The 115343-nt window shown below is 72.0% G+C and carries 101 protein-coding genes, 6 pseudogenes and 2 riboswitches (1 of these 109 running past the window's edge); of the genes and pseudogenes, 52 read left to right on the top strand and 55 right to left on the bottom strand.

Features of this window, described 5'->3' with window-relative positions:
- On the bottom strand, positions 1-366 hold the beginning of the coding sequence (locus ACGFIW_RS05270) for an aspartate aminotransferase family protein (protein WP_393311260.1). It extends 966 nt beyond the left edge of the window; the window shows 366 of its 1332 coding nt (coding positions 1-366); the start codon lies at positions 364-366; the stop codon falls past the left edge of the window.
- Positions 367-657: 291 nt separating this feature from the next.
- Here ACGFIW_RS05270 and ACGFIW_RS05265 point away from each other — a divergent pair, with 291 nt between their 5' ends.
- Together ACGFIW_RS05265 and ACGFIW_RS05260 are read left to right on the top strand one after the other, a co-directional pair.
- Positions 658-1686, top strand: coding sequence for a glycosyltransferase family 2 protein (locus tag ACGFIW_RS05265; protein WP_393311030.1), 1029 nt, complete (start codon positions 658-660; stop codon positions 1684-1686).
- Positions 1655-2113 (top strand): hypothetical protein, encoded by a 459-nt coding sequence (locus ACGFIW_RS05260; protein WP_393311029.1) that lies wholly within the window; start codon positions 1655-1657, stop codon positions 2111-2113. Before ACGFIW_RS05265 ends, ACGFIW_RS05260 begins: the two co-directional genes overlap by 32 nt.
- Before the next feature lie 87 nt (positions 2114-2200).
- Here ACGFIW_RS05260 and ACGFIW_RS05255 read toward each other — a convergent pair whose 3' ends face one another.
- The 5 genes from ACGFIW_RS05255 to ACGFIW_RS05235 all read right to left on the bottom strand — a co-directional run bounded on the left by ACGFIW_RS05255 (position 2201) and on the right by ACGFIW_RS05235 (position 7247).
- Positions 2201-2947: an alpha/beta fold hydrolase gene (locus ACGFIW_RS05255; RefSeq protein WP_393311028.1), complete on the bottom strand. Its 747-nt coding sequence runs from the start codon at positions 2945-2947 to the stop codon at positions 2201-2203.
- Positions 2948-3080: 133 nt separating this feature from the next.
- A complete protein-coding gene (locus tag ACGFIW_RS05250) occupies positions 3081-3920 on the bottom strand; it encodes a C39 family peptidase (RefSeq protein ID WP_393311027.1) in 840 nt (279 codons plus the stop codon).
- Between the two features lie 233 nt (positions 3921-4153).
- Positions 4154-4295, bottom strand: a riboswitch (cyclic di-AMP (ydaO/yuaA leader).
- Between the two features lie 265 nt (positions 4296-4560).
- A complete protein-coding gene (locus tag ACGFIW_RS05245) occupies positions 4561-5349 on the bottom strand; it encodes a hypothetical protein (protein WP_393311026.1) in 789 nt (262 codons plus the stop codon).
- 132 nt (positions 5350-5481) lie between these two features.
- Positions 5482-5925 (bottom strand): hypothetical protein, encoded by a 444-nt coding sequence (locus ACGFIW_RS05240; protein ID WP_393311025.1) that lies wholly within the window; start codon positions 5923-5925, stop codon positions 5482-5484.
- Positions 5926-6017: 92 nt separating this feature from the next.
- Complete coding sequence (locus ACGFIW_RS05235; protein ID WP_393311024.1) at positions 6018-7247, bottom strand: acyltransferase family protein; 1230 nt, start codon at positions 7245-7247, stop codon at positions 6018-6020.
- A gap of 277 nt (positions 7248-7524) precedes the next feature.
- Between ACGFIW_RS05235 and ACGFIW_RS05230 the strand changes: the two genes are divergently transcribed.
- Both ACGFIW_RS05230 and pseI read left to right on the top strand, forming a co-directional pair.
- Positions 7525-8694, top strand: coding sequence for a glycosyltransferase family 2 protein (locus ACGFIW_RS05230; protein WP_393311023.1), 1170 nt, complete (start codon positions 7525-7527; stop codon positions 8692-8694).
- A gap of 136 nt (positions 8695-8830) precedes the next feature.
- Complete coding sequence (gene pseI, locus ACGFIW_RS05225; RefSeq protein ID WP_393311022.1) at positions 8831-9883, top strand: pseudaminic acid synthase; 1053 nt, start codon at positions 8831-8833, stop codon at positions 9881-9883.
- A gap of 127 nt (positions 9884-10010) precedes the next feature.
- Here pseI and ACGFIW_RS05220 read toward each other — a convergent pair whose 3' ends face one another.
- From ACGFIW_RS05220 to ACGFIW_RS05185, 8 genes and pseudogenes are all read right to left on the bottom strand, one after another.
- Positions 10011-10454, bottom strand: coding sequence for a hypothetical protein (locus tag ACGFIW_RS05220; protein WP_393311021.1), 444 nt, complete (start codon positions 10452-10454; stop codon positions 10011-10013).
- Between the two features lies 1 nt (position 10455).
- On the bottom strand, positions 10456-11433 hold the full coding sequence (locus ACGFIW_RS05215) for an RHS repeat-associated core domain-containing protein (protein WP_393311258.1): 978 nt from the start codon (positions 11431-11433) through the stop codon (positions 10456-10458).
- Between the two features lies 1 nt (position 11434).
- Positions 11435-12433: pseudogene (locus ACGFIW_RS05210) on the bottom strand (DUF6531 domain-containing protein); the annotation flags it as partial.
- Positions 12434-12673: 240 nt separating this feature from the next.
- Positions 12674-13138, bottom strand: a pseudogene (locus ACGFIW_RS05205) (putative T7SS-secreted protein); the annotation flags it as partial.
- Between the two features lie 292 nt (positions 13139-13430).
- A complete protein-coding gene (locus ACGFIW_RS05200) occupies positions 13431-13955 on the bottom strand; it encodes a hypothetical protein (protein ID WP_393311020.1) in 525 nt (174 codons plus the stop codon).
- On the bottom strand, positions 13939-14694 hold the full coding sequence (locus ACGFIW_RS05195) for an SDR family NAD(P)-dependent oxidoreductase (RefSeq protein ID WP_393311019.1): 756 nt from the start codon (positions 14692-14694) through the stop codon (positions 13939-13941). The genes ACGFIW_RS05200 and ACGFIW_RS05195 overlap by 17 nt, the downstream gene beginning before the upstream one ends.
- Entirely contained in the window at positions 14687-16006 is a 1320-nt protein-coding gene (locus tag ACGFIW_RS05190; RefSeq protein ID WP_393311018.1) for an AMP-binding protein, read from the bottom strand. The genes ACGFIW_RS05195 and ACGFIW_RS05190 overlap by 8 nt, the downstream gene beginning before the upstream one ends.
- Positions 16003-16254, bottom strand: coding sequence for a phosphopantetheine-binding protein (locus ACGFIW_RS05185; protein WP_393311017.1), 252 nt, complete (start codon positions 16252-16254; stop codon positions 16003-16005). The genes ACGFIW_RS05190 and ACGFIW_RS05185 overlap by 4 nt, the downstream gene beginning before the upstream one ends.
- A gap of 58 nt (positions 16255-16312) precedes the next feature.
- On the opposite strand from ACGFIW_RS05185, the gene ACGFIW_RS05180 reads away from it, so the two are divergent.
- Positions 16313-16864 carry a GNAT family N-acetyltransferase gene (locus ACGFIW_RS05180; protein ID WP_393311016.1) on the top strand — a complete coding sequence of 184 codons (552 nt, stop codon included), beginning with the start codon at positions 16313-16315 and terminating at the stop codon, positions 16862-16864.
- 98 nt (positions 16865-16962) lie between these two features.
- Here ACGFIW_RS05180 and ACGFIW_RS05175 read toward each other — a convergent pair whose 3' ends face one another.
- Positions 16963-18696, bottom strand: a complete 1734-nt coding sequence (locus ACGFIW_RS05175; RefSeq protein WP_393311015.1) for a hypothetical protein — start codon at positions 18694-18696, stop codon at positions 16963-16965.
- Between the two features lie 367 nt (positions 18697-19063).
- Between ACGFIW_RS05175 and pseB the strand changes: the two genes are divergently transcribed.
- The 7 genes from pseB to ACGFIW_RS05140 are packed head-to-tail and all read left to right on the top strand — an operon-like array spanning position 19064 to position 26374.
- Positions 19064-20047, top strand: a complete 984-nt coding sequence (gene pseB / locus ACGFIW_RS05170; protein WP_110561940.1) for a UDP-N-acetylglucosamine 4,6-dehydratase (inverting) — start codon at positions 19064-19066, stop codon at positions 20045-20047.
- Positions 20044-21201 carry a DegT/DnrJ/EryC1/StrS family aminotransferase gene (locus ACGFIW_RS05165; RefSeq protein WP_393311014.1) on the top strand — a complete coding sequence of 386 codons (1158 nt, stop codon included), beginning with the start codon at positions 20044-20046 and terminating at the stop codon, positions 21199-21201. Before pseB ends, ACGFIW_RS05165 begins: the two co-directional genes overlap by 4 nt.
- 10 nt (positions 21202-21211) lie before the next feature.
- The gene (locus ACGFIW_RS05160; protein WP_393311013.1) at positions 21212-22060 is read left to right on the top strand and encodes a hypothetical protein; all 849 of its coding nucleotides are present in this window, start codon (positions 21212-21214) and stop codon (positions 22058-22060) included.
- On the top strand, positions 22050-23876 hold the full coding sequence (locus ACGFIW_RS05155) for a class I SAM-dependent methyltransferase (protein ID WP_393311012.1): 1827 nt from the start codon (positions 22050-22052) through the stop codon (positions 23874-23876). Before ACGFIW_RS05160 ends, ACGFIW_RS05155 begins: the two co-directional genes overlap by 11 nt.
- Before the next feature lie 20 nt (positions 23877-23896).
- A complete protein-coding gene (locus ACGFIW_RS05150) occupies positions 23897-24649 on the top strand; it encodes a cytidylyltransferase domain-containing protein (RefSeq protein ID WP_393311256.1) in 753 nt (250 codons plus the stop codon).
- A complete protein-coding gene (locus tag ACGFIW_RS05145) occupies positions 24646-25704 on the top strand; it encodes a PseG/SpsG family protein (protein ID WP_393311254.1) in 1059 nt (352 codons plus the stop codon). Before ACGFIW_RS05150 ends, ACGFIW_RS05145 begins: the two co-directional genes overlap by 4 nt.
- 34 nt (positions 25705-25738) lie before the next feature.
- Entirely contained in the window at positions 25739-26374 is a 636-nt protein-coding gene (locus tag ACGFIW_RS05140; RefSeq protein ID WP_393311011.1) for an alpha-ketoglutarate-dependent dioxygenase AlkB, read from the top strand.
- 266 nt (positions 26375-26640) lie between these two features.
- Here the strand turns inward: ACGFIW_RS05140 and ACGFIW_RS05135 are convergent, their stop codons facing one another.
- From ACGFIW_RS05135 to ACGFIW_RS05120, 4 genes and pseudogenes are all read right to left on the bottom strand, one after another.
- On the bottom strand, positions 26641-29223 hold the full coding sequence (locus tag ACGFIW_RS05135; protein WP_393311252.1) for a DNA topoisomerase (ATP-hydrolyzing): 2583 nt from the start codon (positions 29221-29223) through the stop codon (positions 26641-26643).
- Positions 29224-29370: 147 nt separating this feature from the next.
- Positions 29371-30201: pseudogene (locus tag ACGFIW_RS05130) on the bottom strand (LAGLIDADG family homing endonuclease); the annotation flags it as partial.
- Positions 30175-30429 (bottom strand): annotated as a pseudogene (locus ACGFIW_RS05125) (DNA gyrase subunit A); the annotation flags it as partial. The pseudogenes ACGFIW_RS05125 and ACGFIW_RS05130, both read right to left, overlap by 27 nt.
- Before the next feature lie 44 nt (positions 30430-30473).
- Complete coding sequence (locus ACGFIW_RS05120) at positions 30474-32531, bottom strand: type IIA DNA topoisomerase subunit B (RefSeq protein ID WP_393311010.1); 2058 nt, start codon at positions 32529-32531, stop codon at positions 30474-30476.
- A gap of 351 nt (positions 32532-32882) precedes the next feature.
- Between ACGFIW_RS05120 and ACGFIW_RS05115 the strand changes: the two genes are divergently transcribed.
- Both ACGFIW_RS05115 and ACGFIW_RS05110 read left to right on the top strand, forming a co-directional pair.
- The gene (locus ACGFIW_RS05115; RefSeq protein ID WP_393311009.1) at positions 32883-34139 is read left to right on the top strand and encodes a hypothetical protein; all 1257 of its coding nucleotides are present in this window, start codon (positions 32883-32885) and stop codon (positions 34137-34139) included.
- A 100-nt stretch (positions 34140-34239) separates the two neighbouring features.
- The gene (locus tag ACGFIW_RS05110) at positions 34240-35103 is read left to right on the top strand and encodes an alpha/beta fold hydrolase (protein WP_393311008.1); all 864 of its coding nucleotides are present in this window, start codon (positions 34240-34242) and stop codon (positions 35101-35103) included.
- Between the two features lie 15 nt (positions 35104-35118).
- Here the strand turns inward: ACGFIW_RS05110 and ACGFIW_RS05105 are convergent, their stop codons facing one another.
- Positions 35119-35289: a hypothetical protein gene (locus ACGFIW_RS05105; RefSeq protein WP_393249171.1), complete on the bottom strand. Its 171-nt coding sequence runs from the start codon at positions 35287-35289 to the stop codon at positions 35119-35121.
- A gap of 196 nt (positions 35290-35485) precedes the next feature.
- Here ACGFIW_RS05105 and ACGFIW_RS05100 point away from each other — a divergent pair, with 196 nt between their 5' ends.
- Both ACGFIW_RS05100 and ACGFIW_RS05095 read left to right on the top strand, forming a co-directional pair.
- On the top strand, positions 35486-36115 hold the full coding sequence (locus ACGFIW_RS05100) for a hypothetical protein (RefSeq protein ID WP_393311007.1): 630 nt from the start codon (positions 35486-35488) through the stop codon (positions 36113-36115).
- Positions 36116-36285: 170 nt separating this feature from the next.
- A complete protein-coding gene (locus tag ACGFIW_RS05095) occupies positions 36286-36657 on the top strand; it encodes a hypothetical protein (RefSeq protein ID WP_393311006.1) in 372 nt (123 codons plus the stop codon).
- A 15-nt stretch (positions 36658-36672) separates the two neighbouring features.
- On the opposite strand, the gene ACGFIW_RS05090 is transcribed toward ACGFIW_RS05095, so the two are convergent.
- On the bottom strand, positions 36673-37584 hold the full coding sequence (locus ACGFIW_RS05090; RefSeq protein ID WP_393311005.1) for a DUF72 domain-containing protein: 912 nt from the start codon (positions 37582-37584) through the stop codon (positions 36673-36675).
- A gap of 135 nt (positions 37585-37719) precedes the next feature.
- On the opposite strand from ACGFIW_RS05090, the gene ACGFIW_RS05085 reads away from it, so the two are divergent.
- Complete coding sequence (locus ACGFIW_RS05085; RefSeq protein WP_393311004.1) at positions 37720-38223, top strand: DinB family protein; 504 nt, start codon at positions 37720-37722, stop codon at positions 38221-38223.
- 18 nt (positions 38224-38241) lie between these two features.
- On the opposite strand, the gene ACGFIW_RS05080 is transcribed toward ACGFIW_RS05085, so the two are convergent.
- From ACGFIW_RS05080 to ACGFIW_RS05070, 3 genes are all read right to left on the bottom strand, one after another.
- Complete coding sequence (locus ACGFIW_RS05080; RefSeq protein WP_393311003.1) at positions 38242-40305, bottom strand: glycogen debranching N-terminal domain-containing protein; 2064 nt, start codon at positions 40303-40305, stop codon at positions 38242-38244.
- A complete protein-coding gene (locus ACGFIW_RS05075) occupies positions 40302-40709 on the bottom strand; it encodes an SCP2 sterol-binding domain-containing protein (protein ID WP_393311002.1) in 408 nt (135 codons plus the stop codon). The genes ACGFIW_RS05080 and ACGFIW_RS05075 overlap by 4 nt, the downstream gene beginning before the upstream one ends.
- Before the next feature lie 169 nt (positions 40710-40878).
- Positions 40879-41388 carry a DUF664 domain-containing protein gene (locus tag ACGFIW_RS05070; protein ID WP_393311001.1) on the bottom strand — a complete coding sequence of 170 codons (510 nt, stop codon included), beginning with the start codon at positions 41386-41388 and terminating at the stop codon, positions 40879-40881.
- Positions 41389-41465: 77 nt separating this feature from the next.
- On the opposite strand from ACGFIW_RS05070, the gene ACGFIW_RS05065 reads away from it, so the two are divergent.
- Both ACGFIW_RS05065 and ACGFIW_RS05060 read left to right on the top strand, forming a co-directional pair.
- A complete protein-coding gene (locus ACGFIW_RS05065) occupies positions 41466-41981 on the top strand; it encodes a 2'-5' RNA ligase family protein (protein ID WP_393311000.1) in 516 nt (171 codons plus the stop codon).
- Between the two features lie 184 nt (positions 41982-42165).
- Positions 42166-42351: a hypothetical protein gene (locus ACGFIW_RS05060; RefSeq protein ID WP_393310999.1), complete on the top strand. Its 186-nt coding sequence runs from the start codon at positions 42166-42168 to the stop codon at positions 42349-42351.
- Between the two features lie 12 nt (positions 42352-42363).
- Here the strand turns inward: ACGFIW_RS05060 and corA are convergent, their stop codons facing one another.
- A complete protein-coding gene (gene corA, locus ACGFIW_RS05055) occupies positions 42364-43494 on the bottom strand; it encodes a magnesium/cobalt transporter CorA (RefSeq protein WP_393310998.1) in 1131 nt (376 codons plus the stop codon).
- 166 nt (positions 43495-43660) lie between these two features.
- Here corA and ACGFIW_RS05050 point away from each other — a divergent pair, with 166 nt between their 5' ends.
- The 5 genes from ACGFIW_RS05050 to ACGFIW_RS05030 all read left to right on the top strand — a co-directional run bounded on the left by ACGFIW_RS05050 (position 43661) and on the right by ACGFIW_RS05030 (position 48552).
- Entirely contained in the window at positions 43661-45616 is a 1956-nt protein-coding gene (locus ACGFIW_RS05050; protein ID WP_393310997.1) for an amino acid transporter, read from the top strand.
- Between the two features lie 86 nt (positions 45617-45702).
- A riboswitch (SAM riboswitch) is annotated at positions 45703-45814 on the top strand.
- Between the two features lie 32 nt (positions 45815-45846).
- Positions 45847-45984 (top strand): hypothetical protein, encoded by a 138-nt coding sequence (locus ACGFIW_RS05045; protein ID WP_393310996.1) that lies wholly within the window; start codon positions 45847-45849, stop codon positions 45982-45984.
- Positions 45985-46087: 103 nt separating this feature from the next.
- Entirely contained in the window at positions 46088-46996 is a 909-nt protein-coding gene (locus ACGFIW_RS05040) for an ABC transporter substrate-binding protein (protein WP_393310995.1), read from the top strand.
- 39 nt (positions 46997-47035) lie between these two features.
- Positions 47036-47812, top strand: coding sequence for an amino acid ABC transporter permease (locus ACGFIW_RS05035; protein ID WP_393310994.1), 777 nt, complete (start codon positions 47036-47038; stop codon positions 47810-47812).
- Positions 47809-48552 carry an amino acid ABC transporter ATP-binding protein gene (locus ACGFIW_RS05030; protein ID WP_393310993.1) on the top strand — a complete coding sequence of 248 codons (744 nt, stop codon included), beginning with the start codon at positions 47809-47811 and terminating at the stop codon, positions 48550-48552. The genes ACGFIW_RS05035 and ACGFIW_RS05030 overlap by 4 nt, the downstream gene beginning before the upstream one ends.
- Positions 48553-48560: 8 nt before the next feature.
- Here ACGFIW_RS05030 and ACGFIW_RS05025 read toward each other — a convergent pair whose 3' ends face one another.
- Positions 48561-50135, bottom strand: coding sequence for a Na+/H+ antiporter (locus ACGFIW_RS05025; RefSeq protein ID WP_393310992.1), 1575 nt, complete (start codon positions 50133-50135; stop codon positions 48561-48563).
- 194 nt (positions 50136-50329) lie between these two features.
- Positions 50330-53935 carry a BTAD domain-containing putative transcriptional regulator gene (locus ACGFIW_RS05020; RefSeq protein WP_393310991.1) on the bottom strand — a complete coding sequence of 1202 codons (3606 nt, stop codon included), beginning with the start codon at positions 53933-53935 and terminating at the stop codon, positions 50330-50332.
- Between the two features lie 138 nt (positions 53936-54073).
- On the opposite strand from ACGFIW_RS05020, the gene ACGFIW_RS05015 reads away from it, so the two are divergent.
- The 3 genes from ACGFIW_RS05015 (at position 54074) to ACGFIW_RS05005 (ending at position 56104) form a co-directional block, all read left to right on the top strand.
- Positions 54074-54952: an alpha/beta fold hydrolase gene (locus tag ACGFIW_RS05015; RefSeq protein WP_393310990.1), complete on the top strand. Its 879-nt coding sequence runs from the start codon at positions 54074-54076 to the stop codon at positions 54950-54952.
- Positions 54953-55262: 310 nt separating this feature from the next.
- Positions 55263-55712 (top strand): hypothetical protein, encoded by a 450-nt coding sequence (locus ACGFIW_RS05010; protein WP_393310989.1) that lies wholly within the window; start codon positions 55263-55265, stop codon positions 55710-55712.
- Positions 55709-56104, top strand: coding sequence for a hypothetical protein (locus tag ACGFIW_RS05005; protein ID WP_393310988.1), 396 nt, complete (start codon positions 55709-55711; stop codon positions 56102-56104). Before ACGFIW_RS05010 ends, ACGFIW_RS05005 begins: the two co-directional genes overlap by 4 nt.
- 9 nt (positions 56105-56113) lie before the next feature.
- On the opposite strand, the gene ACGFIW_RS05000 is transcribed toward ACGFIW_RS05005, so the two are convergent.
- Together ACGFIW_RS05000 and ACGFIW_RS04995 are read right to left on the bottom strand one after the other, a co-directional pair.
- Positions 56114-58420, bottom strand: coding sequence for a hypothetical protein (locus tag ACGFIW_RS05000; RefSeq protein WP_393310987.1), 2307 nt, complete (start codon positions 58418-58420; stop codon positions 56114-56116).
- A gap of 8 nt (positions 58421-58428) precedes the next feature.
- Positions 58429-59631 carry a low temperature requirement protein A gene (locus tag ACGFIW_RS04995; protein ID WP_393310986.1) on the bottom strand — a complete coding sequence of 401 codons (1203 nt, stop codon included), beginning with the start codon at positions 59629-59631 and terminating at the stop codon, positions 58429-58431.
- Positions 59632-59799: 168 nt separating this feature from the next.
- On the opposite strand from ACGFIW_RS04995, the gene ACGFIW_RS04990 reads away from it, so the two are divergent.
- Positions 59800-60615 (top strand): helix-turn-helix domain-containing protein, encoded by an 816-nt coding sequence (locus tag ACGFIW_RS04990; protein ID WP_393310985.1) that lies wholly within the window; start codon positions 59800-59802, stop codon positions 60613-60615.
- A 1-nt stretch (position 60616) separates the two neighbouring features.
- Here the strand turns inward: ACGFIW_RS04990 and ACGFIW_RS04985 are convergent, their stop codons facing one another.
- From ACGFIW_RS04985 to ACGFIW_RS04975, 3 genes are all read right to left on the bottom strand, one after another.
- Positions 60617-61393 carry a TetR/AcrR family transcriptional regulator gene (locus ACGFIW_RS04985; RefSeq protein ID WP_393310984.1) on the bottom strand — a complete coding sequence of 259 codons (777 nt, stop codon included), beginning with the start codon at positions 61391-61393 and terminating at the stop codon, positions 60617-60619.
- A 69-nt stretch (positions 61394-61462) separates the two neighbouring features.
- Complete coding sequence (locus tag ACGFIW_RS04980; RefSeq protein WP_393310983.1) at positions 61463-63097, bottom strand: MFS transporter; 1635 nt, start codon at positions 63095-63097, stop codon at positions 61463-61465.
- The gene (locus tag ACGFIW_RS04975; protein ID WP_393310982.1) at positions 63091-63786 is read right to left on the bottom strand and encodes an SDR family NAD(P)-dependent oxidoreductase; all 696 of its coding nucleotides are present in this window, start codon (positions 63784-63786) and stop codon (positions 63091-63093) included. Before ACGFIW_RS04975 ends, ACGFIW_RS04980 begins: the two co-directional genes overlap by 7 nt.
- 153 nt (positions 63787-63939) lie before the next feature.
- On the opposite strand from ACGFIW_RS04975, the gene ACGFIW_RS04970 reads away from it, so the two are divergent.
- From ACGFIW_RS04970 to ACGFIW_RS04960, 3 genes are all read left to right on the top strand, one after another.
- Positions 63940-65229 carry a histidine kinase gene (locus tag ACGFIW_RS04970; RefSeq protein WP_393310981.1) on the top strand — a complete coding sequence of 430 codons (1290 nt, stop codon included), beginning with the start codon at positions 63940-63942 and terminating at the stop codon, positions 65227-65229.
- Positions 65217-65882 (top strand): response regulator, encoded by a 666-nt coding sequence (locus ACGFIW_RS04965; RefSeq protein WP_393310980.1) that lies wholly within the window; start codon positions 65217-65219, stop codon positions 65880-65882. Before ACGFIW_RS04970 ends, ACGFIW_RS04965 begins: the two co-directional genes overlap by 13 nt.
- Before the next feature lie 87 nt (positions 65883-65969).
- On the top strand, positions 65970-67031 hold the full coding sequence (locus ACGFIW_RS04960; protein ID WP_393310979.1) for a Gfo/Idh/MocA family oxidoreductase: 1062 nt from the start codon (positions 65970-65972) through the stop codon (positions 67029-67031).
- Positions 67032-67254: 223 nt separating this feature from the next.
- On the opposite strand, the gene ACGFIW_RS04955 is transcribed toward ACGFIW_RS04960, so the two are convergent.
- The 4 genes from ACGFIW_RS04955 to ACGFIW_RS04940 all read right to left on the bottom strand — a co-directional run bounded on the left by ACGFIW_RS04955 (position 67255) and on the right by ACGFIW_RS04940 (position 70544).
- Entirely contained in the window at positions 67255-68529 is a 1275-nt protein-coding gene (locus ACGFIW_RS04955; protein ID WP_393310978.1) for an MFS transporter, read from the bottom strand.
- A gap of 135 nt (positions 68530-68664) precedes the next feature.
- Entirely contained in the window at positions 68665-68823 is a 159-nt protein-coding gene (locus tag ACGFIW_RS04950) for a hypothetical protein (protein ID WP_393310977.1), read from the bottom strand.
- Positions 68824-69076: 253 nt separating this feature from the next.
- Entirely contained in the window at positions 69077-69298 is a 222-nt protein-coding gene (locus ACGFIW_RS04945) for a hypothetical protein (RefSeq protein WP_030335934.1), read from the bottom strand.
- 157 nt (positions 69299-69455) lie between these two features.
- Positions 69456-70544, bottom strand: a complete 1089-nt coding sequence (locus tag ACGFIW_RS04940) for a hypothetical protein (RefSeq protein ID WP_393310976.1) — start codon at positions 70542-70544, stop codon at positions 69456-69458.
- Positions 70545-70593: 49 nt separating this feature from the next.
- Here ACGFIW_RS04940 and ACGFIW_RS04935 point away from each other — a divergent pair, with 49 nt between their 5' ends.
- The gene (locus ACGFIW_RS04935; protein ID WP_393311290.1) at positions 70594-71235 is read left to right on the top strand and encodes a hypothetical protein; all 642 of its coding nucleotides are present in this window, start codon (positions 70594-70596) and stop codon (positions 71233-71235) included.
- A 181-nt stretch (positions 71236-71416) separates the two neighbouring features.
- On the opposite strand, the pseudogene ACGFIW_RS04930 reads toward ACGFIW_RS04935, so the two are convergent.
- Positions 71417-71797, bottom strand: a pseudogene (locus ACGFIW_RS04930) (ATP-binding protein); the annotation flags it as partial.
- Positions 71798-71907: 110 nt separating this feature from the next.
- Entirely contained in the window at positions 71908-73011 is a 1104-nt protein-coding gene (locus tag ACGFIW_RS04925; RefSeq protein WP_393310975.1) for an NYN domain-containing protein, read from the bottom strand.
- Between the two features lie 219 nt (positions 73012-73230).
- On the opposite strand from ACGFIW_RS04925, the gene ACGFIW_RS04920 reads away from it, so the two are divergent.
- The gene (locus tag ACGFIW_RS04920; protein WP_393310974.1) at positions 73231-75267 is read left to right on the top strand and encodes a glycosyl hydrolase family 28-related protein; all 2037 of its coding nucleotides are present in this window, start codon (positions 73231-73233) and stop codon (positions 75265-75267) included.
- Between the two features lie 42 nt (positions 75268-75309).
- On the opposite strand, the gene ACGFIW_RS04915 is transcribed toward ACGFIW_RS04920, so the two are convergent.
- Genes ACGFIW_RS04915 through ACGFIW_RS04900 form a run of 4 tightly spaced genes read right to left on the bottom strand, consistent with a single transcriptional unit; the run spans position 75310 to position 79298 of the window.
- Positions 75310-75939, bottom strand: coding sequence for a hypothetical protein (locus tag ACGFIW_RS04915; protein WP_393310973.1), 630 nt, complete (start codon positions 75937-75939; stop codon positions 75310-75312).
- Positions 75940-75952: 13 nt separating this feature from the next.
- A complete protein-coding gene (locus tag ACGFIW_RS04910; protein ID WP_393310972.1) occupies positions 75953-77053 on the bottom strand; it encodes an SRPBCC family protein in 1101 nt (366 codons plus the stop codon).
- 54 nt (positions 77054-77107) lie between these two features.
- Positions 77108-78157, bottom strand: coding sequence for an NAD(P)H-dependent flavin oxidoreductase (locus ACGFIW_RS04905; protein ID WP_393310971.1), 1050 nt, complete (start codon positions 78155-78157; stop codon positions 77108-77110).
- A gap of 31 nt (positions 78158-78188) precedes the next feature.
- Positions 78189-79298, bottom strand: coding sequence for a hypothetical protein (locus tag ACGFIW_RS04900; RefSeq protein ID WP_393310970.1), 1110 nt, complete (start codon positions 79296-79298; stop codon positions 78189-78191).
- Between the two features lie 145 nt (positions 79299-79443).
- On the opposite strand from ACGFIW_RS04900, the gene ACGFIW_RS04895 reads away from it, so the two are divergent.
- Both ACGFIW_RS04895 and ACGFIW_RS04890 read left to right on the top strand, forming a co-directional pair.
- Entirely contained in the window at positions 79444-80403 is a 960-nt protein-coding gene (locus ACGFIW_RS04895; RefSeq protein WP_393310969.1) for a hypothetical protein, read from the top strand.
- A gap of 46 nt (positions 80404-80449) precedes the next feature.
- The gene (locus ACGFIW_RS04890; protein ID WP_393310968.1) at positions 80450-80722 is read left to right on the top strand and encodes a hypothetical protein; all 273 of its coding nucleotides are present in this window, start codon (positions 80450-80452) and stop codon (positions 80720-80722) included.
- Positions 80723-80812: 90 nt separating this feature from the next.
- Here the strand turns inward: ACGFIW_RS04890 and ACGFIW_RS04885 are convergent, their stop codons facing one another.
- Positions 80813-82081 carry an Nramp family divalent metal transporter gene (locus ACGFIW_RS04885; protein ID WP_393310967.1) on the bottom strand — a complete coding sequence of 423 codons (1269 nt, stop codon included), beginning with the start codon at positions 82079-82081 and terminating at the stop codon, positions 80813-80815.
- A 194-nt stretch (positions 82082-82275) separates the two neighbouring features.
- On the opposite strand from ACGFIW_RS04885, the gene ACGFIW_RS04880 reads away from it, so the two are divergent.
- The 4 genes from ACGFIW_RS04880 (at position 82276) to ACGFIW_RS04865 (ending at position 86449) form a co-directional block, all read left to right on the top strand.
- Complete coding sequence (locus tag ACGFIW_RS04880; protein WP_393249088.1) at positions 82276-82683, top strand: GntR family transcriptional regulator; 408 nt, start codon at positions 82276-82278, stop codon at positions 82681-82683.
- Positions 82684-82772: 89 nt separating this feature from the next.
- Positions 82773-83663 (top strand): ABC transporter ATP-binding protein, encoded by an 891-nt coding sequence (locus ACGFIW_RS04875; RefSeq protein ID WP_393310966.1) that lies wholly within the window; start codon positions 82773-82775, stop codon positions 83661-83663.
- Positions 83660-84649: an ABC transporter permease gene (locus tag ACGFIW_RS04870; RefSeq protein WP_393310965.1), complete on the top strand. Its 990-nt coding sequence runs from the start codon at positions 83660-83662 to the stop codon at positions 84647-84649. Before ACGFIW_RS04875 ends, ACGFIW_RS04870 begins: the two co-directional genes overlap by 4 nt.
- 189 nt (positions 84650-84838) lie before the next feature.
- A complete protein-coding gene (locus ACGFIW_RS04865; protein ID WP_393310964.1) occupies positions 84839-86449 on the top strand; it encodes a hypothetical protein in 1611 nt (536 codons plus the stop codon).
- Between the two features lie 126 nt (positions 86450-86575).
- Here the strand turns inward: ACGFIW_RS04865 and ACGFIW_RS04860 are convergent, their stop codons facing one another.
- The 6 genes from ACGFIW_RS04860 to ACGFIW_RS04835 all read right to left on the bottom strand — a co-directional run bounded on the left by ACGFIW_RS04860 (position 86576) and on the right by ACGFIW_RS04835 (position 94427).
- Positions 86576-87226 (bottom strand): TMEM175 family protein, encoded by a 651-nt coding sequence (locus tag ACGFIW_RS04860; RefSeq protein WP_393310963.1) that lies wholly within the window; start codon positions 87224-87226, stop codon positions 86576-86578.
- Positions 87227-87371: 145 nt separating this feature from the next.
- Positions 87372-88625, bottom strand: coding sequence for an ROK family protein (locus tag ACGFIW_RS04855; protein WP_393310962.1), 1254 nt, complete (start codon positions 88623-88625; stop codon positions 87372-87374).
- A 112-nt stretch (positions 88626-88737) separates the two neighbouring features.
- Positions 88738-89838, bottom strand: coding sequence for a substrate-binding domain-containing protein (locus ACGFIW_RS04850; protein WP_393310961.1), 1101 nt, complete (start codon positions 89836-89838; stop codon positions 88738-88740).
- Positions 89839-89890: 52 nt separating this feature from the next.
- On the bottom strand, positions 89891-91180 hold the full coding sequence (gene mmsB, locus ACGFIW_RS04845; RefSeq protein WP_393310960.1) for a multiple monosaccharide ABC transporter permease: 1290 nt from the start codon (positions 91178-91180) through the stop codon (positions 89891-89893).
- A complete protein-coding gene (gene mmsA, locus ACGFIW_RS04840) occupies positions 91177-92724 on the bottom strand; it encodes a multiple monosaccharide ABC transporter ATP-binding protein (protein ID WP_393310959.1) in 1548 nt (515 codons plus the stop codon). Before mmsA ends, mmsB begins: the two co-directional genes overlap by 4 nt.
- 524 nt (positions 92725-93248) lie before the next feature.
- Positions 93249-94427 carry an alcohol dehydrogenase catalytic domain-containing protein gene (locus ACGFIW_RS04835; RefSeq protein WP_393310958.1) on the bottom strand — a complete coding sequence of 393 codons (1179 nt, stop codon included), beginning with the start codon at positions 94425-94427 and terminating at the stop codon, positions 93249-93251.
- A gap of 113 nt (positions 94428-94540) precedes the next feature.
- On the opposite strand from ACGFIW_RS04835, the gene ACGFIW_RS04830 reads away from it, so the two are divergent.
- A complete protein-coding gene (locus ACGFIW_RS04830) occupies positions 94541-95125 on the top strand; it encodes a WHG domain-containing protein (protein ID WP_393310957.1) in 585 nt (194 codons plus the stop codon).
- Positions 95122-95955, top strand: coding sequence for an alpha/beta fold hydrolase (locus ACGFIW_RS04825; RefSeq protein ID WP_393310956.1), 834 nt, complete (start codon positions 95122-95124; stop codon positions 95953-95955). The genes ACGFIW_RS04830 and ACGFIW_RS04825 overlap by 4 nt, the downstream gene beginning before the upstream one ends.
- A 181-nt stretch (positions 95956-96136) precedes the next feature.
- On the opposite strand, the gene ACGFIW_RS04820 is transcribed toward ACGFIW_RS04825, so the two are convergent.
- A complete protein-coding gene (locus tag ACGFIW_RS04820) occupies positions 96137-96367 on the bottom strand; it encodes a 4-oxalocrotonate tautomerase family protein (RefSeq protein ID WP_393310955.1) in 231 nt (76 codons plus the stop codon).
- A gap of 30 nt (positions 96368-96397) precedes the next feature.
- Positions 96398-97114 carry an SDR family NAD(P)-dependent oxidoreductase gene (locus tag ACGFIW_RS04815; RefSeq protein ID WP_393310954.1) on the bottom strand — a complete coding sequence of 239 codons (717 nt, stop codon included), beginning with the start codon at positions 97112-97114 and terminating at the stop codon, positions 96398-96400.
- Between the two features lie 68 nt (positions 97115-97182).
- Here ACGFIW_RS04815 and ACGFIW_RS04810 point away from each other — a divergent pair, with 68 nt between their 5' ends.
- The 3 genes from ACGFIW_RS04810 (at position 97183) to ACGFIW_RS04800 (ending at position 101053) form a co-directional block, all read left to right on the top strand.
- A complete protein-coding gene (locus ACGFIW_RS04810; RefSeq protein WP_393310953.1) occupies positions 97183-97803 on the top strand; it encodes a TetR/AcrR family transcriptional regulator in 621 nt (206 codons plus the stop codon).
- Positions 97804-97914: 111 nt separating this feature from the next.
- Positions 97915-99600, top strand: coding sequence for an ATP-binding cassette domain-containing protein (locus ACGFIW_RS04805; protein ID WP_393310952.1), 1686 nt, complete (start codon positions 97915-97917; stop codon positions 99598-99600).
- Positions 99587-101053 carry an aminotransferase class V-fold PLP-dependent enzyme gene (locus ACGFIW_RS04800; protein ID WP_393310951.1) on the top strand — a complete coding sequence of 489 codons (1467 nt, stop codon included), beginning with the start codon at positions 99587-99589 and terminating at the stop codon, positions 101051-101053. The genes ACGFIW_RS04805 and ACGFIW_RS04800 overlap by 14 nt, the downstream gene beginning before the upstream one ends.
- Positions 101054-101066: 13 nt before the next feature.
- Here the strand turns inward: ACGFIW_RS04800 and ACGFIW_RS04795 are convergent, their stop codons facing one another.
- The gene (locus ACGFIW_RS04795; protein WP_393310950.1) at positions 101067-101465 is read right to left on the bottom strand and encodes a hypothetical protein; all 399 of its coding nucleotides are present in this window, start codon (positions 101463-101465) and stop codon (positions 101067-101069) included.
- A 373-nt stretch (positions 101466-101838) separates the two neighbouring features.
- On the opposite strand from ACGFIW_RS04795, the gene ACGFIW_RS04790 reads away from it, so the two are divergent.
- From ACGFIW_RS04790 to ACGFIW_RS04775, 4 genes are all read left to right on the top strand, one after another.
- Positions 101839-103092 (top strand): family 16 glycosylhydrolase, encoded by a 1254-nt coding sequence (locus ACGFIW_RS04790; RefSeq protein WP_393310949.1) that lies wholly within the window; start codon positions 101839-101841, stop codon positions 103090-103092.
- Positions 103093-103244: 152 nt separating this feature from the next.
- On the top strand, positions 103245-104267 hold the full coding sequence (locus ACGFIW_RS04785; RefSeq protein WP_393310948.1) for a DUF4331 family protein: 1023 nt from the start codon (positions 103245-103247) through the stop codon (positions 104265-104267).
- Between the two features lie 122 nt (positions 104268-104389).
- A complete protein-coding gene (locus tag ACGFIW_RS04780) occupies positions 104390-104935 on the top strand; it encodes a hypothetical protein (protein WP_393310947.1) in 546 nt (181 codons plus the stop codon).
- A 16-nt stretch (positions 104936-104951) separates the two neighbouring features.
- On the top strand, positions 104952-105935 hold the full coding sequence (locus tag ACGFIW_RS04775; protein ID WP_393310946.1) for a hypothetical protein: 984 nt from the start codon (positions 104952-104954) through the stop codon (positions 105933-105935).
- A gap of 126 nt (positions 105936-106061) precedes the next feature.
- On the opposite strand, the gene ACGFIW_RS04770 is transcribed toward ACGFIW_RS04775, so the two are convergent.
- From ACGFIW_RS04770 to ACGFIW_RS04760, 3 genes are all read right to left on the bottom strand, one after another.
- The gene (locus ACGFIW_RS04770) at positions 106062-109016 is read right to left on the bottom strand and encodes a fibronectin type III domain-containing protein (RefSeq protein WP_393310945.1); all 2955 of its coding nucleotides are present in this window, start codon (positions 109014-109016) and stop codon (positions 106062-106064) included.
- A gap of 212 nt (positions 109017-109228) precedes the next feature.
- Complete coding sequence (locus tag ACGFIW_RS04765) at positions 109229-109459, bottom strand: DUF2188 domain-containing protein (protein WP_184183641.1); 231 nt, start codon at positions 109457-109459, stop codon at positions 109229-109231.
- 73 nt (positions 109460-109532) lie between these two features.
- Positions 109533-110171 carry a M23 family metallopeptidase gene (locus ACGFIW_RS04760; protein ID WP_393310944.1) on the bottom strand — a complete coding sequence of 213 codons (639 nt, stop codon included), beginning with the start codon at positions 110169-110171 and terminating at the stop codon, positions 109533-109535.
- Between the two features lie 132 nt (positions 110172-110303).
- Between ACGFIW_RS04760 and ACGFIW_RS04755 the strand changes: the two genes are divergently transcribed.
- The 4 genes and pseudogenes from ACGFIW_RS04755 to ACGFIW_RS04740 all read left to right on the top strand — a co-directional run.
- Positions 110304-112739, top strand: a complete 2436-nt coding sequence (locus ACGFIW_RS04755) for a PEP/pyruvate-binding domain-containing protein (RefSeq protein WP_393310943.1) — start codon at positions 110304-110306, stop codon at positions 112737-112739.
- The gene (locus ACGFIW_RS04750) at positions 112736-113401 is read left to right on the top strand and encodes a hypothetical protein (RefSeq protein ID WP_393310942.1); all 666 of its coding nucleotides are present in this window, start codon (positions 112736-112738) and stop codon (positions 113399-113401) included. Before ACGFIW_RS04755 ends, ACGFIW_RS04750 begins: the two co-directional genes overlap by 4 nt.
- A 52-nt stretch (positions 113402-113453) precedes the next feature.
- Positions 113454-114020 (top strand): TetR/AcrR family transcriptional regulator, encoded by a 567-nt coding sequence (locus ACGFIW_RS04745; protein ID WP_393310941.1) that lies wholly within the window; start codon positions 113454-113456, stop codon positions 114018-114020.
- Positions 114021-114078: 58 nt separating this feature from the next.
- A pseudogene (locus ACGFIW_RS04740) lies at positions 114079-115179 on the top strand (low temperature requirement protein A); the annotation flags it as partial.
- Positions 115180-115343 lie beyond the last annotated feature (164 nt).

Raw genomic sequence — 115343 nt, 5'->3', positions numbered from 1 at the left:
GGCGATGTCGGCACGCAGTACGGTCCCGCGCTGCCCCCCATGGTATTTGTAGGCCAGCTTGACCGCGCCCTCCACCGCCTCCGCGCCGGAGTTGGGGAAGAACGACATGTTGAGGTCGCCCGGCAGGATCTGGGCGAGGTTGTGGCTCAGCGCCGCGATGTACGGTGAGAAGTACGTCTTGTGGACCTCCATCCGATGGCGCTCTTGAAAACGGCGGCGAGCGGCGAGCAGCCGAGGGTGGTTGTGCCCGTGGTTGAGCACGCCGACCCCGCCGGTGAAGTCGAGGATCTGGCGACCTTCTCTCGTGTACAGGTACGCCCCCTCGGCCCGGTCGACCAACTCGCGACCGAAGCCGAACGAAGTCATGAGCTTCACCTGCGACCTGTTCACGTACTTGCGGTACAGCTCCTGCACCTCGTCGACATCGAGGTCTTCCGCCTGCCCCAGATCGATGAGTTTCGCCATGCGCCCCTCCTGTGGGTCGTCAGCGTTGTTCGTGGTTCGCTACGACTATGGTGGAGCCGGTTATTCCTGCGTTGTCCTTGCGTTATCGGCCGTGTCGTAGACGGTCGAGAGTGCGGAGGCGGTCAAGGATTAAACGAGGATAGTCGATAGATAAAGCGATGGGCTTTACTGACTGCACCTATCGTCATCCGGATGTCGGAGGAACGCATGGAGCCGCTGGTTTCGATCGTCGTGCCCAACTACAACGGGGCTGACACGCTTCCCCTGTGTCTGCGCTCGCTACAGGGTCAGACCTACCCGAACATCGAGATCATCGTCGTCGATGACGGTAGTTCCGACGACTCGCTGGCGATTGCGAAGCGGTTCGGTGTCACCGTGACCAGCACCGGTTCCAACATGGGTTGCGGCGTGGCACGAAACACGGGCGTAGCGCGATCCACCGGGGAGATCGTGTTCTACGTCGACTCGGACATCGCGTTGGCCAGTGACGCCGTGGCCTCCGCTGTGGCAATTCTGCGCGGTGACTCGACCATCGGTGCGGTCTGTGGCGTCCAAGACGCAGAGCCGCTGGTGAACCGCACGCTGGTCGCCCAGTACCGAGGTTTGCAATACCACTACTGGTCGGCCAGTTCGGAAGGCGACGTGTCGTTCCTGTTTCCCTCGCTGTGTGCCATCCCGGCGAAGGTGCACACCGAGATCGGTTCCTTCAACCCGAAGCTGAAGCAGACGGAGGAGGTCGACTTCGGCTACCGGTTGTCACAGCGGTACCGCCTCCGGCTCAGCCAGGCGGTGCGGGGAAGGCACGCCCACGATCCCAGGTTGCGGATTCTCCTCCGTAAGCTGTTCCACCGGGCCCGACTACGCGTGCCGCTCTACGCGGATGCCCGCCACTTCGCCAACGGGTTCGAAACACGTCAACGAGCGTGGGCCAGTCTTGCGGCGGCGGCCTCGCTGCCCGCATTCCTGCTTCCGCTCATCTTGGGGCCGGCTGGGCTGCTCGGCCCTGTGTTGATGTTGGCAGTGTCGATCGCGTGCGATGCGGGCATGTACAGGTTCGTCTTCCGCCGGCGTGGACTGGCGTTCCTGGCCTTCTTCGTAGCGACCCACTATGTGGTGAACCTGACGATCGTCGCGGGCGTCGCCGTCGGTGCGGTCCAGTGGTCGGCCTCCAGGACGTTCCGTCGGCTCTATGAAGAGCACGATCTCCAGCCGGCGAGCTGACCGGCCGCGGGGGGCGACCGCATGCTGGGCGGGGTCGGAGTTCGGCGGAGGCGATGACGAACCGCAGCACCTCCTCGGCGCCCATCAGCGTGGCCCCGAGGTGTGCCACGATCCTTTGCTGCCCGTCGGCGAGGGTCTCGCTCTTGACCGACTCGATGTCCTCCTCGTCGATCCCGACGACATGCCGGACGACGGCTGCGGCGTCCGCGACCGGCCCGACGACGTCGACAGTCAGCACGACCCGTACGGCGTCCCGCAGCGCCTCCTCGATCGCGATGATCAACTCGGCCTCGTCCGGACCGTCCTCGTCCCGGCCCCGCAGCCCCGTCTCCCGGGTCTCCACCGGCCGGTCGACCGGCCCGGGGTCGAACGGGTCGATGGCGGTCCGCACGTACAGCGCCTCGACCGTTCAGGCTCACGGTGGTGATCAGGGATTGCTCGACTGTGGACATCCACGCGGGATGGTGGGCGTCCGGGTGTGGCGCCACTACCGGTTCTACACCCGCAACGAACCTCAGCGGTACGCGTCCAGCAGCGCCAGCACGGCCGCCGGGTCCTGCACGTGCGCGTTGTGCCCGAGGCCGGGCAGCGTGTCGACCGGTACGCCGTACTCCCTGAGCTGCGCGTCGGTGACCATCGGGTCGTGCTCGCCACGCGCCAGCAGCACCGGGGCGTCGGTCGCCGCCAGCAGCGCGCCCAGGTCGGGCTCGCCGACGGCGAAGGCGTGGGGATCCATGGCGAGACGCCACTTGCCGTCGACCTGACGAAGGCCGGCGTCCACCACCGGGTGGTCCGGTGGGAGCAGGCCGGCCAGCCCGGAGACGCGCAGGTAGCGGCGGGCCGCCTCGGTGCGGCTGGCGAACCAGCTCACCGGGCGGGCGGCGAGTTCGGCGGCACGGTCCAGCTCGGCGGGTGACCAGAGCGCCTTGATGCCGAACCCGACCACGGCGTCCACCGGCATCCCGGCGTCGCGCGCGGCCAACGCGAGGCCGACCACGCCGCCCAGCGAGTGCCCGAGCACGACGAGCCGGTCGTCGGGGGCGAGGGCCTGCGCGATCCGCTGTGCGAGACCGGCGAAGGAGTACGACGGCAGCGGCGGTGCCCAGCCGTGGCCGGCGAGGTCCGGTGCCAGCCACCGGCCGGGCCAGTGTTGTTCCAGGTGCGCCGCGCAGGGCAACCACACGTCACCGGTCGCCCCCATGCCGTGCAACAGCAGCAGGACCGGCCGTCGACCGGCGTGACCACCCGATTCGTCCACCACGGCCGCAGTCTCCCACGGTTCGCTGGCCGGGACGAGAGTCGCCGACGGGGGCGTACCCCGGGCCGGCGGGAGAGACGCCGCGGGCGTCGGCCCCTTGTGGGGGACGACGCCCGCGGCGGTTCGGGTGCCCGGGTCAGGCGGAGTAGCCCCGGCTGGTGATCCAGTTGGCCAGGTCGATGGTGGTGATCCAGTACGACGGGTCGGCCGGGTTCGCCGAGTCGGCGATCCGCACGGTGCGGCCGTTGTCCTTGTAACCCACGACAGCGACGTAGTGACCGCCGCCGTAGGAGTGCCAGCCGCCGTCGGTGTCGGTGGCGTCGCCGACGACGTTCGCCACCACGCCCCGGCCGTCGGTGATGGCCCGGACGACGTCGGCCTGGAGGCGGTCCATCTGCGCCGGGCTGGGCGCGCCGGGGAACATCCGGGTCCGGTACGGGGAACCCTTCACCTCGGCGTTGAGCGCCCGGGTGGTGTCCTCGGCCGAGTTGGTGCCCATCTCGGTGGTGCCCAGTTCGGCAGCGAGTTCTTCCTGGGTACGGTCGATCCCGCTGGCGCTGAGCGCGTTGCGGGTGGCCGCCGGGCCGCAGTTGTAGTACGTGTTCTGCGCCTCGTACTCGTAGTCGAGCACCTTGGTCGCCGGGGGCTTCGGCCGCTCCGGCTTACGGGTCAGGTCCGGGTTGCTGCTGACCTTGGCGGCGGGCGCGGGGGCGCTGGTGGCCGGGGCGGCGCTGGACGGCGCGGCGCTGGCCGACGGGGACGCGTCGCCGCGGGAGGTGGTGATGTCGCTGCGCATCTCGGCGACAGTGGTCGCGGTGCGCGGAGCGGCCGGGGCGTCGTCGGCGACGGTGAGCAGGGTGCCGGTGGTGGCGGCGAGCACGAGGGCCGCGGCGGAGGCGGCGACGATCTGGTACGGGCGCTCGGTCGCGATGCGGCGGAGCTGACGCTGCATGGTGTGCTTCACGGGGTCCTCCACGGATCGGGGGGAGAGCGGCACACCGGGGCGCGACCGGTGTCCGGGCAGGCGCCAGCGCGCGGACCGTGGTCCGCGGATGGTGAACCGCTCAGGGAATCGCCCGGCACGGCCGGGCGGGAGAGGCGATGACCCGAGGGGTCAGCTCACCGTCACTGGACGGATGAGCGGGGGCACCGCTGCGCCGTGGAGGCGAGGGAACAGCCGAGGGGTGGAAAGGTGCTGCACGAGTTGGGAACTCCTTCCGACACCGCCGACCGGGTTAGCTGACGGATTCGGGCGGGAAGATCGCCCTACCGCGGGCCGTGGCTCGCGGATTCACCCCGGACTTACTGATGGGTCCCCGGTTCGTTGATCACGATTGAGCGGGTCGGCGCGGCGTCGCCTCTTGCGATCGGTTACCGCACCGGACGGGACGACACTACTGGCCCACCCACACCCTGCCAAGCCGGCCTCACCTGCGTAAACCTCAATGGGAGCCGCAATTTCTGCGCGTATTGCCGATGACGTGACTCGATGGGACAACCGGTGACGGCGACGCCTCCGGTCGACAACCGGACAGGCCGCCGGCAATGCGGCCACAATCCCGGGAAAAATCGAGCCGATCGTGCCGGACGCCCGATTCGTAAATCCGTGACCGGGCTCACATAACGGATCGGGCTCGAAGGGCACGGGCCGGGCGCCAGCGTGCCACGACGGCGGGCCGGGGCACCCCGCGCACCAGCCGGCGGGCGGGCGCCGGGCTCGGCCGCAACCGGGCAACCGCCGTGGCCGCCTCCACCGCGAGGGTGCGCGCCGAGGAGGCGGCCAGGTCCGCATCCCGCCAGGCGGCCCGCTCCGCCGTGGCCGCGGCCTGGTAGTCGGCCAGCCGCGCGTCCCGGATCGCCCGGCTGAGCAGCGCCTCCTGCTCGACCGGGTGCCGCCGGGGATCCCAGCCGCGCCGCCGCCCGAAGACATCACCGAGCTGCGCCATGGTCAGGTCACCCCGCCAGTACGCCGCCGTCGCCGCCCGGTGCAGGTAGCGCTCCCGGGACGCGTACTCGGCGGGGGTGCGGGGGGTGCCCGGGGTGGGCAGCGCCCCGGACACCGCGAAGCGACGCGCGGCGGTGTCCGCCTCGTCGTACCGCGCCCAGGCCCGTTCCACCTGCTCCTGAGCCGTCAACCAGGCATCCCGTCGCCGCCCGGCCGTCTTGGCAGCGCCGGCCGCGGCGACGGCCACCTCCTCGGCGTACCGGTGTCTGTCGACGGTTTCGGCCGCGGCCACCTCGCGGGCGGTCGGGACGGGCGGCGGCGGGCCGTCGGCGGGCCGGTCCCGTTCGGGCCGGGCGACAAGCACGGCGAGGACGCCCAGTGCCAGCAGGAACAGGGCCGACCAGATGGCGGCTGCCTGCGGCACCTCGGTTACGAACTGGTAGAAGACGACTGTCTCCATGGTCGGCACCTCGCGGAGGAAGCAGAGCGATGGGAGCCCCACCGGCCGCCGGCCACGGCGGGCCACGGGATCGGCGGGGTGCGGAGCTGGTGGGTCGACAGGGCGCGGCGACGGGACGCGTGTCCCGCTGGCTCAGCGCCCGGGTGGGCCCCGGGGCGGCCAGTTGTGCAGACCGTCGACGAGCGGCAGCCGGTCGGACCCGGTCGCGCACACCGGCAGCACGCCGGTCGCGATGGCGCCCTGGGCGCCGGGGAGAGCCGGTTGTGCGTCGACCGACCAGGCCGGGAAGGCCCCCTCGGCGACACCCGCACCGGCCGCCGGCACCGGGTGCGCGGCCTCCTCGGCCGCCGCCGGCCAGGTGGGCCGGCAGGCCGCCGCGGGCGGACCGGAGCCGAACGGCGACAGCACCGCGCTCAGGCTCGGCACCGCGCTCAGGCTCGGTAGGGCGCTTGGCGTCGGCACGGTGGCCGGGCCTGCGCCGAGCGCCAGGGCCGCGACGACGGCGAGGCTGGTCAGCACCCGTGTCGCCCAGCGCGCCACCCACCACAGCGGACAGGTGAACGCGACCGGAAGCACCTCCCCACGCTACCGTCGTGCCGACGCCTGGCGCACCGACCACGGGCGTGTCGGCGTACGCCGCGCCGAGACGCTGACCTGGGTGGACGGTGTCAGCGGGTGTCCGCGTACGTCGATCGATTCTCGGTCTGGTCGGGCCCGCCGGGCTCGGCTCGGGCACCCACGCCGCCGGTCGCGTCGGCGGCGGCCTGGGTCGCGGCGGTGCGTTGTCCGGGCACGGACACCGGTCGGGCCGGACGGCGCGGCGCGAGCCGGCGCATCATCGGGGTTTCGACGAAGCGGTGCAGCAGCCCGGCGAGGACCAGGTTCGCCAGCAGGAAACCGAGCACCACGGCCGGGCCGCGCCAGCCCGGGAAACCGGTCCCCCAGTCACCGCTGAAGCGCAGCACGCTCGTCATCACCAGCACGTGGACCAGGTAGAAGGCGAAGGAGACCTCGCCGAGCCAGACCAGCGGCCGGGACCGCCACGGCGACCGCCGGTCCCGCACGTCCGCGTCCGCGGCGGCGGTGATGACGAGCAGGTACGCGACCGCGAGCAACGTGGTCCACAACTCCGCGGGGATCCACTGCGCGGCCACCACCCAGACGCCCACGAAGATGACGCTGGCCCAGGTCAGCCCGGGGCCCCGCCAGAGACCCCGGCGCATCAGCTCGGCCGCCACCGCGCCCAACCAGAACTCCAGCGACCGGGCCGGCGGGAAGATCTGGGTGAACCACCACCGGCTCACCTCGGGCACCAGGTGCTGGGCCGGCCAGAGCGCGAGGATCAGCAGGGGCAACGCGACGAGCAGCACCACGAGCAGCGTCGGCCGGGCCCGGCGCAGCAGCGGCAGCACCAGCGGCAGGCAGAGGTAGAAGAAGAACTCGCAGGACAGCGACCAGCTCACCGTGTTGATGCTGTAGAACCAGCCCGGGCGGGGATCCCACGCCTGCAACAGCAGCAGGTTCTCCAGCGCGGCCGCCGGCAGCACCGGGTCGGCGAACCACCAGGCGACGAGCACCGTCGCCCCGAACAGCACCAGGTGGTTGGGGTAGATCTTGGCAACCCGCCGCCGCCAGAAGGTGCGCCGCGAGTCGCCCTCGCGCGCCGACCAGACCAGCACGAACCCGCTGAGGATGAAGAAGAACTGCACCCCGGACAGGCCGAGGCTGAACACCTTGTCGACCACGGCCTTGTAGTCCGGTTCGGCGATGATCCGCATGGTGCCCGCGTGGAAACCGAAGACCAGCAACGCGGCGATCCACCGCAGCCCGGTCAGCGAGGGCAGCCGGGCCGGCGCCGGGCCGGGCCGGGCGGTGGACGCCGCGTCGGTGCTCGTCATGCGGGGATACCGAGGCTTGGCAGGGTCACCAGCACGTTCGTATCCTCCTCGACGCGGCGTGGACGGCGCGACGGCGACGCCCGCGACGGCCCGGCAGGGCCGCACCCGGGGCACCCTACCGGGTCACTCCCGGGTGAACCGGACGCGTCCCGCCCGTCGCGGGCCCGATCCCGCCGGTCGTCGTTAACCTTCCGCTGGTCGGGAGTTCAGCGACTCCACCATCGTCGGCCACGCGCGGTTCCGGGGCCGGTCACCCGGGTCGTCGAAGGTGGCGGGCGTGGTCAATGAGCCGACGCACGCACCGCTGCTGAGCATCGTCGTGCCCGTCTACGGCGTCGAGGCGTACCTGTACCAGTGCCTTGAGTCGATCCGGGCCGGCATCCCGGTGGCTGAGTCGGACGCGGTCGAGGTGGTCGCGGTCGACGACGCCTCCCCGGACGGCTGCGGCGACATGCTCCGCTCGTACGCCGCCGGCCACGACGGTGTCCGTGTCGTGCACCTGAGCAGCAACGTGGGTCTGGGCCTGGCCCGCAACGCCGGGCTGGACGTGGCCGCCGGCCGGTACGTCTGGTTCGTCGACAGCGACGACTGGTTGCCGCCCGGCACGATCGCCGCGGTGCTGGACCGGCTGCGCCAGCACCAGCCCGACGTGCTGATGCTCGACCACCTGCGGGTGCACGAGGACGGCCGGCGGGAGGTCGACGCCAGCAGTCACCTGTTGCGCGGCATTCCCGGCGTGACCCGTCTGGCCGACCAGCCACGGCTGCTGCGGGTGCAGCACACCGCCTGGAACAAGGTGGTCCGTCGGGACTTCCTGGACCAGTTGGAGCTGCGGTTCTTCCCCGGCTGGTACGAGGACATCCCGTTCAGCCACCCGCTGCTGATCGGCGCGGAGAAGATCTCCGTGCTGGACCGGGTCTGCTACCTGTACCGGCAGGGCCGCCAGGGCGCGATCACGTCCACCCGCAGTGGCCGGCACTTCGACGCGTTCGCCCAGTACGAGCGCCTGTTGGACTGGGTCGCCCGCAAGCACCCGGACGAGCGGTTGCAGGCCGAACTGTTCCAGTTGATGATCAACCACTATCTGGTGGTGGTGGGCAACGACGACCGGCTGCACCCACACCTGCGGCGGGACTTCTTCCACCGGGCCGCCGAGCACTACCGCCGGTACCTGCCCAGCGGTGGCTACCCGCTGCCGTCGGGCGTGACCGGGCTCAAGCACCGTCTCGTCGGGCGCGGCGACTGGCTGGCGTACTCGGCACTGCGTCAGGCCCACCGGGTCGCCGGTCGCCTGCGCCGCGGTGCCCCGGCGGGTGGCGGCGGCACCGCGGTCGGTGCGGTCAGCGCCGACGACGACCCGGGGCGAGCGGCGGACGTCGCGACGACACGCGACGACGGCACGGTGACGGATCGGCGGGACGCGCTGGCCGGGGGCCGCCTGCCGTGACAGTCCCCACCGCACACGACGCCGGGAGCCGGGGCGGCTCCCGGCGCACTGGTCTTCCAGGTCGTCCGCCCGCCGGGTGGACGACGACAGCAGCACCACCGCACGCGGGTGCGGGCATACCGGAGCAGGGGTCGGAATGACGGCGACAATCAAGATCGGACCGCACCTGGTCGGTGCCGGGGAGCGACCGTTCGTGGTGGCCGAGATGTCCGGGAACCACAACGGTGAGCTGGACCGGGCGCTGGCCATCGTCGACGCGGTGGCCGCGAGCGGGGCGCACGCGCTGAAGCTCCAGACGTACCGGCCGGACACCATCACCATCGACGTCGACACCCCGGCGTTCCGGATCTCCAGCGGCCACGAGTTGTGGGGTGGGGAGAACCTGTACCGCCTCTACGAGCGGGCGCACACCCCGTACGAGTGGCACGCCCCGATCTTCGAGCGGGCCCGCGAGCGTGGCCTGACCGTCTTCTCGTCACCGTTCGACGCGACCGCTGTGGAGCTGCTGGAGTCGCTGGACGCGCCCGCGTACAAGATCGCTTCTTCGGAGCTTGTCGACCTGCCGCTGATCCGGCTCGTGGCCAGCACCGGCAAGCCGATGGTGATCTCCACGGGGATGGCGACGGTCGCCGAGATCGACGCCGCGGTGCGCACCGCCCGGGCCGGCGGCGCGGCGGGCATCGTCCTGCTGGCCTGCACCGCGTCCTACCCGGCGCCGCCGGCCGACAGCAACCTGCGTCGGCTGCCGGTGCTGGCCGGCGCGTTCGACGTGCCGGTCGGGCTCTCCGACCACACGCCCGGCATCGGGGTGGCGGTCGCCTCGGTGGCGCTCGGCGCGTGCTTCATCGAGAAGCACGTCACGCTGGACCGGGCCGACGGCGGCGTGGACTCGGACTTCTCGCTGAACCCGGCGGAGCTGACCGCGCTCATCGCCGAGTCCGACCGGGCGTACGCGGCGCTGGGTGGCACCGCGATCGGCCCGACCCCGGCCGAGCGGGAGGGGCTGCGGTTCCGCCGTTCGCTCTTCGTCGTCGAGGACGTGCGCGCCGGTGACCTGGTGACCAGCAGCAATGTCCGGTCGATCCGACCGGCCGGCGGGCTGTCGCCCGTGGAGATCGACCGGGTGCTGGGGCGCACCTTCGCCACCGACGTCCCCCGTGGCACTCCGCTGAGCTGGGACCTGATCTGACGGTGCGACTGGCCGGCCGTCAGCCCGAAAGTGTCACCACCAAGCGCCCGAGGTGTTCTCGCCAATCGGCGTCGGCGCGGATGCTGTCGGAATGGCGGAGGTCAACGCCCGTCTGCCGGCTGGCCCGTCATCGGGACGAACCCACCACCCCGCGCAGCCGGCGCACCGCCGCCTCCAGGTCCTCGACCACGGATTCACTGGCGGCGAGGGCGTTGTCGGGATCCGTCAAGAAGGTTGTTGTCCCGGCCAGCAGGGCAGTGAGGGCATCCGACATCGGAACCGCGCCCACCAATGCGTTTCCGGCCGTCACGGTCAGCACATCATTCTTTCGCCGGAAGTCCAACGAGAACGACGAGTCGGGGCCCACGAACCGGAAGCGCGAGGAATGTCCTTCGGCCAGCTCCGAGAGACCGTCCACCAGGTGAACGATGGCCAAGTAGATCATCATTGACCTACTGGGTCGATGACTGGCCGACGACACGTCCGCTGAATCCAGGACCAGTCGCAGGTCACCCAGGTCGAACGACGACGCGGCCGCCCCATCGTGGTGCCGTGAGAACTCGAAGCGCACGCTAGACCCCCTGACGGACCGGAAAGATGGTGATGACGCGATTTGCGTCGTCGGAATCGACAATCACCCGCACCCAGTCCCGAACACCGTTAATCTTCATCTTCTTCTCGAAGGTCTGAAGCCGGCGGGCCGGGTCCGAAACTCGGGTTCCCCGTTGGACGATGGTCTCGGCCGCAGCCGTGAGCTGGTCGCGCGTCGTCCCGCTGGCGAACAAGTCCCCCGGCCCGCTCGGGTGGTTGCCGGAAACATGCCGGGCATCCACGTGGATCCACCCCTCCTTGAGATTTCCGTCTTCCATCCGCGGGGTGGAACGGTGCGGAATCCGGCAGGGGGCAAGACCGAATGGATCAATACGATGCGTCGGGTTGTCGACGTAGGCATGCGGGTCGGGTCCCGCATCAAGGCCGAGTGGGTCGGCGGACAAATACCGGGCAGTGTCCGGGTCGTAGTAACGGTGGTGGTTGTAGGAAGCGCCGGTTTCTGGATCGTGGATCTGGCCAGCGAATCGGAGGGGACAGTCCGCGCCGGTGGGGCTGGTGTGGGTCGGGATGCCCCAGATGGTGGTGCGTTGCTGCCAGGCGAGCGTGCCGTCCGGGCTGATCAGCTCGGTGGGTGTGCCGACCAGGTCGGTCACGATCGCGTAGAAGCGGCGGTCCACCTCGTCCTGATCGGCCGAGCCGTCGGTCTGGCTGATCGGGGTGAACGTGCCGGGGGCGTACTCCCAGGTGCTGGTCCTGTCGCCGGCTGGCCCGCAGTGGGTCTGCTCGATCAGACGCGGGCCGTCCCACGCGAAGTCGACCTGCTCGACCACACCGCCGTCGGCGTCGAGTCGCTGCTTGGCGACCCGGCGACCGAGCGCGTCGTACCGGTAGCGCCAGCGGGTGCCGTCCGGTGTGGTCACGGCGACCAGCCGGTCCTCGCTGTCCCAGGTGTAGCGCCAGGTCGAGGGCTTGGTCGAACGCTCCTTGCGCTGCCACACAGCGGCCCTGTTCGTCGTAGGTGTAGTGGTACTCCTGCTCGTTGCGGTCCTGCCAGCGGACCAACCGACCCTCGTCGTCGTAGGCGAACCGCAACGGCAACCCCGATGCGTTGACCACCTCCGTGAGGTGACCGGCCTCGTCGTAGCCGAACCGCACGAGCGTCCGGGCCGCACCCGAGGGCTCCGCATCGAGCAGGCTCAGCGCCGCCACCTGACCCTGCAGGGTGTCGACAGCGATCCGATACCCACCACTGTGCCGAACCTCGGTGACCACGCCATCGCGCCAGTCCAGATCGATCCGATGACCATTGCGGTCGGTCACGGCCACCAGCGGCACCACCTCGACCGGCTCGCCCTCCCCCGCCGGCTCGGGCAGGTCGGGCACCGCCTGGAAATGCAGCGCACGACCGACCTCCGGCTGATCGATCCGGTAGCCGCCGGCGGTCGGAGTGAGCGGCCAGCGGGGACCTGTCGCCGGCAAGGTATGCGCCTCGCCGCTCACGGGCGTCGGGTAGGTGAGCACCATGCCGTCCTCGGCGACGAAACAGACCCCGTCGTCGTCGATCTCGACCCGTTGATCGAGAGTCGATGCCCAGGACGGCCCGAACCACCGACCAACCCGGTACGACGACACGTGACTACGACTCAGCACCAGCGGCAGCAGGCCGGGCAGTTGGGCGTCGGTCTGGGTCAGCACCACCTCACCGCTGGCCACGTCGATCGGGTCACCCGCACACCTACGCAGGCCCAGCGGGATGCTCGGACGCGGCAGACTCGGCAGCGCCGCCCGCGCCTTGGTCAGGCCCCGACCGAGCGCCGGCAACCCCCGCTTGGCGAGGGCCAGGACCGGCCTGCCGAGCGCCGCGAGCCGGCCGATCGGCACGACGGTGAGCACCGTGTCGATCAACAGATTGGTGAGACTGCCCTTACCGGTCGCCGCGTAGATCGAGGCGTCGATCAGCAACGCCGCCGCACCAGCCGCGATGGCGATCGGCCCCATGATCGGCGCGAGAATCGGAATGAACGACAGCAGACCCGCGACCAGGGAAACGATCTTCAACGCGCTCGACAGTTGCGCCAACAACTCCTGGTTGTCGCGCACGAAGTTGGTGAACTGACCCTTCAGATCCCACCACTTCGGATTCTCCTTGAACCGCAAACCCTTCGCGTCGTTCACGGCCCGCACGCAGTCACGCACCGCCGCGGCCAACTCACCCCGCAACACACCCGCCTGCGCCACGCACTCGTCCCAATCGCGCTGCGCCTGCGACAACGCCGAACCCGCCGCACCCGCATCCGACCGATACGAATCCGGCTCCGCCGCGGCGTACGGCGGCCGGTCCGCCACCTCCCGCTCATGACGCTCATCAGCCTGCTTCGCCCGATCAGCCCGCCCCCGCGCCGCCTGCAACGCCGCCCACAAACCCGGAGCACGCTGCCCCAACGGACGCATCCGATCCTGCAACGACGACAACGACCCCGCGAACGCCACCAACCCCGACGACACCCGACCAAACGCATCACCGGTCACCCGCAAATGCCCCGGCATCTGCGCGTTCAGACCCTCCCGGAACAGATCACCCTCCGGACCCACGAACTGACCCGTGTCCAAACCCGTGATCTGCCCCGCCGCCTGCGACGCCGCCGAACCAAAACCCTGCCACCGCCCCGCCGACGACCTAATCGCCGACGGATCACCATCCATCCTGAACAAGTGCGCCGGAAACTCAGCCATCGCGCCGGACCTCCCCCGTGTCCACGCCAACCAGCCCGCGGCCCGCGCGGCGTCCCACACACGGCAGCTATCCGCGGGGCACCGACGGACGAAGGGCGAACTCGACTGAGGTCACCCCACAGCCATTCGAACATAGGCATCCAACGAACTGTGACCGATGCTTCAGTCGCAATTCACGCCATCTGAGCAGGCCACACCGAGACCGCCGCGCACCGACGCATGGGTAGACAATCCGACACGGGTATTGCTGGATGAGCTGGTTCTACAGGATGCCGCGGACACCGGGCCGCGACCAGACACGGCCCGTCCGCTGCGCCGGCACGACGCCGGGCGCGGAGACACCGCCAGGCGCGGGGGCGACGCCAGGCGCGGGGGCGACGCCGACGGTGACCACCAGGTCGGCCACCCGCAAGGTTCGCCAGAGCGCTGGCCCGTCGGCCGGGGTGCTCAGGCCGTGGCGACGCCACCAGGCCGCCACCGGCACGTCGGCGAGTTTGCAGCAGCACTCGGCGCGGGTCCACCGCGCCCAGAAGTCCTCCACGCCGAAACGGCGGGCCAGCGCCGGGGGCACCGGGGCGTCGGCACGTTCCGCGTCGATGGCCACCCGCCACCCGGGCGTCGGCGGGCCGTACCAGCCGACGCAGCGTCCGTCGTCGAGGTGACTGCGGGTCACCGCGTCGGCCAGGTCGACGGGTACGCCGATCCGGAGGTGCCGTTCGGCGGCGGCCAGCAGCACCGGCACCGGGCGGGGCCGGGCCAACCGGGACGGCTCAGATGGACGCGGCACCGTCCACCACGATGACCTGGCCGTTGATGTTGGTCTGCTCCCGCAGCAGCATCCGCACGACCGGCGTGACCTCCGCCGGCTCGGTCAGGTGACCGGTCGGCGTGCGGCGCACTATCTGGTCGAGCTGGGTCGGGCCGAGCACGGCGGACATCTCCGAGGCGAAGAAGCCGGGCGCGACCGAGTTGACGAGCATCCGACCGCCCAGCTCCCGGGCGAGCGAGCGGGTGGCGGCGTCCATGCCGCCCTTGGTGGCCGAGTACGCGACCAGGCCCGGGAAACCGCGCTGCCCGCAGATCGAGGTGATGTTGACGATCCGCCCGCGCATGCCCTTGCCGAGCATCCGGCGAACCACCAGCCGGGTCAACTGCAACGGGGCGGTCAGGTTGGTCTCGATGATCCGGGCGATGTCCTCGGTGGCGGTGTGCACGTGCAGCGAGTCCTGCCCGACGGCGGCGTTGTTGACGATGCCGTCGATCGGGCCGAGGCGTTGCTCCACCTCACGGACGAAGCTCTGCGCGGCCCGCAGGTCGGTGACGTCCACCGAGCCGACGTGCACCCGGTCGGGGTGCTCGGCGACGAGCTTCGCCAGCTCCGGCGTGACGGTGCGGGCGAACGCCGCCACCCGGACGCCCGCGTCGAGCAGGTCGGTGACGATGGCCAGACCCAGCCCCCGGGAGCCGCCGGAGACGAGGACCACGGTGCTGGGCGGTACGAGCGGGGTGACGGCGGGTTCAGACATCGCTCTTCAGGGTCTCCTTGACGGGAATCTCGGTCAGCACGCGGATCCGGCGGGGCACCGCGTGCTCGGGAAGCCGGTCGGCGCACCAGCGCACCAGCGCGGCCTCGTCGGGCACCGCGGTGTCGACCGAGGCCGGACCGGACGGGTCGGCGGGAGCCAGGTCGGCCGAAGCCAGGTCGGCCGGGGTCAGGACCACCTCGGCGACCACCATCCGGCCGAGCACCGGGGCGCGGCGGCCGGTCACCCGGGCCCAGGCCACCGCCGGATGCCCGGCCAACACACCGCGTACCACCCCGGCGGAGACCTTGCTGCCGCCGACGTTGATCTCGTCGGAGTCGAGCCGGCCGGTGATCAGCACCCGGTCGTCGCGCACCTGCACCCGGTCCCCGGTGCGGATCGGGCCGGACAACCCGGCCCCGTGGTGTGGGGAGGTGACCACCAACTCGTCGTCGCGCACGGACAGCGTCGGCCGGCCGGGGGTTTCCCGGTCCAGCCAGTCGATCGGGAACCCGGCCCGCCCGTCGTGCACCACAATGGACGCCCCCACCTCGGAGGAGGCGTAGATCCAGGAGATCCGGGCCGTCGGGAAGACCTCCCGGAGCTGGTCCAGGATCGCCTGGTCCACCGGCTCACCACCGAGGGTGAGTTGGCGCAACGGCACCCGGGCCAGCGCGGCGGCATCGCGGTAGAGGGTGCGCCGCCAGAAGGTCGGGGTGCCGGAGGCGGCGTCGACCCCGTGCGCGGCGGCGATTGCCGGCCAGTCGTCCAGCTCGTCGGGCTCGACCACCACGAGGTGCTGGCCGGGCTGGGTCAGCGACAGGGTGACCACCTGCCACCACGCGTACGTGCCGGGGGCGTACGGGCAGAGCCAGGTCCGGTCGGGCTGCTCGGCCCGTACTGTGGTGAGCGTGTCGAGGGTGTGCCCGACCCGTTTGGGGCGGCCCGTCGAGCCCGACGTCAGCAGCCAGAGTCGGCCGGGATCGGCGGCTCGCTGCCGGGGCGGCAGACTCGGGCGCAGCCCGTCGTCGTCGAGGACGCCGACGGTGAACCCGGCCTCCAACAGCTCCGTCCGCATCGCCGCGTCGACCCGACTCGCGGTGCTGAGCAGCAGCTCGGTGCCGTGCACGGCGTGCTGCCGTGCGGCGGTGAGCGCGTGCACGGCGCGGTGGGCGAGCACGGCGGCCGGGTCGGGCAGCGTCGTCGTGGGCAGTGCACGCCAGGTCAGCGTGGCACCGCCGACGACGATCCGGTTGTCGGCACCGGCCGGCTCCGGGGGCGCGGGGACGGGGTCACGCGCCGTCGTGACGGTCACTGGTGTTGAAGCTCGACGAGGAAGTCGAGGACGTCGCCGACGGTGGCGATGCGGCGCAGGCCCGGGGCGTCGAAGTTGAGCTCCTCGCCCGTCTCGTCCTCCACCCGCAGGGCCAACTCGGAGAAGTCGAGCGACCGGAAACCAATCTCGCGCAACTGCGCCGCGTCGTCGGCGGGCAGCTCCCTGTCCTGGTTCTTGAGCACCTGAGCCATGAGGTCGCGGATCTGCGCGCGACTCAATTCGTTCATGCGCCGCAGTCTACAACCCAACGAATGCGTATCCGCTTTCCCGGTAGCCCCGGGTAAGGTGCTCCGACCGGACGAGAAGAGCGAGGAAAGTGAGACGCACGTGCTGCGCGAAGCGACGGCGGACGACGTTCACCTGATGTTGTCCTGGCGTAATCAGGAAACCAATCGTCAGGTCAGCAAGACCAGCCACGAGATCACCGCCGAGGAGCACGCCCGGTGGTGGTCGGCGGTCCGCGACGACCCGTCCCGACGGGTGCTGGTGTACGTCCGCGACGACCGGCCCTGCGGCGTGGTCACCTTCTTCGACCTGCGGTTCGACGGCCCCCGCACCGGGGCGTGGGGCTTCTATCTGGACGCTGACGGGCTGGCCGGACGGGACGAGACGTTGCCCGCCTGGCTGGGGGTCATGCGGGAGGCCGTCGAGTACGCGTTCGACGGGCTGCACCTGGAGCGACTCGATGGCGAGGTGCTCGGCCACAATACCGTCGTACGGCAGATGAACCGGCGTTTCCGATTCGTCGAGGGCACCCCGAGACAGGAGCTGTCCGACGGTCGGGAAATCACCGTCATCCCGATTTCGCTGGCTCGGGCCGACCGCCGGCAACGCTGATTGGCACACCCATTTAGGTAATGGCCCCGAATCATTAACCGATGGTGTTCCCGGTGGACATCCGCCGTTCACGAATGGCGGATGTCCACCGGGGAGGGTCAGGCCCGTCGCCAGGCCGCCCAGTGTTGTGCCGGGTTGCCACCGAGCCGGACGAAGCCGTACGCCGTGCCGTCCCAGTCGTCGGCCTGACCGGGCGCCCAGCGGGCGAACACCACCTGGGCGGCGGCCGGCGGCTGCTCGCCGAACCACCGGACGTCGGTCCAGGTCACCTGGTGGCTCAGGTTGAACCGCAGGGCGTAGTGCACGCCGGTCGAGGCCCAGACCCGCTCGCCGGGGCGTACGCCGACGTCGGCGACCCGGGGCGTGGGCGCGGTGCTCGCGACGGCCGGCCGCACGATGCGGTGCTCGATCACCTGCATGGTGACGAGGTTGACCACGACGAGGACGCCGAGCATCGGCAACCGCAGTCGGGGCAGCAGCGCGGCGGCGACGAGCAGCAGGCAGCCGCCGATCCCGACGAGTGACCCGAGCACCGGGCGCATCTCCCGCCAGCCCCCGGTCAACGCCACCAGGTCCGGTGCGCTGAAACCGCCGTAGCGCAGCCGGTGGCCCTGGCTGGCCACGTACGCGAGTCGGACGGCGATCAGCGCGCCGCCGCCGACCAGCAGGGCCACCGCGACGGCGGCCCGGCGCAGCACCACCCGGCGGCCGGCGGTGAACAGCACCCCGAGCCCGACCAGCAGCCAGAACGGCGCCAGCATCTGCACGTAGCGGCCGTAGATCGCGTCCAGCGGCTTGCCGGTGATGCCGGCCAGGATCACCGACGCCCCGCCGGCCACCCCGACGGTCACCACAAGCGCCACGCCCATCGTCCAGCGGGCGGCGTCGCCGTGCCGGGGGTGCCACAGCTCCCGCACGGCGGCGGCCCAGGCCACTCCGGCCATCCCGAACGTGATCACCACGAGGTACCAGAGTTGGGTGGTGACGCCCGCGCCGACGCGGACCACCCCCTGGACGGAGGCGACCGCCTCGACGGTGCCACCGCCCGGGGTGCTGCCGAGCAGGTAGACCTTGTCGCCGAGGTGGCGGATGACTGCGGCGTTGACGAGTGCCATGGCGAGCACCGGCAGCAGCGCGGCGAGCACCGCGGGCGGGCCGATCCGGCGGCGGACGAACAGCAGCAGGACCAGCCCGGCGTGCACCGCCACGATCACCAGGCCGCGCGAGTGCAGCAGGTGGAACCCGCCGACCAGCAGGCCGACGGTGGCGGCGGCGCGCGGGCCGGGCCGGTCGATCCAGCGGTGCACGGCGAGCAGCCAGGCGACCACCAGCGGGGCCATCACCGTGTCGATCATGGCGATGCCCGCGTAGAAGGCGGTGGCCGGCAGGGTCGCCGCCGCGACCGCGGCGAGCAGCGCGTACGACCGGCGCAGGCCGAGCAGGCGACGGCCGAGCAGGTACGCCAGCGGCAACAGCGTCGAGTTCGCCATCGCGTTGATCAGCTGGACGATCCGGTAGCTGTCGGTGAAGTCCCGGTCGCCGAGGAACGCCGGCGAGATCAACATCGGGTAGCCAACCCGGCGCAGCAGGTCGTTCTCACTGCTGAACCCTCCCGGCCCGCCGGCCAGCGCGCGGGCGGTGTTCAGGTAGCTGTCCTCGTCGGTGTGTGCGACCGGCAGCACGATGTGCCGGGACAGCCACATCCGCCAGGCGACGCTGAGCACCCAACCGACGACCAGCAGCACCGGCACCAACCAGCGCCGCGCGGGTGCCGGGTCCGGCGTCCGCGCCAGCGTCGCGGGTCGTTCGATCACGTCGCTACCGGATGCCATCAACGCCTCCAGAACTGCCGGCCGGACCGGTCCCGCGCGGACGACCGCCGGGCCGCTCGGCCCGCGCCGGTGACGCGTGGGGTGACCCGCTCGCACCGAGCCGATGCGGATGTCGGGTGAACGCGGAACCGGCCGCGCACCGGGCTGCCGGGTCACTCGCGCCGGTCACTGTAGCGGCCCGATCCGACCTGGTCAGGCCCTTCGCGGACCGGTGGGAAGTGTTTGCCTACGCGGTGCTCGGCATTCACAGGAGCACCGGACGCGGTTAACCCGGGAGCGTCGGGGAGTTAACCCGACATGGCTAGCGTCTCACCCCGGTCGGCCGGCCGAGGGCCGCCCGTTCATCCACGATCACGGGAGCACCACATTGAGTGAGTTGAATGGATCGTCCATTCTGATCACCGGGGGAACGGGTTCCTTCGGCAGGACGTTCCTCCGACACATCCTCACCGAGGCCGACCCCGCCCGGGTGGTGGTGTTCTCCCGCGACGAACTCAAGCAGTACGAGCTGCGCCAGCAGCTCGGCGACGACCCGCGGCTGCGCTGGTTCATCGGCGACATCCGGGACCGGCACCGCCTCACCCGCGCCATGCACGGCGTGGACCACGTGGTGCACGCCGCCGCGCTCAAGCAGGTGGACACCGCGGAGTACAACCCCTCCGAGTACATCGCCACCAACATCACCGGCTCGCAGCACGTCGTCGACGCGGCGATCGAGGCCGGCGTCAAGAAGGTCATCGCGCTCTCCACCGACAAGGCGTCCAGCCCGATCAACCTGTACGGCGCGACGAAGCTGGTCGGCGACAAGCTGTTCGTCTCGGCCAACCACTACGCCGCCCAGCACCCGACCCGGTTCGCCGTCGTGCGCTACGGCAACGTGGTGGGCAGCCGTGGCTCGGTCGTCCCGCTGTTCCGCCGGCTGGCCGCCGAGGGCAAGAGCCTGCCGATCACCGACAAGCGGATGACCCGTTTCTGGATCACGCTCGACCAGGCCGTGCAGTTCGTCATGGACTCGTTCGACCAGATGCAGGGCGGCGAGTTGTTCGTGCCGCGCATCCCGAGCATGCGCATCCTCGATCTGGTCGAGGCCGTGGCCCCGGACGCCACCACCCACGAGATCGGGATCCGGCCCGGCGAGAAGCTGCACGAAGAGATGATCGCGCCCGACGACAGCCGCCGGACGCTGCGCGCCGACGGGCGGTTCATCGTGCAGCCGACCATCGCCACCTGGGGCTACCAGCCGCCGGTCGACTGCGACCCGGTGCCGGACGGCTTCGCCTACCAGTCGGACACCAACGACGAGTGGCTCACCGTCGAGCAACTGCGCGACATGCTCGGCCTCACCGCATGACGGGAATGCTCCCGTACGGCCGGCACTCGATCACCGAGGACGACATCGCCGCGGTGGCCGGCGTGCTGCGCGGCGACTGGCTCACCACCGGCCCGCAGGTCGACGCCTTCGAGGCCGACCTCGCGGCGTGGACCGGCGGGGTCGGTGTCGCCGCCGTCTCCAACGGCACCGCCGCGCTGCACGTGGCGTACGCGGCGGCCGGGGTGGGACCGGGTGACGAGGTGGTGGTCCCGCCGATGACGTTCGTGGCGACCGCCAGCAGCGCGGTCGCCCTCGGGGCGAAGATCGTGTTCGCCGACGTCGACGACGAGACGTTCTGTCTCGACCCGGCCGCTGCCGCCGACGCCGTCACCTCGCGGACGAAGGTCGTCGCCGCGGTCGACTACGCCGGCCACCCGGCCGACTACGACGCGCTGCGCGCTTCGCTCACGGGCAGCGACGCGTTGCTGCTCGCCGACGCGGCGCACTCGATCGGCGGGACGTACCACGGTCGGCCGGTCGGCTCGCTCGCCGACCTGACCACGTTCTCGTTCTTCCCCACCAAGAACCTGACCACCGCCGAGGGTGGCGCCGTCGCCGCGCTGGACCCGTGGATCCTGCGCCGGGCCCGCCGCTTCCGCGGCGTCGGGATGGTCCGCGACCGCGATGAGCTGCGCTTCGCCGACGAGGGCGGCTGGCACCAGGAGGTGCACGAGTTCGGTCTGAACTACCGCCTGCCGGACGTGCTCTGCGCCCTGGGCCGCAGCCAACTGCGCCGGCTCGGTGAGTTCAAGGCCCGCCGCGCGGCCCTGGTCGCCCGCTACGACGAGGCACTTGCCGACCTGGACGGCGTACTCCGGCCGACCCGCCGGTCCTGGGCGGACCCGGCCTGGCACCTCTACCCGATCCGGGTGCTCGACGGGCGTCGCCGCGAGGTGTACGACCGGATGCGCGCCGCCGGCATCGGCGTCCAGGTCAACTACCTCCCGGTGCACTGGCACCCGGCCTTCGCCGACCTCGGCTACCGGCGCGGGTCGTGCCCGGTGGCCGAGTCGTTCTACTCCCAGCAGCTGTCCCTGCCGCTCTACCCCGGGCTCGGCGACGCCGAGCAGGATCGCGTCATCGACGCGCTGACCGCCGCGGTGCGGGTCGGCTCGGTGCGTTCCGCCGCCTGATGGGAACCTGATGCACCACGCCAACCACTTCTACGGCCACGCGCACGTGCTCGCCCGCTACGCCGGTCTCGGCGACCGGCACCCACCACGGATCAACGGGTACGTGCAGCACGGCTGGAACATCGGCGACGGCCTGGCCCCCGGTCACCCGTACGCCGAGCGCACCCCGAGCCTGCTCTGGTCGGACCAGACCCGCCGGCGGGCCTGGTCGGTGGGACGACGCAACGTGGTGGTCATCGGCGCCCCGTTCAGCTACCTGCTCGCCCTGCGCCCCGAGGATCCACCGGCCGAGGAACGGGAGGGCACCATCTGGTACCCGTTCCACGGGTGGGAGGGCCAGCACGTCAAGGGCGACCACCGGAAGTTGATCGCGCTGATCCGGGACACCGAGCCCGGCCCGGTCACCGTCTGCCTCTACTGGCACGAGTACCGGATGCGCAGCGTCCGCCGCCTCTACGAACGCGCCGGCTTCCGGGTGATCTGCCACGGCTACCGGGGGCACTGGTGGAAGGACACCGACCCGGAGTTCCTCGACAAGCAGTTGACCGAGCTGCGCCGACACCGCCGGGTAGCATCCAACCGGCTGACCAGTGCGATCTTCTACGGCATCGCGGCCGGCTGCGAACCGGCGGTCTACGGCGACCCGATGATCCTGTCCAACGAGGACCCGACCTTCGGCGGGACGGCCCGCATCCGGCGGCAGTGGCCGCAGTTGCACGGCACCGAGGTCGACCTGCCGACCGCTGTCGAGATCGCCCGCGCCGAGCTGGGCACCGACCACCGCTGCACGCCGGCAGAGCTGCGGGAGCTGCTCGGTTGGGCGAACCTTCCGGAGGAAGAGGACCACCGTGACGACTGAGACGGCACCCGCCGGCCGGATCGCCCTGCCCGGCGGCGAGATGCTGGCCTGGTCCGACCTGCCGCAGCAGCGGTTGGCCGACGGTGGACCCCTCGCCGCGCTGGCCGCCCGGCTCGTGCCGCCCGGCGCCCGGGTGCTGGTGGCCGGGCCACACGACCCGGCCCTGCTCGACCAGCTCGGCCACGCCGAGGTGACAGGTCTGCTGCGCAGCCACCCGGACGCTGTCGCGCTCGCCCAGCGCGCCGCGCACCTGGTGGTGGGCGGTCCGGCCGGGTTGCCCGACGACGAGACGTACGACGTGGTGATCGCCCCCGCCGGGCTGGACCCGGTGGAGTCGGTGGAGGGCACCCGCCTCGGGTGGGACGGCGTGCTGGCCCGACTGGTCGCCGCCCTGCGACCGGGTGGCACGCTGCTGCTGCGCGTGGACAACCCGCTCGGCCTGCACCGACTCGTCGCCACCACCCCCTGGTACGCCGGCCGGGAGGATTCCGAGTGGACGATCGGCGGCGTCCTCGACCGGGCACACCCGGCCAACCGGGAGCAACTCCGCGAGCGGCTCACCGCCGCGGGGCTACGTCCGGGCGCGTGCTGGGCCGCGTACCCCGACGCCGGTACCCCGACGGCGCTGCTCGACGCCGACCACCTCGACGCCGACGCCGGCTCCGGCCTCTTCGACGCGGTGCTGCACGGCGCGTGCGCCGGCGGTTTCACCGGCGACGCCGTGCTCCAGGACCCGGCCCGGCTGGCGGTGGACGCGCTGCACGCCGGCCGCGCCGCAGACCTCGCACCGGGTTGGCTGGTGCTCGCCCACCGGCCCATCGACCCGGCGGACCCCACCGCACCGGGCGGCGACGCGGACCTGCCGGTGGCGCTGGTGCAGACCGGGCGGCCCGGGATCGGCGTGCTGGAGGTGCGGCACGGGCCGTCGGGCTTCCGTTGGGGGCGCATCCAGACCACCGGCACGCAGCCGCCGGCCGCCGCGCCGTTCGCCAGCCGCGAGGCCGCGTACCGGGACGCGGACGCGCTGACCGGGCCGGTGCCGTCCGGCCGGCTGCTGCGTACCCTGCTGCTCGACGCGGCCCTGCGCCGCGACCTGGCCGCCCTGCGCACGCTCCTGCACGGATACGCGGGCTGGCTCGCCGACCAGGCCGACACCGACGGCCGGATCGGTGGTGCGGTGGCGCTGGTCGGCACCGACAACGTGGTCGTCGACGGCGAGCGGTACGCGGTGCTCGACCCGAGCTGGCGGGCCACCGACGCCCTGCCCGCCGACGTGGTGCTGGCCCGCGGCCTGTGGCGCTTCGCGGCGGGCCTGCTCACCGGCGGGTACGCCCACCCGTGGTCGTCCACCCTCGACGTGGCCGGCCTGACCGTGGTGCTCGGCGGTCTCGCCGGCCACGACCTGGACCGCGCGACAGTCGCCGAGGCGGTGGAGGCCGAGGCGGCCATCGCCGCCGCCCTGCACGGGCTGGACCCCGACGGCAGGATCCACCTCGCCACCGAGCTGCACGCCGTCGCACCGACCGACCCGCCGGTCGGCTCGCGCAGCTACCAACAACTGCGCGAGGCGTGGCTGCGCCAACGCGAGGAACTCACCCGACTGGCCGCACTGACCGCCTGGACTGAGGAGCTGCTCACCTCACGGGAACGGGCGCTGCGCCGGGCCGAGACGACGATCGGCCTGCTCAGCGGATCACTCAGCTACCGGGTGGGCCGGCTCGCCATCACCCCGGCCCGACTCGCCAAGCGGGGTGCCCGCGCCGCCAAGCGCCGAGCCACCGCCGTGCTCACCCCGAAGGAGGAGGAGCAGCAGTGACCGGCGTACCGGCACCCGGGCTGACCCGGACGGGCGGCACGGCCCCCCGGATCGTCGGGATCGTGCAGGCCCGGATGGGTTCGTCGCGGCTGCCCGGCAAGGTGCTCCGCCCGCTCGCCGGGCGTTCCGTGCTGGGCCGGGTGGTGCGCGCCGCCCGCGACAGCGGCGTCCTGGCCGACCTGGTCGTCGCGACAAGCACGGATGCGGTCGACGACGCCGTGGTGGCCGAGTGCGCACGGCTGGGCGTGCCGTGCCACCGCGGGCCGGTCGACGACGTACTGGATCGCTTCGTGGGTGCCCTCGCGGCGCACCCGGGGGACGCGGTCATGCGGTTCACCGCCGACTGCCCGCTGCTCGACCCGGAGATCATCACCCTGGTCGCGGCGGTGTACCGGGCGGTCCCCGGGCTGGACTACGCGAGCACGTCGATCGCCCGCACCCTGCCCCGCGGGCTGGACGTCGAGATCATCGCAGCCGAGACCCTACGTACCCTGGGCCGGCTCGCCACCGACCACCACCGGGTGCACGTGACCTCGTACGCGTACACCCATCCGGAGCTGTTCCGGGTGCTCGGTGTGACGCTCACCCCGGACCACTCCGCGCTGCGGCTCACCCTCGACACCGAGCGGGACTGGGCGCTGGTCAGCGCGGTCGTCGACCACTTCGGGGACGTCAGCGTGCCGCTGGCCACCCTCGCCGACTGGCTACACCGGCAGCCCGAGCTGCGCGCGCTCAACGCCGACGTCCGACAGAAACAGCTGGAGGAGTCCTGAGTACGCCGCGGGTCGGGCTGCGCTGCGACGCCGGGCCACGGCGGGGAGTCGGCCACCTCGTGCGCTGCCTCGCGCTCGCCGAGGAATTCCTCGCCCGGGGCGCCCACGTCACCGTGTTCGGCACCGTCGAACGGCTCGCCTGGGCCACCGCGGAGCTTGCCGCACGAGGCATCCCCCTGCACCCGGGCCCGGAGTCGCCGGCCGAGCTGGTCGAGGCAGCCCGCCAGCACGAGCTGGACGTCATGGTCCTCGACTCCTACGAGCTGGACCCGGCCGGGGCGGGCGCGCTGCGCGCCGCCGGCGTGTTCACCCTCGCCATCATCGACGGAGACAGCCGGGGCCAGGTCGCCGACCTCTACCTCGACCAGAACTTCGGCGCGGAGCTGACGGGGTTGCCTGGTCGGCTACTCGCCGGCAGCGGGTACGCGCTGCTGCGCGACTCCGTGATCACCGCCCGGCCGGCGGCGCCCCGGCCCGCCACGGCGGTCAGCCGCCCCCGGGTGCTTGCCTTCTTCGGCGGCACCGACGCGGTCGGCGCGGCCCCGGTACTGACCCGGGTGCTGGTCGCCACCGGCCACCCGATGGACCTCACGGTCATCGTCGGCCGACCCGAGCTGGAGGCCGAGGTCGAGGACATCACGCCCGGCCGTGGGCAGATCATCCGACCGATCCCGCCCACCACCTCGCTACCGACCCTGGTCACCGAGGCGGACCTGGTGGTCAGCGCCGCCGGCACGTCCACCTGGGAACTCTGCTGCCTCGGCGCGCCCGCCGCGCTGGTGTGCGTGGTCGACAACCAACGTGAGTCGTACGCCCGGGTGGTGCGCCACGGCCTGGCCGCCGGTCTCGGCGAGCTGCCGGAGCTGACCGCCTCCGGTGTCGCCGGGCGGACAACCCGCGCGGCGGCGGCGCGGACCCTGCTCGGGCTGCTCAGCGCACCGCAGCGGCGCGCGACGCTCGCCGCCCTGGCCTGGTCGACAGTCGACGGGCAGGGTCGGGCCCGGGTCGTGGACGCGGTGCTCGACGCCGTCCGCGCCAGCGCGGTCCGCCCCTAGCACGGGTGTACGAAAGTGCTGCTAGGGTGGCGGTATGACGCGGGCCGCCTATCAGCCGTCGATGCTCGACCTGACCGACGCCGGGCCGACCCTGGGGCCGTTGCCCGGCCAGATCCGCCGTCACCAGCTCAGCCGGGGCGCCTGGGTCGACCACCTCCCCGGCTGGGTGCACGGCTCCGACGCCGTCCTCGACACCCTGCTCACCGAGGTCCCCTGGCGGGCCGAGCGGCGCACCATGTACGACAGCGAGGTCGACGTGCCCCGCCTGCTCTGCTGGTACGACGCCGACCGGCAACTGCCGCACCCGGTGCTCACCACGGCACGGGCGGAGCTGACCCGGCACTACGCGCCCGAGCTGGGCGAGCCCTTCGTCACCGCCGGCATGTGCCTCTACCGGTCCGGCCGGGACAGCGTCGCCTGGCACGGCGACACCATCGGCCGCTCCGCACACGCCGACACGGTCGTCGCGATCGTCTCCTTCGGCGCGCCCCGACCGCTGCTGCTACGCCCGCGCGGCGGCGGCGACAGCCTGCGCTTCCCGGTGGGTCACGGCGACCTGATCGTGATGGGTGGCTCCTGCCAACGCACCTGGGAGCACGCCATCCCGAAAACCACCCGCCCGGTCGGCCCCCGGGTGAGCGTCCAGTTCCGCCCGCACAACGTCGCCTGAGCCCAAGCCCCCGAGGCCGGCGGGCGGCGCGCAACCCGCGCGGCGAGCGGACCCGGACCGCTGCCTTCAGCCGCCCCGGCGACCCGCATGATCGTGCTAGATCCAGGAGCGAGTGATATCGCCGCGTCACGATCATGCCGGGGCTCAACCGCCAAGATCCGCGCAACTTCGGGGAAACTGCTGCCTGCGGCACGTCTGAGGCAGCAACTTCCCCGAAGGTGCGCGGATCTTGGGTCGGGACGGGCCGGGGCGCGGCCGGGCGCGGGTTAGTCGCGTTCGATCACGTGGCCCACGACCGTTGGGCCGAGCATCACCGCGAAGCCGGAGCCGTCGCGGCGCGGATCCGCCGTGGGCAGCTCCACCGGGTCGCCGGTGCCGGTCGCGCCGACCGGGCGCGGACCCACCCAGGCGACAACCACGTCCGTCTCACCCTTGAGGAAGCGGTGCGCGCGCACGCCGCCGGTCGCCCGGCCCTTCGCCGGGTACGCCCTGAACGGCGTCACCTTGACCGTCGCCCCGGTGGAGGTGACCACCATCGGCTCGCCGTGACCCGGGTCGTCGGTGCGGACCGCGCCGAAGAACGCCACCCGCGCCCCGGCCGGCAGGTTGATGCCGGCCATCCCGCCGCCCTTGAGGCCCTGCGGGCGGACCAGCTCGGCGGGGAAGCGCAACAGCGACGCCTCCGAGGTGACGAAGGTCAGCGTCTCGGTGCCGTCGGTCAGCCAGGTCGCCCCGACCACCTCGTCACCGTCGCGCAGACCGATCACCTCGAACTCGTCGGAGCGCACCGGCCACTCCGGCGCGCAGATCTTGACCACGCCCTGCCGGGTGCCCAGCGCCAGCCCGGGTGAACCCTCCGCCTGCCCGCCCAACGGGGCCAGGCCGACCACTGTCTCCCCCGCCGCCAACGGCGCCAACTCGGCCGCGGACATGCCACCGCGCAGCGACACCGTGCCGGCCTGCTCGGGCAACACCGGCAGCGGCAGCACGTCGACCTTGAAGGCCCGACCAGCGCTGGTCAGCAGCAGCACCCGACCGCGGGCGGTGGAGTGCACGATCGCGCGTACCGTGTCGTGCTTGACCCGGCCGTTGCGTCGGCGCCCCTCGGCGCTCTCCTCCGACTCGGCGGCGGTCCGGGCGACCAGCCCGGTCGCGGACAGGATCACCTGGCACGGGTCGTCGGCGACCTCCAGCGGACCGGCCGGCACGGACGCTGCCAGCACCTCCTTGAGGTCACCGTCGACGAGCGTCGTGCGCCGTTCGGTGCCGAACTGCTTGACCACCGCCGCCAACTCGTCGGAGACCAGCTTCTTGAGCACCCGCTCGTCGTCGAGGATCTTGCTCAGCTCGGCGATCTCGGCGCGCAGCCGCTCCTGCTCGGCCTCCAGCTCGATCCGGTCGAACTTGGTCAGCCGGCGCAGCGGAGTGTCCAGAATGTAGGTCGCCTGGATGTCGGACAGGCCGAACCGGCTCATCAGCCCGTCCTTCGCGGCCTGCGCGTCGTCGCTGCCCCGGATCAGCCGGACCACCTCGTCGATGTCCAGCAGCGCGATCAGCAGACCGTCGACCAGGTGCAGCCGCTCCTGGCGCTTACGCCGACGGTACGAGGTGCGCCGGGTGACCACCTCGTACCGGTGCGCCAGGAACACCTCCAGCAGCGCCTTGAGCCCCAGCGTGCGCGGCTGCCCGCCGTCCAGGACCAGGTTGTTGACGCCGAAGGACTGCTCCAACGGGGTCAGCCGGTAGAGGTCGGCGAGCAGCGCCTGCGGGTTGACACCCACCTTGCACTCGACGACGAGCCGGGTGCCGCTCTCCCGGTCGGTGAGGTCCTTGACGTCGGCGATGCCGGTGAGCCGCTTGGTCTTGGTGACCTCGTTGGTGATCGCCGCGATGACCTTCTCCGCGCCGACGCCGTAGGGCAGCTCGACCACGGTGATCGCCTGGCGACCCCGGCTGCCCTCGATCGGGCCGATCTCCACCTTGCCGCGCATCCGCACCACGCCGCGCCCGGTCTCGTACGCCCGGCGCACCTCGTCCAGACCGAGCAGCACCCCACCGGTGGGCAGGTCGGGGCCGGGAACGAACTCCATGAGCTTGTCCAGGGTGGCGTCCGGGTGGTTGATCAGCCAGCGGGCCGCGGAGACGACCTCGGCGAGGTTGTGCGGGATCATGTTGGTGGCCATGCCGACCGCGATCCCGGACGCGCCGTTGACCAGCAGGTTGGGGAACGCGGCCGGCAGCACTGTCGGCTGGGTCAGCGACCCGTCGTAGTTGGGCTCGACGTCGACGGTGTCCTCGCCCAGCTCACCGACGAGCAGCATGGCCTCGCGGGACATTCGTGCTTCTGTGTATCTTGAGGCAGCCGGACCATCGTCTGGGGACCCAAAATTTCCATGCCCGTCGATGAGTGGCACGTTGAGGGAGAAGTCCTGCGCGAGGCGGACCATCGCGTCATAGATCGCTGTATCGCCGTGTGGATGGTACTTACCCATGCAGTTGTGGACGACGTAGCCCTCGGCAACGAAGGCGTGCTCGTCGCTGCCGACCTGAATGTCGTAGGTGACGTCGGGCGACACCGGCTCCACCGAGGTGACCCGTAGGAAGGATCCGCCGACCAACGCGTCCAGCCGAGAAGCGAGGGGGGAACCGAGGCGGTGGAGTTTGCGGATCCAGCCGTCTCGTACCGCACGCTGCAATTGGAAAGTTCGGTCAGCGAGCGGGACGCCATTGCGGTCCTTGCCATATCGCACCTTCGGCCCGCCGCTCGCCGAGAGCGAGTCGCGGAACGCCTGGCCATCCCGATCCCGAAACCACCCGCCGCCCTGGTGCGCGGCCGTGAACTCGGCCATGACCGGGGCGTACGGCAGCCGGTCGTTGCCCTGCTTGCCGCCGTACTGGTAGTCGATTTCGGCGACCCGTTGCAAGTCGTCGTGCTTGTAGCCGATCCGCACCCACGGCAGCAGAAGACGGGCGAGATCCGAGGCGTCCCGGCCGCTGACCGACAGGCCATGAAGAGGGTGCTCCTGTGAGCTACGACCGCTGGCCCAGTGGTGGCCATGTAGCCCCAGGTCGGCAAGCATGGCGTAAATCTGCCGCACCAGCACCTCGCTGGTACTGACGAAGACAATCTCCCGAAAACGCTTACGAACGTAGCCGTCTCCATCGAAGAAGCCGGCGAGAAATGGCACCCAGGCCGACCGGTCGCGAATGATGTCGGCGGGCACAAACTTGTCGCGGCTGAGCGGCCGCGTCGCCTCCAGCAGTCCTTCGTGTCGGCTGAAGGTAAGAATGTGCTGGTCGCGATGCAGCGGATTCTCGGCCTCACGCTTTCCTCGGGAAACGTTCAGCCCACTGGCGATGGCCCAACCATGGGCGACATCGAGCGGCTCGATGTCACACATGTGGATCCGGACCCGACCGTCCGCCGCGCGAGATCGGTGCACTGGGAAGCCCTCGGCTACCAGTAGCCCGCGCACATAGTCGTAGACGTCGCCGGTCGGTGTTGACACCACATTTCGGCGGCTGCCGTACGCCAGCGCCAATTGCCCCGGGAGATCCCGAGCCTCCACCCATTGGACCGAAAGGTCATCGGCGACCACGCGGAAGCGTTGGCCCGGCGTGACGAGCATCGTGTGCCCGTTGCTCCAGGTCACGCGCACGAGGTCGGACACCGGATTCTGATAGACAGCGGTCACCGGAACTGGTGCGCCGGCACCATCCAGAACGAGGTCACCGACCTCGATTTCCTCGATGGCCCGCAGGCCAGCGGGCGTCGAGACGAGTGTGCCGGCGACGAAGCAGTCGCCGACAATTCGGGCAGACTTCACGTGCCCGCGATCCGGGCGGTAGCCCTGCTCGTACATCGACCAGAGGATGCGCCGGTGCACGGGCTTGAGGCCGTCGCGCGCGTCGGGCAGGGCGCGGGAGTGGATGACCGAGAACGCGTACTCCAGGTAGGAGTCGGAGACCTCGGTGACCAGCGGGTTGTCGAAGACCCGTGCGCCGGCCTGGTCGAACGAGGAGAGGTCGACCTTGTTTTCCTTACGGCGTGCCATGACTCAGCTCTCCACTGGAACCGGAACTGGAACGGAAGGGGCGCTCATGCGTCGATCGCATCGCGGTCGACGCGGTCGGCGGAGTCGATGAGCCAGTTTCGGCGCGGCTCGACCTTCTCCCCCATCAGCAGTTCGAGGATGCGTTCGGCGGCGTCGACGTCGTCGAGGGTGATCCGGCGGACGGCGCGGGTGGCCGGGTTCATCGTGGTGTCCCACAACTCGTCGGCGTCCATCTCACCGAGACCCTTGAAGCGTGGGATGGGCGTGACGATCTGCTTGCCGGCCTTCTCCAGCTTGCGGACCGTCGTCTCCATCTCGGCCTGGGTGTAGGTGTAGGTGGTCTGCGGGCTGCGCCCCCTGGTGGTGATCTTGTGCAGGGGCGGCATCGCGGCGTAGAGCCGACCGGCCTCGATCAGCGGGCGCATGTACCGGGCGAAGAGGGTGATCAGCAGCGTCCGGATGTGGGCGCCGTCCACGTCGGCGTCGGCCATGATCAGCACCCGGCCGTAGCGCAGCGCGGACAGGTCGAAGGTGCGCCCCGAGCCGGCACCGAGGACCTGCACGATCGCGGCGCACTCGGCATTGTCCAGAACCTGCTGGAGGTTGGCCTTCTGCACGTTGAGGATCTTGCCGCGGATCGGCAGCAGCGCCTGGTATTCCGAGGATCGGGCCATCCGGCTCGTGCCGAGAGCGCTGTCGCCCTCCACGATGAACAGCTCGCTGCGGTCGATGCCCGTGGCCCGGCAGTCGACAAGCTTCGGCGGCATGGACGCGCCCTCCAGGGCGGTCTTGCGCCGGGCGGCGTCCTTCTGTTGCTTCTGGGTGAGCCGCACCCGGGCCGCGTCGACGATCTTCTGGAGCACCGTACGGGCCTCGGCCTTGGTGCGCCGGTCCTCCAGCCAGGCCTTCACGTGCGCGTCGACCAGACCCTGGAGCACCTTCGTGATCCCCGGGGTGGACAGCTCGTCCTTGGTCTGCGAGGTGAACTGGGGCTCGGGGATGCGCACGTGCACCACCGCGGTCATCCCCTCCAGGACGTCGTCCAGGGTGGGCGGCTCCTCCTTGGCCTTGAGCAGGCCGCGGGTGTTGCGGACCGCGTCGGCGAGGGCGCGGACGAGGGCCCGCTCGAAGCCCTTGCGGTGGGTGCCGCCGTGCGCGTTGCGGATGGTGTTGGTGAAGCACTCGACCGTCCGGTCGTAGCCGGTGCCCCACCGGAACGCCACCTCGACCTCGGCGCGCCGCTGCACGTTGGACTGCATGACGCCGTTGGCGTCGGCGGCGTTCTCCCGGTAGGTGCCCTCGCCGTTGACCAGCAGGGTGCCGGAGACGGGCCGGTCGCCGGCCGGGGCGAGGAACTCCACCATGTCGCTGAGCCCGTTGGGGTAGTGGAACCGCTCCTCGGCGGGGGCCTCGCCGGTCAGGTCCCGCAGCAGGTAGGTCACGCCGGGCACCAGGAAGGCGGTGTTGCGCAGCTTGGTGCGGACCGCGTCCACGTCGAGTGCGGCACCGGTCTCGAAGTAGCGGGCGTCGTGCCACCAGCGGATCGAGGTGCCGGTGCGCTGGCCGCGCTTCATCGCGCCGGTGACCTGGAGGCCGGGGCCGGCGGTGAAGGGCGCGTCCGGCCCGGCGCCGTCGAAGATGCCCGGCACACCGTGCCGGAACGACATCGTGTGGATCTTGCCGGCTCGGCGGACCGTCACGTCGAAGCGGCGGGACAGCGCGTTGACCGCCGAGGCGCCGACGCCGTGCAGGCCGCCGGAGGTCTTGTAGCCGGAGCCGCCGAACTTGCCGCCCGCGTGCAGCCGGGTCAGCACCAGCTCGACGCCGGAGATGCCGGATTTGGCGTGCACGTCGGTGGGGATGCCCCGGCCGTCGTCGTCGACCTGCACCGAGCCGTCGGCGTGCAGGATCACCTCGACGTGGTCGGCGTGACCGGCGACACCCTCGTCGGTGGAGTTGTCGAGGATCTCGTTGACGAGGTGACCCACGCCACGGCTGTCGGTGGAGCCGATGTACATGCCGGGCCGCTTGCGGACAGCGTCCAGCCCCTCAAGGTGGGTGAGGTCATCGGCCCCGTACAGGGTGTCAGGCTCTGCGGTCAACTGGTCGTACTCCCCGGTCTCGGCGGTGTGCTGCCGGTCACCGGCGAGATCAGCCGGCGTGGCGCGCCGCAGCGAGCCTAGCCCGAGGCTCGGACAACTCCCGGAGGACCTACGCGACCCGCCGCGCGGTGGCCCTCGGACGTGAGCCAGCGAACAGTCAACCGGTGACCGCCGGGCCACGCACCGAAAGCACGATCACGGTTGGTGGGGCGCACGCCCGCGGAAAGCGACCGGAGTGTGCCACATGTCTTTCATCGAACGAATCTGTTACGGGCCATTGACGCCCGTTGCACGAGGGTGATCTGATCGCGCTCTCAGAGAATCTTTCATCTTTCGATGGATGGGGGCCCCATGCCCAGGTTCCGGCGTACCGCGCTCGCCGCGGGACTAACGATCGCCATGGCCGCGCTGTCGACCGCATTCGCGCTGCCCGCACCCGCGTCCGCCGCGTTGCCCACCGCCGCGGTGGCACTCGGGGACAGCTTCATCAGCGGCGAGGGCGCCGGGGCGTACACCCCGGTGGTCGACGTCAACGGCGTCGCCCAGGGCTTCCCCGGTTGGACCGCGGCCAACAACAACGCGTTCTTCTGCCACCGTTCGGCGAACGCCTCGCTGCACCAGGCAAACCTGCCGGGTATCCAGAACCGGTTCAACCTGGCCTGCTCCGGTGGCCAGCCGCACGACATCGCCACCGCCTCCCAGGCGCGGGCCAACGGCCGGACCGTGGCCGCGCAGCTCGACCAGCTCCGCGCCGTCGCGCAGACGCAGGACATCGACCTGGTGCTGGTCGGCCTCGGCTCCAACAACAGCTCGTTCACCTTCGGCAGCGTCGCGGAGAAGTGCGCCAACCGGTTCATCGCCGACGCCTGGACCGGCTGGTGGGAGTTCTGGGCGTACCTGAACGGGCCGGTGGAGCAGAAGCCGTGCAGCGACGCCGACCTGGCCACCGCGGCGCAGCTCAGCGCCGCGACCGCGGAGACCACCACCGCCGTACGCCAGATCCTGACCACCCTGGACCAGATCGACGCGGACGGACAGCACCGGGTGGTGTTCCAGGACTACACGAACCCGCTGCCGCTGGACCTGAACCCGCAGTTCCACGAGGAGGACAGCCGCGACGACACCCGGGACAAGTTCCGTGACCTGGGTGCCGAGCGGTACGCGGCGGGTTGCCCGATCCACCGGGCCAGCCTGGCGCCCGGACACCGGTTCTCGCAGGGCCTGGGCACCATCGTGAAGTCCGCCAGGGACACCCTCGCGGCCGAGTTCCCCGCCGACGAACTGGTCTACCTGAACGTGCAGCAGGCCTTCAACGGCGCCCGGCTGTGCGAGCAGACCAGCAGCCCGGCGGGCTCGCTGGCCACGCCGATCCGGCTCCAGGACGGCGCGAGCGGCACCTTCGTCACCAGCCTGTCCGGCAAGGACAAGCTCGACATCCAGCGGATCGCCAACACCTGCGTCAGCTACTTCCAGACCTGCCAGGAGTCCTGGCACCCGAACGCCACGGGTCACCAGGTGCTCGGTCAGTGCCTGAGTGGAGCCGCCACCACCAGCGCCCGGTCGGTTGCCTGCGTCCGTGCCGGCAACGGGACGATCTCGGTTTCCTGACCGCGTCGCCAACCGGAGGGCCCCGCCGTGGCGGGGCCCTCCGTCGCGTCCGGCCACCGTCGGCTACCCGCCGGTAACGCCGGGACCGTAGGCTGGGCCGGTGGGCGGAGATCCGGAGTACGCGCAGGAGTTCGTCGACGTCGACGGCGGCCGGTTGGGTGTGCAGGTCTATCCCGAACCGCCCGACTCGACGGGTGCGCCGGTGGTGGTGATCTGGCCCGCGATGGGTGTGCGGGCCCGCTACTACCGCCCCTTCGCGGCCACGCTGCGTGCCGCCGGGCTGGCCGTGGTCGTCGCGGACCTGCGCGGACACGGGGCGAGCACTCCGACGCCGAGCCGGGCCGACCGCCACGGTTACGCCGAGTTGGCCGGCGACGTCGGCGCCGTCCTGGCCGCCCTCAAGCCACGGCTGGACGGGCGTAACCGACTGCTGCTGGGGCACTCGCTCGGCGGTCAGGCCGCGCTGCTGCACCTCGCCCTGCACGGCGGCGACGAGGTGGACGCGTTGGCGCTGATCGCGGTCGGCATCCCGTACTGGCGAAACTACCCTGGCCTGCGCGGCCTCGGCGTCCTGCCGTACACCCAGGGGATCGCCGCCACCGCGGCCCTGCTACGGGTCTGGCCGGGCTGGGGCTTCGGCGGCCGGCAGGCGCGCGGCGTGATCCGCGACTGGGCCCACACCGCGCGCACCGGCCGTTTTCCCCGGCTGAACGGCACGGACACCGAGGCCGCGGTACGCGCGGTGCGCACACCGACGCTGGCGGTCAGTGTGGACGACGACCAGTACACCCCGCACGAGACGATGGACGCCCTCTGCGCGAAGCTCGTCGCGGCCCCCCTCACCCGGGAGCACTACACGGTGGCGCAGGCCGGTGCGGCGCTGGACCACTTCACCTGGGTCCGCGCGAGCACCCCGTTGGCGCGGCGGATCGCCCGTTTCGCCGGCGACCTGCCGCCCCGCTGAGCCGGGCCCTGCCGCTCACTCGTCCTGGTCCAGCGGCACCAGCTCGCCGTCGCGCTCCACCTGGATCTTCGCGTGGTCCTTGCGCGGCGCGACCTCCGCGGTGTTCCGGTGTGGGTCGTTGTCCGGGTGCATGAGCACCGCGTCGGTTTTCGGGGTCTTCTCCCGACTCTCGTCCGGCTGCGACATCCCGTTCCCCTCTCCGTCAGCGTCGCTCGGGATCTACCCGCCACCGCGCGAACGACTCCTGCCCGCGGTGGTGCGGCACCTCGATGACCGAATGTCGCGGTCCTGCCGGTTGGGTGCCGATCGGCCGCCGGGTGACGGGGTTAGCCGCCCGGGCGACGGGTAAGCCGCAGCGCCCAACACGGCGGAAGGGGATCACATGTCCGAACGGCATACCGCACTGCGCTCGATGCACGATCTGGGTCTCGCGGCCTGGTTCGGCGGCTCCCTCATGGGTGCCTTCGGTGTCAACGGCGCGGCCGGGAAGATCAGCGACTCCACCCAGCGACTCTCGGTCGCGTCGGCCGGATGGTCCAGATGGACCCCGGTCAACGCCGCCGCCATCGGCGCGCACCTGGCCGGCGCGGTCGGCGAACTGGTGACGGAGAGCCCACGCGTGGCGGCTCAGTCCGGGGTGGGCCGCACCAGCGCCATCAAGACGGCGTTGACGATCGGCGCGCTGGCCGTGACCGGCTACAGCCGGTTGGTCGGCATGCGCCTGGAGAAGGCCGGTGCCTCGCCGGTGAGCGGGACCACCGAGCCGAACCACCAGACCCCGGCCAGCGTGGCCTCCTCGCAGCGGCAGATGAAGCTGCTCCAGTGGGCCATTCCGGCGTTGACCGGGGCCCTGGTGGTGGTCACCGCGTACATGGGTGAGCAGCAGAAGCCCGGCCAGGTGTTCAAGGGGATCCTCGGTCGGGGCAGCAGCATGAAGGGCGCCTCGAAGAGCATGATCAAGATGGCTGGCATGAGCAACGGCAAACGGCCGATGGCGATGGCCGGACGCTGAACGCCGGGCCGGCCCGCGTCCCGCCGCCCTCTCGACGGCGGGGCGCTGGCCGGTCCCGTGCGCTTCCCGACGCGGCGGCGACGCTCGTGCGACGGCACCGGCGTGGGCGGGCGCGACCCGAGAACGGCACACCGTCCGCCGGCAGCGGCGGACCGACGAGCGGGGTGGCCATGACGGTGCACAAGGGACGCAGCGGTGACAACGACCGGCAGGAGCCGGAGGCGACCCAACCGTGGGGCGGCGGCGACGGCTTCGACGCCGACGCGCCCTGGGGTGCCGACGCGGACTCGCCGATGGACGAGGGCAGCGAGGAGACCGCGGTGCCCGAGGGACGACGCGGGGAACGGCGTGCGGGCGCCCCGACGGGCCGGACCGACCCGGCGGGACGGCACGGCTTCGGCTCGGTGGAGCCGACCCGTACGACGATGGCCGGACCGGGCGCCCCACCGGACCCGGCACCCAGTGGCCGGAGCTTCCCGGACGACGCCGACATCGGCGATTCGGCGCAGGACGCGCTGCGTAGCCGGGGCCGACGCTCCTGACCTCGCCGTGGACGGTCAGCCGGTCGATCCTGCCGCGACGGTCCGGTCGGCGATCATCGTCTCGGTGAGCAGTTGCGCCAGCCGGGTCGCGTCGCGCTGGGCCTGACCGGCGCAGCAGTTGTTGAACAGCACGTGCAGGTCGTCGGCCTCGGTGGCCAACTCGGCCAGCCGAACCGCCCAGTGCCGAAGCTCGTCCTCGGCGTACGCGTACCGGAACTTGTCCTGCTTGTCGCCCTCGCCCCAGGCGTCGCTGTGGCCGTGGAACCGGACGATCGCCGGCTCCGCGGTCACGGTCAGAATCGGTGGCACCGACGACGGATGCCCCTGCGGCATGTCGACGCAGACCAGGGACAGGTCGTGCGCGCGCAGCAGGTCCAGTGTGTCCGAGGCGGCCGGACCGTCGAACCAGGAGCCGTGCCGCAGCTCCACACCCACCCGCCACGGCCGGCAGCGCCGCGCCAGCTCGACGATCCGGCTTTCGGCCGCCGCGCTACGCACCAGCCACGGTGGGAACTGCAACAGCACCGCACCCAGCTTGCCGGCCGCCGCGATCGGGTCGAGGGCCGCGCGGAACCGGGCCCACAGCTCGTCGTACGCCTGCTCCGGCAGGTCGCGGCGGCGGATCCGGCTCGGGCCGGCGGCCGGACGCAGGTCCCGGGGTAGCGCGGCGACCGGCGTCGGATGGCCGGTGAAGAGGCTGAACGCCTTGACGTCGAAGGTGAAGTCGTCGGGTGTGGCGTCGACCCAGCCCTGCGTGGTCTCCGGGACGGGGATCGCGTAGTAGGACGTGTCCACCTCGACAAGCGGGAACCGGCCGGCGTAGAAACCGAGCCGACCGGCCGGCGTGTTGGCCGAGCGCGGGTACCACCCCGAGCGCAGCAGCGACTGGTCGGCCCAGGACGACGTACCCACCTTGATCACACCCATGTCATTCAGTGGACCGCCACGGACGCGAATCGGCAACCGCTGGCGGCTCGTACGTCGCACCTGGTGTCCGGCCCCGGAAGTGTCGGTGCCCGGTCCTACGGTGGCATCGAATGGACAGCGACGAAGGGTGACGGCATGACCAGCACGGAGCAGCTCACCGGTGAGCGGGCCGACCTCCTACAGACACTTCGCCGGCACCGGGGTTTCCTGCTGCACACGGTGGAGGGCCTCACCGACGAGCAGGCGGCCACCCGCTCCACGGTCAGCGAGCTGAGCCTCGGCGGCCTGATCAAGCACGTGGCCGGCGTCGAGCATCGGTGGATGCTCTTCGCCGTGGGCGGCGCGGAGGCGATGCAGCGCGAGGAGATCGACTGGGTCGGTCAGTTCCGGATGGCGCCGGGCGAGACCCTCGCGGGTCTGGTCGAGCGGCTCCGGGAGGTGGCCGACCAGACCGACGCGCTTGTCGCCACCCTCGACCTGGATTCGGCGCACCCGCTGCCGCAGGCGCCCTGGTTCGAGCCGGGGGCGAGCTGGACGGTCCGTCGGGTGCTGCTGCACCTGATCGCCGAGACGTCCCAGCACGCCGGGCACGCCGACATCCTGCGGGAGTCGATCGACGGCGCGAAGACGATGGGCTGACCGCCGTCGCCCAGCCGCTCAGCGCAGGCGGGGGCCGGATCGGTGCGCCGTGGTCCGGTCCCTGGCGTAGGCGTCGGAGCGACCCCACCGGCCCGGGATGTCGAGCAGGTCCAGCCGACCGAATCCCTCCGGCACGGCCGGGTTGACGAGCAGGTTGTCGCCGGTGGGTCGCAGCCCCAGCATGGTGCCCAGCAGCATCAGCAGCGCCCCCGACGACCACGCCTGCGGGCGGGCCGCCGCCGGCAACTGGACCGGATACTTCGTCAGCCGGCGATCGTGGCCGGCGATCATCTCCGGCACGGCCCCACCGAGGGTTTGCGCCATGTCGAAGATGCCGGCCGCGATCGTGGCCGCCTGACTGTCGAAGCGGTAGCGGCGCAGCCCGGCGGCGATCAGGGCGTTGTCCGCCGGCCACACCGCGCCCAGATGTGACCCCATCGGGTTGTACGGACGCTGCCCGGTGGCGAAGGTCCGCACCCCCCAACCGCCGAACAGCCGCGACCCGGTGAGGTGTTCGGCGACGGCTCCGGCGCGGTCGTCCGTGACGATCCCGCTCCACAGCAGATGCCCCATGTTGGAGGCCAGCGCGTCGACCGGCTCGCCGTACGGGTCGAGCGCCAACGCGTAGTACTCCTGGTCGGGCAGCCAGAAGTCCCGGTTGAAGCGCTCCTTGAGCGCTGCGGCCTCCCGCTCCAGCCGGTCGGCGTACTCGGGGTCGCCCCAGAACTCCCGGGCCAGCCGGGCACCACGCCGCTTCGCGTCGTACGCGTAGCCCTGCAACTCGCAGGTGGCCCGGGGAAAGGCCGGTTGCTCGCCGCGTCCACTGGTGATCGAGTCCGGGGTGTCCTTCCAACACTGGTTGATCGCGCCGGTGCGCTCGTTGCGGCGCTGGTAACGCAGGTAGCCGTCCCCGGTCAGGTCGCCGTACTCGTCGATCCAGTCCAACGCCAGCCGGGCCGGGTGGCGCAGCTCGCGCACCAGGTCCGCGTCACCGGTCCAGCGCTCGTACTCGTCGAGCAGGACCACGAAGAGCGGGGTGGTGTCCGCCGAGCCGTAGTACAACGCGTCCGCCCGGTCGCCGAAGGCGCCGGACTCGCCGTAGCGGAGGTGGGCCAGGATCTTGCCGGGCTCCTCGTCCAGGTCGTCGTCGAGCTGGGTGCCCTGCATGAACGCCAGCATCCGCAGCGTCGCGGGGGCCAGCTCGGGGGTGAACGCCATCGTCTGCAGGCTGGTGATGATGCTGTGCCGTCCGCACAACCACATCGTCCACGGCAGACCTGCGATCGGCACCCGGTCCGGGGACGACCACGGCTTGTACCGCAGGGCCGCCAGGTCGGCCAGGGCGCCCCGGTACATCTCCTCCAGCCCGTCGCGTTCGGCGGTCAGCGTCGGGGCCTGCTCCATCCAGTTCGCCAGGTCCTCGCGCATCCCCACCCGCACGGCCCGCTGGTGCGACTCCAACGAGTCGCGTACGTCCTCGCCGCCTTCGCCACCCATGGTCATGGCGATGTGCAGGTCGGTCTCCCACACGCCGTCCGGGGCGACCCGGATCCGGAACGTCATGCCCGCCTCGTCCACCTCGACCGGAACGGTGCTCTGCACGGTGGTCTGGCGGACGAAGCGCTGCCGCTGGTAGCGCAGCACGAGCTGGCGGTTGGCCGAGTCCGGGGTGACCTCGACGACCCGCCGCCGCAGGTGCCCGATCTCGGCGATGTCGGTGAAGTCGCTGCCCATCTCCACCCGCACGGTGAACTCGGCGGGCTCTGCCGAGTGGTTGAGCACGGTGATCTTCTCGTGCATGCAGTCGTGCACCGAGCGGTGCCGGGTGATCGACACGTCCGCGTCGACGTAGTGGCTCGCCGCGCCGGGGACCAAAAAGTACCGGGTCTCGAAGTAGGTCATGTCGTCGCGGGACAGCGCGTTGACCCGCTCACCGTCGACCCTGAGCACCCAGTGGGACAGGAACCGGGTGTCGTACGCGAAGAGACCGACAGGCGCCTGCGGGTCGGCCTCGATGTCGCCCTGGGCGTCGCTGATCGCGAACACGTTGCCGGCGATCACGTGCAGCAGTTCCTGCTTCACGACTGCCCCTCCCGGGCGACCGACGCGCTCCGGCGCGCCAGGGCGGCCCGACCCAGCTCCCGGGGATGGCGGGCGTGGGCCGGCGCGGCGAAGATCCGCCGCAGCACCATCAGCAGGTGCATGTTGCCCTGCAGGGTCAGCTCGTTGCGCAGCAGGGCCGCGCCGGGATGCAGCTCACCCCGGACCATCCGGTCGAACACCAGGTGATCCGCGCGGATCACCAGATCGGCGTCGTCAGCCGAGCGGGTCACGTGGACGTGCTGGTCGCGGACGGTCAGGTACCAGTGCTCGGTGCAACCGTCGCCGCGCACGTCCAGCCGCAGCGTGCCCGCGGTGGTCTCCGGCAGGTCGGGGCGCCGACCGGCGTCCAACTGTTGCAGGTACTGCGCTGCCGTCGCGCCCATCAGGTCCCCTCCCCCATGCTTCTGAGCAGGATCACCCGGGCCCGGGTGAGGCCGGCTCACCCGGAACGGGTGAGTGCCGGGGTGTGCGGCTCTCGACGCGTACCAGCGGATGCGCGACGGAACGCTGGAGGGCCGGGCCGTCTTCGTGCCCTGAGCCGGCGAAGCGCGGTCAGCCGGTCCCGAGCAGACCACGCAGGTAGGCGGCCTGGCCCACGTGTTGCAGGTCGTCCTCGGCGATACTGACCAGCCGCACCCCGAGGGTGACCGGCGGGTCCCACCCCTCGTCGACGACGCGGTCCAGGTCCGCCGGACCCAGGCCGGCCAGGAACTTTCCGGTACGTGACGCGACCGCCCCGTAGTAGTCGACCAACGCCTGCGCGTTCTCCGGCCGCACCCTCGCGATCTGCGCGGGCGAGTGTCCGTAGCCGGTGTCGTCCGGGTCGGCGGTGAGCCCGAACCGGTGCGCCCAGTCGCCACTCACCCAGATCTGCTCCGCGTCGAGCACGTCGGCGACGTGGTGGTCCTGCACCCGGGTGAGGTGCCAGACCAGCCAGCCGATCGAGTTGTGGCCCGGTGCGATCTCGTGGCGCAGTTGCTCCGGGCTGAGTCCCTGCACCGCCGCGCGGACGAGGCCGGGCAGCCGGTCGTACGTCTCGGTCAGTAGCTCACTAACGTCCACTGGGCACGCCTCCTGGTCGGTTTCCGGTCAGGTACCGCCGAGACGGGCGCTCAAACCCCGGTCGCTACGGTGATCGGATGGTCGCGGCGGTGGAGTTGTATCTGGACCCGGACGCCACCCGCCGGATCCGGGTGTTGTGGGACGCGCTGGAGACCGAGGGCGTGCAGAGCATGCGTTCGCTGCTGGCGCAGCGCCACCGTCCGCACGTGTCGCTGGCGGTGGCGCCCCGCCTCGACCCGGAGCAGGTCGTCGCGGCCCTGCGTACGACGGTGGTGGCCGCTCCCCTGCGGCTCGACTTCCAGCACGCCGGCCAGTTCGTCGGTCGGGTGCTCTGGCTCGGTCCGGCGCCCACCCCGGAGCTGCTGGCCCACCACCGCACGGTCTACGACCGGCTCACCGACGCCGGCATCCCGTTGACCGAGCACTACCAGCCGGGCCTCTGGGTGCCGCACTGCACGCTCTCCATGCGGGTGCCGAACGCGCTGATGGCCGCTGCGGTGCGGCGCTGCCTGGAGGTGTTGCCGCTGGCCGCGACAGTGGTCGGGGCGGCCCTCACCGACCACGCCCGGGGCATCACCCATCCGCTGTCCTGACCCGCGAGGAAAATGTCCGGTTTGGCGGGCGACAGTCGGGAAACCGAAAAGAAGCGGTGGTAACGGGGTCCGGCGTGGGATGGTTCGACGTAGATGTCGTCCTGCCGGGCGCGGTTCGCCCGGCCGGTGGTGCGGGCTCACGCCGCGCCGCCCGTGGCGGCTTCGAGGAGGAGAGGCGGGGCCCATGGAGGCTCAGCGCAGGCCAGCGCGTGCGGAGCGGAGCCAGACCCGGGACGACCGGACCGGCGGCGGCATGACCGGGGCGGCGACACCGCTGACGATCTGGGCGGCCGCCGTCCTGCTCGGCCGGATCGCCGCCGGCGACGACGACATCGAGGACGAGCGGCACATCCTGCGCGGCATCGAGTGATCCCCGCGGTGTTCACAGCCAGCCACGCCGCTTGAAGATCAGATAGAGCGTGCCGCACACCAGCAGCATGAGCAGTAACGCGAACAGGTAGCCGAAGCGCCAGTTCAGCTCCGGCATGTGGACGAAGTTCATGCCGTACACCGTGCCGATGAGCGTGGGGGCGAACAGGATGGCCGCCCACGAGGAGACCTTCTTCAGCTCCTCGTTCTGCGTGTAGCTGGCCGCGGTGAGGCTGCGCATCTCCTCGTTCTGCTGCTGCGAGACGAGTGTGGCGTTGACGGTGAGGATGTTCTGCAACAGGTGCCGGAAACCGTCCACCCGCTCCACCACCTGGGTCAGGTGGTCGGTCACGTCGCGCAGGTAGCGGCGCAGTTCCTCGTCGGTGCTGGCACTGCCGGCGCCGTCGGCCAGCGCGTCGAGCACGGTGAGCAGTGGGCGTGCGGCGCGTTGGAACTGGATGACCTCGCGGCTGAGGCCGTAGATGCGCCGGCTCGCGTTCGGGTCGCCGCCGAACACCTGCGTCTCGATCTCGTCGATGTCGTTCTCCAGCCCGGCCACCACCGGCGCGTACCCGTCGACGACCTGGTCGAGGATCGCGTACAGGACCGCCTGCGGGCCCCGGCCCAGCATCTGCGCCTCGGTCTCCATCCGCCGCCGCACCGCGGCCAGGTCGGGGGCCTCGCCGTGCCGGACCGTGACCACGAAGCCCGGCCCGATGAACAGGTGCAACTCGGAGAACTCGACCTCCTCCCGCTGGTCGTCGTAGCGGGCGGCACGCAGCACCACGAACAGGGTGTGCCCGTACCGTTCCAGCTTGGGTCGCTGGTGGGCGTTGATCGCGTCCTCGACCGCCAGGTCGTGTAGCCGGAACTCCCGGGCCAGCGAGGTGATCTGGTCGATGTCGGGCCGGTACAACCCGATCCAGGCCATCGCGGCGTCCTGCTCCTGCAGGCAGCGGTACGTCTCGGCGAGGCCGGACGGCGAGGCGAAGCGGTGCCCGCGGACGTAGACCGCGCTGTCGACCAGGCCACCGGCGGGCGCCTCGGGTGACGCCGTCGACGGCGGCACACCCTCCGTCGTCTCGTACTCGTCCAGTTGGCGACCGAAGCCACCACCGGGGCGGAAGCGACGGCCACCGACCATGCCCTGTCCCCTCCCCCGGTGCCGTCCGGCCCCGCGCACCCCCGCCAGCCCGGGGGCGCTGCATCCCCCGTGTCCCGGACCCGAAACCGCCAGCCGCCGGGTGGGTTCCGCGCACCGGCGGACGCGCGTGCCCCCACGGGCGGATACTCACGGTGACCATGGGCGGATGACGGGGGACGCGTCGATGGAGGTCGACAGGCGCGCCGGACGGCTGCGGGGGTGGTTGCTCGACGCGGGCTCGGACCGGGCCGCGCACCCGGGGCCGCACGGACGTCCGCCGGAGCACCGACACCACCCGTGGTGGAAGGTGATGTGCCTGACCGGCGTCGACTACTTCTCCACCCTGGGCTACCAGCCGGGCATCGCGGCGCTGGCCGCCGGGGCACTGTCGCCGGTGGCGACCCTGGTGCTGGTGCTGGTGACGCTGCTGGGCGCGTTGCCGGTCTACCGGCGGGTGGCGGTGGAGAGCCCGCACGGCGAGGGTTCCATCGCGATGCTGGTACGCCTGCTGAGCTACTGGCCCGGCAAGCTGCTGGTGCTGGTACTGCTCGGCTTCGCGGCCACCGACTTCATCATCACCATCACCCTGTCGGCGGCCGACGCGACCGCGCACATCGACGAGAACCCGTTCTGGCCCGACGGGCTCAAAGGGCACGAGGTGCTGCTCACGCTGCTGCTCGTGGCGCTGTTGGGCGCGGTGTTCCTCAAGGGATTCACCGAGGCCATCGGGATCGCCGTCGTGCTGGTCGCGGTCTACCTGACCCTGAACGCGGTGGTGGTGGTCGACGCGCTGTGGCGGGTGGTGACGCACCCGAGCGCCGTCGACGACTGGACCACCGCGCTGACCACCGCGCACGGCGATCCCTGGCTGGTGGTCGGGCTCTCGCTGCTGGTCTTCCCGAAACTCGCGTTGGGCCTGTCCGGCTTCGAGACCGGAGTGGCCGTGATGCCGAGCATCCGGGGCGACCCGCGGGACTCGGAGGCGCGCCCGCTGGGCCGGATCCGCGGCGCGCGCCGACTGCTCACCACCGCCGCGTTGATCATGAGTGTCTTCCTGATCACCAGCAGCGTGGCGACCACAGTGCTGATCCCGGCGCAGGATTTCCGGCCGGGCGGGCCGGCGAACGGGCGGGCGCTGGCCTACCTGGCGCACGAGCACCTCGGGGAGGTGTTCGGCACCGTCTACGACCTGTCCACCATCGGGATCCTCTGGTTCGCGGGGGCGTCGGCGATGGCCGGCCTGCTCAATCTCGTCCCCCGTTACCTGCCCCGCTACGGCATGGCGCCGGCCTGGGCGCGGGCCGTCCGGCCGCTGGTGCTGGTCTTCACCTCGGTGGCTTTCCTGATCACTGTCGTCTTCGAGGCCAGCGTGGACGCGCAGGGCGGCGCGTACGCCACGGGTGTCCTGGTGTTGATCACTTCGGCGGCGACGGCCGTAACGCTCGCGGCGGTCCGGCGGCGGCAGCGCGGTCGCAGCGTCGCGTTCGGAGTCATCGCGGTGGCCTTCGTCTACACCACCCTGGCGAACGTGGTGGAACGCCCCGACGGCGTCAAGATCGCGGCCTGCTTCATCGGCGGGATCATCGTGGTGTCGCTGCTCTCCCGGCTGTCGCGGGCCTACGAGTTGCGCGTCGACCGGGTCGAGTTGGACCCGGTCGCGACCCGGATGATCGACGAGCGGGCCGGGCGGCGGATCCGGCTCATCGCCCACGAGCCCGACCGGCGCGACGAGGCCGAGTACCGCGCCAAGTTGGACCAGACCATGGCGGACAACGACTTTCCCGACGACAGCGACGTGATCTTCGTCGAGGTGCACGTCACCGACCCGTCGGACTTCGAGACCGAGTTGCTGGTGCGCGGCGGCACCGTGGACGACCGCTTCCCGGTGCTCAGCCTGGCCGCCTCCTCGGTGCCCACCGCGCTCGCCGCCCTGCTGCTGGAGATCCGCGACCGCAGCCGGCGACGCCCCCACATCTACTTCGAGTGGAGCGAGGGCGGCCCGGCCCGCAACATCCTGCGGTACCTGGCCTTCGGGCAGGGGGCCATCGCCTCGGTCACCCGGGAGATCCTGCGTCGCCAGGAGCCCGACCCGCACCGCCGGCCGCACGTGCACGCCGGTTGACCTGCGGCCGGGCACCCGGTCCGGCACGGTGAGCGTGGTCATAACGACTGGACGATCCACCCGCAGGTGCTGTTAGCCTCGGCGCAGGTCATGAGTGCCAGCGCGAAGCCCCGGCTCGCTGGCCGGCAACCCTCCTCCGCGGTGGGGTGCCCCGGGTGAAGACCAGGCACCGGCACGACGTCGGTGCAAGCGTGGCCTGGCACCCAGGTCAGCACAGACCCGGGAGACCCATGCGCACCATCGGCACCACCCCACCGACCGACCTCGCGCACCTGGGCGCCGGTTGGCCCGCGCCGGCACTCACCCGGCGACGGCACGTGGACCTGATGCGAATGTGCGGCGCCGCCTGTCGCGGCACCACGCACTGACGCACCCCTTCCTACCGAGCCTTTCCAGCGGTACGCCCATCGGGCGCACCGTCGGCGGCACACGTCCGTGCCCGCCGGGACACGACCCCTTTCGGAGACACCCGTGCGACTTCTTCCTGCCCTGACCCGTGCCGCCGCCCTCGGCGCGGCCACCATCCTGGCCGCCACCGCCCTCACCGCCTGCGGCGACGACAGCTCGTCCGACGCCACCGCCAACCCGTACGGCCTGGCCCAGCCGGGCGTGCTGCGGGCCGGCACCCTGACCGACGCCCCGCCGAACGTCTTCCTCAAGGACGGCAGGTTCACCGGCTTCGACAACGACCTGCTGACCGCCGTGGCCGGCAGGCTCGGCCTCACCGTGGAGTTCGTCGGCACCGACTTCTCCGCGCTGCTCTCCCAGGTCAACAACCACAAGTTCGACGTCGGCAGCTCCTCGATCACCATCACCGAGGCGCGGAAGAAGACTGTCGACTTCGGCAACGGCTACGACTTCGGCTACTTCGGCCTGGACGTCCCGGCCGGCTCGCCCATCACCGGTTTCGACCAGCTCACCGGCAAGCGGGTCGTGGTGGTGCAGGGCACCGTGCAGGACGACTACGCCACCGGCAAGCGGCTCGACCCGGTGCGGGTGCCGGACTACAACGGCGCGATCAACCAGCTCAAGGCCGGCACCGCCGACGCGTGGATCGCCCCGGCCGAGATCGGCGAGAAGTCGGCCGCCGACAGCAACGGCAAGATCACCGTGGCGGCCACGCAGCTCAGCCCGGCCCCGACCGCGTACGCCGTGGCCAAGGGCAGCGACAAGCTGCGCGAGGCGCTGAACAAGGGCCTCGACGAGGTCATCGCGGACGGCACCTGGAGCCGGTTGCAGACGCGGTACTACCCGGGCCGGCCGATCCCGGCGGACTTCACGCCGGGCAGCGGCACGGTGCCGGCACCGACCGCGTCCGTCGCGCCGTCCGCGTCCGGCACGCCCGTCACGCCGACCGCGACCGCGTCGGCCGCGTCCTGACCCGGTGACGAGCGAGCGGGGCGGGAGGAGAGGCGACCGATGGATCCGTTGAGCACCCTGTGGGAGACCTTCTTCGACGCCGACGCGATGCGCGAGGCGCTGCCCGAGATGCTGACCGTCGGGCTGCCCAACACGCTGATCCTGGCGGTCTCCGCCGCCCTGCTCGGCTCGGTGCTGGGCCTGCTGTTGGCCGTCGCCGGCCTCTCCCGCAGCCGCTGGCTGCGCTGGCCGGCGCGCGTCTACACCGACGTGTTCCGGGGGCTGCCGGCGGCGGCGACGATCCTGCTGATCGGCGTCGGGCTCGCACCGCTGGGCATGCGGGTCTGGGGACCGGACCCCTACCCGCTGGGAATCCTGGCGCTGTCGCTCATCGCGGCCGCGTACATCGGGGAGATCTTCCGCTCCGGCATCCAGTCGGTGGAGGCCGCCCAACTGGAGGGCGCCCGCGCCCTCGGCTTCTCCTGGGCCGACGCGATGCGGCTGGTGATCATCCCGCAGGGCATCCGGCGGGTGCTGCCGGCCTGGGTGAACCAACTCATCGCCCTGATCAAGGACTCCAGTCTGGTCTACTTCCTCGGCCTGGTGGCCAGTCAGCGGGAGCTGTTCCGGATCGGGCAGGACTACGCGGCCACCACCGGCAACGAATCGGCACTGCTGCTCGCGGGGCTGTGCTACCTGGCACTGACGGTCCCGCTGACGCACGTCGTCAACGGGATCGACAGGCGGCTGCGCAACGGCCGCCCGGCAACCGCACCGTCCGACGAGGACGAGGACACCGCTTCGGCGTACGCCACGACGGAAGGACACCGGCGATGACCACCGTGACGAGCACCTCGGTCAGCCTCGACGTCCGCGACGTGCACCTCGCCTTCGGACCGAACCGGGTGCTGCGCGGCGTCGACCTCACCGTTGCGCGTGGTGCGACGGCCTGCGTGATCGGCCCGTCCGGGTCGGGCAAGTCCACGCTGCTGCGCACCATCAACCGGCTGATCGAGCCGGACCGCGGCGACGTGCTGCTGGACGGGCGCAGCGTGCGGGGCGACGACCCGGACGCGTTGCGGCAGCGCGTGGGCATGGTCTTCCAGCACTTCAACCTCTTTCCGCACCTGAGCGTGCTGCGCAACGTCACCCTCGCGCTGCGCCGGCTCCGCAAGCTGGGCGCGGACGAGGCGGAGAGCATCGCGCGGGCCCAACTGGAGCTGGTGGGGTTGGCCGGCAGGGCCGACGCGCGGCCGGCGCAGCTCTCCGGCGGTCAGCAGCAGCGGGTGGCGATCGCTCGGGCGCTGGCGCTGCGGCCCGAGGTGATGCTCTTCGACGAGGCCACCTCGGCGCTCGACCCGGAGTTGGTCAAGGGCGTCCTCGCGGTGATGGCCGACCTGTCCGCCGCCGGCATGACCATGGTGGTGGTCACCCACGAGATGGGCTTCGCCCGGCAGGTCGCCGACACCGTCGCCTTCATGGACCGGGGCATGGTGTTGGAGGCCGGCCCACCCGAGGCGATCTTCGAGCGGGCCGAGCACCCTCGGTTGCGCCGATTCCTCGCGCAGGTGCTCTGACCCGGAGATCACTCGTTGGGCCCGCGCCCCAGCAGCCGGATCTCCTCGTTGTCCAGCGCGGCCTGAAGCTCCTGGAGCACCAGGTCGTCGATCTCCCGGTTGTCGCGCAGGCGGGTGACCTCGCGCCTCTTGTGGGCGAGGACCCCGAGGCGCAGCCTGCGATCCAGGCGACGTTCCTCGGCGGTGTTCCCGCCGCTCTCGTCGAGGTCCTCCAGGTGCCGCTGATACTCGGCCTGCAACCGGCGTACCGTCTCCTCCTGGGCGCCGACCTCGGCGGCGACCTGCGGCAGGGCGGCCAGGCCCACCGCGGTGGCCCGCCGCCGGGCGTGGCGAGCCTCGTCGACGCGTTCCGGGTCGCCGGACAGCCCGGCCCAGCGCACGACCAACGGCAGGGTGGTGCCCTGAAGCAGCATGATCAGCACGATCACCAGCGCGGTGACGAAGATGATCAGATCACGTTCGACAACCGGTCGACCGGCGACAGTCATCGTCGGGACGGCCAGGGCGGCAGCGAGCGACACCGCGCCCCGGAACCCGGCCCAGCCGGCGACGGTCCCCACCCGCCAACTGGACGGACCTGGGCCGTCGTCCATCATCCGGCGACGCCGCAGCCGCGCCGACTGGGCGGTGAGGTAGATGAAGACCAGCCGGGTGGCCACGACGACCACCGTGACCACCAGAACGATCGCCAACGCCCGCTCGGGCGAGGTGCTGGTGATGCCCCGCACCGCCCGGGGGATCTGCGTACCGAGCAGGACGAACAGCCCGCCGTTGATCAGGAACGTGCTCAGGTCCCAGAACGCCAACGCGAGCACCCGGGACCGGGCCCGGATCACCCGTGGGCCGGCATAGGACAGCACGAGCCCGGCGACCACCACCGCCAGCACCCCGCTGGCGTGCACCGCGTCGGCGAGCAGGAAGGCGCCGAACGGTGTCAGCACGCTCAGCGCACCCTCGCGCAGCGGGTCGTCGAGCCGCTTGCGGATCAGCACCACAGCGGCCCCCACCAGCAGACCGGCGACCACACCGCCGACGCTGGCGCCGACGAACTCCTCGCTGACGCCCAACACGCCCGGCTTGGCGCTCTGGCTGAGCAGACCCACGGCCACCGCGAAGACCACAAGCGCGGTGCCGTCGTTGATCAGGCTCTCCGCGTGCAGGGTGGTGAGGAGCTTGCGGGGCAGCCGCTTGGCCAGACCGGTGACCGCCGCGGCGTCGGTCGGCGCGAGAACCGCGCCGAGCACCCAGGCGGCGGCGGGGTTCACCCCGAACGCCTGCGCCGCGAACGACACAGTGACCATGGTGAGCACCACGAGCACCACGGCGAGCAGACCGATCACCGGCAGGTTGGCCCGGATCTCCCGCAGGCTGATGGTGAGGCTCTCCCGGTACAGGATCGCCGGCAGGAAGATCAGCAGCACCAACTCCGGTTCGAGGGTCACCTCGGACAGCGGCGGCGTGAGCCCGAGCAGCACCCCGAACGCGATGAGCAGGACCGGCGGGGCGACCCGGTACCGACCGCCCAGGGTGGTGCCGATCAGGACGGTGGCGCCCAGCACCACGATCAGGATGAGCACCTGCACGCGTACTCCCCTCGATCGTCGGCGCGACGGCGCGCGCCGCCTGTTCCATCTGACCGCACCACGGTTGCCGGTTCCCCACGTTCCGGTAAGTCGCCGGCAAGTCCCGAGCACGGGGAGGAGAAGACCCCCAGAAACCCGTCCGTGATCGCAAGCCCAGACCCGCCCTCGCCCCGCGATCTTCCGGGGCGGCCTCGTCAGGCTTGGCAGTCGCCGTTGAGGCGCGCGGTGAGGGCGCGGGCGGTACGGCGGTGCTCGGCGGCTTCCTCGTCGCGGCCCAGAGCGGCGGCCAGGTCGGCGAGGTGCCCGGCCACCGGGCCGGCGGTGACCAGCCCACTGCCGGCGGCCAGTTCGGCGGCGGCCGGGCGGAGCGCCGCGGCGACGTGTTCCATGGTGGGCCGGTCGTCGACGGCGAGCGCCGCCCGAGCGGTGAGGCACAGCCGCACCTCCCGCAGCAGGTCGTGCGGCCCTTCCGGGAGGGCCCGCAGCGCCGCCCGGGTGGCCATCCGGTCGCCGGCGGCGGCGAGCAGCAGTGGCCGGACCCAGGGCTCGTGCGGGCCCCAGTCCAGCCGCGCCCAGTCCTCGTCGTCCGGCCCGGGAATCGCGCGCTGACGTCCGGGGGCCGGCGGGGCTTCACTGACGGTGTCGGCCAGTCGCAGGCCGAGCAGGGCGAGCGGCAGCAACCCCGGGGCCAGGCCCGGCATGGCGTCGGCGGGCAGGCGTTCGGCGGCGGCCCGGTACGCGGTCACCGCGGCGGCCCGGTCACCGCACACCGCCAGGCGCAACGCGGCGTACCACCCGGTGAAGACCCCGACCAGCGGCAGCTCGTAGCGCTGCGCGAGACGGTCGGCGGCGCGGGCGTGCGCGTCCGCGCCGGCCCGGTCGGCTCGCGCGCAGCACGCCTGGACCAGGACGAGGTGACCCAGCACCTCGAAGGTCACCAACTGCTGCGGGGCGGCCAGGTCGACAAGCTCCGTGCCGATCCGGGCCCGCTCGTCGGCCAGTCCGACACGGTGGAAGGCGTGCATGAAACGCGCGTTCAGCGCGAAGGCCAGCAGCCCGGGGTCCGCGACGGTCCGGGCGATCCGCTCGGCCTCGGCGGCGGCCCGACGGCCACGGTCGCCGGTGCTGCCCCGCAACTCCAGGGCCAGCGTGCTCAGCAGCCGGCTGCGTTGCGCCGAGCCGGTCGGGCCGAGACCGGTCAGGGCCCGCTCGGCGGCGCGAACGATCCGCTCGGAGAGTGCGTCGTCGTCGTTGCGGGTCCAGATGGCGGGCACGTCGAAACCGGCAAGCACCTCCGCGGTCAGCCGGGGGTCACCCACCGCCTCGGCGTCGGTGATCGCCGCGGCGCGGTACCGTCGCGCCTCGGCCAACCGGCCCGTCACCGCCAGCCCGCGCCCGAGGCCGAGCACCGCGCCGAGCCGCTCGCGCCGCTCGTTCTGCCCGGCCCGGTCGTACGCGTCGAGGACCTGCGCCCACAGCCGGGCCGCCTCGTGCGGGTTGCCGTCCCGTTCGGCCTGTTCGGCGGCGGTTCGGGCGTAGCTGGCGGCGCGGCGGGCGGCCGCCCGCCCTCCGGCGTGCAGCAGGTGGTGGGCGAGCGCGGCGGGGTCGACGGGCTGCTGCCGTTGCATCGCCTCGGCCACGGCGCCGTGCCAGGCCGCCCGACGCGACGCGGACAGGTCGGCGTAGAGCGTGTCGCGGACCAGGATGTGGGTGAACCGTAGTCGCCCCTCGGGCTCCTGCTCGGTCAGGAACCCGGCCTGCAATCCGCGGTCCACGGCGTCCAGCAGTGCCGCCGGGTCGCCGGCCAGCGCGCCGAGCACCGCGGGGTCGAGGTCCCGGCCGAGCACTGCCGCCTGCCGCAGGACGGTACGGGTCGGCGCGGGCAACTGTGCGAGGCGGTGCCGGATCACGTCGCGCACCCCCGGTGGCACCGCCGCCAGCGCCGCCTGACCAGCACCCGCGGACAACTGGGCCAACTCCCGGACGAAGAACGGGTTACCGCCGCTGCGGTGGTGGATCAGCCGGACGGTGGGCGGGTCCAGCTCCGGCCCCGCGACGGCACGGGCCAACTCGCCGGTCGCCTCGGCGGACAGTCCGCCGAGGTATTCCCGCACCGGTTCGAGGCCGGCCACGCGGGCCAGCGTGGCGGTCAACTCCGGGCTGATCTCGGTGGCCCGGTAGGTGCCGAGGACCAGCACCGGGCCGGTGGCCGGCTGCGGGCCGCCGAGCAGGCCGGTGAGCAGGTCCAACGTGTCGCCGTCGGCGCGGTGCAGATCGTCCAGGACCAGGAGCAGGGGGCCCCGGTCGGCGACGGCGGAGACCAGCGCCGCCACCGCGCGGTGCCGACGGAACCGGGCCACGGCGGGATCACTCGGGCCGTCGGTCATAGCCGGCCCGGCCGGCCCATCGGTCACCGCCGACCCGCCCGGCCCACCGGCCGCCGACCCGCCCAGCCCACCAGCCGCCGACCCGGCAGGCCCGCCGCCCACCGACCCGCCGGGTCCGCCGCCCACCGGCCCGGCCGGCTCGGTGAGCGCGTCGGTGATCTGCGTCCAGGGCCAGGCGGCCGGGGCGCCGTCGTACTCGGGGCTGCGACCCCACGCCGCGCTCCAGCCCTCGGCCACGAGCTGTCGGCTCAGCTCCTCGGCCAGGGAGGACTTGCCGGCGCCCGGGTCCCCGCTGAGCAGGGCGAGGGTTGGCCGACCCGCCCGGGTGGCGGCCTCGGCGGCGTGCCGCAGCCGCGCCAACTCCGCGTCCCGCCCGACGAACGGTCGCCCCGGCGACGCTGCCGACCCGGCCGCCCGAACAGGCCCAGCCGCCCGAACAGGCCCGGCCGTTCCAACAGGCCCGGCCGCTCCAACAGGCCCCACCGCCCGAACAGGCCCAGCCGCTTCAACAGGCCCAACCACTCCAACAGGCCCAGCCGCCCGAACAGGCCCGGCCGCTCCAACAGGCCCGGCCGCTCCAACAGGCCCAGCCGCTCCAACGGGCCCGGCCGCGACGGGGGTGGGGGTGAGGTGTGCCGCCTGGGCCAGGATGTCGGCCTCCAACCGGCGCAGCTCGGGCCCCGGGTCCACCCCGAGCGCGGACACCACCGCGTCGCGGGCTTCCCGCAGCGCGGCCAGCGCGTCGCCCTGCCGGCCGGCGCGGTAGCGGGCCAACGCGAGCAGCCGCCAGGCGTCCTCCCGCAGCGGATGGCCGGCGAGGTGGGCGGGCAGGTCGGCGGCGGCCTCGTCCGGCCGACCCAGCGCGAGCAGCGCCTCGGCCCGCCGTTCGACGGCGAGCATCCGCAGCTCGTCCAGCCGGTTGATCTCCGCGACGGCCCAGGGGTCGCCCGCGCAGTCCGCGTACGCGGGTCCGCGCCAGAGCCCGAGCGCCGTGTCCAGCGCGGTCAGGGCCGGTGCGGGCAGGTCGGCGGTCAGCAGTCGTCCCGCCTCGCCGACGGCTGCCTCGAAGCGTCCGGCGTCCACCGCGTCCGGGGCGGTAAGCAGCGCGTACCCCGAGGGTTCGGTGACCAGGAGGCGGGGTGGCTGCCGGGGCGGCCGGTCGGGCTCCAACGCCCGGCGCAGGTCGGCGACGAAGGTCCGGATCGCGCCCACCGCGCCGTCCGGGGGGACCTCCCACAGGTCGTCGACGAGACGGTCCACCGGCACCACCCGGCCGTGGGCGATCAACAGCCGGGCCAGCACCAGGCGCTGCCGGTGCCCCCGCAACGGCACCGGGCCGCTCCCGGTGGCGGCGGTCACCGGCCCGAGGACGCCGAACGTCACCCCCACCGGTGGTGTCGGCTGCCTGGTCATGACACCAATCTAGGCGGCGGTGCCGGCCGGCACTGATGCGGCGCTGACCGTCTGCTGATCTCCACCGGGCAGGCTCGACACCGTACGACGGCGACGGGCCACCGCCCGAGCCGGCCCTGCTCACCAGGAAGGTTCCCCGTGGAGCCGAGGATCAACGGATTCGACTACCAGCGCGTCACCGTCGCCGACGGTGTGACGCTCAGCGCCGCCGTGGGCGGCTCCGGGCCACCGGTCGTGCTGTTGCACGGTTTCCCGCAGACGCACCTCATGTGGCGGCACGTCGCCGCCGACCTGGCCGCCGACCACACGGTCATCTGCCCCGACCTGCGTGGCTACGGCGACAGCGACAAGCCGGTGGACGCCGACGGCACGGCGTACGCCAAGCGGACCATGGCCGCCGACGTGGTGGCACTGGCCGGTGCGCTCGGTCACGAGCGCTTCGCCCTGACCGGGCACGACCGGGGTGCCCTTGTCGCGTTCCGCGCCGGCCTCGACCACCCGGCGGCGATCAGCCACCTCGCCCTGCTCGACGTGCTGCCCACCCTGGACATGTGGGACGTGCTGCACGGCGTCAACGCCGCGGTCGCCTTCCACCTGTACCTGATGGCGCAGCCGCCCGGCCTGCCCGAGGAACTGATCGGCGGCAGCCCGGACGCGTTCTTCGGCCACTTCCTGGACGTCTGGACCCGCGACCCGGGGGCGCTGCCGACCGAGGTGCGCGCCACCTACCTGCGCGCGTCCCGCGAGGCGATCCCCTCGATCGTCGCCGACTACCGGGCGTCCGCCGGGATCGACGTCACCCACGACACCGCCGACCGGGCGGCGGGCAACCAACTGCGGATGCCGGTGACGGTGCTCCAGCAGGACTGGGGCGCGGCGCTCGGCTACGACGCGGCCGGGGTGTGGCGGGCCTGGGCCCCGGACCTCGTCCACCAGACGGTGACCTGCGGGCACTTCATGGCGGAGGAGGCCCCCGCGACGGTGGTCGGGGCGCTGCGCGCCCTGGTGCGGCGATGATCGGCCGCCTCCGGTAATACCTCCGACACTGTGCGCCGCCGAGGGCGCGAGACCGCACCCTCGGCGTCCACCCAGTGCCGGATACGGCCCTGACCTGCGGAAATGCGACAGAGCACAGGTGGACGCGAACCGATCGCCGGTGCTAAACAGGCAGTTATCGGCAGCCAATGGCGGCGAGTCGCCCATCGATCGTCTCCCCGCACGCCGCCCTCGGGCCCCGCCGCACGCACCGCCCCGCGGTCGCGCTCCACCCCACGGCACCGGCCCCGGTGGCGGACCGGTGAGCACGGTCATCGACCAAGGAGTCGCCGTGGGGCATTTGCGGAACCGCGCCAAGCACCAACCGTTCGAGGTGGCCGCGCTGATCACGACGCCCGTCTGTGGGGTCCTGCTGCTCGCGCTGGACGTCCGACCACCGTCGGTGCAACTGTCCATGCCGGAACCCATCCAGGTCGGCTGGGAGGTCGCCCTGATCGCCGTGGGCTTGGGCGGGCTGCTGGGCATCCTGTGGCCCGGTCGGCTCTCCACCGGTCTCGGCATCGAGCTCGCGTCCGTGCTGGTGCTCGGGACCATCACCGGCATGTACGCGGTGGCGCTGGTGGCGGTGGCCGGCCGGCAGGGCATCGTCGCGGCGTCGTTGATCAGCACGGTGCCGGTGGGGTCCTTCTGGCGGGTCGCCCTGATCGTCGCCGACCTGCGCTGCCTGGCCTACGGCCACGAGTGCGCGACTCACGAACGGGTCGTGGGAGGTGCCGCGTGATCTCGGTATCCACACCCGAGGCGCCACACTGGGTTCAGGTGCTGCTCAGCATGTTCGGCGTCCTCGGCGGAACGACAGGTCTGGCCGCCATCGCCACAGTCGTGGCGCAGCGGGGCAAGTTCAAGGCCGACGCCGCCGACACGCTCACGGAGGCCGCCCTGACCCTCGTGCAACCCCTACAGACGCGGATCACCGAGTTGGAGAGCGAGGCGATAAGCGCGCGGTCGGAGCTGGGGCTGCTGCGCGAGCAGGTCAACCAGTTGCAGTTCGTCGTCCGGGTACTCACCCGCACCCTCGACCGCTGGCGGACCGCCGTGCACGCCCCCGACGCCACCCTGCGCAAGATCCGTACGGTGGTCGCGGAATCGGAGCGACTGGCCGAGGACCCGTGACCGGTCACCTCACCCGCCGTCCGGGCAGCGCAGCCGGCCGGCGAGTTCCCGCAGCGCCGCCCGGAACTCGGGCTCCGACTCGTCCGGGTGGTGCCCGCGTACCGGGGGCGGTCGACGCTCCCCCGGTGCCGGCAGCAGGCTGCGCGGATCCCGCAGCCGCCGGTCGACCCCGCTGGCCGGGTCGGCGGGGTCCGGCGGCGGATCACCGGGCCGGTGCGCGGCGAAGATCCAACCACCGACCGGGTCCGTGTCACGCCACAGGTTGAGCCACCGCCACCCGATCCGCTCCCCCACCTCGCGCAGCGTCTCCCGATTGAGGTACGCCGGAAAGAGCCGGGCGTAGAGGCGGTCCAGCGGTGAGCCGTAGGTGAGCAGCGCGACCCGTCGGCGGGTGTGCGGGGGCAGCCGCAGCACCGCGAGGGCCAGCAACGCCGAGCCGTGGCTGTGCCCGCACAGCACCACCCCGGCGTGCCGCTCGGCCAGTTGGGTGATCCGGTCGGCCAGCTCCGGCACCGCGCGGTCGGCGTAGCTCGGCGGTGCGAACGGGTGCGCGGCGCGGGGCCAGAAGGTGCCGAGGTCCCACAGGATGCCGACGTGCCGGCGGAACCACGCCGTCCGGTAGGCGAACACACCACCCGAGAGCAGGACCAGGACCACGGCGGCGACGATGTAGGTGCCCCCCGCGAGCGCCATCCCGGCGAACCCGGCCGGCAGCCCGAGGAACCGCCACGTCAGGTCCTCCGGCCCGCGCCCGGTCCCCCCGAGCAGACTCGTGGCCAGCCCGATCACCGCGAGCGCCGCGTACACGGTGGCCAACACGCCCAGCCACTCGGTGAACCGGGCACGGGCGACGGCCTTCGTGGCGAGCCGTAGCCGCCCGATCGCCTCCGGCGGCACGGCGGGAAAGTCGCGGGCGGTGATGTCCGCCGCCGCACGGCACCTGCGACGCCGCGACAGGAGGGTGATCGCGGCGCACGCCAGCACCCCCGCGACAACGTGCAGGAACACCGCCAGGATCGTCCAGCGGTACGGCAGCGGCGGCCCACCGACACCGCCGAAGCCGCCGAGCAGATCCCCCGCCTGGTAGACCAGACCGGCGGAGAACGCACCGGTCAGGCCGACCGCGATGGCCGCGATGACAGTCGCGCCCAGTCCCCGCGGCAGCGCCGACCGGGCCGCTCCCGGCGGCGTGCCGGACCGGGCCGCTCCCCGCGGCGTTGCGGACCGGGCCGCTCCCCGCGGCGTTGCGGACCGGGCCGCTCCCCGCGGCAGCGTCAACTGGGCCGCTCCCCGCGGCAGAGCCGACCGGGCCTCGGCGCGACCGGGGCGCCACAGCACCAGCCCGCAGAGCAGCACCAGCAGTGCCATCTGGCCGAGCAACGCCCCGCCCGCGATCGCGCCGTAGCCGGGGAGCCCGGCCGCCGACGGCCACTCCCGCCCGTCGCTCGCGACGGCGACGAGGGTCGCCACGCTCAGACCGACCGCCACCACGCCCACCGCGCGGGCTAACCAGGTGGACACGCCCGCGGTCGCCGCACGGTCGATCAGGCCCGGCGCGACGAGCAGACCGACGCAGAACAGCAGGACGGCCACACTCAGCGTCCACAGCAGCGTCGTCGCGGGCGTCGCACCGCCGGCGCGACGGGCCGTGAGCAACAGCAGATCGAGGACGGCGAAAGCGGCGGCGACGTGGATCGCCCGTAGCCGCGCCACCAGCGGCTCCACCGCCCACAGTGGGTTGCCGGCCGGGCGGGGGCGGCGGGTCCCGAGCAGCCGCAGGAGCACGATCGCGGCGATCGGCAGCAGCGTCAGCACGGCCAACCGCTGCCCCACGGGCCAGTCGTCGAGCCCGGCCAGTGTGTCGAAGGGCGCACGGCAACGGGCCGCGCCGAGACACCGCCAGGCGAGCAGGTCGAGGGCGACACCGGCGATGGACACCACGTACACCACAGTGAGGTTGAGCGCGAGGAGCCGGCACAGGGTGGTGACCCCGGCGGCGCGGCGGCCGGCGGGCCGCATCCACACCGCCAGGTTGCTGAGCATGAACGGCAGCAGGAAGACCATGGACAGTGTCCGGGCCACGGTGCCCGAGGGCAGGTCGGCCCAGCGGTACGCCTCGAGCGTCAGCCCGTCCGGGTCGGTGTCGTCCGCCCCGGCGCGACGGTGGAATCCACCGCTGCCGTCGCCCGCTACCTGCCGCACCCTCGCCTCGTGCAGGACGGCCGAGGGTGGTGCCCCCGACACACCGTGCACCCGCAACTCGACCACGTCAGCGCGGCGCGGGTGGTCGCCGTGCTGCGGTGGCCTGCGCGGCATCGGGGCGGCTACCCGTGCCGTCGCTGGTCGGGCGCGTCGGTCGCGCCGCCCGGTCGGACAGCCCGCCACACGCCGGGCATCCCGTCGACCACGACGATCAACAGCAACACCCCGGCGACGACGGCGCTGTTGGCCAGTTGCGGAAGCCTCATGGTCGCCGACCCGAGCAGGATGATGGCCGGCACGCCGACCAGGCGCGCCCAGGGCACGCTGGCGTCGACCACCGCCGAGAGCAGGATCCGGGCGGTCAGGAACAGCGCCGGGCCGATGACGCCCACGGCCAGGTGTCCCGTGTCGCGGTAGTCCGGATCCTCGATCGTCAGCTCCATCGCGACGCTTGTGGCCAGGACCCCGGCGATCATGACGACGTGCAGGTAGCCGGCCAGGAGCGCCAGTTTGCTGCCGGGCGGGCCGGCCGCCACGATGCTGGCGCCCAGTCGCGTGCCCGCCGGCACCAGGTAGAGCCGGGCGAGGGCCACCGCCGTCACGAACGCCAGGGCGAAGGCCACGGTGCTCCCCCGGTTCATCCCGGAGCCGCTGTAGGCGATGCCGGAGAACAGGATCAACTCGCCCAGCGCGATGATGAAGATCTGTTGGTAGCGCTCGGAGAGGTGCTCACCGTTCACCTGAAGGTCCGGCCAGGAGCTGCGCCCGAGCCACGGGAACGGCCAGCGCAGCCGGGCGAGGGAGTATTCCAGCACCAGGGCGAGCGCCCAGAGCGCCTCCCGGGCCGGTACGACGAGCGCACCGACCACCCACAGCACGCCGGAGATCGCGAACCAGATCGCCACCCGCAGGCTCCGCAGTTGCAGCGGGTGCCCGCGCAGCGCCGGGATCAGCAACGCGCCTCGACCAAGATGGATGGCCACGTAGGCGCCGGCGAACAAGCCGGCGTGCGAGTCGAACGCGGTGGGCACAGCGGCGGCCATCAGCAGGCCGCCGAACATCACCCAGAGTAGGAGTACGACGATCAGCGGGGCACGCGGGTCGAACCAGTCCGCCGACCAGGCGGTCACGAACCACACCCACCACAGCGCCGCCAGCAGCACCAGCACCTGGAAGCCGCCGGTGATGCTGGTGTCGTCGACCAGTGCCCGGGACAGCCGGGTCAGCGCGAAGATGAAGGCCAGGTCGAAGAAGAGCTCCAGGAACGACGTCCGACGGGGGTTCTCCCGCTTCTGGAGCAGCCGCTCGGGGAGCCAGCTCGCCATCGCCCCCCTCTCCCGCCATCACCTGCCGTCACAGTCGTACCACCCGGAGGGCCGGGCTCGGGCCGGTTCCGCCAGGCCCGGCGGCTTCGACAGGCGAGCGGGTGCCTGTTCTTCCCGGTGGCGGCAGGATCGGGAGGGCGGCCGGTGGGTCGCTCCTACGATGGGCTGGTGAGCACGGCCGGTCCGCTCGGCGAGTACCTGCGTGCCCGGCGCGAGCTGATCGGGCCGGGCGATGTCGGACTGCCCGCGCACGGCCGTCGGCGGGTGCCCGGCCTGCGGCGCGAGGAGGCCGCCCTGCTCGCCGGCATCAGCGCCGACTACTACCTGCGGTTGGAGCAGGGGCGGGACCGGCACCCGTCGACACAGGTCGTCGAGGCCCTGGCCCGCGCGCTGCTGCTGGACGCGGAGGCCACGGCACACCTGCACCGCCTGGCCCGGCCGGTGCCGGCCCGCCGTGCGGCACGGCCGACGGAGCGGGTGCCGGTGGGCATCCGACAGCTGGTCGACTCGTGGGCCGCGACGCCCGCCTTCGTCCACGGTCGGCACCTGGACGTGCTCTACGCCAACCCCGCCGCGACCGCGTTGGCACCGATCTTCACGGCCGGGGTGAACCTGCTGCGCGCGGTCTTCCTGGACCCGGGCGTGCCGGCGCTCTACCCGGCCCTGACGGCGGTCGCGGCCAACGCGGTGGCCGGCCTACGCGCGCAGGTCGGCGCGGAGGTGGACGACCCGCGCCTCACCGAGCTGGTCGAGGAGCTGACGGCCGGCAGCGAGCGGTTTCGGCGGTTGTGGGCCCGGCACGACGTCACCGCCCGCGCGGGCGGTGGACTGCGGACGTTCCACCATCCCCGGGTGGGCGAGGTGGAGCTGCGCTACGAGAAGCTCACGATCAACGGCACGACCCAGTCGCTCGTCGTCTACCACGCCGAGCCGGGCAGCCCGTCGGCGCGCGCACTGGCCCGGCTGACTCGCGCCGGACGCTAGCTCAACCGGGCCGGCTGGCGGTCGACCGCTCGGCGACCACCACCGAGATCCCGTCGAGCACGCGTTGCAGGCCGAACTCGAAGGCGTACTCCGGGGCGTAGGGGGCACCGTGCTGTTGGCCGGCCGCGGTGCCGACCCGGGAGGCGGTCGGGTAGGCCCCGGGTGCCAGGAACGTCTCCAGCCAGGGCGCCTGCGACTGCCACCACTGGCCTTCGGTCATGCCGGTCTCCCGTTCCAGGTCGACCACCTCGGACGCGGCACGGGCGGAACTCTTCACGTGCCCGAGGACGAGCGTGAGCACCGCGTCCATCTCGACGTCGGTGAGCCCGAGGTCGGCGACCGCGCCCAGCTCGTGGTCGTACTTGGCCAGCAGGTGCGGGCCGAGCACGGGTCGGGTCGTCTCGGCCCGGAGCATCCACGGGTGCCGCTGGTAGAGCGCGAGGTTGTCGCGGGCGATCCGCTCCAGCCGGGCCCGCCAGTCACCCTCGACGGCGGGGCGCGGCATCTCGCCGTACGCGGTGTCGATCATGACGGCGACGAGTTCGGCCTTGCCGGGCACGTAGGTGTAGACCGACATCGTGCCGACACCCAGCGCCTCGCCGACCCGGCGCATGGTCAACGCGTCGAGGCCCTCGGCGTCGGCGATGTCGGTCGCGGCCCGCACGATCCGGTCGACGCTGAGCCCCGGCCCGGCGCTGCGGCTGGTCGGCTCCCGGGTGCGCCACAGGATGGCCAGGCTGCGGGCCGGATCCGCGGTCACCTTGCGCTCCCTCGCCATGGTGCGGCCATCCTAACAACGCGGGTGTACGGCTTTCGTCGCCCGCCGGCCCGGCCCGCCTGGCCGGGATCAGAGTTCTTCGCGGTCGTCGGACAACGTCGGGCCGGCGGCGGCGGGCACCAGGTGGCGTACCTCCGGTTCCGCGTCGGTCAGCTCCCGGGCGCGCTGCTCGGCCGCCCGGTCCTCGCCCGTCAACCGGCCGCCGTGCTGGCGCAGGTGCTCGTCCCACGACGGCACCAGGTACACCTCGACGAACCGGTCCGTCGTCTCGGCCGGCCGGAACAGCCCCCAGCGCATCGCGCCGGTCCGCTGCCGTGCCCCGCGCACCAGGTCCATCGCCGCCAGGAACGACCGGGTCCGCTCCGGCCGGACGGTGTACTGCACCATGACCAGCACCGGTCCCACCCCCGGGGCCGGCTCGTGCGCCAGGTGCAGTTGCGGCCAGTAGGCCGCCGGTTCCCGGTTCACCGACCGCAGGTCCGGCAACGGCCAGATCCGACTCGTCGCGGTGCCGACAAGCATCAGCGCCGCCGCCGCGAGATAGGCGAGGACCAGCCCGGCCATCTCGGCCACCAACCCCCAGACCAGCGCGCCGGCCGCCTGCCCGCCGGCGAAACACACCTGGTAGACGGCCAGGCCCCGGGCCCGTACCCAACTGGGCAGGAAGAGCTGCATCTCGGCGTTGACGTTGGCCAGCACCGTCACCCAGGCCATCCCCGCGGGCAGCAGGGCGAGAAGCACCAGGGGTACGACCCGCACGGTGCCGACCACTGTCAACGCCACGGTGAACAGCGCCCCGGCGATCAGCAGGAGCTGGTTGGCCGACAGCCGGGTGCGGATCACGGCCAGCAGCACACCGCCGGCGATGGCGCCCACGCCGAGGGCGGCCAGCAGCAGCCCGTACCCGCCGGAGCCCAGATCCAGCCGCCGGGCGGCCACCAGCGGCAGCAACGCCCACAGCGCGCTGGCCGGGACCACGAAGACAAGCGCCCGGCGCAACAGCCGTCGGACGGTCGGCGAGTGGCGCACGTACCGGCTGCCGGCGCGCAACGCGGCGGTGAACCGCTCGGGCACCTCGACCGCGCGGGCGTTACCGGGCCGCCAGCGCCACAGCGCGTAGGTGAAGACGGCGAACGCGACGGCGTTGAGGCCGAAGACCGGGGCGACGCCGGTGCGGGCGATCAGGACGCCGGCCACCGCCGGCCCGACCGCCCGGGCCACGTTCACACTTATCGAGCCGAGCGCGGACGCCGACCGTAGCTGGTCGGGCGGCACCAGCTCCGGGATCACCGCCGCCCAGGCCGGCAGGGTGAGCGCCTGCCCGACCCCGAACGCGAAGGTGAGGGTGAGCAGCAGCGCCGGCGGCATCCGGTTGGTCTGGGTGAGCAGCGTCAACGCCACCGCCACCGCGACCAGGAACAGTTGCACGGCGATCAGCAGGCGCCGGCGGTCGAAGTTGTCGGCCAACACTCCGGCGGGCAACGCCAGCAGCAGCACCGGCAGCAGGCTCGCGGTCTGGACCAGCGCGACCAGGGTGGAGGCGTTGGAGTGGTGGATCAGCAGCCACTGCGCACCGACCGTCTGCATCCAGGTGCCGATGTTGGCGACGAGCAGGGCCAGCCACAGGTTGCGGTAGACCGCGGTCCGCAGCGGCGCCCACGCCGAGGCCGGACGGTCGTCGGGTCCGGCTGCGGCCGTCACCACCGCCCGTCCGCGCGCAGCACGCGCTCACCGGAGACGTAGAGGTCGTCGGGTTCGAGCAGCAGCAGCCGGACGACCTCGGTGGCGACCTGGTCCGGCATGGCGTACACCTCGTCCAGGAACTCGGCACCCACCCGTTCCTGCAACCGCGTCGGCATCGGTCCGGGATGCAGTTGCATCACCTTGATCCGGTTGCTGTGCTGGGCCTCGGCCAACGAGTCGACAAGGCTGTTGCCGTAGCTCTTGGTCGCCCGGTAGACGGGGATGCCCGGCCGGGGGGCCGCCAGCGCCAGCGCGCCGATGTACACCACGTTCCCGTGGCCCTGCCGGTGCAGGTGCCCCACCACCTCCCGCAGCAGGTACGTGAGCCCCAGAACGTTGATCTCCACGGCCCGGCGGATGTGCTCCACCGACAGGTCGGCCAGCTCACCGCCCGCCCACATCGACGCGCAGGCCGCCACCCCGTCGATCGTGCCGTGGCGCCGCACCACCTCGGCGAAGCCCGCACGGACCTGCTCGTGGGAGGAGACGTCGCAGACCGCCCCGTCGCACCCCAGCTCGTCGGCCGTGGCCGCGACCTCGGTCGGCACGTTGCCGAACACCACGACCCGGTGCTCGTCGACCAACTGCCGAGCCACCGCGAGGCCGAGCCCGCTGGTACCGCCGACCACCACGAAGGTTCTGGCACCCATGTCTCTCCAGCCGTCGCCCGGACAGGTCACGCGCGCCGCGTTCTTCCCGTTTCCCGACCCGGCACACCCGATCGGCCGGTAGTGCTGGACCTACCCCGGAGAGTGGATCTGGACGGCTGGGGCGACCGGTCGTCCCCGATTAGCGTCTGCGGCATGACCCCGGAACACCCTTCGCACCTGGCCGAGGCGCTGCGCCGCCGCCGCTGGCTGCTCTCCGCGTGGCCCTGGCGCGCGCTGGCCTACCTGGTGACCACCGTGCCGATCGCCGGCGTGCTCGCCGTCGGCCTGCTCGTCATCGGCGGGCCCATGCTGCCCGTCTTCAGCGCGCTCCGGCAGCACCGCCGACCGCCGAGCATCGCGCTGATGCTGTTCCTGATCACCGGAAGCGTCATCCTGCTGGCGTTCGCCCCGCTCCTGAGCTTCGTGGTGGCCTTCGTCGAGCGGTGGCGGCTCCGGCTCGTCGACAACCGTCCGCTGCCCCCGTCGCCGTGGCCGGGCCTGGTCGCCCGCTACCGAGCCGCCGCCAGCTGGCGGGAGGTGGCGTACCTGTTCTGGCTGGGCGGGGTCACGCCGGTCGCGTACTGGGTGTTCCTGGTCCTGGTGCTGCTCGACCTCGGGATGATCGCCAGCCCCTGGGTGGCCGGCACCGCCGACCCCGTCGTCATCTGGCAGCCGATCGAGAGCACCGGCGAGGCCATCGGGTACGCGATCGTGGCGGTGCTGCTCCTGCCGGTCTTCTGCTACGCCGCCGGTCTGCTCGCCGCCGCCCAGGCCGCCGTGGCCCGGTGGGCACTGACCTCGCCGGTCGACGCGGCGGCGCTGCGCGAGGTCACCCGGTCCCGCACCCGGCTGGTCGGCGCGTACGAGGCGGAACGGCGCCGGATCGAACGGGACCTGCACGACGGCGCACAACCACGACTGACCAGCCTCACCCTTCAGCTGGGCCTGGCCCAGTTGGACGTACCCGAGGACTCCCCCGCCGCCCGCCCCCTCGCCGTGGCACACGACCAGGCGCGGGGCCTGATGGTGATGTTGCGGCAGTTGGTGCACGGCATCCGCCCGCAGAGCCTCACCGACCTCGGTCTGGCCGGTGCCGCCAGCGAGCTGGCCGACGTCGCCACCATCCCGGTCGCCGTGCACGCCGACCTGCCTGGCGAGCTGCCGGAGATCGTCGAGACGACCGCCTACTTCGTGGTGTCCGAGGCCCTGAGCAACGTCGCCCGACACGCCCGGGCGACCCACGCCGAGGTGCGCCTCAGTCGGGTCGGCGGGGACCTCGTCGTCGAGGTGTCCGACAACGGGCGTGGCGGTGCCGACCCCTCCCGGGGTACCGGCCTGACCGGTCTCGCCGACCGGGTCGCCGCCGTGGACGGCCGGCTGCTGCTGTCCAGCCCGCCCGGCGGGCCTACCCTGGTCCGGGTGGAGCTGCCGTGCCGTCGATGACCCGCGTGGTGCTCGCGGAGGACGAGGTGCTGCTGCGCGAGGGCCTGGTCGCGCTGCTGACCCGCTTCGAGTTCACGGTGTGCGCCGCCGTCGGCTCCGCACCCGAGCTGCTGGCCGCGGCCCGCGAGCACACACCGGACCTGGTGCTTACCGACATCCGGATGCCGCCGGGCCGCCGCGACGACGGGCTCCGCGCGGCCGTCGCGTTACGCGCCGAGCGGCCCCACCTGCCGGTGGTGGTGCTCAGCCAGTACGTGCAGACCGGGTACGCGGCGGCGTTGCTGGACAGCGGCGACGGTCAGCGCGTCGGCTACCTGCTCAAGGACCGGGTGGCCGAGGTCACCGAGTTCGTCGACACGCTGCGCCGGGTCACGGCGGGCGGCACCGCCATCGACCCGGACGTGGTGCGGCAACTGCTGCACCGCCCGCGTGATCCGCTGGACGCGCTCTCCGCCCGCGAACGCGAGGTGCTGGCGCTGCTGGCCGAGGGCCGCTCGAACGCCTCGATCGCCGGCCGACTGCACGTCACCGAGGCGGCGGTCGGCAAGCACGTCGGCAACATCCTGCTGAAGCTCGACCTGCCGCCCAGCGACGACACCAACCGCCGGGTGCTGGCGGTGCTCACCTACCTGCGCAACGACCCGGTGGGCTGACCAGCGGCGGGCCGAGATCGGGGCGTAGATTCGGCAGGCGGTGCCGGCGCCGGCGAAGGGCGCGGACCGGCGAGACGGGGGTACGGCATGGCGGAGGCGCTGCGGGTCGGTCTGCTGGGGTACGGGCTGGCGGGTCGGGTGTTCCACGCCCCGCTGATCGCCGCGACCCCCGGGCTGCGGCTCGACGCGATCGTGACCCGCGATCCGCAGCGACGCGAGCAGGCCCGGCAGCACTTCCCGGCCGCCCGCCTGGTCGACGACGCCGACGAGCTGTGGCGTACACCGGACGCTCTGGACCTGGTCGTGGTGGCGACGCCGAACCGGCAGCACGTGCCGATGGCCCGCGCGGCACTCGCCGCCGGGCTGCCGGTCGTCGTCGACAAGCCCCTCTCCCCGACCGCCGCGGAGGGTCGCGCGCTGATCGGCGAGGCGATCGAGCGTGGCGTGCCGCTGACGGTCTTCCAGAACCGGCGCTGGGATGGCGACTTCCTGACCGTCCGCCGGCTGGTGGAGCGGGGCGAGTTGGGGCGGGTGCTGCGCTTCGAGTCCCGGTTCGAGCGGTTCCGCCCGACCATCAAGCCGGGCTGGCGGGAGCTTGCCGGTCCCGAGGAGGCCGGCGGCGCCCTCTTCGACCTCGGCGCCCACCTCGTCGACCAGGCGGTGCACCTGTTCGGCCGGGTCGACCGCGTCTACGCGGAGGTGGACCGCCGCCGCACGGGCGCGGCGGTCGACGACGACGCCTTCGTGGCGTTGACCCACGCCAACGGGGTGCACTCGCACCTGTGGATGGGTGCGTTGACCGCTCAGCTCGGGCCCCGGCTGCGGGTGCTTGGCGACCGGGCCGGCTACACGACGTACGGCCTCGACGTGCAGGAGGCGGCGCTGCACGAGGGCGGCCGACCGGGCCAGCCGGGCTGGGGCGAGGTCCCGCCGGAGCGCTACGGCATGCTCGGCGTCGACGGTGACCTGCGGCCGGTGCCGACCGAGCCCGGCGCGTACCAGAGCTTCTACGCGCAGGTGGCGACGGCCCTGCGCGACGGCACGCCGATGCCGGTGGACCCTCGGGACTCGGTCGCCACGGTCGAGCTGATCGAGCTGGCGCACCGGTCGGCGGCCGAGGGGGCGGTGCTGCCGGTTCCGACCGCCTGACCGACGCCGGCTGTGCCGTGACCGGCAGGCTCGTTGGTCCGACTCCGCGACCGGGCAACGCCCGTTGCTCCGGCCGTGCGTGGCCGGGCGCGCCCGTTGCTCCGGCCGTGCGGTGGCCGGGCTACGCCCGTTGCTCCGGCCGTGCGGTGGCCGGGCTACGCCCGTTGCTCGGGCCGTGCGGTGGCCGGGCTACGCCCGTTGCTCGGGCCGTGCGGTGGCCGGGCTACGCCCGTTGCTCCGGCTCGACGGCACCGGCGGGGTGGGGCGTCCGGCGCAGGCTTCGCCGCAGCGCCCAGGCGGTGACGACGGTGGCCAGCGTGCCGCCCGCGCCGGCGATCAGCAGCGTGGTCGGGGCCGAGGTGGCGTCAAGCAGCACGGCACCGCCCAGGTAGGAGAGCGCGGCGGCGATTCCGATCGCGCCGTACAGGTTGCCGAAGACCCGGCCGAGCATCGCCACGGGGACGACCCGTTGCAGCAACGTGCTGGAGGCGACGTCCATGGCCGCGATCCCCAGTCCGCGGACCGCCTGCATGACGATGGCGGCGCCGACCGCCCAGGCCAGCCCGGTCAGCAGGTTGCCGACACTGCTGATGGCGAACCCCGCGATCAGCAGGCCGGCCGTGGACGCCCGCGCCCCGTACCGGCCCAGCAGCAGGTATCCGACGAACAACCCGAACCCGACCGCGCCCAGCAGCAACCCGACGGTCGAGCCGCCAGCGTCGAACGTCTCGGTGGCCAGCAGAACCAGGGCCACGTCGTCGACGCCGTTGAACGCCACGACGGCGCAGAACCCCAGCGCGACCACCCGGACCACCGGGGTCGACCAGAGGTAGCCCAGGCCCACCCGCGCGTCGCGCAGCAGGGAACCCCGGCCGGCATCCCCCTCGGCGGGCACCGACATCCTCGGCAGCGTCGCCAGCAGGACCGCCGAGAGCAGGAACGACACGGCGTCGACGAGCAGCACCCCGCGTACGCCCACCAGGGGGAACAGCGCCGCCGCGAGCAGCGGACCGATCACCTCGCCGCCGTTGGTGCCGAACCCGACCGTGGAGTTCGCGGACTCCAGGTCCCGGTCGCGCACCAGGGCCGGCACCGCCGCCCGGGAGGCTGGCTGGAACACCTGCCCGGCGATCGCCCGGACCGCCACCAGGGCCAGCAGCACCGGCAACGACGGCAGCAGTACGGCGATCAGCAGTAGCACGCCGCCCTGGACCAACTCCGCAATGATCATGACCCGGCGCAGGTCGAAACGGTCGCTGAGCGCCCCGGTGAGCGGGCCGAGCAGCGCTGGCGCGAAGTCGCCGACGAGCAGCAGCATCGCGATCGCGAACGCACGACCGGTGCTGTCCTCGACGTGCAACATCAACGCGACCAGGCTCAGCGAGTCGCCCGCGTACGAGATGACCCGAGCCGACCACAGCGCCCGGAAGGCCGGGTTGTGTCGCAGCAGACGCATCCCGCCGCCGGCGGACTCGTCGACGCCGGTGGAACCTGTCACGTCAGTACCGCTCCTCGCGCGGCCTTGATCCACTCGCCTTCGTGAATATCGGGGCATCCCGGCGCCCGGGATACCGCGTTATCACCAAACCCGAGTGGATCAAGGGTGCAAGGCCGCTGGGCGGTGACGGCCTGGCTAGTCGGCGTCCTGCTCGGACGGGGTGCCATCGGGCGCGCGGGCGTCGTCGTCGGTCAGCGCGTCGTCCGATGAGGTGGTGAGGTCGGCCAGCCGGCGTTCGGCTTCCCGGACCTCCTCGTCGAGCCGGGGGTTCTCCTCGTCCGGGCTCTGCGACATGGGGCGACCTCCATCGGGCACGACCGGCCGACCTCCGTGTACCCGGCTTGACGGCGAGGACACGGACCGCAGGCGCTGTTCCTCGATCAGTTGATGACGAGTAGTCACATCCGACGCCGCAGACGACTACTGATCAAAGAACTTCACAGGCCATGATCTGAGGGTCGTTGGTGAGCTGAGCCGAGCGCCGGGCCGGCCGGGGAGCGCACCGGGCTGGAGCCCAGGAGCGTTGCCGGCCCGGCCCGGTGCCGGATCAGCGCTGCTTCAGCTCGCGCCAGGATGGGTGGGTGCCGCGCCACGCGTCGGCGAGGATGGCCGCCGAGGCCCGGCTTGGGCACTGCTGCACCCGCTCACGACCCGACGCCCCACCGATCTGGGCGCGGACCTCCCAACCCTGCCCGTCAGTACGGATATACACGTCCCGGCGTCCGCGCGGGGTCGTGTCTCCGTTCCACCAATGCTCCTCGACCTTCATTCGCCGACCGTATAGCAATTTTTGCGCCGGGGGTACGGCGCAGGTAGGCACATACCAGGGCGATAGCCGTAATTCCGGCGCATTTCGGCCCATGCGTCGACGGGGAGAACCCGCAACGGCGGATCCTCCCCGGCCTGAGCGACGAATCAGGGGGTGGTCACATGCCGCTGAGCACACCGGCCAGGGTGTTCGCCAACGCGTCCTGGCCGGCGGGGCTGGGATGCGGCGAACCACCCTCGGCTGCGATCTGGATGTCACCCGGAGTGAACGGCGGCGGGAACGCCACCCGGACGGCCGGGTCGAACGGCACACCGAGCTGGACGGCCCAGTTGAGATCGTTGATCACGGTTCGCACGGTGCCCACCCAGAGCGGGTCGATCAGCGGTTGCAGCGTCGACACCGGGGCCGCCGGCAGGTAGGACTGCAACCCGGTCGGCAGCAGCGACCTGAGCTTCGCCCAGGAGTACTGGCCGATGTCGACGTTGGCCGGGGTGATGTCGTAATAGAGCATCCAGACGACCTTGTCCGCGCCGGCCGCCAGCAGCGAGTTGACGATGGTGGTGGCGTCGGCGGTGATGCCGGCGTATTGGGCCGGGCCGTCGTAGCGCGGCACCCCGATGTTGATGTAGTAGTCCTCGCCGGCCGGCAGGTCGAGCCAGAAGTTGCAGCCACCGCCGTTGGTGACGATGCCCTGCTTGCCGCCGACGGCCGCCCACTCGAAGCGGAAGAGACCTGTGGGGTTCAGGCTCTCCCCCGCGAACTCCAGCGCGCGACACCTGGCCAGCCGGATCAGCACGGTGTTCCAGTTGGTGTTGTTCACACCGCCGGTCGTGGCGTGGTAGGCGTTGTGCCCGTCCGCCTTCGCCTTCGCGATCCGGGCGGTGGCGAGGCCGAGCGGGCTGGCCACCCGCCCCCAGGCGTTTCCGCACGCGTCGGGGCCCGCGCGGCCGGCGATGATGTCGCCGGTGCCGTACCCGGTGCGCGCGTAGTTGTCGTAGTCGACGACGCTGCCGTTGAGGTCGAAGTACCGCCGGCCGTAGCTGTAGACGCCGTTGTTGCCGGGCATGCCGCGACCGTCGAACGAGGTCATCGGGCAGCCGGGGCCCACCCCGAAGCCGAACTGGTGGTGCGCCGAACTGATCGAGTCGCCGGTCAGGGTCAGCACCGTGTCGTTCGTGACCGTCTGCACCTCCCGGCAGCGGATCCGGTCCTTGTTCGCGTCCACCAGGGTGGGGTTGCCGGCCACGTAGGGGCAGCCGGTCGGCGGCGGGGGTGGCGGTGATCCCGGCCCACCGGTGGGTGGGCCGGTCGGGTTGGGCGGGTCGGTCGGCTCCGGCGAGCCGCTGGGTGACGCGGAGCCGGACGGGGACGCGCTACCGGACGGTGAGGAACTGCCCGACGGCGACGCACTACCCGACGGCGAGGAACTGCCGGAGGGGGACGCACTACCCGACGGTGAAGAACTGCCGGACGGCGACGCACTACCGGACGGCGACGCACTGCCCGAGGGCGACGCACTGCCCGAGGGCGACGCACTGCCCGAGGGGGAAGAGCTGCCCGAGGGCGACGCACTGCCCGAGGGCGACGCACTGCCGGAGGGGCAGGGCGTGCCGCTGGGTGCGGCCGTCGAGCTGGGCGAGGTGGTGGCGCTGGGCGACCCCGTCGTGGTGGGTGCGGTCGCGGTGGCGGCGGTGCCACGCTTCGCGACCGGCTCGGCCGTGACGGGCGGCCGGGTCGCCCGGGTCGGTGCGGTCGAGGCCGTCGGCGATCCGGTCGGGTCCGGGCAGTCGGCAGCGGCGGCGGCCTTCTGGGTACGGATCCGCGCGAGCCGTGCCTCGACCTCCACCGGAGCCCGCCGGTGTCCATGGCGTCGGCCAACAGCTCCCGCAGCAGCAGCGGGTTGCCGTCGGCGAGCCGGGTCAACCGGCGGCGACTGATCGCGTCGAGCGGGCCGGGCGCGGCCTCGTCGAGAAGGTGCTCCACCACGCTGGTCGGCAGCGGGCGGACATCCAGTCGCCGGCCGGAACCGGCCCACAGCGAGGTGAGTGCGTCGGAGAGCGGAAGGCCCGCCCGGACGGTCGCCACCGCCACGGCCAGGCCGTGTACGGCGAGCTGGTGTAGCAGCCCGGCCGAGGGTTCGTCCAGCAGGTGGGCGTCGTCGATGCCGATCATGATCGGGCGGCCACCGCCGCGCCTGGCGAAGTCGCGTTCGACCGCGCCGACCAGCCCCACCGGATCGGCACGCGGTCGGGTCGGCGCGGGGATCAGGTGCGAGACCGCACCGAACGGGATCGAGCGGGCCGCTCCGGTCGCGGAGACCCAGTGACACTCCACGCCGTCCTGGGCCGCGCGGGCGAGCGCCTCCCGCAGCAGCCGCGTCTTGCCCACCCCGGCGTCACCGACCAGCACCAGCCCCGGCAGTCGCGCCGACACGCCGTCCTCGATGGTTTTCAGCTCGTCGTCGCGGCCGACCAGCGCCCATTCGCCACGTCCCGGCATGACGACCCTCACCTCGCCCTCGGGCAGCCCTACCGCCCACCCTATGGGCAGTTCCGGCCCTTCCGCTCGACAGCCGTCGATGGGTCGCCGGGCGCACCGGGGGCCGGCGCTCAGCCCTGGGTGGTCAGCAGGTAGTCGTCGGCTTCGGGGCTCCACCGCAGGTCGACAGCTCCACCGGTGGCGGCGGCCTTGCAGAATTGCAGGAAGCTGCGGTAGCCGAGCTTCTTCTCGCTGAAGTCGGGCCGGGCCCGTCGGAGCTGGTTCTTCAAGCCGGACAGCGCCACCGGATTGCCGCTGCTGCCCAGCTCCGCCACCACGCCACGGAGCAGACCGAACGCCACCTCCCGGTCGCCGTGCTCGGGCAGCGAGACCTCGGGGTCACCCTTCGCGGGCCCCTCGGCCAACTCGATCACGTTGTGCTCGGCGAGGTGCCGCAGCAGTTCCCCGAAGGTGCGGAACCCGTAGTCGGACTCGCTGAACGTCGGGTCCTTGCGCAGCAGGGTGCGCTTGAGCCGGGAGGCGGTGACCTCGCCGTTGGCACTGCCCTGCAACCCGGCCACCGTCTGGGCGACCTGGACGGCGAGTGTGTCCACGTCCCGGCCGGGCTCCTCGCCGGCGGGTCGACGGCCCACCTCCGGCTCTGGCTCCGGCTCCCGCTCCAGCTCCGTCTCGGGCGGGCGCTGGTCGGAGTTGGGCTGCCGGGTCGGGCGACCACGCCTGCTGCGGGTCGGCGGGATGTCCACACCCTCCAGCCGGTCGTAGTAGAGGAACTCGTCGCACGCCGGTGGGAGCAGCGCCGACGTCGACCCCTCGACCCCGACGCCGATGACCCGTTTGTTCAACTCGCGAAGCTTGTGCACCAGCGGGGTGAAGTCGCTGTCGCCGCTACAGATCACGAAGGTGGAGATGTAGTCGCGCTCGAACGCCAGCTCGATCGCGTCGACGGCCATCTTGATGTCCGCGGCGTTCTTGCGGGAGGCGCCCATCCGCTGCGGGATCTCGATCAGCTCGACGTGGGACCGGGTGAGCATCCGACGGTCCTCGTCGAAGTAGGACCAGTCGGCGTACGCCCGGCGGACCACCACCCGACCCCGTTCGGCGAGCGCGTCGGCGATCGGCCGGAAGTCGAAGTCCGCACCGCCACGGTGGTCGCGTGCCCCCAACGCGAGGTTCTCGTAGTCGAGGAACAGGGCGATCCGGTCTTCTTGATCCACGCGGCCCAGCGTACGCCGGCCGTGGCCGGTCCGGGCGCAGGCGGAGCGCGACACCTCAATTCGACAATCGTCCATTTCTTGCAGTCTTATGGTCCTACATTTTCATGCTTCGATTGTGGTCTTGCAGTGCGATGCCCGGTGCTGCATCATGACGGTCAATGTCGGGCGTCGGGGGGAAGCGCCGGGCGGACCTCCACCACCCACCCAGGAGGGTCACCGATGATTCGCAGCATCCTGTCCGCACGGGGACGACCCGGCCGGCCCACCGGCGCCGCCGTCGCACTCGCGGCCGGCCTCGCCGTGCTGGTCGCCGGACCCACCGTGGCCGTCGCCGGTCCATCCGCGCCCACCGCCGCTCGGCCGGTGGTCACCCGCGCCGCCCTCGACCCGGCGCTTGTCGCCGGGCGCGGCGCGGACGTCGACTTCGTCGAGCAGGAGGCGGAGAACGCCCGCACCAACGGCGAGGTCATCGGCCCCGACCGGTCCGCCTACACGCTGCCCGCGGAAGCCTCCGGTCGCCGGGCCGTCCGGCTCACCCCCGGCGAGTACGTGGAGTTCGTCCTGCCCAGCGCGGCCAACGGCATCACCGTGCGGTACAGCATCCCGGACGCCCCGGAGGGTGGTGGGATCACCGCGCCGCTGCGGGTCGCGGTGAACGGCAAGCACCTGCGCACCATGACGCTCACGTCGCAGTACTCGTGGCTCTACAACCAGTACCCGTTCACCAACGACCCGCAGGCCGGGCTGCTGCACCCGGACTGGTGGATCACCGAGTGCCAGTGCGTGCCGGCGGCCACCACGCCGACCCCGGTCATCGGCACCCCGTTTCGGCCCACCCACTTCTACGACGAGCAGCGGCTGCTGCTCGGGCGCACCTACCGGGCCGGTGACACGATCCGCCTGACCGCGCCGACCGGCAGCGCCGCCGCCTGGACCGTCATCGACCTGCTCGACTCCGAGTTGGTCGCGCCGCCGCACGTCCGGCTGCTCGCGGCGAACGTGCTCGCCTTCGGCGCCGATCCCACCGGCCGGCGGGACTCCGCCGACGCCCTGGACCGGGCCATCGCCTTCGCCCGACGCGCCCACCTCAAGGTCTATCTCCCGCCGGGCACCTACCAGGTCAACCGGCACATCATCGTCGACGACGTGACGATCGAGGGCGCCGGCAACTGGCACACCGTCATCAGGGGCCGCGAGGTCGCCCTGCCGACGCCCGCGCCGGACGGCTCGGTGCACACCGGCGTCGGGTTCTACGGCCGCGACGCCGCCGACGGCGGCAGCCGCAACGTCCACCTCTCCGGCTTCGCCATCGAGGGGGACGTCCGGGAGCGCATCGACACCGACCAGGTCAACGCGATCGGTGGGGCGATGAGCGACTCCACCATCGACGGCCTCTACCTGCACCACACCAAGGCCGGCCTGTGGTTCGACGGGCCGATGCGCAACGTCCGGGTCACCGACAACATCGTCGTCGACCAGATCGCCGACGCGCTCAACTTCCACACCGGCGTCACCGACTCCCTGGTGGCGCACACCTTCGTCCGCAACACCGGCGACGACGGCCTGGCGATGTGGTCGGAGAGGACGGCAGACGCGCGCAACACGTTCGACCACAACACCGTGCAGTCACCGACGCTGGCCAACGGCATCGCCATCTACGGCGGCACGGACACCACCGTCTCGCACAACCTCGTCGCCGACCCGGTCCGCGAGGGCAGTGGCCTGCACGCCGGGTCCCGCTTCGGCGCGGAGCCGTTCACCGGGCACCTGCGGTTCACCAACAACACCACCGCCCGCGCCGGCACGTACGAGCTGAACTGGAACATCGGGCTCGGCGCGATCTGGATCTTCGCCTTGGACCGCAGCATCGACGCGGCCGTCGAGGTGACCGGCGACGCGTATCTCGACAGCACCTACAACGCGATCATGCTGGTCAGCGACTGGCCGGTGAAGGACCTGTACCCGATCGCCGACGTGCGGTTCCGGGACGTCCGGGTCGACGGCACCGGCACGTCGGTGGTCAGTGCCCGCTCGGCCGGGTCCGCCTCGTTCGCCAACGTGGACGCCCGCAACGTGGGTGCGGTGGCTGTCAACAACTGCGGTTCGTTCCACTTCACCCCGGCCGGTTCGGAGTTCACACTGACCGACCTCGGCGGCAACGACGGCGGGTGGCTCGCGCCGTGGCTGCTGCCCAACACCATCACCTGCGACGACCGGCCGCCCGTGTCGCCGCCCCCGCCTCCGGCCCAGTGGTGAACGCGGTGGGCGGCTCGACGAGTCGGGCCGCCCACCGCGCACTCAGCGCGTCGGGACGTACGCCAGCGGGACGCTCGTCGGCTGCCCGTCCCAGCTTCCGAGCAGGGCGGCCCCGGCGGCGTCGGCGGTGCCGGGCCGGCGGACGACGACCAGCTCGACGGAGTCGGTGACGATGCGCGTGCTGTCCTCGTCGACCACGCGGCGCACGGCGCCGACCGGTGCCGCGTCGGCGTTCCCCGCACCGCTGACGGTGACCGTCACACTCGGCTCGCGCACCTCACGCCGACCGTCCACCTCGAAGTACTGCTCCGCCTGGCCGGAGCCGGTGCGGATGGCGTGGGCGAGCGCGGCAGCGTACACCTCGTCGACGCAGCCGTCGTACACCCAGCGCCGGCCCAGCACCGAGTGCTCGGTGGTGCCGACCAGCCAGGTGTCCGCACCGTCGAGGGGTGCGGCGCGATAGGTGAGCGGGACGTGGTGGACCGGCCCGTCGGGGGCCCCGACCAGTATCGTCTCGATGCCGACCTCGCCGGCCGGGTCGTCGAAGCGGTAGGCCCCTCGGCTCACCACCTCGACGCCGGCGGGTCCGACGTACCAGGGTCGGTCCGGAAGCCAGGTCGCCAGCAGTTCGAGCTTCGTGGGGCGCAGGGTCGCCCGGTGCAGGAGTGCCATGCCAGCAGCCTAGTCAGAGGCCCGCGCAGGGTTGCCCGCCGATCACGCAGCTCTCCGGGCCCCGGGCCTTCGGCCGGCTGTCGCGGGCGTCGAAGCTGAACGTCTGGGAGCCCCCGGCCGCCACGGCGGCTCCGGTGAAGGTGATCGCCCGCCCGTCCTGTCGCCAGTTCGCGCCGTCGACGTCGTCGAGCGTGGTGCCCTCGCCCAGGGTGACCACCACGGCCCAGTCCGCCACCGGTGCACTGCCCGGGTTGTCGACCACGATCTCACCCGTGTAGCCGAACAGTCGGCTGGAGTCGGTCGCGTACCGGGCCACCACCGGTGCCGGCGGCGGAGGTGGCGGGGGCGGCGCGGCCGACTCGGGCGTACTCGACGGTGTCGCCGACAGGGTCTGGCTCGGGCGGGTGGTCGCCGACGCGGTGGTCCGCGAGGGTCGCGCCGAGGGCGTCGCCGTCGGCGCGACGGCGGGCTTGCCGGCCGTGTCGGTCGGTGACGGTGAGGTCGTCGGCCCCGGTGCGGCGGCGGGCTTCGACTCCGGCGGCAACGTCAGCCAGGCCGCCGTCCCCGCCACCAGCGCGGCACCGGCGACGGCGGCGACGAGCGTGCGACGTCGGCGGCGGGTGCGACCGGACGCGCCGCGCGGGCCGACCAGCGGCAGCTCGGCGGTCATCCCGCCGTCGCTGCGGCGCAGGTCGACCTGCTGGAACGCGAGCCAGTCGAGGATGGCCGGCAGTCGAACGGTGAGCGCCTGGCGCACCTGCTGCTCGCGGGGGTCGTGTTGCTCGGCCGACCACGCGCCGTGCGTCGTGACCTCCCGCACCTCCAGCCGGCAACCCTGCCCGGTGGCCGTGACCGTGCAGGTCAACTCGCTGAGCCGGCCGGCCTCGTCGCAGGCCAGCACGAGCAGTGTCGGCTCCTGCCGCTCGGTCACCTCGACCCCGACGTTGGCCTCGAAGCCGGGCAACTCGGCCGTGTGCAGCAGCAGGCGGTCCGCGACGCCCTCGACCGTGTCGGCCTCGGCGAACCACCGTCCGAGCAGTGACCGGTCGGTCAGTGCGCGCCAGACCCGGTCGGGCGGGTGGGACAGGTCGACCTGCGCACCGATCTCGATCACGGCGAGACTCTACGGGTTTCCCGGCCGGCGGTCCCGACCGCCCGAGGCTGCCGGTCAGCCCCAGCGCGTCGACCGCTCGGCCGCCGCCGCCAGCGCGGCTCGGGCACCGGCACTCACGTCGGTGACCACCTCGGCCGCCGGCAGGTCCCGCGCGAGGGGGTGCGCCTGCCCCGCCCACAGGTTCGCGACCGACGCGTCCCCGTCGCGCCGGGCGGCGGCCAGCAGCGGACGCGTCAGGTGCAGCACCTGGGGGTAGCCGGTCGGTGCCGCCGCGTCGTGTTGGCGAAGGAAGTCGTTGGCCACGCCCCGGGCCCGCTTGCCGGTGTACGACCGGGTCAGCGCGGTCGGCGTGGTGCCGGCCACCGCCGTGCGGTGCATCGGCGAGCTGCCCGCCTCCGGGCAGCGCAGGAAGGCCGTGCCGAGCTGCCCGGCGGCGGCACCGGCGGCGAGCACGGCGGCCAGCGCGGGGCCGTCGACGATGCCCCCGGCGGCCACCAGGGGCCGGTCGCAGCGGGCGGCGGCCAGCCGGAGCAGGGGCAGCAGCGCGTAGTCGTCGTCGTCCGGCAGACCACCGCGATGCCCGCCGGCCTCGGTGCCCTGCACCACCACCGCGTCCACGCCCAGGTCGGCGGCGGCCGCCGCGGCGTCCGGGCGGGTGACGGTGGCCCACACCTCGGTGCCCCGCTCGCGCAGGGCGGCCACCACCGCCCGCTCCGGCAACCCGAACACGAAGGACACGACTCCGACCGGGTCCGCGAGCAGCGCGGCCACCTTCTCCGGGTACGCGTCGTCGCCGCCGACCGGCTCACCCAGGCGCACCCCGCGTGCGGCGGCCTGCGGGGCGAGCCGTTCGGCGTACGCCCGGACGGCGGCCTCGTCGACGCCACCGGGGTCGGGCAGGAAGACGTTGACGCCGAACGGCCGGTCGGTACGCGTGCGAACCTCCGCGATGTCGGCGGCCAACCGCTCGGTGTCGATCATCCCGGCGGCCAGGAAGCCCAGCCCACCGGCGGCGGAGACGGCTGCCACGAGCGCCGGTGTGGACGGGCCGCCCGCCATCGGGGCGGCGATGATCGGGTGACGCAACGTGGACAGCACGGACATCCCACCATCCTGCCGCACCTGCCGCGTCCGCTCAGCGACGTGCCGTGTGCCGCCAGCGCAGCACGCCGGCCAGGCCGAGCAGCACCACGAGGGTGCCGGCGCCGGCCGCCAGCAGCCAGGTCCGGCCGTCCGGGCCGGTGGTGTCCTCGGCGATCGGACGGACGGGGGTGGGCAACACGGAGGCGGCCGAGCCGGTCGGGGGCGCGGCGGGGGCCGGTGCGTCGGTGACCGGGTAGCGCAGGATGGTCGGCCGGGTGCCCGCTGGCTGGTCGGCGGACTCGGAGACGGTGAGCAACGACCGGCCGTCGCGACTGTAGGTGATCGACTCGCCCTGGGGCTCGTCCGGCAGCGGGGTGATCCGCGGGGTGCCGGCGGTCAGCGCGCGGACCACGTCGCCATCGGGCACGTCGTACTCGAACGCGTCGGCGTAACTGCGCAGCACCACCCGACGCCCGTCCGGCGCGCTCGCCGCCCCGGTGATCACGCCGCGACCGAGGAACGAGAACGGGTTGCTGGTGCTCGTCGTCGGCAGGGTCACCTGGCCGACCGAGGCCAGCGGCGTCGTCGCCCCCGGTGTCAGCGCGGCGGTCGGGGCGTACAGGAAGACGGTGCCGCTGCCGCCCTTCGTGACGACCACCGGCCGATCGGACGCGTCGAGCAGCAACGCCTCCGCGTCGTGCGGGCGGTCCGGGTACGTCATCCGGTGCAGCACCGGCTCGTCCGCTCCCGGGGCGAGCCGCCAGAGGGCGATCGTGGCCCGGGAGTGGTCGTTGTCGCCGATGTCGGCGACCCAGACGGTGCCGTCGCGGCCGATGGCCAGGTCCTCGGTGTCACGGGGGCGGGACGGGTACGCCACCGCCCGGAGCACCGCGCAGCGCTTGTCGAGGAAGAAGATCCGGCGGCGGGCCTCGTCGTCGGCACCGTCGTTGATCACCACGTACCCGTCGTCGGTGGCGACCATGCCGGAGAGCTCCCGCAGCCGGTCGTCGCGCACCTGGCACACCGGCGTCCCCGCCGCCGCACCCGCCGCCGCGGCCGGTGTCAGCACGAGGGCCGGCGCCACCAGCCCGGCGAGGAGCGCCGCCAGCGCCACCCCCGCACGGGCACGCCGCCCCCAGGTCAACCGCCCGCGTACCCGCATCGCCCGCCCTCCTCGTCGCGGCCGCGCCCCGGCCACCTGACCATCCTGGCCGATCCGAGCCACCGACGGTGGTAGTCGCCGCGACGCGTCCACACCTCCTGTCGATGTACTGTCGCTCCGCCGCGCTATCGATCGGAAGGGTGTCATGCCTGGAACCAACACCTCGGCGGCCCGTTCGTCCGGGCGGCTGCTGCTCCGCCGCCTGGGCCGTCCGAGCAGGGGCGCGGCCGTCGTCTGGGTGCCGCTCGCCGCGATCGTCTGCGGTCTCTTCACCGGCGCGTTGGCGAGCCGGGCCGCCTGGGAGACCTCCCGGGCGCAACCGGACCGGGCCGAGGCCAGCAGCATCCTGACAACGGCCTTTCCCGGCCACGACCTCGACGAGATCGACGTCCCGCCCGCGCTCTTCGTCGTCTACGGGCACGCGCTGCGGCTGGGCACCGTGAAGACCCTTGTGCTCGGTGACGGCGGCGAATACCAGGAGAGCGCCACCGGTGCCGCCGCCCTCGGCGCGCCACCGGTGCCCGCCGAGCAGATCGTCGCGGTGGCCCGGGAGCGCCTGACCGGTGCCGGCTGGCGGGTGTACGACCCGCAGGTGACCGAGGGCATGAGCTGCGGGGACAAGATCTGCGCCACCCCACTCGCGATCACCAACACCACGCTGATCGCTCGACGGGGCGACACCATCCTGAACGCCTCGATCTCGTCGCAGACCGCCGCCGAAGCCACCTACCTGGCTGTCGAGTTGCATCGCGCGCCACCGCCGCTGGTGGTCCCCGCCGGGGTGCTCGGCACGCTGTTGGGCACTGTGGCCGGGTGGTGGGTCTTCGGCTGGGTCAGTCGCCGCACCGCGGGACGACGGCGCGGCAGCGCGGTGAGCGTCCTGCTGGGGGTGGCGGTGGTGCTGTGGTGGCTGCCGGTCCTGCTGGCCGTCCCGTCGCTCGTGCGCCACCACCGCGGCGAGTTCCACCCGGCCCGGCACCCGTACTGGGAGTGGCTGGGCCAGCCGGCCGCCTCGCTGCTCTTCCTGGTCGGCGCGGTGTGCGCGCTGCTGGGGCTGGGACTGGCCGCCAGAACTCCACTGCGTGACGGCGGTGCTGGCGGGTAGGCAGCAGCCCGGCGCCATGTCGACACCCGCCGGGCAGGAGGCTCCGATGAGCACGTACCGGGATGATCAGGGCGACACGTTTCCTCCCCCGGAGGCGGACGCCCACGAGCAACGCCAGGACGCCGTCGACTACGGGCCGCCGGACCGGGTGTCGGGTGACGTCGACCCCGAAGCGTCCGAGGCGGACCTGGCCGAGCAGGGCGCCCTCCCGGCGGGCACGATCGAGGAGGTGACGTCGCTGCCGGCCGACGCCGATCCGGCCGACGCCCTCGAACAGCGCCAGGAGATCCCCACCCGCGACGAGGGCCGTCGCACCTGACCCACCCGCTGCCACCGCCGACCGGGCTCAACCGGCTCAGGCGGCTCAACTGGCTCAGGCGGCTCAACTGGCTCAGCCGGCTCAACTGGCTCAGCCGGCGGTGACCTGCCAGAGCAGGAAGGCGTTGAGGGCTACCACAAGCACGGCCACCAGGGACGCGGCGGCGGTGGTGAGCGGGTGGTTGACCAGGTTGCCCATCAGGTCGCGCCGCCGGGTGAAGGCGACCACCGGGATCAGCGCGAACGGGATGCCGAAACTGAGGATGACCTGGGAGAGCACGAGCGCCCGGGTCGGGTCGAGGCCGATGGCGAGCACGGCCAGGGCGGGCAGCAGGGTGACCAGCCGGCGCAGCAGCAGCGGAATCCGTCGCCGCAGGAAGCCCTGCATGATCACCTCACCGGCGTAGGTGCCGACGCTCGTCGAGGCCAGCCCGGACACCAGCAGCGCCACCGCGAACCCGAACGCCGCAGCGGTGCCGATGCTCTGGCCGAGCCCGGCGTGCACCCCCTCCAGGCTGTCCGCGCCGCCCGGGCCGCCACCACGGAAGCTGGCCGCCGCGATCAGCAGCATGGCGAGGTTGACCGCACCGGCCGCGCTCAGGGCGAGCAGTACGTCGGTGCGCTGGCCCCGGAACAGGATCCGGCGCTCGGTGTCGTCGGTGGCCGGGATGCGGTCGCGGGTCAGCGCGGAGTGCACGTAGATGACGTGCGGCATGACTGTCGCGCCGAGGATGCCGGCGGCCAGCAGCACGCTGTCGGTGCCCTGGAGCCGAGGCACCAGGGCGGCCACGGCGGCGCCGGGGTCGGAGCCGGAGGCGAGCAGGGTGGCGGCGAAGGCCAGCACGATCACCCCGAGCAGGACGGCGATGGCGATCTCGAAGGCGCGGAACCCCCGTGCGCGCAGCGCGAGCACGGCGAACGCCGCCGTGCCGATGAGGAGCCCGCCGGGCAGCAGCGGGATGCCGAAGAGCAGGTACAGGGCGACCGCGCCACCGATCACCTCGGCCAGGTCGGTGGCCATGGCGACCAACTCCGCCTGCACCCACATCAGCCGGTTGAGCGGCCGGGGCAGCCGCTCCCGGCACAGCTCGGGCAGGCTGCGCCCGGTGGCCAGACCCAGTTTGGCGGTGAGGGTCTGCACCAGCATCGCCATCAGGTTGGCCACCACCACGACCCAGACCAGCAGGTAGCCGTATCGGGCACCGGCGGCGGAGTTGGTGGCGAAGTTGCCGGGGTCGACGTAGGCGACGGCGGCGACGAATGCCGGGCCGAGCAGGATCAGCCGCCCGCGTACCCGGCCCCGGGCGCGAGCCGCCTGTAGTGGAGTCGCGCTCGACGTCGCCAGGTCGCTCGTGACCATCGAACACCTTCCCGTCGCGCGAACTGGTCGCCGGTCCCTACCCGGTGAGCTGGCCCGTTGGTGCCAACCCCTGGCCAGCCGGTGCCACCGGGCCCGACGCGCCGGGCGCACGAGCGAACTTGACAGCGGCGGGAGCACCGATGAAGCTGTCTATTAGTCCTACTGTCGTAGGACAACAGGAAGGATCATCGCGAGTGATCGAGTTCGTGTTGGACAGCCGGTCGAAGGTGAACACCTACATGCAGCTCGTGCAGCAGGTGAAGCAGGCGCTACGCGTCGGTCTGCTGACGCCGGGCGACCAGTTGCCGAAGGTCCGGGACGTCGCGCAGTCACTGGCGATCAACCCGAACACGGTGCTGAAGGCGTACCGGGAGTTGGAGATCGAGGGTCTGGTCGGTGGCCGACCCGGGGTGGGCACCTTCGTGCAGCGCACCCTGGCCGGCGCGTCCCTGCCCAACCAGGCCGAGCTACGCGAGGACCTGGTCGCCTGGTTGCAGCGCGCGCAGGCCGCGGGCCTCTCGGCCGAGGACGTCATCGCCCTGGTGGAGACCACGCTGCGCGCCACCCTGGCCGACGACGCCCCCCAGAAGGAGCCCGCCTGAACGTGTGCGGCGAGCGAACCACCAGGCACCGAAGCACGCGCCGCGCCGCCACGAGGCGACGGGCGCAGGCGGATCGAGAGGACAGAGAAATGGACATGATCTTGGAAGCCGACCGGCTGGGCAAGCGGTACGGCAGCACCTGGGCGCTGCGGGACTGCTCACTGCACCTGCCGGCCGGCCGGATCGCCGCACTGGTCGGGCCGAACGGCGCGGGCAAGAGCACACTCCTGCACCTGGCCGTCGGGCTGCTCAAGCCCGACGCGGGCGAGGTGCGGGTGTTCGGCAGATCCCCCTACGGCGACACGGAGGGCCTTGCCGACATCGGGTTCGTCGCCCAGGACACCCCGCTGTACCGGGACTTCACCGCGGCCGAGCTGGTCACCGCCGGCGGCAAGCTGAACAGGCGGTGGGACGCGATGCTGGCCCGCCAGCGACTGGCCCAGCTCGGCATCCCCCCGGACCGACCGGTCGGCAGGCTCTCCGGCGGCCAACGGGCCCAGGTCGCGCTCGCCCTCGCGTTGGCCAAGCAGCCCCGGCTGCTGCTGCTCGACGAACCGGTGGCCAGCCTCGACCCCCTCGCCCGACGGGAGTTCCTCCAGTCGCTGATGGGCAGCGTCGCGGAGTCCGGCACCACAGTCCTGCTGTCCTCGCACCTGCTTGCCGACCTGGAACGCGTCTGCGACTACCTGATCGTGCTCAACTCCGCCCAGGTGCAGCTCACCGGCACGGTCGACGACCTGGTCACCGAGCACCGCCAACTGGTCGGCCCCCGCCACGACGGCGGCGTCATCGGGGGCGTCGCCGCCGTGGTCCGGGCCAGCCACACCGACCGGCAGTCCACGCTGCTGGTCCGCACCGACGGCCCGGTCACCGACCCGGCCTGGACGGTCCGCGAGGTCAGCCTGGAGGACGTCGTGCTGGCCTACCTGGCCGACGGCACCACGCAGACCCGGCACAGCGAGTGGGGAGTGGCAGCATGATCTGGTTGACCTGGCGGCAACACCGCAAGCAGGCGTTCTACACCCTGCTGGGGCTCGCGGCGCTCGCCGCCCTGCTGGTGCCCATCGGCCTGGCGATGCGCAACACCTACGCCGACCTCGGGCTGACGGACTGCGCCAGCCAACTCGCCCGCGCCGACGTGGCCCAGGCGACGAGGGAGACCTGCGATGCGGGCTTCCGGCGCTTCGGCGACAGGTACGCCAACCTCAGCCTGGTGGCCGTACTGCTGATCACCCTTCCGGCGCTTGTCGGCCTCTTCTGGGGCGCCCCGCTTGTCGCCCGCGAGGTGGAGCACGGCACGCACCGGTTCGTCTGGACCCAGGGCGTCGGCCGGACCCGCTGGGCCCTGGTGAAGTTCGGGTCGGTGGGCGCGGTCGCCCTGGCCCTCGCGACGGTCTACGGGCTGGGCATGTCCTGGTGGGTCGCCCCGCTCACCACCGCCGCGCACGAGGGCCGGTTCGGCATGATCATCTTCGATCTACAGGGCATCGTCCCGATCGGGTACACCCTGTTCGCCGTGGCGCTCGGCGTCTTCGCCGGCACCGTCTGGAAGCGGATGCTGCCCGCCATGGGCATCACCCTCGCCGGCTTCATCGGCGTCCGGGCGGCGGTGGAGCTGCTGGCCCGACGGCACTACCAGCCGGCCCTTACCCAGACCTTCTCGATCGAGGGCGAAGGACCACCGGAAATCAGCCGGGGGGACTGGATCCTCGCCCAGGGCATCCGGAACCCGGACGGCACGATGATCTCGGAGGGCGGCCGGATCCAGTGCCCGCCGGGCGGCAAGGGGCCGGACGGTCGGGTCTGCGGTGCGGAGCTGGGGCTTGAGCCGGGCGCGTACAACTGGCAGCTCTACCAGCCGGCGGACCGGTTCTGGCTGTTCCAGGGGATCGAGACGGGCATCTTCGTCGCCCTCGCCCTGCTCCTGCTCTATCTCGCCATCCGCCGGGTGCGTCGGATCGCGTAGCCGCTCGACGGGGTGATCGCCGGGGCCACGGGGCTCGGCGATCACCCGTCCGGGCGGGCCGCCGACGGTCCGCCGCAGTCGGATTCCGGCCCGTCGCCTACGCGACTCAACGCGCCGCTCCACTCACCCTCGGTGCTCCGATGTGGACTCCGGGCCCGGGTTGGCCGGGCCACAGGGATGGGAGCACGCGTGAAGTCCAGAATCCTCCACCGGGTCGCCGCGTCGGCCGTGGCGCTCGGCTGCGCCGTGCTGGGCGCGGTGGTGTTGCCGCCCTCCCCGGCGACGGCGAGCCCGATCCGCAACGCCACCGCCTGGTCGGTGCTGCTGTGCAAGTTCAGTGACAGGCCGGCGGAGCCACAACCACCGTCGCACTTCGCCAACTTCCTCACCGCGGCCGGGGTTGGCACCGGCGGCGTGGCCGACTACCTCGCCGACCAGTCCGGCGGGCGGGTGTCGCTGGCCGGTTCGGTGGTGCGGGGTTGGTATTCGATGCCGTACACGTTGGCGCAGTTCCAGTCGATCGACAGGTGGACCCGGATCCAGCGCTGCGTGGACACCGCGGCGACCGCCGGCTACGCGGTGCCCGCCGGCAACCGGATCGCGGTCATGCTCAACGACGGGGTGGATTCCGGCGCGGCCGGCGGCCGGGTGCTGCTCGACCCGGGTGCCTGGAACGTCGGCTTCGCCGCGCACGAGATGCTGCACGGCTACAACCTGGGCCACTCGTTCTCCAACGACACGACGTACCAGAACGCGCCCTGGTCCCAACCGGGCGAGTACGACGACCCTTGGGACGAGATGAGCGCGATGAACATCTACGCGTTCACCACCGCGAACTACGGCACGAGCGCGGTCGGGCTCAACGGGCCGCACCGCGACGAGTTGGGCTGGCTGCCGAAGAACCGGATCCTCACCATGGCCGCCGACGGGGTCGGTTCGCGCACCGTCACGCTGGCCCCGCTGGAGGTGCCCGCCGCGAGCGGCACGCAGCTGATCCGGATCCCCTTCGACCCGGCCGACCTGTTCCGCTACTACACCGTCGAGTTCCGCCGCAAGACCGGCTGGAGCGCCGGCATCCCCGCCGACACCGTGCTGCTGCACGAGGTCCGCAACGGCACTCCCACCCTGCTGCGCACCGGGCCCGGCGGCGGCCCGGCCCAGTCGCTCAACGCCAACGGTGTGCAGATCGGCGTGAACTGGCTCTCCGGCAACGCCGCCTCGGTGACCGTGACCACCGACGTGGTCAACCGCTGCGTGCAGGGGTACGTCTGGCGTGAGGCCCGTGCCGGCGACCTCGTCTGTGTCACGGGTGCCACCCGCAGTCAGGTGTGGGCGGACAACGCCGCCGCCGCGAGCCGCTGGGTGAACGGCCCGTACGGCCCGCACACCTGCGTCGCCGGGTACGTGTGGCGTGAGGCGTACGCCGGGGACGACGTGTGCGTCACCGGGGCGCAACGCAGCCAGGCCGCCGCGGACAACGCCGCCGCCCCGTCCCGGCGTAATCCGGCCCGCCTGGTGTTCGGCCCGAACACCTGCGTCAGCGGGTACGTCTGGCGCGACGCCGACCAGTCCGACTACGTCTGCGTCAGCGGCACGACCCGCTCCCAGGTGCTGGCGGACAACGCGGTCGCCACGAGCCGCTGGGTCAGCGGCCCGTACGGCCCGCACACCTGCGTCGCCGGGTACGTGTGGCGCGAGGCGTTCCTCGGCGACGACGTCTGCGTCACCGGGACACAGCGCAGCCAGGCCGCCGCCGACAACGCCGCCGGCCCCGGCCGGGTGCTACGGCCGGCAGGCTGACGGACCCGCGCCCCCGGTGGTGCGGTCCACCGGGGGCGCGGTCGTCGAGCGGGTCAGCCGGCGGGTCGCCGGTAGCGGGCGACCGAGAGCGGCGGGAAGATACGCAGGCCGTCCGCCACTGTCGCGTCACCTCATGTCGACCCGGCTGGACCCGGAACTGATCGCCCGGATCGGCAACCAGAGCAGCGGGACCAGCGCCACGAAGAAGACCAGGCCGAGTGGGGGCAGGATCGCGCCCACGAGCACCCCGACGGCGTTCAGCGTGGGCGCCAGCAGGAACCGCCGGGTGGAGGTCCGCACCTGCTTCGGGCTCAGGTCGGGCTGGATCCGGCGGCGGCCACGCCTCACGTACCACCAGATCGAGTTGAACAGCAGCGAGCCGACGCCGAACGACAGTCCGTAGAACACCACGGCCGCGCGCTCACCCTGGCCGTCCCGGAAGGCCGCCGCCAGCACGGAGGTGGTGAACGGCAGGAAGGCCACGCTCATCAGGAACATCGTGTTGAGAAAGAGCAGTACTCGATCGTGTACGACGATCCGGCTGTACATGAGGTGGTGGTCCGCCCAGATCTCGCCGATGAGCAGGAAGCTGACGCCGTACGCGACAAGTGAGGGCCACAGCTCGACGAGGCCACGGGCCAGGTGGGCGGTGTCGGTCGGTGGGCGGAGTTCCAGCACCAGCAGGGTGATCGAGATCGCGAACACCGCGTCGCTGAGGGCGATGAGCCGTGTCGACGGCGGTCCGGCGCCGCCCGCCGACTCGGCGGACCCGGTCACGGCCGGTCACGGGTACCCGGTGGCGAGAGGTCGGCACGCCGCCGCCAGGCACCTGTTGTCACGAAGAAAACGTAGGACAGTGGTGAGCGGCGCGGCCGGCGTTACGGCACACACCACCTGTTCGGCGCCCGGCGGGCCGTAGCGGCTACCCGGCGGCCGGATGGCCGGCGACGCCGACGTTGAGCGGGTCGACGAGGAGTTTGTCGAAGGCCAGCTCGGCGGCGCCGATCAGGACGGCGTCGCGGCCGAGGGCCGCCGCGCGCAGCCGCAGGTGCTCGCGGGAGGCCGGCAGCGGCATGGTGGCCAACCGCTCGCGGACCACGTCGGCCCCGGCGGTGAAGATGTCGCGGAGGGACCCGCCGAACACCACGGCGTCCGGGTTGACGACGTTTACCAGGTTGGCCACGCCGAAGCCGAGCCACCCGGCGACCTGCTCGACGGCGGCGCGGGCGGTGCGGTCGCCGTCCGCCGCCGCGCGCAGCACCTCGGCCACCGCCGCGCGGTCGCTCGGATCGCGGCCCGCGTGCCGCAACAACGCCGCTTCGGAGATCTCGGTCTCCCAGCAGCCACGTGAGCCGCAGCCGCAGGGCAGGCCGTTCGGGTTGACGACCATGTGGCCGACCTTGCCGCTGTGCCCGCGGTGACCGATCACCAGCCGGCCGGCGACGATGATGCCGGCGCTGATGCCGAGGTCGCCGTGCAGGTAGATGACGTCGTCGGTGCCCACCGCCACGCCCCGGACGTGCTCGGCCAGGCCGGCGATGTCGGCCAGGTCACCGGCCACGAAACCGGGGCCGCCGCGGAACTCCGCCTCCAGTGCGAGCCCGAGCGTCTCGTCGAGGCTGGCGATCCGGATCCGGCCGTCCGGGTCCCGGGTGGTGTCGGTGACCGCCGCGGCACCGCCGACGAGCAGCGCGTCGGTGGCTACCGACCGTTCCATGTCCCGGACCAGGTCGGCGAGGGGTCCGACGGCGTCGACAGCCGACAGGCCGCTGGGGCGCGGGATCTCCCGCCGGTCGAGGATCTGCCCACCGAGGCCGACCCGGGCGGCACGTAGCCGGTCCGCGTCGATGCTCAACGCGTGGGCGTAGACCCGGTCGGAGCGGGGACTGACCACCAGTGACGGGCGACCGGCGCGGCGGGCGGTGGTCGGTGCCTCCTCGCTGACCAGGCCGCTGGCGACCAGGTCGGCCGCGAGGGCGCCGATGGTGCTGCGGTTGAGGCCGAGCCGGCTGGTCAACTCGGCGCGGGACGTCGGCCCGTGCAGGTGGACGTAGCGCAGCACGGCGCCGAGGTTCTGCCGCCGGATCTCCTCCTGGCTGGCGCCGGGGACCAGCGGCAGCGGGGATTCGGTGGTGCGGCCGACGCCGGCTGGCCTGGCCCGGACGGGTGTCGCCACGGTCAGACCTCCTTCCGGGTCGAAGCCGGTTGGCGCGGGGGCGCGAGGACGACGATGGGTCCCGGTAGAGGAGACCCGGGACCCATCGGCGGTGCTGCCTACCGTGCGGTGACTACTTGGTGAGCGGCGCGAGCTTCGGGTCGCTGGCGTACGCCTCGGCCGCGTTCGCCTTGGTGACGGCGACCGGCGGAAGCAGGTACGTGTCGACGACCTTGCTGCCGTTGTTGTAGGACTTGGTGTCGTTCACCTGCGGCTTGTCACCGGCCTGGAGAGCCTTGACCATGTTGATGGTCTCCTTCACCAGGTTGCGGGTGTCCTTGTTGATCGTCATGTACTGCTCGCCCTTGACGATCGACTTGACCGACTCGACCTCGGAGTCCTGCCCGGTGACGATCGGGGTCGGCTTGCCGGCACCCTTGACCGAGGTCAGGATGGCGCGGGCCAGCGTGTCGTTCGGGGAGAGGACGCCGTCGAGCGGCTTGGTGCCGTAGGTCGAGGTCAGCAGCTGGTCCATGCGGGCCTGCGCACCCTCGGCCTTCCAGCCCTGGATGGCGGTCTGCTTGACGTCCTTCTGACCGGAGGCGACGACAACGTTGCCCTTGTCGATCTCCGGCTTGAGCACGCTCATCGCGCCGTCGAAGAAGACACCGGCGTTGTTGTCGTCCGGCGAGCCGGAGAACAGCTCGATGTTGTACGGGCCGTTCGGCTTCTTGGCCTTCATGCCGTCCAGCAGGGCCTGGCCCTGGAGCTGGCCGACCTTGAAGTTGTCGAACGCGACGTAGTAGTCGAGGTCCGGGGTGTTCTTGATCAGGCGGTCGTACGCGATGACCTTCACGCCGGCCTGGTGCGCCGCGGCGACCTGGGTCGACAGCTGCGCGGCGTCGGTCGCGCCGATGACGATGACCTTGGCGCCCTTGGTCACCATGGCGGTGATCTGGGCCTGCTGGTCGGCGACAGTGGTCGACGCGCCGGCGTACTGCACGTCACCCTGGAAGCCGGCCTCCTTGAGACCGTTGGTGAACAGGTCACCGGCGAGAACCCAGTTCTCGGAGGTCTTGGCCGGCAGGGCGACACCGATCAGGGAGTTCGCCGCGAAGCCCTTGGCCTCGCCGCTGGAGCCGGAGTCGCCGTCGCGGCCGGAGCCGCAGCCAGCGAGGGCCAGCATGGCGGCGGCGCTGATGGCGACCACCGACGTGCCGAAGAATTTACGCATGGTGAGGACTTGCCTTTCTGGATGTGTAACAGGGTGGTGAGGTCGGTGACCGTCAGCCGGACACCGCTGCCTTGGCGGGCTCGCGCTCCGCGTCCGGCGGTGAGGCGGAGTCGTCGCGGCGGAACGGCCGCATCAGGCTCCCGATGATGGAGAAGCGCCCCTGGCTCTTGTTGTAGACGTCGACCGCGACGGCCAGCAGCAGGACCAGACCCTTGATGATCTGGACCTTGTCGGTGCCCACACCTTCGAGCTGGAGACCGTTGTTGAGCACGGCCATGACGAGACCACCGACGATCGACCCGCTGATGGTGCCGATACCGCCGGCGACGGCAGCGCCACCGATGAAGACCGCGGCGATGGCGTCCAGTTCCCAGCCGTTGCCGTCCTGCGGGCCGGAGGCCGCCGAACGGGCCACGAAGATCATGCCGGCCAGCGCGGCCAGGACGGACATGTTCATCATGACGAAGAAGTTGACCCGCTTGAGCTTCACGCCGGACAGTTCGGCCGCCCGGGAGTTGCCGCCCACCGCGTAGATGTGCCGGCCACCGGCCGTGTTGCGGGTGTAGAAGGAGTACGCGATGACGAGCAGCAGCAGGATGATGCCGGAGATCGGGAAGCTGGTGCCGACGCGACCGCTGGCGAAGCGCAACGAGGCGAAGGCGATGACCCCGACCATGATGGCCATTCGCAGGATCGACACCCACATCGGCGCCGGGTCGGCGTCCATCGCCCGACGGGTGTTGCGGGCCCGGATCTCGCGCCACACCACGGCCACCGCCGCAGCCAGGCCGAGCAGCAGCGTCGCGTTGTTGTAGCCGAAGTCCGGCCCGAACTCGGGCAGGAACCCGGAGCCGATGTCCCGGAAGCCCTCCGGCACCGGAATGCTCTGCGCGTTGCCGATGAACTGGTTGCCGCCGCGGAAGAGCAGCATGCCGGCCAGGGTGACGATGAACGCCGGCACCCCGATGTAGGCCACCCAGAACCCCTGCCAGGCGCCGATCACCGCGCCGATGGCGAGACCGAACACGATGGCGGCGGGCCACGGCAGGTCCCACTCGGTCATCGACTTGGCGACCAGGATGCCGGTGAAGGCCGCGACCGAGCCGACCGACAGGTCGATGTGCCCGGCGACGATCACCATGAGCATGCCGATGGCCAGGATCAGGATGTACGAGTTCTGCTGGAACAGCGCGATCAGATTGTCCGAGCGCAGCGTCAGCCCGTTGGTCCAGATCTGGAAGATCAGGACGATCGCCACCAGGGTGAAGATCATCCCGAACTGGCGCGCATTGGAGGTCGTACCTCCAAACAGATTCTTCTGAAGGTCCTTGATACGGCTCATCGGGAGGCCAACTTCTTCGTCGAGGTCATCTGCTTCATGAGGTTTTCCGGGGTGGCGTCCGCCCGGGCGATCTCGCCCGTGATGGCGCCCTCGAACACGGTGTAGATGCGGTCGCAGAGCCCGATCAGCTCAGGGAGCTCCGAGGAGATGACGATGACGCCCTTCCCCTGGTCGGCGAGCCGCTGGATGATGCCGTAGATCTCGTACTTGGCGCCCACGTCGATGCCGCGGGTCGGCTCGTCGAGGATCAGCAGGTCCGGGTCGGTGAACATCCACTTCGCCAGGACGACCTTCTGCTGGTTGCCGCCGGAGAGCTTGGAGACGCTCTCGTCGACAGTCGGGGCCTTGGTCCGCAACTCCTTGCGGTACGCCTCGGCCGCCTGGTATTCCTCGACCTCGTCCAGGACGCCGTGGTGCGAGATCTTGGACAGCTTGGCGGCCACCGTCGACGTCTTGATGTCGTCGAGCAGGTTGAGGCCGATCGCCTTGCGGTCCTCGCTGACGTACGCGAGCCCGTTGTCGATCGCGTCCGCGACCGACTTCAGGACGATCTCCTTGCCGTCCTTGATGATCGTGCCCGACTCGTACACCCCGTAGGAGCGGCCGAAGATGCTCATCGCGAGTTCCGTGCGGCCCGCGCCCATGAGACCGGCGAAGCCGACGATCTCGCCGCGGCGCACCACGAAGCTCTCGTTCTTGCAGACCTGGCGCTCGGCGGAGATCGGGTGCCGAACGTTCCAGTCGCGGACCTCGAAGAAGACGTCACCGATCTTCGGGGTGTGGTCCGGGTACCGGCTGCTCAGCTCGCGGCCGACCATGCCCCGCACGATCCGGTCCTCGTCGACCCCGTCCGCCTTGACGTCGAGGGTCTCCACGGTCCGGCCGTCGCGCAGGATGGTGATCTGGTCGGCGATCGCCTCGATCTCGTTCAGCTTGTGCGAGATCATGATCGAGGTGATGCCACGGGAGCGGAACCCGCGCAGCAGGTCCAGCAGGTGCCGCGAGTCCGCCTCGTTCAGGGCGGCCGTCGGCTCGTCCAGGATGAGCAGCTTCACGTCCTTGGCGAACGCCTTGGCGATCTCCACGAGCTGCTGCTTGCCGACCCCGATGTCCTTGATCAGGGTGTCCGGGTCCTCCTGGAGGCCGACCCGGGCCATCAGGTCCAGTGCCATCCGGTTCGCGGCCTTCCAGTCGATCGCGCCCCGCTTGCGCGGTTCGTTGCCGAGGAAGATGTTCTCGGCGATCGACATGCCCGGGATGAGCGCCAGCTCCTGGTGGATGATCACAATGCCGGCGTTCTCGCTGGCCCGGATGTCGGAGAACTTGCTCTCCGACCCCTGGTAGACGATCTGGCCGTCATAGCTGCCATACGGGTAGACCCCGCTGAGAACCTTCATCAGCGTGGACTTGCCCGCACCGTTCTCGCCGCAGATGGCATGGATCTCGCCGGCGCGAACCACCAGGTTGACGTCGGAGAGGGCCTTGACTCCGGGGAACTCCTTGGTGATGGAGCGCATCTCAAGGAGGATCGGCACGCTGCTCATCGCTCGTACCACCTCGCCAACGTCATCGGTTGCCTCCGGAAGGTTGAACCTTCACTTGGTTTTGTTGTTGACGGCAACGTATTGCGGCCGGAGGGCCATCCGCAAGGCGAGGGACTGTTGAAAATGTAACAATCCGGCAATATCGACGTTACCGAGTCTTCGCCTGTCACAGCCACCCCCGCAGCCCCTCCCGGCACCTTCGCCTGCCCATGGCAACGTTGTCAAATGGGCGGCGCCGCCATGATCGGCACCGGACCCCGCGGCAGACCCCGCCACCAGGCACGATCCGCGACGGGCCCACCGGGCGGCGCACGGCAGCGCGCCCGGCGTCATCGAGTGACCTTGATGGGACCGCGACGCCGGTGGCGCCCCCGGGACACCGGGACGACCCTCGGCCGACGGTGTGACCCACGCCTCCATCGGCGGACCGGATCGACGATGATCACCTCGTCAGGCCCGCCACCAGGAGAGAGGTACGCGGCTTAACGACCACTAAGGGCGGATCGGGCCCGGGGACCGCCCCGTCAGCTCGGGTGCAGCACCGCCTTGATCACCCCGTGCTCTCGGCTGTCGAAGCTGCGGTACAGCTCCGGCGCGTCGGCCAGGGTGCCGTGGTGGGTCACGACAACACTGGGCCGGGCACGGCCGGCGACGACCAGGTCGCGCAGCAGCACGGTGTAGCGGCGGTCGTGGGTGCGGCCGAACCGGACGGCGACGCCCTTGGCGAACAACGTCCCCCACGGCGCGACGAGATCCTCGTGGGTGTTCGCGCCGGGCCCCGGATGCAGGTCCTTCTCCGGATACACGCCCGCGACCGCGATCGCACCCGCGGGATTGACCAGCCGGGCGGCGTCGGCGATGACCTGGCCCGGGCGTTCCCGGTCGGGGCGCTCCCGGTCGCGGGCCTGAAACCCCACCGCGTCGATCACCTTGTCGACTCCGCCCAGCTTCTCCTCGCCGAGCGGCAGCCCGACCCGGGCCCGGTCGGCGCGGATCTGCTCGACCGGATCCCCACGGCGGAAGTCGATCGGCACGGCACCGATCTCGCCGGCCTTCTCCAACCGAGCCTCCACACCGTCGACGCAGTAGACGACCCGGGCACCTCGGAGCAGCGCCGAGTAGGCGCCGAGCAGGCCGATGGTGCCGGCACCGAAGACGGCCACCGTGTCACCGGGCTCGACCCCGGCAAGGGTGGCGGCCGCGTGCCACCCCGTGACGAACGCGTCGGCCAGCAGCACGAAGTCGTCCTCGTGCCCGTCCCCCGGCTCACCGGGCACCGGTACGCAGTTGGCGTCGGCCCACGGCACGCGCAGCAGGTCGGCCTGGGCACCCCGGTAGGGGCCCATCCCGGCGTAGCCGTACGCCGCGCCCGGCCCCTCCGCCCGCGCTCGCAGACAGGCCGCCGAGAGCCCCCGGGAACACATCACACACGTCCCACAGAAGAGGTGCGTGGGGATCACCACCCGGGTGCCCGGCCGGACCGTCTGCACCGCCCGGCCCACCTCCTGCACCACGCCCAGCGGTTCGTGGCCGAGCACCAGCCCGGGGTCGGCGCCGGTCCGTCCGTCGTACATGTGCAGGTCGGTGCCGCACAGGGCGGTGGAGGTGATCCGCACGAGCGCGTCGGTCTCCGCCTCCAGCGTCGCGTCGGGCACCTCCCGCACGGCGACGGTCCGGACGTCGGCATACACGACGGCTCGCATCCCGGGTCTCCTCTTCGGCGGCGGAGGAGCAGGTGTTCCCCAGGCCGGGCCGTTCATGCGGCAGTGCTATCTTAGGGGTCCTAAGTTTCTTCTTAGCGAAGCAAAGGTTCGATATGCCACGGCAGGGTCTGACCAGCGCGCGCGTCTCCGCCGCCGCCGCCGAGCTGGCGGACGCGGTCGGCCTGTCCCGGCTGACCGTCGCGGCCGTCGCCCGGCACTTCGGCGTCTCGGACGCCGCGCTGTACGTGCACGTGCGCAGTCGCGACGCGTTGATCGAGCACGTCGCGGTCGGGGCGGCGGCCGCGTTCGCCGACCAGCTCGCGCTCGCCGTGGCCGGGCGGTCGGGCCACCAGGCTCTCGTCGCGTTCGCGGACGCCTGGCGCGCGTTCGCCGTGGCACACCCGGGGCAGTACGCCGCGACGCAGCTCTCGTTACCGCCCGAGGTCGGCACGCGGTCGGCCGGGCACCTGCGCCTGATCGAGCTGAGCTACGCGATGCTGCGCGCCTACGGGCTCGACGAGCCGGCGGTCACCGACGCGGTGCGATTCGTCCGCAGCACCCTGCACGGCTTCGCGAGCCTCGAAGGCACCGAAGGCTTCGGGCACCCCCGCGCCATCGACACGTCGTGGCACTCGATCCTCGACGCGGTCCACACCACCTTGAGCAACTGGCCAACCGAGAAACGGGAGCAGCAGTGAACGATCGTGACCAGTCGGTCGAGTCGGCCGACGGCACCCGCCTGGTGGTGCGACGCCTGGGCGTCGGAGACCCCGTCGTCCTGGTGCACGGCTCGGGTGGCGGGCTGCACTCCTGGGCCACCGTGGCCGAGCGCCTCGCCCCCGACCACGAGGTGTGGCTGCCGGCGCGGCGCGGCTACGGCCCCAGCGACGTCCCGGCCGGCACCAAATCCTTCCGGGACGAGACCGCCGACCTGCTCGCCGTCATCGAGGCGGCCCGCCAACCCTCGGGCCGACCGGTCCATCTCGTCGGCGCGTCCTACGGAGCGACGCTGGCGTTGCACACCGCCCTGGCCGATCCGCGCGACGTCCGCTCCCTGGCCATCTTCGAGCCGCCGCTCTTCGCGGCCGGGGCGGAGATCGCACCCCTGCTGGACCGGTACCGTGCCGCCTTCGAGCGCGACGACGCCGCGGCGATGGCAGCGGCGTTGAACGACGTGACCCGGGTCCCGGCGGAGATCGTCGCCGCGCTCGCCGCCTCGGCGGGCGACCGGACGCCCGACCCGGTCGAGGCACGCCGCTCGGCGACCGGCTGGCTGCACGATCTCGAAGCCCTCGCCGGAGACAGCACGGACATCACCCGGTGGTCCTCGATCACCGTGCCGACCCTTCTGCTGGCCGGCGCGGACACCTGGGAGCCGATGCCCGCGACGATGGACACCCTCGCGCGGACGATTCCGGCGGCCCGCCACGTCGTCTGGGCGGGTCAGTCGCACTTCGTGACCATGACGGCGCCCGCCCTGGTCGCCGACGCCCTGCGACAGTTCTTCGTCGAGGTTTCGGCCGCCTAGCCGGGCCGGGACGGGACGGCGACGGCGGCCAGCCCATGGAACGCACCCGGTCGGGCTCACTGGTGAGGATGACCCCGGGCCTGGTCACGGCCACCGAATCACGAATGATCAGCGCCGCCGACCGGCAGGATCCGCACCACCGGCGCGGATCCTGCCCGTCACCTCGGCGGGCATCCTCGGCCTACTCGGGCACCTGCTGCCGGCGGAACTGTTGGACCGGGAGGCCGCCGCGACCCCAGTTCTCGGTCTCGACCTCGTCGATCACCACGAAGGTCGACGTCAACGGCTTGTTCAGGACGTCGCGCAGTAGCTCGCTCACGCCCTTGATGAGGGCGGCCTTCTCCTCCGCGGTCGCCGCGGACGCGCCCGCGGTGCTGCCCTCGCGGGTGATCTGGATGGTCACGATCGGCATCGTCTACTCCCTTCTCGGTGTCGGGCGCCGTCAGTGACCGGCGTTCTGGCCGCCGTCGACGTGCAGGATCTCGCCGGTGACGAACGGGGCGGACTCGAGGTAGACGACAGCGTCGACGACGTCGCTTGTCTCGCCCATCCGGCCGACCGGGTGCAGACCCGCGAGCGTCTGGTGCGTCTCGACCGGGTGCATCGGGGTCTTGATCACGCCGGGCGCGACGGCGTTGACCCGGACACCGCGGCCCGCGTACTCGATGGCCAGCGACTTGGTCGCCGAGCTGAGACCGCCCTTCGTCAACGATGCGAGCACCGACGGGACGTTCGAGTTGGGCTGGTCGACGAAGCTGGTCGTGATGCTGACGATGTGACCGTTGCCGCTGGCCAGCAGGTGGGGCATGACGCGCTGGGTGAGGTGGAAGAACCCGGCGAGGTTGATCCCGGTGACCTGGTTGAAGTCCTCGTCGGTGTAGTCCGTGAACGGCTTGGCGACGAAGACGCCGGCATTGTTCACCAGGGTGTCGATCCGCCCGAACCGGTCCAGAGCGGCACGCACCACGCGCTCCGCCGTGTCGGCCTCGGCGATGTCACCCCGAACCGTGACGACCTCCGGGTCGTGGGACGTGCCGATCGATCGTGAGGTCGCCACCACGCCGTACCCGAGCTTGCGGTAGGCGTCCACGAGGTCGGCGCCGATGCCCTGGGAGGCGCCGGTGATGACCACGACCCGCTGTTCCTGACTGCTGTTCATGAGGGAACCACTTCCACTAGACGACTGGTCGACTAAAAGCTAGCCGACCGGTCGTGTATCGTCAAAGCATGGGACGGACCAGTGACGCGAAGAACAAGATCCTCGACGCGGCCTCCGCGCTGATCGAGCAGCGCGGCTACACAGCGCTCGGCGTGGCCGAGATCTGCGCCGCGGCGGGCGTGCCGAAGGGCAGCTTCTACTACTTCTTCGAGTCCAAGCAGGCGCTCGCCCGCACCGTCATCGACGAGCACTGGGTCACCCAGCGCCGCCAGTGGGAGCAGTTGCTCGGCAGCGACCGCGACCCGCTACAGCGGCTCCGGGACCTGTTCGAGGCCACCGAGGAGGTCCAGCGCGTCGGCCAGCGGAAAGCCGGCGTGGTCGCCGGTTGCCTGTTCGGCAACCTCGCCCTCGAACTCAGCAACCAGGCCGAGGAGATCCGCGGTCGGCTCCAGGAGATCTTCGAGGAGCAGATCAGCCTCATCGAGCAGGTCGTCGTCGAGGCCAAGGAAGGCGGCCTGGCGGGCCCAGGGGTCGACAGCCGGGAGGCCGCCCGATCGATCGTCGCGCAGATCGAGGGGCGGGTCCTGCTCGCGAAGCTGCTCAACGATCCGAGCCAGCTGGAGACGCTGTGGCGCAACTGCCTGGATCTCCTCCAGGTGCCGGCGGAGGCACGGACCACCACCGGCTGAACGGACGACTGTCGTTGACCGTCCACTCCGGGCGCACCGCGCGTCGACTCAGTAGCATCGACGGGGCACGATGTTCAGGCGGACCACCACCGACCGGATCGGGCACCCGACATGACGATTGAGCAGACCAGCCCCCCTCCGCGTACCGGCGTCGGCATCGCCGCCAGCGGTCTGGGCCAGCGGGTCCGGGGTGGTCGCCAGATCCTGGACGACATCTCGCTGACCATCGCGCCGGGCGAGCTGGTCGCGATCATCGGTGCCAGCGGCGCCGGTAAGACCACCCTGCTGGAGTCGCTGGCCGGGGTGCGGCGACCGACGGCGGGTGCCGTGACGTACGACGGCACCGCGACGGCGGGTGCGATCGGTTTCGTGCCGCAGGACGACATCATCCACCGCGAGCTGCCCCTGGCCCGCACCCTGCGCCACGCCGCCCGGCTGCGCCTGGCAGCCGGCACCGCGCCGGCCGAGGCAACCCGCCGGGTCGCGGAGGTGCTCGCCGAGCTGCGCCTCACCGAACGGGCCACCGTGCCGGTGGGCCTGCTCAGCGGTGGCGAGCGCAAGCGCGCCAGCATCGCGGTCGAGCTGCTCACCCGGCCCGGCGTGTTCTTCCTCGACGAGCCCACCTCGGGGTTGGACCCGCCGATCGCCGTGGAGTTGCTCCGGGTGCTGCGGACGCTCGCCGACGCGGGGACCACAGTCGTACTGAGCACCCACCAGATCACCGACGTGGACCACTGCGACCGGGTCGTCGTGCTGACCCGTCAGGGCCGTCTGGCGTTCACCGGCACGCCCGCCGCCGCCCGGGAGTTCTTCGACCTGCGGTCCCTCGTCGAGGTGCACCCGCGGCTCGACGAGGCATCGCACCCGGCCGAGTGGCCCGACCGGTTCGCCGCGTACCGCGAGGCCGGCCCGCCGCCCCCCGCGATCGGCGGCGGCGACCGCGCGACGCCACCACCCCGGCGGGTCGGCCGGCTGCGCCAGTGGGCCGTCCTCACCGCGCGCAACGCGGAGATCGTCGTCCGCAACCGGCTGACCCTGGCGATCCTGCTCGGCTCGCCGTTGCTGTTGCTCGGCATGTTCGCGCTGCTGTTCCGGCCCGGGGCGTTCGAGCCGACCCGACCGAGCCCCACCGTGACCGTGATGATCCTGTTCTGGATCGCGTTCGGCGGCTTCTTCTTCGGGCTGACCTACGGGTTGCTCCAGATCTGCACCGAGCTGCCGATCCTTCGCCGGGAGCGGCTGGCCGGTGTCCGACTGCTGCCGTACCTGCTGGGAAAGGTCGCCGTGCTGCTGCCGCTGCTGGCCCTGGTGGACCTGGCCCTGCTCGGTGTGTTGCGGGGGATCGACCGGCTGCCGCCGGTCGACGGCACCGCCTTCGCGGCCCTGTACGCGACCCTGCTGCTCTCCTCGGCGGCGGCGCTCACCCTCGGCCTGCTGTGTTCCGCGGCGGTTTCCGACGCGGCCCAGGCGACGCTCATGCTGCCGATGCTCTGCTTCCCACAGGTGCTCTTCGTCGGCGCGATCCTGCCGGTGCCGGCCATGGCGGTCGGCGGTCAGTGGCTCAGCGTCGCGATGTCGAACCGGTGGGCGTTCGAGGGCCTGGGGCACACCGCCGGGGTGGAACGACTCTGGCGCGACGGGGGCTCACCGCTCGGTCCGCCGCTGCTGGCCACGTACGGCGACAGCTTCTCCCAACCGGTGTGGGTGAACTGGCTGGTGCTCGGCGGCTTCTCGCTGCTGTTCCTCGCTGCCGCCTGGGCGGTGCTGGTCCGACGGGGCAACCGTGGTGCGACCTGACCCGCCACCGCACACCTCCCCCACGACGCTGCCGGGATACGCCGCCACCCGCCGGATCGACGAGCTGCGCGCCACCGAATACCGGCACCTGGACGCCGCCGGGCAGGTGTACCTCGACTACGCCGGGGCCGGGGTCGTGGCACAGGCCCAGGTACGCGAACATCACGACCGGATGCTCGCCGGCCTGTACAGCAACCCGCACTCGGAGAACCCGACAAGTGCGGCGGCTGGCTCCCTGGTGGAGTCGGCACGGCGTGCGGTGCTCGACTTCTTCCACGCGGACCCGGCCGAGTACGCGGTCGTCTTCACCCCGAACGCCAGCGGGGCGTGCCGGTTGGTCGGCGAGGCGTACGACTTCGGCCGCTCCGCTCCACTCGTGCTGACCTGGGACAACCACAACTCGGTCAACGGCATCCGCGAGTACGCCCGAGCGGCCGGCGCGGCCGTGCGCTACGTACCGTTGAGTGGGCCGGAGCTGCGGGTCGCCGAGTCGGACCTGGCCACCGTGCTCGGTGCCAGCCGTGTTGGGCTGGGCGGGCGGTGGCGTCGGAGTCGGCGAGGGCTGTTCGCCTACCCGGCGCAGAGCAACTTCTCCGGTGTGCAGCACCCGCTGGGCTGGGTGGAGTTGGCCCACCAGCACGGGTACGACGTGCTGCTCGACGCTGCCGCCTTCGCGCCGACGAATCGGCTGGACCTCAGCGTCGTCCGGCCGGAGTTCGTGTGTCTGAGCTGGTACAAGCTCTTCGGCTACCCGACCGGGGTCGGTGCGTTGCTGGCCCGCCGCGACGCGCTGGCCCGGCTGCGCCGGCCGTGGTTCGCCGGCGGCACGATCCGCGCGGTCAGCGTGCAGGGCGACTGGCACCGGTCGATGGACGACGAGTCGGCGTTCGAGGACGGCACCCTCAACTTCCTGAGCATCCCGGACGTGGAGTTCGGGCTGCGATGGCTGGGCTCGATCGGCGTGGACCTCGTGCACACCCGGGTCGGCCTGCTCACCGAGTGGCTGCTGGAGCGGCTGACCACGCTGCGGCACGCCAGCGGCCAACCCCTGGTCCAGGTGTACGGGCCGACGACGGCGGTGGGCCGCGGCGGCACCGTGACGGTCAACCTCCGCGACCCGGACGGCACCCTGGTCGACGAGCGGCTCGTCGCGCGGGAGTCGGCGCAGGCCGGGTTTTCCCTGCGTACCGGCTGTTTCTGCAATCCGGGTGCGGGCGAGGGCGCGTTCGGCATCAGCCGGGAGTCGGTGCGGCGGCGGCTGTTGGCGCGGGTCGACACGATCGATGACTACCTCGCCGCGCTGCGCCTGCCGACCGGCGGCGCGGTCCGTGTCTCGTTCGGACTGGCGTCCACCGCGACCGATGCGGAACGCTTCGTGGCCTTCGTCCAGTCGACCTACCTCGACCGCGGTGTCGGCGTCGGGACGCCGCTGCCACCACGGCTGCGCTGCTGACGCCGCCGTGGCCCTAGCTGACCTGGGCCACGGGCGCCCGGCGGTGCGTGATCTCCTCCATGAACGGGAACTGGGCGGTGAGTTCGGCGACCGTCAGCCCGGCCCGCCAGGCCGCGGCCACCCTGGCGACCTGGAGCAGGTCCATCACGTCGCCGCGTGCCAGCACCTCGCCCGAGACCCGCAGGTCGATCATGAAGTAGCGGGCCTGCGAGCCCAGCGTCACGCAGACCACGCCCTGGTCGGAGTGCAGTTCGGCGCAGGTGAACCGGCCGCGCCCCTGCTCCGGGGCGGTGACCCGGCCCAGATCGAGCCCGTGGCGGGTGCCGGTTTCGACGAGGGCGGGGGCCAGACCACCCCGCTCGACCAGATCCGGGTAGAGGCGCACACCCAGCGCCGTCGACGCGTCGCTCATGACTGACTCCCACTTCCTTGTGACAGAGACCAGCAGCGTGCGGGTTACGAGGAGGTTTCCGGCACGCCTCGTCATCCTGTCCCGGGCGGACGCCCCAGGGCAATAGGAAGGGTCGATTCGACAGCTATCGAGTAACACTCGTCCGCGCCGTGCGGGCTGCCCGGCCGGGCCACTGCGGCGCTCGTCGGGTCCACCTCGGAACCCCGCGACGGCTGCCGCACGGCGCTCGGATGTCGACGCCCCCGGGGAGCGGTGCGAGCTTATTGGAAACACTCTTGACAGAAAGTCCCGATATCGACATGCTTCTCTTTGGAGAGCGCTCTCCGTCCTCTCGTCGCGCAGCCTCCGCCACTCCCCCGCCGAGGAGCCTCCCGTGTTCACAACCCGCCCCAGCCTCCGCTCTCGTCCCCTCGTACTCCTGGCGGTCGCCCTGGTCGCGACCGTCGGCGCGCTCGTCCCGGCGCACCCCGACCGCGCCGAGGCCGCCATCGGCCCGATCAGCTGGCAGGACGAGTTCAACTCCCCGGCCGGCACGCCCGTCGACCAGAACAAGTGGCGCTTCGACATCGGCGGCAGCGGTTGGGGCAACAACGAGCGGCAGTACTACACCAACAGCACCAGCAACGCCGTGCACGACGGCCAGGGCAACCTGGTCATCACGGCCCGCCGGGACAATCCCGCCAACTACCAGTGCCACTACGGGCGCTGCGAGTACACGTCGGCGCGACTGCTCTCGGCGGCCACCTTCACCCAGACCTACGGCAGGTTCGAGGCCCGGATCAAGATTCCGCGCGGCCAGGGCATCTGGCCGGCGTTCTGGATGCTCGGCACCGGCGGCGGGTGGCCCGACGCCGGCGAGATCGACATCATGGAGAACATCGGCCGGGAGCCCAACACCGTGTACGGCACCGTGCACGGACCCGGCTACTCCGGCGGTGGCGGCATCACCGGCAGCCGCACCATCGGGGCCCCGCTCGCCGACGGCTTCCACACCTACCGGGTGGACTGGGAGCCGAACGTGATCACCTGGTATCTGGACGGGGTCCAGTACCACCGGGTCGATCCCGCGCGGCTCGGCGGCAACCGCTGGGTGTTCGACCACCCCTTCTTCATGATCCTCAACGTCGCGGTGGGTGGCAACTGGCCCGGCTACCCGGACGGCTCCACGCAGTTCCCGCAGCAGATGCTCGTCGACTACGTCCGGGTCTCCAGCTACACCCCCGGCGGCGGCGACCCGGCACCGGGCACCAGCCGGATCAGGGGCGCGCAGAGTGGGCGGTGCATCGACATCCCCAGCGCCAACCCGGTCGAGGGCGCCAAGTTGCAGATCTGGGACTGCAACACGACCGCCGCCCAGGCCTGGACCTTCGCCTCCGACGGGACGGTCCGCGCGATGGGCAAGTGCATGGACCCCGCCTGGGCCGGCACCGCGAACGGCACGGAGGTCAACCTGGTCAGCTGCAACGGCAACACCGCGCAGCGCTTCACCCTCAACGCCGCTGGCGACCTGGTCAACCTCAATGCCAACAGGTGCGTGGACGTGCGCGAGGCCAATCCCAACAACGGCGGCAAGCTGCACCTGTGGGACTGCCTTGGCGCCGCCAACCAGAAGTGGTCCCGCGTCTGACGACGCCGGCACGAGTGGGTGGGCCGTCCGGACAGCAACCCCGGGCGGCCCACCACCGTCTGCCACCCGGGTTTACCTCGATAGGACAAAGAGCGCCCGACGCCCCGCTATGTTCGGATACGTCCAGAATCCGGCATTTCGGGAGTCAGCTCATGTCGCACCATCTCGACACCCCCCTCGCCGCCCAGGGTGGCCAGCTCTACATCGACGACCTGTACGTCTTCGACGGCGAGCGCGCCACGGTGTTCGTCATGGACGTCAACAGCTCGGTGACGAAGGCCGACATCAAGCGCGGCTTCCACGCCGAGGCACGCTACGAGATCAAAATTCACTTCAACGGCGCGGAGATGGAGGGGCTGACCTATCGATTCGCCTTCGGCGAGCCGGACGGCGACGGCAGGCAGACCTTCCAGTTGTACGAACTTGCCGGGTCCGATGCCCGCGACGACGCCGCGATGGGCACACCCGTCGCCGAGGGACACACCGGCGAGGTGTCCACCGGGAGCAACATCCGGATCTGGGCCGGGCGGATCACCGACCCGTTCTATGTCGACCTCGACGAACTCGCCACCATCAACGGCGCGGTGCAGAACGGTGCACCTGTCGACCGCTCGGCGTGGCGGGTCGACCAGGCCAGGAACAGCTTCGCCGGCACGACAGTCGAGTCGATAGTCCTTGAGGTCTCCCACGACGAGCCACTGCTGCGCGACGGCACCGAGATCGGCGTCTGGTGCCGCACGATGCTGGCCACCGACGCCGGTGGATGGCGGCAGATCAACCGCGCCGGCCACCCCATGATGTGGCCGATCTTCTGGCCGCACGACACCGACTTCTCCGACCCGGCCAACTTCCGGCACCCGAGCAGTGACCTCACCGAGGACGGCGAGGAGATCGCCACCGCCGTCGCCGGCGTGGTCAGGGCGAACGGCACCGCCCCCGACCCGCAGGCGTACGGCTGGAGCGTCGCCCGGCAGCTCTACCCCGACCTGCTGTCCTACCAGGTCGGCACGGCGGCCAACTACGGCTTCGCGGTCCGCAACGGCCGCACCATGGCCGACAACGCACCCGAGGTGATGTTCTCCCTGGTGCTCAACACCGCCACCACGTCGGGCCTCACCTCGGAGATCACCAGGAATGCCCGTGCCGCCACCTTCCCCTACGTCGTGCCGGCCTGACGATCCGCGACGCCGCACCCCTGCCCACCAGATGACGTATGCGTTATTTGGCCCATCTTGGGCGATTAGCGTAGTTAGTCTCGAACTGCCACTGAAGGGCGATTGAGACTAGAGGAGACTTGATGCGTAGGAAACTTCTCGCGGGCTTGGCCGGCGTTGCCGCCGTGGTGGCGCTCGCCGGGCCGGCCGCCGCGGACACCACCGGCAACACGATCGTGACCCTCACCGTCGACGCCGCCGGTGGTCTGTCGATCACGGTGCCGGCGACCTCGAACATCGGGCACGGCGTGGAGGGTTCCACCATCTCCGGCCAGCTCGGCCCGGTCACCGTGTTGGACCAGCGCGGGTCGCTCACCCCCAACTGGAGCGCCAGCGTCGTCTCCACCGACTTCGTCACCGGCGCCGGCACCGCGGGGGAGACGATCCCGGCCATCAACGTCCTGTACTGGTCGGGGCCCGCGACGGCGACCGCCGGCGGTGGCACCTTCACGCCGGGTCAGCCCACCTCCGCCCAGCAGGTGATCATCAACGTTCCGCGGACGGCGATGGCCCACACCGGCGGTACGGGCAACAACTTCGCCAGCTGGAACCCCACGCTGGTGGTGAACGTGCCCGAGGGCACCGTCGAGGGTGTCTACACGGGGACGGTGACGCATTCGGTGTTCTGAGCCGCTCGGCCGGCTGGTGCTGCTGGCCTCGGTCGCCCTCGTGGCGCTCGGGGTGTCGGCAGCACCAGCCGTTGCCGTGCGGGAGCAGCGACCGGAGCCCGACGACGCCGCCGCGATCACCATCCGCCTGTTGGACATCCCCGCCAGCCGGGTGCAGGACCCCCGTGCCCGGGTCTACATCGTGGACCATCTCAAGCCCGGGACGACCATCAACCGCAGGGTCGAGGTGCGGAACACCTCCGGCGAGGCGCAGCAGATCGAGTTCTACTCCGGCGCGGCATCGGTCGAGAACAACGCCTTCACCGTGCCCGACGGGCGCACCGGCAACGAACTCAGCGGGTGGATCCGGACGAGGACCGACACGATGGAGCTGGATCCGGGCGAGCGACGACCGGTCGAGATCGAGATCGCCGTGCCGAAGAAGGCGTCGAAGGGCGAGCGGTACGGCGCGATCTGGGCGCAGGTCACCAGCGCGAAGGAGCGCACCGGCAACGTCACCCAGATCCACCGGGTGGGCATCCGGGTCTATCTGGACATCGGTCCGGGTGGTGAGCCACCAACGGACTTCCGCGTCGACGGGCTGGCCGCGGAGCCCGGAACCGGCGATTTTCCCGTGGTCACCGCGAAGGTCACCAACACCGGCCAACGCGCGCTGGACATGACCGGCACGCTGTCGCTGCGCAAGGAGGCGGTCCAGGCCGGACCGTTCAAGGTGACAAACGGCGTGACGATCCTGCCCGGCCAGAGCGGCCAGGTCCGGATCGAGGTCAACCAGGCCCTGCCCGCCGGGGCCTGGGACGTGCACGCGAAGCTCGCCAGCGGCACCGTGGAACGCACCGCGACCGGAAGGATCGTCCTGCCCGTCGCCGCGCCGATGGCGGTGGCGGCGTCCGGGGGGCCGAGCTGGCTGGTGTACACGATCGGCGGGATCGCCCTGCTGGCGCTCACCGCTCTCGCCGGCTGGTATCTTGTCCGCCGGCAACGGACCCGGCTGGCCTGACCGTCCCCGCCTGCGGAGACTGCCCGGCCGTTCCCCTCGCAACGGCCGGGCAGCGACGTCTGCGCGGGCCGGGACCCGCGCACCGCGTGCGGCCTCGCCCCGCTGCGGGAAGCCCCGAGGGGCTCGTCAGATCACCGAGTGCGTCACGACCGCCACGTAGTCGCCGACCACCACCCCGGACGGGATCGTCACCCACAGGGTCGGGTTCCAGGTGGCGGAGTTCGGACCACCGGTCTGGCCGGACCACCCGGCGGCCGGGTGCGGCGCGTCCAACACCGCGCCGGGCTGCGGGAGGAAGGTGCCGACGCCGCTGGTGGCCAGGGCCGGCCCGGAGGCGTACGTGATGTTGCTGTTGGGGATGGTCTCACCAACCGAGCCGGAGCCCGTGGTGAAGTTCGTGCTGGACACGACGCTGACCCAGCTTCCCGCGAACGGCCCGCGATCGTCGAGCACGGTCACCGGGCCGAGTCGACCCGAGACGCCTGTCGCGTCCGAGGTGACGGTGCCGAGTGCGGAGATCGCCGGGACGCTGATGGAGAGCCCGCCGAGCGGACTGATGACCAGTTCCACCGGTCGGGTCGCGGACTGGTTGAACGAGTCGGTCACCCGGACGGTGAACGCGAACGTCCCGGACTCGGTGGGCGTGCCGGAGAGCAGGCCGGTGACCGGGTCGAGGGTCAACCCGGCGGGCAGACTCCCGGCACTGATCGACCAGGCGAAAGGGCTCGTGCCACCGGCCACCGTCAACTGGTACTGGTACGGGTCGTACGCCCGGCCGGGCGGGGGCGGCGCGAACGTCAGCGTTGGTGCGGGGTTGACCGGCACCGACGCGGAGGGGGCCGACTGTGGGCCGGTCCCGGCGGCGTTGGTCGCGGCCACCCGGAAGGTGTACGTGGCGCCGCCGGTCAGCCCGGTGACGACCTGGGTCGTGGCAGCCCCGGTGAAGGTCTGGGGCGTCTGCGCCACACCGTTGAGGTAGGGCGTCACGGTGTACCCGGTGATCGGTGCACCTCCGTTGGCCGGGGCGGTCCAGCTCAGCGTGGCGGCGTTGGTCCCCGCCGTGGCCGAGGTGATGGTCGGCGCCTCCGGCAGGGAGTACGGGACCACCGCCGCCGAGGCCGGGCTGGCCGCGCCGGTGCCGTAGGCGTTCACCGCCGCGACCCGGAACGCGTACGCCGAACCCGCGGTCAGCCCGGTCAACGTCCGGCTGGTGGTGGAGGCGTCGAAGGAGAGGGTCGGCTGGGTGACCCCGTCCCGGATCGGGGTGATCAGGTACCCGGTGATCGGGCTGCCGTTGCTCACCGGCGCGGTCCAGCTCACGGTGGCGCTGGTGACGCCCGCGGTCGCGGTGGGTGTGGCGGGAGTGCCCGGCGCGGACGCGTAGACGTAGCTCGCCGACCCGGCTGAGCCCCGGGTGACGACGCTGACCGTGACCGTCGCCGGGCTGGCGCGCGCGGGCATGACCGAGATGCCGAGTGTGCCGTCCGGGTTCACGGTGAAGCAGCCGGCGGCCGGGCCGGAACCGCACGGCAACAGCACCACCGCGGTACCGGCCTGCTGCTCCGCGGCCGTACCGATGGTGATCGCGGTCGCGCCGGTGAGGTTGCTGCCGCCGACGGTGACCACGATGCCCCCGGCGATGGAGCTCTGCGCCGGGGTGACGGTGACGCCGCTCGGTGCGGTGGCCGGCGCGACGGGTGTGGTGACGGTCGAGTAGCCCGGGTTCGCGTCGATCGACGACGAGGTCGCCACCGTCGCGGTCTGGATCAGCGCCGGCGTCACCCCGGTGCCGGTGACGGTCGCCACGACCGTGATCGGCGGCAGGGCGGTTCCGCCCGCGAACGGGCCGTTGCTGTTCGTGCAGGTGATGACCTGCCCGGACGGGGCGGCGCAGACCCAACCGGAGCCGAACGCGCCGCGCGGCACGACACCGGTGGGCACGGTCTGGGTGACCGAGATCGGCGACGTCTCGGTGGCCCCGGCATCCACCCCGGCGGTGATCGAGTAGGTGACCGGGTCACCGGGCTGCGGGGTGGCCCCGACCGCGCTGCTCTGCGACACGTTCAGGTCCGGCACCGGGTTGAAGCTCACCGTCCGAACGTTGTCGAGCTCGTGGAAGTCCGTGACCGAACCGGTGGAGCCCACCCAGCCGAAGGCGAGCTGCCGGGGGAAGCCGCTGGCGTTCAGCCAGGACGGCGACGGATAGAGGCCCGCCGGAACGACCGGAAGGTTGCCGGCCAGGGTGCGCGCCGTACCGCCCACCGGAGTGAACCGGACGCGGTACTCCCCGGCCGCAACGGTGATGCCGGTGTCGGTGGTGAACGGGGACGAGGTGGTGTTGGCGACCACCTCGACCGGCACAACCGAGGCGGCGCGGGTGCTGGCCCGCAACGGCAGCGCGGCCGACGACGTACTGGTGGCGGTGCTGTTGATCGCGCAGTAGCCGACCCCGTTGCGGCCCGGCCCCCGGATCACCACCTGGCCGGGGACCCGCGTGTTCGTGGTCGAGATGTAGGGCGGGTTCGTGCAACCGGTGCCCTGGTAGAGGCTGTTGCTGAAGTTGCCGAAGACGTCCAGCCCGATGCCCAGGTAGCCGTTGGACAGTCCCACCGAGGCACCGTTGAACGCCGCCGAGTAGCCCAGCGATCCGCCCGACTGGCCGATCACCGCCGGGGACCGCGGGTTGGCGGGGTCGACCGCGGCCAGCGCGAACGCCAGGCCGTCCGCCCCGGTGCTGTTGCCGCCGTACTGGTAGCTGTTGAAGGTGACGTGCAGTCCCTGGGAGGTGGGCACGCTCACCGCACCGAACACCCCGCCCTGCCGGTTCGCGACGGCCGGGGTGAGGCGCAGCTTGCCCGAGCCCTGCGGGTCGGTTGCCGTCGGGCAGCTCAGCAGTGGGCCGGTGGTGGAGTTGCCGGCGGCGCTCAGGCAGGCGACGTTCGTCGCGGTCGCGACTGGCACGCCCGGCAGCGTCACCGCGCCGAGGCCGTCCGGGGTGTTGTTGTGAAACGGCTGGTCGAACAGAACGGACCCGACCGCCCAGGCGGGGAGCGGCGCGAACGCGACAGCCGCTGCGGTCACGGCCGCCACCAGCCCCGCGCTCCTGATCGGCCGACGCCGGCCCCACAACGACATGCGCACTCCCAGCGTTCACTCCAGTCTCGACCTGGACTATATTCCCCAAAACGCCTATATGCCTTTGCAAGGCGACAAGCTGGACCGACCGGCCACGGAAAAGCGGACCGGCCTCCTCGGTCACGTGAGGAGGCCGGTCCGCTGAGACTGGAAAGCTGTCAGCCCTCGATGTCGCGGGGGTCCCGACTGCGGGGGTAGGTGTTCTTCTCCCCGATCGTGCCGTCCTGCTTCTTGACCACGTGTTCGACGCCGCGGTCGGCCGCCATCTCACGACCCTGGGCCTGCGCGTCGGCCTTCACGTCATGCGTGCTGCTGGCCCGCTCGTTGCCCTCGGCCTTGTTCTTCCACTGCCCGTCCTCGTGGTACGTGTCGACGTCACCCTTGACCATGGCCGGCTCCTCCCTGCGTCCGAAGTGTCCTCGGATATCAGTGCCCCGAACCGGGTCGGACAAACCGCCGTCCTCAGGAGACCCCGGGGCGGCAGTTGCCGCTCGTCCGCCGGACCGTGTACTCGCGATCGTCGGTGGTGATGCCCGACGGCTCCCCGTCGAAGTGGGTCTCGACCTTCTCCCAGCCGCGCCGCTGCTCGTAGTGCAGGTGTGGTGCGCCGGAGTTGCCGGTGCTGCCGACCAGCCCGAGCTGGTCGCCCTGGGCGACCCGCTGCCCGACCTCGACAAGCGGCGGTTCGAGCATGTGCAGGTACTGCGTCTCCCACTTGCCGCCGTGGTCGATCTTCACCCAGTAGCCGCCGCCGCGCCCGCGCGGGCCGTCCGGGTTGTCCGGGTTACGGCCACCCAGCGACCCGTTGATGCCCGCCTCGGTGACCGTGCCACCGGAGGACGCGAGCACCGGCCGCCCCCACGCCTCCCCCTCGATGGGGAACAGGTCGACGTCGTAGTCGTCGTGCCCGGGGTAGGTGCCGAGTTGCCACGTCTCGCCGCAGGCGACCGGCAACTGGAAGAGCGGGCGCGGCCCCGCCGGTCGCAGCATCGGCACGACGACGAGCGCGACACCGAGAACGGCCGCCGCCGCGACGACCGCGACGAGGACGCGAAGAGCGCGGCGGTGGGAGCGGGGTGTGGTCGGGCTGCCGGTCGTCACCGTCCCGAGGATGACAGACGCCGACAACGCCTCGGAGCCCGGTCACACCACCACCGGGTGACATTGCAGTCGCATCGTCAAGGCGCTACGGTGGGACGCAATACAAGTGCATTGCAAAGGGAGAGGGCTCCGATGCGGGTGATCGCGTTGTCCGAGGTGACCGCCGACCTGGTCGACCTGGTCGGCGGCAAGGCGGCCGGGCTGGGTGAGCTGATCCGGTGCGGCGAACGGGTGCCCGACGGCTTCTGCGTCACCACCGAGGCGCACCGACTCGGCGTCATCCCCACGGCCGAGGTCGTCGCCGCGTACGAGCGACTCGGGGCGGGCCCGGTGGCGGTGCGCTCCAGCTCCACCGCGGAGGACCTGCCGGACGCGAGCTTCGCCGGGCAGCAGGACACCTTCCTCGACGTCACGGGCAGCACCGAGCTGGTCGCCGCCATCGAGAAGTGCTGGGAGTCGCTGCACAGCGAGCGCGCGAGGGCGTACCGCGACGCTCGCGAGATCGACCACCGGACGGTGCGGATGGCCGTCGTCGTGCAACGCATGATCACGCCCACGGTGGCGGGAGTGCTGTTCACCGCGAACCCGCTGACCGGCCGCCGCGACGAGATGGCCGTCGACGCCGCCGAGGGCCCCGGCACGCTCGTGGTCGACGGCGTGGCGAGGGTGGACCACTACGTCCTCGACGGCGTCGCGCGGGCCGACACGGGCTGCCTGACGTCCGCGCAACTGGCCGACCTGCGGGCCACCGGGGAACGGTTGCAGACCCACTTCGGCTGCCCACAGGACGTGGAGTGGGCGATCGACGCCGACGGCGTCCGGTGGCTACTACAGTCGCGGCCGATCACCAGCCTGTTCCCCCTCCCACCACGGACGCGGAAGCCCCTCCCCCGCGTCTACCTGGAGTTCGGTCACGTCCAGGGCATGCTGCGACCGGTCACACCGATGGGCATGTCGACCCTGCGGACGCAGATCGCCGCGATGCTCGCCACGCTCGGCGTCCGCGTCGAGATCGTCGACATCGGCGGTCGGCTCTACGGCGACCTGACCGACCTGGCGCGGGACCCGACGGCCCGCAGGCGACTGGTGAAGCTCCTGGCTGTCGACTTCGGCCCGCGCGCCCAGGCGGTGATGCGGCACGTCCTGGCGGATCCCCGGTTCGCCCCGACCGCCGGGCGCAGGGCGCGCGGCCGGGCGCAGGGCGCCGCGTCGCTGCGGACCGCCGGCCGCGCGGTGGTGGGGATCCTGCGGGCCCTGGCCCGCCCCGAGGCCGCGCGGAGGCGGATGTTCGAGGCCGTCGAGCAGCTCAGAGTACGCTCGGCGGCCCCCGCCGACCTGCGGACCGCCGCCGATCGGCTGCGCTTCGTGCAGGCGAACGACGCCGACGACAGCGCCGACGCGATCATGTGGCCGATCGTCGCGGGGATGCTCGCCGCCGCGCTGCCGACCACGCTGCTCAAGGGGCTCGCCGGCCCGGACGAGATCCACGCCGTGCTGGGCGGGATGCCGCACAACGTCACCATCGAGATGGACCTGGCCCTGTGGCGGCTCGCCCAGGATGCCGGCGAGCACCGCCACCTCCTCCTCGACACCCCACCGGCCGAGTTGGCCGCGCGCCATTTGCGCGGCACGCTGCCCGACGTCGGCATGACCGCCTTCCTCGACGTCTACGGTCACCGGGGCATCGCCGAGGTCGACCTCGGCGTGCCGCGCTGGGCGGAGGATCCGACACCGGTCTTCGCCGCGGTCGCCAACTACCTGCGGGTCACCGATCCACGGCAGGGCCCCGACAGGCGCTTCCAGCGGGCCAGCGCGGCAGCCGAGGCGGCGTTGGAGGAGCTGGTCGGGCGAGCCCGCCGTCGGCGGCCGGTGCGGGGCAGCATCGCCGGGTTCCTGCTGCGCCGGGCGCGGTCCCTGGCCGGCCTGCGCGAGGCCGGCAAGTTCGCCGGGTTGTACCCGCTGCGCGAGACGCGCCGCCAACTGCTGCTCATCGGCGCCGACCTGCACGGCTCCGGGTTGCTGGACCAGCCCGACGACATCATGTTCCTGACCCTCGACGAGGTGCACACCGTCGTACACCAGGGTGTTGATCTGCGCGGCACCGTCACCGCCCGACGGGCCGTGCACCGCCGGGAGCTACGCCGCCGCAGCGTGCCGGTGGCGCTGCTCTCCGACGGCACCGACGTCGAGACCGTCCTGCCGGCGGCGCCCACCGGCGACGGGACGCTCGTCGGCGTGGGCGCGTCGGCGGGCCGGGTGACCGGCCCCGCCCGGGTCGTCCACGACCCGGCCACCGCCCACGTCGAGCCCGGGGACGTCCTGGTCGCCGCGACCACCGACCCGGGCTGGACCCCGCTGTTCCTCACCGCCGCGGCGGTGGTCACCGAGACCGGCGCGATCATGGCGCACGGCCCGACGGTGGCCCGGGAGTACGGCATTCCCGCCGTCATCTGCGTGCCGGACGCCACCCGGACGATCGCCACGGGACAACTCGTCACCGTCGACGGTGGCGCCGGAACCGTCACGCCGCACCGACCGTCGGCGCCTACCGAGAGGGACCGACCATGACCGGCACGAAGACACCGACCGGGGCTCGGGTGGGCGCTCTGCTGCGCCGGGCCGCCCAGGCCGAGGCCGCGACATGGCGCAGCCTGTACGTCTGGGCCCGGCGCCGCCCCCTGCCGCTGGGGCCGGGTGACGAGCCGTTCGGCTACCTCGGCGTGGTCAAGCCGATCCTGGGCATCTTCATCGGCCTGTCGGTCGTGGAGATCCCCATCTTCGATGTCGTCGTCACCCACGTGGTGCCGTGGCGACCGGCCCGCTGGATCGTGCTCGGCCTCGGCGTCTGGGGTCTGCTCTGGATGATCGGGCTCTTCGCCAGCATGACCATCCATCCGCACGTGGTGGGCGACCGGGGCCTGCGCGTACGCCTCAGCTCGGGCATCGACATCCAGATCCCCTGGGCCGACATCGAGGCCCTGCGCAAGCGTTACCGGTCGCTGCCGTCGAGCAGGTCGGTGCAGGTCGAGCAGGAGGGCGACCGTCGGGTGGTGAGCATCGCGGTCGGCAGTCAGACCAGCATCGACGTCCTGCTGCGCCGGCCGCTGACCGTCGACCTGTCGAAGACCGGGTCCCTGCCGGTGAACGAGCTGCGGCTGTACGCCGACGACCCGGACGGCCTCCTGCGCAGCGCGCGGGGCGCACCCGCGAGCACCACCGCCAGCCGGTAACCACCGCCGCTGGCGGGAGGTCCGGGTCACCCACTGTGAAACGATCGAGGCCATGCCCAAGAAGGTCGATCACCAGGAGCGACGCACCCTCATCGCGGACGCGCTGATGCGGGTCGCCGCGGATCAGGGCCTGGAGGCGGTAAGCCTCCGCCACGTGGCCGCCGCGGCCGGGGTGTCCGCCGGCATGGTCCAGCACTACTTCCGCACCAAGGACGAGATGATGGCGTTCGCGTTGAGTGTGGTGCGGGAACGCAGCCAGATCAGGATCACCGAGGCGCTGGCGCGACTGGGCGAGACCCCACCGCCTCGGCTGCTGCTGCGCACGATGCTCGCCGCGCTGTTGCCCCTGGACGACCGGACCCGCGACGACGGGCGGGTGGCCCTCGCGTTTCTCGCCTACACGGCGGTGCGACCGTCGGCCGAACCCCGCCTGCACGAGGACACCGCCCAGTTCACCAGGTTCATCGCCGGTGTCCTGCCCGAGGGCCACGGCGACGCCGCCGCGGCCGGCCTGCTGGCGCTGATGGAAGGTCTCGGCCTGTACCTGCTGGGTGGGCAGTACACCGCCGAGCAGGCGCTCGGCGCGCTGGACGCCCACCTCGACCTCCTCTTCGACTGATTCCGCCGGAGCCGGGTGTTGGCCTCCGACGAGCTGCGAAACAGACCAGGATGAGCGGATGAGCCGCGTCCACCGGTCCCGGCCGGTGCTGGTCGAGGAGGCACACCGGGCCACCACCTTCGAGATCTTCTTCGACCTGGTGCTGGTGTTCGCGCTGACGCGGCTCATCGATTTCATGGCGGAGTCGCTGGGGCCACTCACCCTCTACCAGGGGCTACTGCTCCTGCTCTGGTTCTGGTACGCGTGGAGCTGCTACGCCTGGCTCGGCAATCAGGTCCGTGCGGACAACGGCCCGGTGCTGGCCGGGATGCTCGCGGCGATGGCCGCCATCTTCGTGGCCGCGCTGGTGATCCCGCAGGCGTGGCAGCGCCACGACGGCGCGCTGAGCCCGCCGCTCACCCTGGCCATCGCCTACATCGTGGTCCGCGGGCTGCACCTCGGCCTGATGACCTACTCCTCGTCCGGCAACCAGCGGTACCGCCGGCAGACCCTGCGCTTCGCCGTGTCCACCACGCTCGCCTGGGTCCCGCTGCTGGTGGGCGCCATCCTCGGCGGGACCACGCAGACCGTGCTGTGGACTGTGGCGTTCCTCGTCGACTACGGCGGCGGCCGGATCGCGACCGCCGCCAGCTTCGGGGAGGTCCGCAGCGGGGCGCACTTCGCCGAACGCCACGGTCTGGTCTTGATCATCGTGCTCGGTGAGTCTCTGCTGTCGGCCGGGGCCGGCGCGGGTCTGGCGATGATCGCCTGGCCGGGGCTGCTGGCCGCGGTGTTCGGCTTCGCCGCGACCGTCTGCCTGTGGTGGCTCTACTTCGTGGGCGTCGCACCGGCCGCGGCGAAGGTGCTGACCTCGGCCTCGCCGCGCTCCCGGCGCCGCCAGCAGCTGGCGTCGGACGCCTACACGCTGGCGCACCTACCGCTGGTCGCCGGGGTCGTCTACTTCGCCCTGGGCATCCACCTGATCCTCGCGAACCCGACGGAGCAGACACGACCCCGGCACTTCGGTGGGGAGCCGATGAGCTGGTTGGCCATCCTCGTGCTCTACGGCGGCGCGGCGCTCTATCTCACCGGCCGCCTGCTGTTCCTCCGGCTGACCGTACACAGCTCACCGGGCCACCTCGTGGCGATCGGCATCGTCCTCCTCCTGATGCCCCTCGCCCGGGCCCTGCCCGCGCTGGCCGCTCTCGGGCTGCTCACGGCCTTCCTCGCCGCACTGGCGTGGGGGGGGGGGGGGGGGGGGGGCCCCCCCCCCGGCCCCGCCCCCCCGGGGGGCCCAACCGCCCGGGGGCCCCCCCCCACCCCCCCCCCCGGGGGGCCCCCCCC

It is taken from the genome of Micromonospora sp. NPDC048935, from assembly GCF_043197875.1.
GTDB lineage: Bacteria > Actinomycetota > Actinomycetes > Mycobacteriales > Micromonosporaceae > Micromonospora.
This window is presented reverse-complemented; position numbering and strand designations above follow the sequence as displayed.

Coding starts and splice junctions, on each gene's coding strand:
- ACGFIW_RS05260 (WP_393311029.1), top strand. CDS start 1,655: ATGAAGAGCACGATCTCCAGCCGGCGAGCTGACCGGCCGCGGGGGGCG.
- ACGFIW_RS04805 (WP_393310952.1), top strand. CDS start 97,915: ATGACGATTGAGCAGACCAGCCCCCCTCCGCGTACCGGCGTCGGCATC.
- corA (WP_393310998.1), bottom strand. CDS start 43,494: ATGGTCGGTGGCCGTCGCTTCCGCCCCGGTGGTGGCTTCGGTCGCCAA.
- mmsB (WP_393310960.1), bottom strand. CDS start 91,180: ATGAGCCGTATCAAGGACCTTCAGAAGAATCTGTTTGGAGGTACGACC.
- ACGFIW_RS05140 (WP_393311011.1), top strand. CDS start 25,739: ATGACGCGGGCCGCCTATCAGCCGTCGATGCTCGACCTGACCGACGCC.
- ACGFIW_RS05075 (WP_393311002.1), bottom strand. CDS start 40,709: ATGGGCGCGACGGCAGCGCAGTACCTGCAACAGTTGGACGCCGGTCGG.
- ACGFIW_RS05100 (WP_393311007.1), top strand. CDS start 35,486: ATGTCCGAACGGCATACCGCACTGCGCTCGATGCACGATCTGGGTCTC.
- ACGFIW_RS05185 (WP_393311017.1), bottom strand. CDS start 16,254: ATGAACGAATTGAGTCGCGCGCAGATCCGCGACCTCATGGCTCAGGTG.
- ACGFIW_RS04830 (WP_393310957.1), top strand. CDS start 94,541: ATGCCACGGCAGGGTCTGACCAGCGCGCGCGTCTCCGCCGCCGCCGCC.
- ACGFIW_RS05020 (WP_393310991.1), bottom strand. CDS start 53,935: ATGACCAGGCAGCCGACACCACCGGTGGGGGTGACGTTCGGCGTCCTC.
- ACGFIW_RS05030 (WP_393310993.1), top strand. CDS start 47,809: ATGACCACCGTGACGAGCACCTCGGTCAGCCTCGACGTCCGCGACGTG.
- ACGFIW_RS04755 (WP_393310943.1), top strand. CDS start 110,304: ATGCGGGTGATCGCGTTGTCCGAGGTGACCGCCGACCTGGTCGACCTG.
- ACGFIW_RS04780 (WP_393310947.1), top strand. CDS start 104,390: ATGCGTAGGAAACTTCTCGCGGGCTTGGCCGGCGTTGCCGCCGTGGTG.
- ACGFIW_RS05095 (WP_393311006.1), top strand. CDS start 36,286: ATGACGGTGCACAAGGGACGCAGCGGTGACAACGACCGGCAGGAGCCG.
- ACGFIW_RS04915 (WP_393310973.1), bottom strand. CDS start 75,939: ATGGCACTCCTGCACCGGGCGACCCTGCGCCCCACGAAGCTCGAACTG.
- ACGFIW_RS05175 (WP_393311015.1), bottom strand. CDS start 18,696: ATGGCATCCGGTAGCGACGTGATCGAACGACCCGCGACGCTGGCGCGG.
- ACGFIW_RS04785 (WP_393310948.1), top strand. CDS start 103,245: ATGTCGCACCATCTCGACACCCCCCTCGCCGCCCAGGGTGGCCAGCTC.
- ACGFIW_RS04945 (WP_030335934.1), bottom strand. CDS start 69,298: ATGAAGGTCGAGGAGCATTGGTGGAACGGAGACACGACCCCGCGCGGA.
- ACGFIW_RS05165 (WP_393311014.1), top strand. CDS start 20,044: ATGACGGGAATGCTCCCGTACGGCCGGCACTCGATCACCGAGGACGAC.
- ACGFIW_RS05160 (WP_393311013.1), top strand. CDS start 21,212: ATGCACCACGCCAACCACTTCTACGGCCACGCGCACGTGCTCGCCCGC.
- ACGFIW_RS05245 (WP_393311026.1), bottom strand. CDS start 5,349: ATGGAGACAGTCGTCTTCTACCAGTTCGTAACCGAGGTGCCGCAGGCA.
- ACGFIW_RS04950 (WP_393310977.1), bottom strand. CDS start 68,823: ATGTCGCAGAGCCCGGACGAGGAGAACCCCCGGCTCGACGAGGAGGTC.
- ACGFIW_RS04890 (WP_393310968.1), top strand. CDS start 80,450: ATGAGCACGTACCGGGATGATCAGGGCGACACGTTTCCTCCCCCGGAG.
- ACGFIW_RS04895 (WP_393310969.1), top strand. CDS start 79,444: ATGCCTGGAACCAACACCTCGGCGGCCCGTTCGTCCGGGCGGCTGCTG.
- mmsA (WP_393310959.1), bottom strand. CDS start 92,724: ATGAGCAGCGTGCCGATCCTCCTTGAGATGCGCTCCATCACCAAGGAG.
- ACGFIW_RS04745 (WP_393310941.1), top strand. CDS start 113,454: ATGCCCAAGAAGGTCGATCACCAGGAGCGACGCACCCTCATCGCGGAC.
- ACGFIW_RS04900 (WP_393310970.1), bottom strand. CDS start 79,298: ATGCGGGTACGCGGGCGGTTGACCTGGGGGCGGCGTGCCCGTGCGGGG.
- ACGFIW_RS04820 (WP_393310955.1), bottom strand. CDS start 96,367: ATGCCGATCGTGACCATCCAGATCACCCGCGAGGGCAGCACCGCGGGC.
- ACGFIW_RS05265 (WP_393311030.1), top strand. CDS start 658: ATGTCGGAGGAACGCATGGAGCCGCTGGTTTCGATCGTCGTGCCCAAC.
- ACGFIW_RS04905 (WP_393310971.1), bottom strand. CDS start 78,157: ATGTCCGTGCTGTCCACGTTGCGTCACCCGATCATCGCCGCCCCGATG.
- ACGFIW_RS04795 (WP_393310950.1), bottom strand. CDS start 101,465: ATGAGCGACGCGTCGACGGCGCTGGGTGTGCGCCTCTACCCGGATCTG.
- ACGFIW_RS05065 (WP_393311000.1), top strand. CDS start 41,466: ATGGTCGCGGCGGTGGAGTTGTATCTGGACCCGGACGCCACCCGCCGG.
- ACGFIW_RS05105 (WP_393249171.1), bottom strand. CDS start 35,289: ATGTCGCAGCCGGACGAGAGTCGGGAGAAGACCCCGAAAACCGACGCG.
- pseI (WP_393311022.1), top strand. CDS start 8,831: ATGACGGCGACAATCAAGATCGGACCGCACCTGGTCGGTGCCGGGGAG.
- ACGFIW_RS05060 (WP_393310999.1), top strand. CDS start 42,166: ATGGAGGCTCAGCGCAGGCCAGCGCGTGCGGAGCGGAGCCAGACCCGG.
- ACGFIW_RS05045 (WP_393310996.1), top strand. CDS start 45,847: ATGCGCACCATCGGCACCACCCCACCGACCGACCTCGCGCACCTGGGC.
- ACGFIW_RS04765 (WP_184183641.1), bottom strand. CDS start 109,459: ATGGTCAAGGGTGACGTCGACACGTACCACGAGGACGGGCAGTGGAAG.
- ACGFIW_RS04850 (WP_393310961.1), bottom strand. CDS start 89,838: ATGCGTAAATTCTTCGGCACGTCGGTGGTCGCCATCAGCGCCGCCGCC.
- ACGFIW_RS04810 (WP_393310953.1), top strand. CDS start 97,183: ATGGGACGGACCAGTGACGCGAAGAACAAGATCCTCGACGCGGCCTCC.
- ACGFIW_RS04970 (WP_393310981.1), top strand. CDS start 63,940: ATGACCCCGGAACACCCTTCGCACCTGGCCGAGGCGCTGCGCCGCCGC.
- ACGFIW_RS05085 (WP_393311004.1), top strand. CDS start 37,720: ATGACCAGCACGGAGCAGCTCACCGGTGAGCGGGCCGACCTCCTACAG.
- ACGFIW_RS04995 (WP_393310986.1), bottom strand. CDS start 59,631: ATGGCGAGCTGGCTCCCCGAGCGGCTGCTCCAGAAGCGGGAGAACCCC.
- ACGFIW_RS04960 (WP_393310979.1), top strand. CDS start 65,970: ATGGCGGAGGCGCTGCGGGTCGGTCTGCTGGGGTACGGGCTGGCGGGT.
- ACGFIW_RS05195 (WP_393311019.1), bottom strand. CDS start 14,694: ATGTCTGAACCCGCCGTCACCCCGCTCGTACCGCCCAGCACCGTGGTC.
- ACGFIW_RS04870 (WP_393310965.1), top strand. CDS start 83,660: ATGATCTGGTTGACCTGGCGGCAACACCGCAAGCAGGCGTTCTACACC.
- ACGFIW_RS04985 (WP_393310984.1), bottom strand. CDS start 61,393: ATGGCGAGGGAGCGCAAGGTGACCGCGGATCCGGCCCGCAGCCTGGCC.
- ACGFIW_RS05090 (WP_393311005.1), bottom strand. CDS start 37,584: ATGGGTGTGATCAAGGTGGGTACGTCGTCCTGGGCCGACCAGTCGCTG.
- ACGFIW_RS05235 (WP_393311024.1), bottom strand. CDS start 7,247: ATGACGAGCACCGACGCGGCGTCCACCGCCCGGCCCGGCCCGGCGCCG.
- ACGFIW_RS05115 (WP_393311009.1), top strand. CDS start 32,883: ATGCCCAGGTTCCGGCGTACCGCGCTCGCCGCGGGACTAACGATCGCC.
- ACGFIW_RS04835 (WP_393310958.1), bottom strand. CDS start 94,427: ATGCGAGCCGTCGTGTATGCCGACGTCCGGACCGTCGCCGTGCGGGAG.
- ACGFIW_RS05050 (WP_393310997.1), top strand. CDS start 43,661: ATGACGGGGGACGCGTCGATGGAGGTCGACAGGCGCGCCGGACGGCTG.
- ACGFIW_RS04815 (WP_393310954.1), bottom strand. CDS start 97,114: ATGAACAGCAGTCAGGAACAGCGGGTCGTGGTCATCACCGGCGCCTCC.
- ACGFIW_RS04885 (WP_393310967.1), bottom strand. CDS start 82,081: ATGGTCACGAGCGACCTGGCGACGTCGAGCGCGACTCCACTACAGGCG.
- ACGFIW_RS04920 (WP_393310974.1), top strand. CDS start 73,231: ATGATTCGCAGCATCCTGTCCGCACGGGGACGACCCGGCCGGCCCACC.
- ACGFIW_RS05035 (WP_393310994.1), top strand. CDS start 47,036: ATGGATCCGTTGAGCACCCTGTGGGAGACCTTCTTCGACGCCGACGCG.
- ACGFIW_RS04875 (WP_393310966.1), top strand. CDS start 82,773: ATGGACATGATCTTGGAAGCCGACCGGCTGGGCAAGCGGTACGGCAGC.
- ACGFIW_RS05135 (WP_393311252.1), bottom strand. CDS start 29,223: ATGGCCGAGTTCACGGCCGCGCACCAGGGCGGCGGGTGGTTTCGGGAT.
- ACGFIW_RS04750 (WP_393310942.1), top strand. CDS start 112,736: ATGACCGGCACGAAGACACCGACCGGGGCTCGGGTGGGCGCTCTGCTG.
- ACGFIW_RS04975 (WP_393310982.1), bottom strand. CDS start 63,786: ATGGGTGCCAGAACCTTCGTGGTGGTCGGCGGTACCAGCGGGCTCGGC.
- ACGFIW_RS05000 (WP_393310987.1), bottom strand. CDS start 58,420: ATGCCGCGCAGGCCACCGCAGCACGGCGACCACCCGCGCCGCGCTGAC.